This window comes from Terriglobales bacterium (genome assembly GCA_035573675.1).
In the GTDB taxonomy this organism is placed as follows: domain Bacteria; phylum Acidobacteriota; class Terriglobia; order Terriglobales; family Acidobacteriaceae; genus DATMAB01.
This window is the reverse complement of sequence record DATMAB010000025.1, coordinates 1-81,811: the sequence shown is the minus strand read 5'-3', so window position 1 is coordinate 81,811 and position 81,811 is coordinate 1. Positions and strand designations below refer to the sequence as shown.

68 protein-coding genes and 1 other RNA gene are annotated in these 81,811 nt (G+C 64.6%); 21 read left to right on the top strand and 48 right to left on the bottom strand.

All coding sequences use genetic code 11. The features are described 5' to 3' along the window. The 4 genes from VNK82_11385 to VNK82_11370 all read left to right on the top strand — a co-directional run. A partial coding sequence (locus VNK82_11385) for an RHS repeat-associated core domain-containing protein (protein ID HXE91556.1) occupies positions 1–1,351 on the top strand: 1,351 nt, incomplete at its 5' end. A gap of 304 nt (positions 1,352–1,655) precedes the next feature. Continuing rightward, positions 1,656–2,213 carry an RHS repeat-associated core domain-containing protein gene (locus tag VNK82_11380; GenBank protein ID HXE91555.1) on the top strand — a complete coding sequence of 186 codons (558 nt, stop codon included), beginning with the start codon at positions 1,656–1,658 and terminating at the stop codon, positions 2,211–2,213. Next, positions 2,135–2,506, top strand: coding sequence for a hypothetical protein (locus VNK82_11375; protein HXE91554.1), 372 nt, complete (start codon positions 2,135–2,137; stop codon positions 2,504–2,506). The genes VNK82_11380 and VNK82_11375 overlap by 79 nt, the downstream gene beginning before the upstream one ends. A 1,127-nt stretch (positions 2,507–3,633) precedes the next feature. After that, the gene (locus VNK82_11370; GenBank protein HXE91553.1) at positions 3,634–4,194 is read left to right on the top strand and encodes a transposase; all 561 of its coding nucleotides are present in this window, start codon (positions 3,634–3,636) and stop codon (positions 4,192–4,194) included. Positions 4,195–4,494: 300 nt separating this feature from the next. On the opposite strand, the gene VNK82_11365 is transcribed toward VNK82_11370, so the two are convergent. Next, entirely contained in the window at positions 4,495–4,962 is a 468-nt protein-coding gene (locus tag VNK82_11365; GenBank protein ID HXE91552.1) for a PaaI family thioesterase, read from the bottom strand. Positions 4,963–5,345: 383 nt separating this feature from the next. Between VNK82_11365 and VNK82_11360 the strand changes: the two genes are divergently transcribed. Next, positions 5,346–6,092, top strand: coding sequence for a DUF1223 domain-containing protein (locus tag VNK82_11360; GenBank protein ID HXE91551.1), 747 nt, complete (start codon positions 5,346–5,348; stop codon positions 6,090–6,092). Between the two features lie 115 nt (positions 6,093–6,207). Here the strand turns inward: VNK82_11360 and VNK82_11355 are convergent, their stop codons facing one another. The 13 genes from VNK82_11355 to VNK82_11295 form a co-directional block, all read right to left on the bottom strand. Then, positions 6,208–7,746 carry a NapC/NirT family cytochrome c gene (locus VNK82_11355; protein ID HXE91550.1) on the bottom strand — a complete coding sequence of 513 codons (1,539 nt, stop codon included), beginning with the start codon at positions 7,744–7,746 and terminating at the stop codon, positions 6,208–6,210. A 106-nt stretch (positions 7,747–7,852) separates the two neighbouring features. Next, positions 7,853–9,850, bottom strand: a complete 1,998-nt coding sequence (locus VNK82_11350) for a cytochrome c3 family protein (GenBank protein ID HXE91549.1) — start codon at positions 9,848–9,850, stop codon at positions 7,853–7,855. Further along, on the bottom strand, positions 9,850–11,130 hold the full coding sequence (locus VNK82_11345) for a cytochrome c3 family protein (protein ID HXE91548.1): 1,281 nt from the start codon (positions 11,128–11,130) through the stop codon (positions 9,850–9,852). Before VNK82_11345 ends, VNK82_11350 begins: the two co-directional genes overlap by 1 nt. Continuing rightward, positions 11,127–12,209 carry a cytochrome bc complex cytochrome b subunit gene (locus tag VNK82_11340; protein ID HXE91547.1) on the bottom strand — a complete coding sequence of 361 codons (1,083 nt, stop codon included), beginning with the start codon at positions 12,207–12,209 and terminating at the stop codon, positions 11,127–11,129. Before VNK82_11340 ends, VNK82_11345 begins: the two co-directional genes overlap by 4 nt. A gap of 1 nt (position 12,210) precedes the next feature. After that, positions 12,211–12,681 (bottom strand): Rieske (2Fe-2S) protein, encoded by a 471-nt coding sequence (locus tag VNK82_11335; GenBank protein HXE91546.1) that lies wholly within the window; start codon positions 12,679–12,681, stop codon positions 12,211–12,213. Positions 12,682–12,718: 37 nt separating this feature from the next. After that, complete coding sequence (locus VNK82_11330; GenBank protein HXE91545.1) at positions 12,719–13,027, bottom strand: cytochrome c; 309 nt, start codon at positions 13,025–13,027, stop codon at positions 12,719–12,721. Between the two features lie 92 nt (positions 13,028–13,119). Continuing rightward, positions 13,120–13,437, bottom strand: a complete 318-nt coding sequence (locus VNK82_11325; GenBank protein ID HXE91544.1) for a cytochrome c — start codon at positions 13,435–13,437, stop codon at positions 13,120–13,122. Between the two features lie 92 nt (positions 13,438–13,529). Beyond that, positions 13,530–16,154, bottom strand: a complete 2,625-nt coding sequence (locus VNK82_11320) for an MtrB/PioB family outer membrane beta-barrel protein (GenBank protein HXE91543.1) — start codon at positions 16,152–16,154, stop codon at positions 13,530–13,532. 15 nt (positions 16,155–16,169) lie between these two features. Next, complete coding sequence (locus tag VNK82_11315; GenBank protein ID HXE91542.1) at positions 16,170–17,204, bottom strand: DmsE family decaheme c-type cytochrome; 1,035 nt, start codon at positions 17,202–17,204, stop codon at positions 16,170–16,172. Between the two features lie 322 nt (positions 17,205–17,526). Continuing rightward, the gene (locus VNK82_11310) at positions 17,527–17,961 is read right to left on the bottom strand and encodes a response regulator (GenBank protein HXE91541.1); all 435 of its coding nucleotides are present in this window, start codon (positions 17,959–17,961) and stop codon (positions 17,527–17,529) included. Positions 17,962–17,968: 7 nt separating this feature from the next. Further along, positions 17,969–18,640, bottom strand: a complete 672-nt coding sequence (locus VNK82_11305) for a hypothetical protein (protein HXE91540.1) — start codon at positions 18,638–18,640, stop codon at positions 17,969–17,971. A gap of 98 nt (positions 18,641–18,738) precedes the next feature. Next, the gene (locus tag VNK82_11300) at positions 18,739–21,480 is read right to left on the bottom strand and encodes a bifunctional acetate--CoA ligase family protein/GNAT family N-acetyltransferase (GenBank protein HXE91539.1); all 2,742 of its coding nucleotides are present in this window, start codon (positions 21,478–21,480) and stop codon (positions 18,739–18,741) included. Between the two features lie 61 nt (positions 21,481–21,541). Next, positions 21,542–22,093 (bottom strand): VIT1/CCC1 transporter family protein, encoded by a 552-nt coding sequence (locus tag VNK82_11295; GenBank protein HXE91538.1) that lies wholly within the window; start codon positions 22,091–22,093, stop codon positions 21,542–21,544. Positions 22,094–22,270: 177 nt separating this feature from the next. Here VNK82_11295 and VNK82_11290 point away from each other — a divergent pair, with 177 nt between their 5' ends. Both VNK82_11290 and VNK82_11285 read left to right on the top strand, forming a co-directional pair. Next, positions 22,271–23,338 carry a hypothetical protein gene (locus VNK82_11290; protein ID HXE91537.1) on the top strand — a complete coding sequence of 356 codons (1,068 nt, stop codon included), beginning with the start codon at positions 22,271–22,273 and terminating at the stop codon, positions 23,336–23,338. A gap of 22 nt (positions 23,339–23,360) precedes the next feature. Continuing rightward, complete coding sequence (locus VNK82_11285; protein ID HXE91536.1) at positions 23,361–24,251, top strand: universal stress protein; 891 nt, start codon at positions 23,361–23,363, stop codon at positions 24,249–24,251. Positions 24,252–24,258: 7 nt separating this feature from the next. Here the strand turns inward: VNK82_11285 and VNK82_11280 are convergent, their stop codons facing one another. The 5 genes from VNK82_11280 to aceE all read right to left on the bottom strand — a co-directional run bounded on the left by VNK82_11280 (position 24,259) and on the right by aceE (position 31,407). After that, positions 24,259–24,762 (bottom strand): cyclic nucleotide-binding domain-containing protein, encoded by a 504-nt coding sequence (locus VNK82_11280; GenBank protein ID HXE91535.1) that lies wholly within the window; start codon positions 24,760–24,762, stop codon positions 24,259–24,261. A 203-nt stretch (positions 24,763–24,965) separates the two neighbouring features. Next, on the bottom strand, positions 24,966–25,715 hold the full coding sequence (locus VNK82_11275) for a Crp/Fnr family transcriptional regulator (protein ID HXE91534.1): 750 nt from the start codon (positions 25,713–25,715) through the stop codon (positions 24,966–24,968). Between the two features lie 86 nt (positions 25,716–25,801). Further along, a complete protein-coding gene (gene lpdA / locus VNK82_11270; GenBank protein HXE91533.1) occupies positions 25,802–27,217 on the bottom strand; it encodes a dihydrolipoyl dehydrogenase in 1,416 nt (471 codons plus the stop codon). Between the two features lie 146 nt (positions 27,218–27,363). Beyond that, positions 27,364–28,719, bottom strand: a complete 1,356-nt coding sequence (locus VNK82_11265) for a 2-oxo acid dehydrogenase subunit E2 (protein ID HXE91532.1) — start codon at positions 28,717–28,719, stop codon at positions 27,364–27,366. Positions 28,720–28,734: 15 nt separating this feature from the next. Next, a complete protein-coding gene (gene aceE, locus VNK82_11260; GenBank protein ID HXE91531.1) occupies positions 28,735–31,407 on the bottom strand; it encodes a pyruvate dehydrogenase (acetyl-transferring), homodimeric type in 2,673 nt (890 codons plus the stop codon). Between the two features lie 174 nt (positions 31,408–31,581). On the opposite strand from aceE, the gene VNK82_11255 reads away from it, so the two are divergent. Further along, a complete protein-coding gene (locus VNK82_11255) occupies positions 31,582–32,124 on the top strand; it encodes a DinB family protein (protein ID HXE91530.1) in 543 nt (180 codons plus the stop codon). 446 nt (positions 32,125–32,570) lie between these two features. On the opposite strand, the gene VNK82_11250 is transcribed toward VNK82_11255, so the two are convergent. The 6 genes from VNK82_11250 to VNK82_11225 all read right to left on the bottom strand — a co-directional run bounded on the left by VNK82_11250 (position 32,571) and on the right by VNK82_11225 (position 39,349). Further along, positions 32,571–33,872 carry a PDZ domain-containing protein gene (locus tag VNK82_11250; GenBank protein HXE91529.1) on the bottom strand — a complete coding sequence of 434 codons (1,302 nt, stop codon included), beginning with the start codon at positions 33,870–33,872 and terminating at the stop codon, positions 32,571–32,573. 187 nt (positions 33,873–34,059) lie between these two features. Next, positions 34,060–34,389, bottom strand: a complete 330-nt coding sequence (locus VNK82_11245) for a cytochrome c (GenBank protein ID HXE91528.1) — start codon at positions 34,387–34,389, stop codon at positions 34,060–34,062. Then, a complete protein-coding gene (locus VNK82_11240) occupies positions 34,386–35,279 on the bottom strand; it encodes a zf-HC2 domain-containing protein (protein ID HXE91527.1) in 894 nt (297 codons plus the stop codon). The genes VNK82_11245 and VNK82_11240 overlap by 4 nt, the downstream gene beginning before the upstream one ends. After that, entirely contained in the window at positions 35,272–35,856 is a 585-nt protein-coding gene (locus VNK82_11235; GenBank protein ID HXE91526.1) for a sigma-70 family RNA polymerase sigma factor, read from the bottom strand. The genes VNK82_11240 and VNK82_11235 overlap by 8 nt, the downstream gene beginning before the upstream one ends. 77 nt (positions 35,857–35,933) lie before the next feature. Next, the gene (gene glgB, locus VNK82_11230) at positions 35,934–37,880 is read right to left on the bottom strand and encodes a 1,4-alpha-glucan branching protein GlgB (GenBank protein HXE91525.1); all 1,947 of its coding nucleotides are present in this window, start codon (positions 37,878–37,880) and stop codon (positions 35,934–35,936) included. Positions 37,881–37,933: 53 nt separating this feature from the next. Then, entirely contained in the window at positions 37,934–39,349 is a 1,416-nt protein-coding gene (locus VNK82_11225; protein ID HXE91524.1) for a serine/threonine-protein kinase, read from the bottom strand. Positions 39,350–39,524: 175 nt separating this feature from the next. Here VNK82_11225 and VNK82_11220 point away from each other — a divergent pair, with 175 nt between their 5' ends. After that, entirely contained in the window at positions 39,525–40,655 is a 1,131-nt protein-coding gene (locus VNK82_11220; protein ID HXE91523.1) for a site-2 protease family protein, read from the top strand. A 50-nt stretch (positions 40,656–40,705) separates the two neighbouring features. Here the strand turns inward: VNK82_11220 and VNK82_11215 are convergent, their stop codons facing one another. Next, complete coding sequence (locus VNK82_11215) at positions 40,706–41,968, bottom strand: ABC transporter permease (protein ID HXE91522.1); 1,263 nt, start codon at positions 41,966–41,968, stop codon at positions 40,706–40,708. A gap of 7 nt (positions 41,969–41,975) precedes the next feature. Continuing rightward, complete coding sequence (locus VNK82_11210; protein HXE91521.1) at positions 41,976–43,205, bottom strand: ABC transporter permease; 1,230 nt, start codon at positions 43,203–43,205, stop codon at positions 41,976–41,978. Positions 43,206–43,309: 104 nt separating this feature from the next. Between VNK82_11210 and rnpB the strand changes: the two genes are divergently transcribed. Then, an RNA gene (gene rnpB / locus VNK82_11205) (RNase P RNA component class A) lies at positions 43,310–43,714 on the top strand. Positions 43,715–43,775: 61 nt separating this feature from the next. On the opposite strand, the gene VNK82_11200 is transcribed toward rnpB, so the two are convergent. The 3 genes from VNK82_11200 to rpiB all read right to left on the bottom strand — a co-directional run bounded on the left by VNK82_11200 (position 43,776) and on the right by rpiB (position 46,900). After that, on the bottom strand, positions 43,776–44,921 hold the full coding sequence (locus VNK82_11200) for a glycosyltransferase family 1 protein (GenBank protein HXE91520.1): 1,146 nt from the start codon (positions 44,919–44,921) through the stop codon (positions 43,776–43,778). Between the two features lie 118 nt (positions 44,922–45,039). After that, the gene (gene glyA, locus VNK82_11195) at positions 45,040–46,332 is read right to left on the bottom strand and encodes a serine hydroxymethyltransferase (GenBank protein HXE91519.1); all 1,293 of its coding nucleotides are present in this window, start codon (positions 46,330–46,332) and stop codon (positions 45,040–45,042) included. A 106-nt stretch (positions 46,333–46,438) separates the two neighbouring features. Next, positions 46,439–46,900 carry a ribose 5-phosphate isomerase B gene (gene rpiB / locus VNK82_11190; GenBank protein ID HXE91518.1) on the bottom strand — a complete coding sequence of 154 codons (462 nt, stop codon included), beginning with the start codon at positions 46,898–46,900 and terminating at the stop codon, positions 46,439–46,441. A 106-nt stretch (positions 46,901–47,006) separates the two neighbouring features. Between rpiB and VNK82_11185 the strand changes: the two genes are divergently transcribed. After that, the gene (locus VNK82_11185) at positions 47,007–47,798 is read left to right on the top strand and encodes an enoyl-CoA hydratase/isomerase family protein (GenBank protein ID HXE91517.1); all 792 of its coding nucleotides are present in this window, start codon (positions 47,007–47,009) and stop codon (positions 47,796–47,798) included. Between the two features lie 49 nt (positions 47,799–47,847). Here the strand turns inward: VNK82_11185 and VNK82_11180 are convergent, their stop codons facing one another. The 9 genes from VNK82_11180 to VNK82_11140 form a co-directional block, all read right to left on the bottom strand. Then, complete coding sequence (locus VNK82_11180) at positions 47,848–48,960, bottom strand: hypothetical protein (protein ID HXE91516.1); 1,113 nt, start codon at positions 48,958–48,960, stop codon at positions 47,848–47,850. Between the two features lie 682 nt (positions 48,961–49,642). Continuing rightward, positions 49,643–53,062 (bottom strand): protein kinase, encoded by a 3,420-nt coding sequence (locus VNK82_11175; GenBank protein HXE91515.1) that lies wholly within the window; start codon positions 53,060–53,062, stop codon positions 49,643–49,645. A 105-nt stretch (positions 53,063–53,167) separates the two neighbouring features. Next, positions 53,168–54,316, bottom strand: a complete 1,149-nt coding sequence (gene alr, locus VNK82_11170; GenBank protein HXE91514.1) for an alanine racemase — start codon at positions 54,314–54,316, stop codon at positions 53,168–53,170. Between the two features lie 112 nt (positions 54,317–54,428). Continuing rightward, a complete protein-coding gene (gene dnaB, locus VNK82_11165) occupies positions 54,429–55,784 on the bottom strand; it encodes a replicative DNA helicase (protein HXE91513.1) in 1,356 nt (451 codons plus the stop codon). A 485-nt stretch (positions 55,785–56,269) separates the two neighbouring features. Further along, complete coding sequence (gene rpoD, locus VNK82_11160) at positions 56,270–57,976, bottom strand: RNA polymerase sigma factor RpoD (protein ID HXE91512.1); 1,707 nt, start codon at positions 57,974–57,976, stop codon at positions 56,270–56,272. A 266-nt stretch (positions 57,977–58,242) separates the two neighbouring features. Beyond that, positions 58,243–60,051, bottom strand: coding sequence for a DNA primase (gene dnaG / locus VNK82_11155; protein ID HXE91511.1), 1,809 nt, complete (start codon positions 60,049–60,051; stop codon positions 58,243–58,245). Between the two features lie 93 nt (positions 60,052–60,144). Continuing rightward, positions 60,145–60,516 (bottom strand): type II toxin-antitoxin system PemK/MazF family toxin, encoded by a 372-nt coding sequence (locus VNK82_11150; protein ID HXE91510.1) that lies wholly within the window; start codon positions 60,514–60,516, stop codon positions 60,145–60,147. Positions 60,517–60,518: 2 nt separating this feature from the next. Next, on the bottom strand, positions 60,519–60,794 hold the full coding sequence (locus tag VNK82_11145; protein ID HXE91509.1) for a hypothetical protein: 276 nt from the start codon (positions 60,792–60,794) through the stop codon (positions 60,519–60,521). 74 nt (positions 60,795–60,868) lie between these two features. Beyond that, a complete protein-coding gene (locus VNK82_11140; GenBank protein ID HXE91508.1) occupies positions 60,869–61,348 on the bottom strand; it encodes a DinB family protein in 480 nt (159 codons plus the stop codon). A 125-nt stretch (positions 61,349–61,473) separates the two neighbouring features. On the opposite strand from VNK82_11140, the gene VNK82_11135 reads away from it, so the two are divergent. Next, the gene (locus VNK82_11135; protein ID HXE91507.1) at positions 61,474–62,601 is read left to right on the top strand and encodes an aminotransferase class V-fold PLP-dependent enzyme; all 1,128 of its coding nucleotides are present in this window, start codon (positions 61,474–61,476) and stop codon (positions 62,599–62,601) included. A gap of 178 nt (positions 62,602–62,779) precedes the next feature. Here VNK82_11135 and VNK82_11130 read toward each other — a convergent pair whose 3' ends face one another. Both VNK82_11130 and VNK82_11125 read right to left on the bottom strand, forming a co-directional pair. Next, on the bottom strand, positions 62,780–65,209 hold the full coding sequence (locus VNK82_11130) for an endonuclease MutS2 (GenBank protein HXE91506.1): 2,430 nt from the start codon (positions 65,207–65,209) through the stop codon (positions 62,780–62,782). Between the two features lie 30 nt (positions 65,210–65,239). Then, positions 65,240–67,030, bottom strand: a complete 1,791-nt coding sequence (locus VNK82_11125) for an ATP-binding protein (GenBank protein ID HXE91505.1) — start codon at positions 67,028–67,030, stop codon at positions 65,240–65,242. A gap of 150 nt (positions 67,031–67,180) precedes the next feature. Between VNK82_11125 and hemB the strand changes: the two genes are divergently transcribed. Next, positions 67,181–68,185 (top strand): porphobilinogen synthase, encoded by a 1,005-nt coding sequence (gene hemB / locus VNK82_11120; protein ID HXE91504.1) that lies wholly within the window; start codon positions 67,181–67,183, stop codon positions 68,183–68,185. A gap of 128 nt (positions 68,186–68,313) precedes the next feature. Here hemB and VNK82_11115 read toward each other — a convergent pair whose 3' ends face one another. After that, positions 68,314–68,721 carry a MarR family transcriptional regulator gene (locus VNK82_11115; GenBank protein HXE91503.1) on the bottom strand — a complete coding sequence of 136 codons (408 nt, stop codon included), beginning with the start codon at positions 68,719–68,721 and terminating at the stop codon, positions 68,314–68,316. A 106-nt stretch (positions 68,722–68,827) separates the two neighbouring features. Between VNK82_11115 and VNK82_11110 the strand changes: the two genes are divergently transcribed. The 8 genes from VNK82_11110 to sucB all read left to right on the top strand — a co-directional run bounded on the left by VNK82_11110 (position 68,828) and on the right by sucB (position 76,297). Continuing rightward, positions 68,828–69,208, top strand: a complete 381-nt coding sequence (locus VNK82_11110) for a VOC family protein (GenBank protein HXE91502.1) — start codon at positions 68,828–68,830, stop codon at positions 69,206–69,208. A gap of 76 nt (positions 69,209–69,284) precedes the next feature. After that, a complete protein-coding gene (gene lpdA, locus VNK82_11105; GenBank protein HXE91501.1) occupies positions 69,285–70,712 on the top strand; it encodes a dihydrolipoyl dehydrogenase in 1,428 nt (475 codons plus the stop codon). A gap of 5 nt (positions 70,713–70,717) precedes the next feature. Beyond that, a complete protein-coding gene (gene lipB, locus VNK82_11100) occupies positions 70,718–71,503 on the top strand; it encodes a lipoyl(octanoyl) transferase LipB (protein ID HXE91500.1) in 786 nt (261 codons plus the stop codon). A gap of 70 nt (positions 71,504–71,573) precedes the next feature. After that, positions 71,574–72,779 carry a thiamine pyrophosphate-dependent dehydrogenase E1 component subunit alpha gene (locus tag VNK82_11095; protein HXE91499.1) on the top strand — a complete coding sequence of 402 codons (1,206 nt, stop codon included), beginning with the start codon at positions 71,574–71,576 and terminating at the stop codon, positions 72,777–72,779. A gap of 54 nt (positions 72,780–72,833) precedes the next feature. Continuing rightward, a complete protein-coding gene (locus VNK82_11090) occupies positions 72,834–73,415 on the top strand; it encodes a DUF1080 domain-containing protein (protein ID HXE91498.1) in 582 nt (193 codons plus the stop codon). Positions 73,416–73,434: 19 nt separating this feature from the next. Further along, on the top strand, positions 73,435–74,409 hold the full coding sequence (locus VNK82_11085; GenBank protein HXE91497.1) for an alpha-ketoacid dehydrogenase subunit beta: 975 nt from the start codon (positions 73,435–73,437) through the stop codon (positions 74,407–74,409). 34 nt (positions 74,410–74,443) lie between these two features. Continuing rightward, complete coding sequence (locus VNK82_11080) at positions 74,444–74,593, top strand: hypothetical protein (GenBank protein ID HXE91496.1); 150 nt, start codon at positions 74,444–74,446, stop codon at positions 74,591–74,593. Positions 74,594–74,917: 324 nt separating this feature from the next. Next, a complete protein-coding gene (gene sucB / locus VNK82_11075) occupies positions 74,918–76,297 on the top strand; it encodes a 2-oxoglutarate dehydrogenase, E2 component, dihydrolipoamide succinyltransferase (GenBank protein ID HXE91495.1) in 1,380 nt (459 codons plus the stop codon). Positions 76,298–76,373: 76 nt separating this feature from the next. On the opposite strand, the gene VNK82_11070 is transcribed toward sucB, so the two are convergent. From VNK82_11070 to VNK82_11045, 6 genes are all read right to left on the bottom strand, one after another. Beyond that, complete coding sequence (locus VNK82_11070; GenBank protein ID HXE91494.1) at positions 76,374–76,634, bottom strand: hypothetical protein; 261 nt, start codon at positions 76,632–76,634, stop codon at positions 76,374–76,376. Between the two features lie 80 nt (positions 76,635–76,714). Then, the gene (locus VNK82_11065; protein HXE91493.1) at positions 76,715–76,936 is read right to left on the bottom strand and encodes a hypothetical protein; all 222 of its coding nucleotides are present in this window, start codon (positions 76,934–76,936) and stop codon (positions 76,715–76,717) included. A 353-nt stretch (positions 76,937–77,289) separates the two neighbouring features. Further along, positions 77,290–79,626, bottom strand: coding sequence for a hypothetical protein (locus VNK82_11060; protein ID HXE91492.1), 2,337 nt, complete (start codon positions 79,624–79,626; stop codon positions 77,290–77,292). A gap of 128 nt (positions 79,627–79,754) precedes the next feature. Beyond that, complete coding sequence (locus VNK82_11055) at positions 79,755–80,732, bottom strand: hypothetical protein (protein ID HXE91491.1); 978 nt, start codon at positions 80,730–80,732, stop codon at positions 79,755–79,757. Then, entirely contained in the window at positions 80,729–81,229 is a 501-nt protein-coding gene (locus VNK82_11050) for a hypothetical protein (protein ID HXE91490.1), read from the bottom strand. The genes VNK82_11055 and VNK82_11050 overlap by 4 nt, the downstream gene beginning before the upstream one ends. 87 nt (positions 81,230–81,316) lie before the next feature. After that, positions 81,317–81,736: a hypothetical protein gene (locus tag VNK82_11045; protein ID HXE91489.1), complete on the bottom strand. Its 420-nt coding sequence runs from the start codon at positions 81,734–81,736 to the stop codon at positions 81,317–81,319. Positions 81,737–81,811: the final 75 nt, after the last annotated feature.

Genomic DNA, 81,811 nt, shown 5'->3' with positions numbered 1-81,811 from the left:
CAACCGCAATCTGAACCGGGGCCAGCGCTTCACCTATGACGAGCTGAACCGGGTGAAGGATGCCTGGACGGCGGGGAGCCTGTGGGGCAACAGCTACGTCTACGACCTCTGGGGGAACCTGAACAAGAAGCTGGCCTGCCTGGCGACCGCGCCCTGCGCCGGGTATCCGCAGGGGGAGAACCTGGACCAGACGGCCAACAGCAAGAACCAGTTTGTCGGCATGAGCTACGACGCCGCCGGCAACCTGACCAACGCGGGCGCCGGAGTCATGACCTACGACGCGGAGAACCGGCTGGTGGCGGCCGGGGGCGTGACTTATGCCTACTTGGCCGACGGCAACCGGGTGCGCAAGGCGGGCAGCGGAGTGGTGGACACCGCCTACTGGTACGGGCCGAACGGGGAGCTGCTGGCGGAGAGCGACCTGAGCTCCAACATCCGCGAGGAGTACGTGTTCTTCAACGGCCGGCGGGTGGCGCGGCGGACGGCAGCTACGGGGGCGGTGGTCTACTACTTTTCCGACCACCTGGGCTCGGCCAGCGTGATCACCAACGCGGCGGGAACGATTGTGGAGGAGAGCGACTACTACCCGTTCGGGGGCGAGCGAATCATCGTGAACAACGACCCCAACGCCTACAAGTTCACCGGCAAGGAGCGGGACGCGGAGACCGGCCTCGATTACTTCATCGCCCGGCATTATTCGTCCAGCCTGGGGCGGTTCTTGCAGCCGGACGAGTTCGCGGGCGGCCCGGTGGACGCCTTCAGCTCCAACGACCCCCTGCCCGACTCGCCCCTCCCCTACGCCGACATCAGCAATCCGCAGTCGCTGAACAAGTACGCCTACACCTACAACAACCCGCTAGGGTATGTAGATCCGGACGGCCATGACGGCTTCACATTCCTTGGAATACCAGTGGTCTATAACTGCCGCCCATACTGCGCCGCCGAATGGGCGCATGAGAAGCAGCATGCAGCCGACTACTGGAATCGACAAATGACCCTTAAGGACTACGAGAAACGCGCATTTGCAGCCGAGGCAAAAGTGTACGAGAACAGACTACAGGAGCTTGAACAGAAGCAAGCTTCTGGCCAGAAGCTCAGCCCAGAAGAACAGAAGGAAATGAATGAGATTAAGAAGGAACGGCTCCCGACAGCCCAGAATAACGCCACAGATAAAGGTGCCACTGATTACGTGAAGAACACGAACCCTGGAACTGATCCCAACTCCACGCTGTGGAATCCGCAGCCGGCGAAGCAGGACCAACAACAGCAGAATCAGCAGCAACAACAACAGCAGCAAAAACAACAGCAGCAACAGCAAGAAGAAAAGAAAAAGAAGGGGAACCGAAAATGATGAGGAAGCTGCTTCTCGCCATGTGCCTCGCCCTCGAGTTGGTTTTCTTGATTGGTTCGGTTCGGCCGCCCCTACCAGAGAGTCCAAAGCTAGGTTCCTTATCAATGAAGCAATCCCAAAGCCCGTCGGAAGCACAGGCCAGAGAGATGGAGAAGGAACGCGCGCGGCTGAAACGCCAACAGGAAGTTCTTAGAACAGGCTCCGTCTTCGGTTTCTTGATCAACGGGATCGTCTTGATCCGCCTAGCGAGAGCGAAGGGGCATAGAAAACTGCCGCTAGAGTACAAGTAGGGACGGGTTAGGTAATGGGACGTTACGACGCGGAGAACCGGCTGGTGGCGGCCGGGGGCGTGACTTATGCCTACTTGGCGGACGGCAACCGGGTGCGCAAGGCGGGCAGCGGGGTGGTGGACACGGCCTACTGGTACGGGCCGAACGGGGAGCTGCTGGCGGAGAGCGACCTGAGCTCCAACATCCGCGAGGAGTACGTGTTCTTCAACGGCCGGCGGGTAGCGCGGCGGACGGCAGCTACGGGGGCGGTGGTCTACTACTTTTCCGACCACCTGGGCTCGGCCAGCGTGATCACCAACGCGGCCGGGACCATCAAGGACGAGAGCGACTATTATCCCTTCGGGCGCGAGCGCATCATCGTCAACAGCGATCCCAACCTGTACAAGTTCACCGGCAAGGAGCGGGACGTGGAGACCGGCCTCTACAACTTCGGGGCGCGGTACTACCACGAGAACGGCTGGTTCAGTCGCCGGATGAGTTCACGGGCGGCCCGGTGGACGCCTTCAGCTCCAACGACCCCCTGCCCGACTCGCCCCTGCCCTACGCCGACATCAGCAATCCACGGTCGCTGAACAAGTACACCTACACCTACAACAACCCGCTGCGTTACACCGATCCGAATGGCCACGATGCGTGGGACTTCCTCCTAGGTGCCACAAATGCGTTTGGAAGCAACTTCTTCGGAGGTGTGGGGCGAATCGGAGGAGGCAACAGTGATTTGCAAAAGGGTCAGGCGTTGGGTGATGCGGCATCAGTCGTTGTAGGCGCAGTCGAGGTGGGACTGGGTGCGGGAGCAGAGGTGGCGGGCTTGCTCTGGATGCCACCGGAGTTGGCGCTGTTGTGGGTGTACGCGCAAATGTTGTAGGTGCCGTAGCGATTACACAGGGCTTAACAGCGGTAGGAAGTGGGACATACCATCTTTCCAAAGGCACCGCAGACAAGCCGGGCGAGGTATACGTGACTGAACCTCAGCGAGGTAGCAGACAGGAGTATGTGGGCAGAACCACTCAGGGAACTGACCAGAGAATGGCAACACGAAATGATGGTAGGACTGGAAAAGCTAGAGTTATAGACACGTATAAGACGCGTGCGGAAGGCCGGTACAAGGAACAGAAGCAAATCGATCGCCGGGGCGGCGTCAAGAATCTAGATAACAAGCGGAACGAGGTAGCTCCCAAGAAAATGCCGGAGCTCAAGAAGAGAGTCGAGGGGAAATGACACGCAGGACAATCCAAGAGTTTTGGACTTGGTTTCAAGAAAACGCTCCGCGGCTGGCTCAGTTGTACGAAGCCAAGCGGTTCCATGAGCTCAGTGACGAATTTAGTCGACGGTTGGATGCAATAAGTACGGAGTTGCCGTGGGAGATGGGCCCGGGCAAAGTGAAGCGGTACTCACTCACATTGAGTCCAGAGGGAAACCCCAAGCTCTCAAGGCTGATACGGCAGGCGTTGCTGCGAGCCCCCGAAGTTCCTGATTGGGAGCTGTATTCCTCTAGACAACCGCGACAACTACCTGGGGCGATCCGACTTCCCGAGCGAAGACTTAGTTTCCCCACGGACAAGTGGCGGTTCATTCCCGACGAGGATCGGGTGAGTAATAGAATCCACCTCACGATTATTGACAACCGCTTGGCTTCAGCAGATCGAGACGCCGCCCTCAAAGCTGTCTCAATCCTTCTGGATCAGTTCCTCGGGGAGCAAACTGTAGAAACTTGCATTGGCTTGATCACGGTTGCGAAATCCGGTGGAAAAGGAAAGTCATATCCGATATTGGACCTACCGGAATACATTCGCGGGGCGACGGCTGACAGCCGACAACGTAGGGCCCCTTAAGCGGGCAGCGGGCGGGTGGCCCACCCTCCTCGGACCGGAACGACCCCTGCCCCATTCCTTTGCGCAGCAAAGGGTGGGATGAGGTCAAGCCTTGTTCCGCCTGCGGAACGGATTCCGTTCGAGTCGCAGCTGGGGCGCCGTATCGTGGTACTCCTCCCTTGTGTCCAAGGGGCTGAAGCGCTATTACGGCGAAGGACATCTGCACTTCATCACCTGCAGTTGTGACCGGCGGCGTCCCTTGCTGAGCACACCTGCACGACGCGACCTGTTCCTGCGCATCCTGGAGCAGGTCCGGCGACGCTATCGCTTCCAGGTGGTGGGCTACGTGGTCATGCCCGAACACTTTCACCTGCTGATGAGCGAACCGGAACAAGGCGATCTGTCGCTGGTGATGCAGGTGCTGAAGCAGCGCGTGGCCCGGCGGCTGCTGGCGGGCCGAGAGCGCGCGAGGTCGCAGGCTCAGTTAGGGTTGTGGGACGAGGGCGGGCCGGAAGGCGAGCACTTCTGGCAGCGCCGCTTCTACGACTTCAACGTCTGGAGCAAGCGAAAGCGCATCGAGAAGCTGCGCTCCATGCACCGCAATCCAGTGAAGCGCGGGTTGGTGGCCTCGCCCGACCTGTGGCCCTGGAGCAGCTTCCGTTGCTACGCTTACGGCGAAAGCGGAGTCGTGCAGGTGGAGCCATGGCCGGTGGCACGCCCAGCGGGTGTGGCCGGACGTTAGCTCGCCCACCCTTTGCTGCGCAAAGGATGGGGCACCCTCGGGTTCGGTACCCGTCCGGGAAGGATGGGCCACCCGCCCGGTGGATCGTGTGCGTCGAGGCGCCCAGTTAATCGGGTTGGAAGACAGAGTCAAAGACGTATCCCTTTGACCAAGGCAGACTATTGGTCGTGCGTCTCTTTGCAGTTTCCTTCCAAACCAAGATCCTTCGCTCGGGTTTCCCGCCCTGGAGGAATCGTGCGGGAGCCCTCCCTCACTCAGGATGACGGCAATCACTCCCGATATGCTGGAACACGGGGCGGCTTACCACTGATGGTAGGCCGGGTGGCCGGGCTTGACGGCGACGAAGGTGCCGCGGCAGGTGGCGCAGGGCTTGCCCTGGGCGCTGAGTTCGGCCTCGATGGTGGCGCGGTCGTCGGTGGAGGAGACGACGCGGGCGACCAGGCGCACGGGGCCGTCGACGGGGGTGGGGCGCAGCAGGCGGACGGCGTAGTCGGCGGTGACGGTGCAGGGCGGGCTGGCGGCGCCGGAGCGTTGCATGAGGTGCCAGGCGGCGGTCCAGTTGGAGTGGCAGTCGAGCAGCGCGCCGATGATGCCGCCGTTGAGCATCCCCGGGAAGGCCTGGTGATGCGGCTCGGGCGTCCATTCGGCGACGACTTCGCCGGCGTTTTCCCCCACGAAGCTGCGGATGCGTAGTCCCTTTTCGTTGGCCGGACCGCAGCCGAAACAGATGCCGCGCGGGGAGTAGGTTTCCTGAAGGCTCTTCTCCATGGAGGGATTGTAAATGGCAGAATTGAACCATTGAATCAGTGAATCATTGGATCATTCAAAGCACCCCGGGAACGTGGCGTGGCGAGGGTGAGACGAGTATAAGCCTCTATCGCCCCTCGGGGCCCGGGTTGGTTCCCACCTGACCCACGGCTGACGGGCGACAAGTCTAGCGCCGCTTCGCGGCCAAGCATCCCCACGTCTGCGCCGAAAAGCACGGCGCAGACATGGGGCACCTTCGGGAAAGTTGAATCATTGGCGGGGCGCAGACGGGTACAGTCAAGGGTGTATCGTGGAGCGGGCTGGGGCATCGTAATCAGGTGGAGTCAATCATGCGATTTCTTGCGGGATTACTGATCACGGGAAGTTTGCTTGGAGTAGCGGTGTTGAGCGGGAGAAGCAGCGAGATAGCCGAGCCGGAGCCCGCAGCGGGAGAGGCGCGCAGCCCGGTGCTGGTGGAGCTGTTCACCTCCGAAGGGTGCGCGAGCTGTCCGCCGGCGGATGCGTTGCTGATGCGCCTGAACGAAGAAGGGAGAGTCGCGGGCGCGGAAGTGATCGTGCTCTCCGAGCACGTGGATTACTGGAACTACATCGGGTGGACGGACCCGTTCTCTTCGGCGCAATACAGCGAGCGCCAGAGCCGCTATGCGGAGGCGCTCGGGAGCCAGGTGTACACGCCGCAGATGGTGGTGGACGGGCGCGAAGACTTCGTGGGCAGCGACGAGCGGCAGGCCCGGGCGGCCATCGTGCGGGCGAGCCGCGAGCGCAAAGCGCAAGTCGGGATCGAGACGTCCGCCGGCGCGAACGGCAAGACCCGGGTGGCGCTGCGCGTGACGGAACTTCCCACCCTCAGAGCGGGCGCGAGGGCAATACTGCTGCTGGCCATCACCGAGGACCATCTCAGCGTGGCGGTGTCGCGGGGAGAGAACTCCGGGCGGCGCCTGTCACACACCTCCGTAGTTCGCTGGCTCAAGCGCGTGGCGGAGCTGGACGGAGGAAAAGACTTTCAGACGGAGATTGAAGTGTCGACGGCCAGCGACTGGAAGGCGAAGGACCTGCGCGCGGTCGCTATCGTTCAGGAGAGCGGGAGCGGACGGGTTTTGGGAGTGGGTCGAGTGAAGCTTTGGGATTAATTAAATCATTGAATCAGTTGGTCATTGAATCATTGGAACTGCACCCCGGCCGGGGACATGCACGCCAAGGCGGGCGCAACCTGAGCGTTCCATCGATGATTGCAGATTGAAACCATTAGGGGCCGGCGCCGCCGGTGTGGCAGTCCGTGCAGTTGACGGCGGAGATGTCGCCCAGGTCCACGGGGTGCTGGAACTCGGTGCCGGCGACGGTCGTGAGCGGAGCGCCGCCTTCCTCCTGTCCCAGGATGACGTGGCAGATGTCGCAGTCCTTGCGGATGACCTTGCCTTCGACGCTCTTGTGCTGTCCGTCGTGGCAGCGGAAGCAACCGGGATAGTAGAAGTGGCCGATGTTATCGGGGTGGACGCGCCAGTCCACCTTCATCTCCGGGAAAATGGTGGAGGCGTAGATCTGCTGCACGCCGGCGATGGCCTGCTGCACGGCGGGGCGGCGCGTCTTGTAGAGGTCCGGGTACCTGGTGAGATAGAAGCGGTCGAGAGTAGTGGCAATAGCTTCGCGCGCGCCTTCGTTGGTGTCGTACTTCTGGCTGAGCACTTCGACGGCCTGCTGGCGGATGAAGGGCAGGGTGCGGTCAATCTTGCCGGCGAACAGGTAGTCGTCGACGGAGCGCTCCGGCGGGTAGTAGATGTGCGACGGCCGGTTGTGGCAGTCCATGCAGTCCATACGGCGCTTGGGCATGTTCTGAATCTGCTCGGGCTTGAGGTCGGAGCCTTCGAGCAGGTACTCGGTGACGCGTCCCTGCCGGTCCTTGATGCGCACCCAGGGGATCTGCTGACGCTGCGGGTCGGTGGCAACGTAGGTGACCTCGTTGGCGATGTTCATGTGCCAGTGGATGCCGGTGGTGAGGCCGGTAGTCGGGCTGCCGCCGCCGGTCTTGATGAGCATGCGGATCTGGCGCGGGGTGTTGTTCTCGTCCGAGCCGTAGTGGGTGATGACCTTGAGCTGGGCGCCGTAGAAACGCTCCGGCCAGTGGCACTGCTCGCACGTTTCCTGCGCGGGACGCAGATTGGCGACCGGCGTGGGGATGGGCTTGGGGTACTTGTGGAAGGCGACGGCATAGATCTGGTAGGCGCCGGACAGCTTGGATTTGACGTAGAAGGTGGCGCCGGGACCGACGTGGCAGTCCACGCAGCGGACGCGGGCGTGCGGCGAGGCCTGGTAGGCGATGAACTCGGGGTGCATCACGGAATGGCAGAGCTGGCCGCAGAACTCGGTGGTCTCGGTGTATTCGTAGGCCCGGTAGCTGCCCACCGCGCTCAACGACAGGAACACCAGCATCGAGATCAAAAAGAACGCGAAGGCGTTGCGATGATGGGTGAGGTTGAGATCGATGCGCGGATAGGGCGGGATGGCCTCAAGGGCGTGGCGGCGACGGCGCCGGCGCTCCAGCAGCATGCCGAAAGGAATCAGCAACAGGCCCAGGGCGAGGAAGGCGGGAAGCACCATGTAGGCGAGGATGCCTATGTACGGATTGGTCTTCACGCCAAACAGTTCGAGCAGCAGGACGAAGAGAATATTGATGACGGCGATGAGAGCCAGGCCCGCGCCGATCCAACTCACCAGGTTGCGGAACAGGCCCGGGGGGCTGGGCAGGGCGGCGGGTTCGACAGAGGTTAGTTCAGTTCCTTCCGGCATAGGTGGTTTCAATAAGTCCTCATTATTCACCGTCAGGGCGGTGGGTGCAGCAGGAAACGGCGCGTCTCTCCTCGCAGTCCTGGTCGCGTAGACCCTTCGGAAATACTCAGGACGTTTTGGGCGGCGGCTTGCCGTCCGGCGCCGGTTCTCGATCCGAGGAGGGCGCGGGTTTCTTATCCGCGTCCGGCTCGGTTGCCGCAGGCGGTTCGGGCTCGGATTGACTGTGCGCAGTCATTGCCTCATAGGCCAGCGCGTGATGCTCGCGGTAGTGCTCCTCGGAGACACGGCCGTCCCAGAACGCCCAATTGAGGGGATAGACGCTGGGATCGAAGATCACCTGGTAGAAGTGCCAGACGAAAATGGCCGAGACGGCGAGGATGGCCTCATAGAAATGGACGGCGGTAGCGATGTCGATGGACCAGCGCGGTACCAGGCGGACCACCTCGACTTCGAACCACATCATCAGGCCGGTGAGGCCCATGAGGACGGTGCCCCAGACGACGGCAAGGTACTCGGCCTTCTCCGCGTAGCCGAAGCGGGCGAAGCGGGGCTTCTCGGGTGAACGGCCGAGGTGGTAGCGCAGGTTGGCGATCAGGTCGTAGACGTCCTTGCGGCGAGGCAGGAAGTCGCGCAAGCCCTGGCGTCCCTGGCGGGTCAGGGACATGTAGCCGACGTGGTAGACACCGAGCAGGAGCATGACCACGGCGGCGACGCGATGGCCGAGGCGGCGAATGGTCTCATCCGAGCCCAGCAGCCAGGCCAGCCAGGAATCCGGGTACTTCAGCGCGAAGCCGGTGGCGGCCAGGACAAAAAAGCTGGAGAGCAGCAGCCAGTGCTGGATGCGCTGGTTCAGGTCCATGCGCACAATCGGACGCGGACGGCGGGCGCGGTGGGCTAGGGCCTGGCATCTCCACAGAATGGCGTTGTGCAGCACCATGCCGCCGAGGGTGAAGGCGATGAGCACGATGTAGAAGCGGCGCACCCAGAGCGTTCCCAGGCTGCCCATGTCGCGCGAGACGGGAACGTCCAGATGCACTTTGCCGGCAGCGAAGTTCTGGCTTGCGCCGGGGTGGCACTGCCCGCAGGTGTGGACCAGGTTCTCTTTCGAGATGGTGGAGCGCGGGTCGGAAGAAGGCAGAATGTTGTGCACGCCGTGACAACTGGCGCAATTGGCGACCACGCCGGACCCCAGGCGCGAGGCGAGGCCGTGGTAGCTGTCGAGGTAGGTGGTGATCCGCCGGCCCGGAACACCGAACTCCTCCGAGAGCCGCATTCCCTCGTGACACTTGGCGCAGGTCGTTCGCGCCAGAGCCTGCGATGCGACCGAGGAAGTGGGGTCGATGTGCGCCTTGATAAGGTGGATTCCGTGGCAGTCGGTGCACACCGGCGCCTGCGAATTGCCGCGCTGAATGGCCTGGCCATGAATGCTGGCCATGAACTGGTGGGAGACGTCCTTGTGGCATTGCCCGCAGGTCTGCGGGACGTTGAACTTGAAGATGGGGGACTTGGGGTCGGCGGCGGTGAGGATGTCGTGGGCGCGGTGGCAGTCGGTGCACACCGCAGCCTTTTCCTGGCCGGCGGCAACCGCGCGGCCGTGCACGCTTTCCTGGTAGGAGAAGAACGGACGCGTGCTGATGCCGCCGCTCTCCACCACAAAGCGGTCGCTGTGGCACTTGCCGCAGGTTTGCGGGACGTTGGCGTGCGCCGTGGGCGAGGCCGGATCGCTCGACGGCTTGATGGCGTGCGGATCGCCGTGGCAGGCGACGCAGGTCGGCGTCTTGCCGTTGCCGGTCTTCGCCGCACGGGCGTGGATGCCGGCCTCAAAAGCCTGCCTGGCGTCCGCATGGCAGGTGCCGCAATCGACCTTGGCGGGCGCGGGCTCGTGCGGAAACGCGGTGACGTCCGTGTGGCAATCGGTGCACGAAAGGACGCCGTGGACGGATTCCTGGAAGACCCTGGGATCTACATGCTTCTCCATGCCGGCGTCCTGGTGGCATTGCAGGCAGTCCGGAGCCTTGGACTTCTGGGCGGGAGCGGGCAAGGCAGAGAGAAGCACGACGAGAGCCGGCAGCAGGAGGCCGCAGGCTGCCCGGCGGAGGAACATCACGCCGAGCCCTTCCCTTCTCCGGACTCGATCTGGCGAATGTAGAGGCGCAAGCCGACCAGCACCACGAGGATGGCGAGCAGAGAAATCCCCAGGCCTTTGCGGCGAAAGTCGCGCTCCTGGAGGGCGAGGACTCCGGCCTGGTAGGTTTTCTCGGTGATCTTGAGTCCGGCCTGCACGTCTTTCTCTACCTGGTCGATTTGGAAGCTGTGGATGGTGACGCGGGCCTTGGTGAGAGCATCACGCGCCTGGGCCTGCTCCAGCTTGGCTTCGCTCACTTCCATGCCGTACTGCTCGGCGCGATTCAGGATCTCGCCGGAGCGCTCGACGGCGGTCTGGAGCTCAGCGATGCGGCGCTGGAAGCTAAGAGCGGCGGTGTATCCGCCATCGCCCTCCACGTGGCACCCGGTGCAGGCCGACTGCGGCCCCGTTCCCAGCATGGCATCCCCCGGAGCCACGACCCGGTGATTGCTGTGGCAGGTGACGCAGGCCGGGAGCCCCGCCGCCTCAAAAGCGGATTTGTGCGGACTGGTGTCGAAAAGCTGGGCCTGGAAGACGTGGCAGTTCGAACACACGAACTCCACCGAAGCCACGCCCGGCGGCGCAGCACCATGGTTGCCGTGGCAGGTGGTGCAGGTGGGCGCGCTCAGGTCGCCGCGCACCGCCAGCGCCCGGTGATGCACGCTCTCCTTGTAGCCGGCGTACTGGTCGGTGGGAATCTTATAGGGCTTCATGTAGGCGGCGTCGGAGTGGCAGCGGGAACAGGTTTCCGCGATGTTGAGCGGATGGATGGTGGCGCGCGCGTCCGAGCCGGGACGAATATCATGCACGCTGTGGCAATCGGTGCAGACCGCGACCCTGGCGTCGCCCTGGGCCAGCCGCTTGCCGTGCACGCTGGTGTGGTACTGGCTGAGCTGGTCGGTTCGCAGGGACGGGTTGTACTGGCGCATGTAGGCGGCGTCGGAGTGGCAGCGCGCGCACAGGTCCGGCACCTGCCTGCGGTCTACGTGCCCGCGAAAGCCGGCGGCGCGGCTCATGGATTCTTCCGGCGTGGCCTTGGTGGGGTCGCCGCCGTGGCAACTGGCGCAGGTCAGCCCTTTCTGCGCGTGGACGTCGGCTGCGAACTTCTCGCGCGTGACGCCGAGAGGCTCCGGGAACTCTGAATGACAGTCAAGACATGTGTTGGGCTGCTGGGCGGCGGCCGGGGGCGCCAAACCAGGCGAGCCGAGTGCCGCCAGCAGGAGCGTGAGGATGGCGGTTTGGAGCACGCGGCGGGTCATGGGGCGAGATATCCGTAGACGCTCATGGAGGCCATGTAGACCAGAGCGAAGACTCCGGCGCCGGCGATCCAGCGCGCGTTGCGGCCATCGCCGCGGTCGAAAAACGGCAGCAGCAACCAGAGCAAGCCGGCCACGCCGAAGGCCAGCACGCCCACCATCTCGCCATCCAGCGGACCGAGCTTGGCGGGAATGAGCTTGAGGGTCTGGAACATCCACAGGAAGTACCACTCGGGCTTGATGCCGGCGGGGGCGGGCGCGAAGGCATCGGCCTTGGTGCCCAGTTCCCAGGGAGCCAGCGCGGCCAACGCGCCCAGAACCCCGAGGGCCACATACCAGGCCATCAGTTCGCGGAGCAGGAAGTTGGGGAAGAACGGCATTTCGCGCTTCTCAGGCGGCCGGGCGCGCCAGGCGGCTTCCTCCCCGGGCGGAACGCTGATGCCGAAGCGCTGCACCAGCAGCAGGTGGACCAACAGCAGCATGGTGGTGATGCCGGGCAGCACGGCCACATGCAGTCCGAAGAAGCGGCTGAGCGTTGCGCCGGTGACTTCCTCGCCGCCGCGCAGGAAGATCATGAGCCAGTGCCCCACGACGGGCACCTGGCGGACGATATCCGTGCCCACCTTGGTGGCGAAGAACGCCAGCGTGTTCCAGGGCAGCAGATATCCGCTGAAGCCGAAACCCATGGCCAGCAACAGCAGGACCATGCCGCTGACCCAGGTGAGTTCGCGCGGCTTGCGGTAGGCGCGCAGGAACAGCACGCTGAACATGTGAGCGAAGGCGAACAGGATCATCAGGTTGGCGGCCCAGGAATGGACGGAGCGAATGAGCCAACCGAACGGCACGCGGGTCATGACGTACTGCACGCTCTCAAAGGCTTCGTTGGCGGTGGGCCGATAGTAAAGCAGCAGCAGAATGCCGGTCAGGACCTGCACCAGGAAGAGGAACAACGTCATGCCGCCCAGGAAGTACCAGTAGGAGTAGCGGTGGACGGGAACGGTCTTCTTGCGCAGGAAGTGGGTGAGTTCGTCCCATCCGAAGCGCTCATCCAGCCAGTCACGGACGTGGGTGGCGAGGCGCATCTCAGGCCTTCTGGCGCCGGGTGACGACAATCTCGTCGCCCTGCACGTGCACCTCGTAGGACTCGAGCGGGCGCGGCGGCGGGCCGGAGACGTTGCGGCCGTTCAGGTCGTAGATGCCGTTGTGGCAGGCGCACCAGACCTGATGCAGATCGTCGCGGTACTGCACGGTGCAATCCAGGTGGGTGCAGGTGGCGGAAAGCGCGCGATATTCGCGGTCGGCGGTGAAGACCAGCAGGCCGGGCTTGCTGCCAAAGCGGAAGATCCTGCCGGAATTGGGTTTCAGGTCGCCGACCTTGCCGGCAACCACGGTGTCGCCACCGAGATCCGCCGACGGGGGCGGCACGATGTAACGCAGGATGGGATACAGGAACGAGGCGGCCGAAGCCAGCAGGCCGCCGCCGAGCAGCAGCTCGACGAGCCGCCGCCGGAGCGGCAGCGGCGGCTGCGAGATGTCCACCCCCGGAGCGTTCATGGTTCAGCCGCGGTTCCGGGCCTCCCGAAGAGGCTGGCTACTTCTTTTTCTGCAAGTCGCGAATGAAGGCGACCAGGTCCTTGATCTGGTCGGCGGTCAGCTTGCCGCTGTACGCAGGCATCTTCTTCTGGCCCTTGGTGATCGCGTCGTTGAGCTGCTGGTCGGTCAGCTTGACGACTTCAGGATCGTGGAAATCGCGCGCGCCCATTTTCTTGCCGACGGGCGAGCCCGTGCCGTCCGCGGCGTGGCAGCTCACGCATTTCGACTTGTAGACGACGGGAGCGTCGCTCGCCATGGCCCCGGCGGTGAGCAACCACACAGAACCCGTCAGCAGAACAACCATCATGGCCCGGCTCATCAGGAATCCTCCGCAAATGAACCCCGTCCCGCGTGAGTACGAGAGACGGGGGCTGGGTACTGGCTAATGGTACTGCAACCCTACTTCTTCGACAGCTCTTTCATGTAGGCAACCAGTTCCTTGATCTGGTCGGCCGTCATCTTCTTTTCGTACGCCGGCATCTTGGCCTTGCCCTTGGCCGTGATCTCAATCCACTGGGCCTCGGTGGCCTTCTTGAGCTCGGGGTCCTGCAGGTCTTTGGCGCCCATCTTCTTGCCGATGGCGCTGGCCTTGCCGTCGGCGCCGTGACAGCTTGCACATTTGGTCTTGTAGAGCGCCGCAGCATCGTCCGCGAGGGCTGCGGGAGCCATCAACATCACCGCGACCGCCAGTGCCAGCATGATTGCCATCTTCCGCATACAGCCTCCTTGCAACCTGGAGTTATGGTCCCAGAAACAGCGCAGGCCCGCTGTGAGGTGCGTCACACATGCAGGCCTGCCGTTGCAATCACTTAGAACGTGTACTGAATGCTGGCCGAAACCGTATGGGCGCGGAACGACGGCTGATCCACGCCCAGGAAATAGAACCTCGCCGCCGCCGAATCGCCCACCACGAAGTAGGGATAGAAGGGACTGGGGATGGACGAGGCGGTCGTCGGACCCAGCACCGGACACCCGGGCGCGTTCGTGGCCGAGATGGACGGCGTACCGCCCGCAGCACCGCCACCGCCTGTCGCCGGCACACCAGTCGTAGCTACGCACCCGAGGTAGGGCGTCATGGGCGACGTCTGGTAGTCCTTGTAGTCCCACTGCTGGTAGCGGTACTCGAACTTCGGCATGATGTTCTTCCGCAGCTTGAACTTCAGGACGAATCCGACTTCGTGGGACCGGTTCACCAGCTCGGGATAGTCGGTGGCCGCGCTGGTCGTGGTCATCACGAACCGGTCCTCCGGAGAGACGCCCAGGTCGGTCCCATCGGTGCGAGTGGGCTGCGTGAGGAAGTTCGCCGGCTGAGTGCCCAGCGCCCGCGTAAAGACAAAGCCCTTGGATGCGGCCAGCGAGTAGTAGGTGGTCAGATAGAGCTTCTTGCCGAGGAAAAGGTCCGTACCCACAGACCACACGTCCACGAAATCGCGGGCGGCGCTCCACCAGTCGTTGTTCGCGCTGTCGCAGGGACCCTGGAATGCGAGTCCGTTGCTGCTCACACCGCATCCGTTGGGGTTCGTGGACGGGCTGGTGCTTTCCGGCGTGCGGTAGCGCGAGGTCATCGTCCGGTGATACTTCTCGTGGGAATACTCGAGGAAGAATGAGACCTCGGGTGAAACCGCATAGTTGCCATCAAAGGTGTAGTTGTACGAGAGGTCTTTGAGCATCCCGTAGAGAAAGTAGGGATACAGGGTGGCATCGGAGCCGGTGAGAAAATTCAGCGGGGTCGCGCTGTTGGTGCCGCCCTGCCGGTTGTAGTCGTCCTGGATGGTGGTGAAGGAGCCGCTGAGCGTCAGTTTGTCCAGGGGACTGTACTCGACAAACACTTCGCCGCGCTCGCGCAGCCGTGCGGCCTCATCGTAGCGGCGGCCGCAGGGCTGGATGTCCGGGAACTCGAACGCCGCCCGAGCGGCGGCCAAAGCGGTGGCCTCGCACGGGACTCCGTCGGAAAGTTCGTCCTCGTAGTGGTCCGGCTCGCGGTTGGAGTGCCGGTACGCCGCCCGGAAGAGGAAGTCCTTCCGCGGGCTCCAGTCGAAGGCGGTGATGAAGGAATTCTCGGTGGAACTCTCCACGTCGCGATGCGTGCGGTCGAACCACTCCCCCTCGTAGCCGACCTTGAAGGAACTGCGCTTGGCGAAGAACCAGTTGCCGGTCACCTCGAAGGTCTTCTTGAAGAAGCTGGTGGCACGGCTCCGGTTGTTTGCCGAGCCGGGCGCGCCCACGTCACCCTGCACGGGAGTGAAGTCGAGCACCGGAGTGTCGTTGTTGTAGTCGTAGTGACGATACCCTGCCTTGATCTGGAATTTCTTCGCCGGCGTCGCCACCAGCGTGTAGTTCATGGCCAAGGTCTGCTTGTGCGCATCCAGGCTGGGGGCCGGCAAGGGCCCGGTCGCAGCCAGCCGAATGGAATTGCTGGTGTAGGGCAGGAAGGGATCGTTCTGGCGCAGCCAGCCGGGCGTAATGCTGGCCATGACGCGGAAATACCGGCCCAGGTCGAAGGCGCCGGCAAAGGTCAAATAATCCGCGCTGTTATCCGGGTAAAGGTCCGCGACTCCCACCACTGGAGAGGAGGCGGCCTCCGTGGATCGGTAAGGATTGTCGAAGGTGACGCTGGTGATGTTGTTTTCGAACCAGGAACGCAGGTAGAAAACCTGGAGGCCCCAGTCGTTCCTGCCGTACTCGGTCCCCACTTTAATCACGTTGGTGAAGTAGTCGATGGGCTCAGGAAGCTCGACACCGAAGCCGCTGGTTGCGCTGGCGCTCGGGGAGGTGTTGAACAGGAAGGCGATGGGGCGAGTCCCAACCTGGTTCTCGCGCGAAAAGAGAAAGGAAATATTCCAATCAGGATTGACGTTATAGCTGAACAGTCCGGAACCCATCTTGCGCTTGATGGAGGGAGTGACGAATGTCATGCCATCCACCTGGGCCAGAGACGTGGCGGGGATATTGGCGGCGGTGGTGGCCTGCAACTGCGTCCTCAGCGCCAGGGGAATGGTGAACACACCGGGCGCCGACCTCGTGTAGAGCATGCGCGAGGTATTGGTGTAGATGTGCGGGGTTTCGTCGTAGCGGAACTGCACGCGGAACTTGCCGTATTGGCCGAAGGTGGCCAGGTAGCTCTGATCGTCGTAGAAGGACTTTTGGGATTGCAGGTTCACGTAGAACTTCGAACCCAGGATGTCGTCAAAGTTGCCGTAAAAGCTGCGGATGAAGACGCCACTGCGGATGTCGCGATACTCGTTGAACTTCGAGGTATCGATGCGGGGCGTAAAGGGAAGATCGGGACGGCCGTACACGTCTCCCCACACATGCCGGACACCGAACTCGATGCTGCCGCGCTGGGCGGGCTCCTCCTGGCTGACGGCCAGGGCTGGAACGAGCAGGAGCAAAAGCAGCAGCCACCGCAGGGAGGGATTCTTGGTTTTCGTCATCGCTCTGTCTCCTTCCTAGCGCAGGAAAAAATTCCCCGAGGGGTGGTTCGAACCGTGAATTGTGGAGTGGCAGTTCGTGCAGCCCCGGTTGAAGTTCCTGACGGAGTTGAGAGGTTGCGGCGTGCTGGGGTGCCGGCTGGCGACGTGGCAGGAGTCGCAGATGCGCGGCATGCGCACCTTCAGCAACTGCGCGTTGCTGCTGCCATGCGCCTCATGGCAGTTGGCGCAATTTTCCATCACCGGGGGATGCTCCCAGAGGAAAGGCCCGCGCCGCTCGGTGTGGCAGCTCAGGCAGTTCTCGTTGGTGGTGGCTTGCAACAACTGCTTGGGGTGCGGGCTGCCGTGCGGATTGTGGCAACTGGTGCAGGTCACCTTGCCTTCGCGATAGGGCATGTGCGAAGAGCGCTGCAACTGTGCGCGGCGCATCTGGTGGCAGTCCAGGCAGAGTTCCGGCTGCGTCTTCTTCAGACCGGTGAACTCGGTGAGGGGAGCGATATAGCGGGCCTCCTCCGACAGCGACCGCTGAATCTGCTGCTTCACCTGGTGACAATCCACGCAGGCCATGGCGCGGGACTCATGCGGACTGCCCTTCCAGAAGAGGCGATTGCCCCGCTCGTGGCAGGCCAGGCAGACGGAGTTCTGCTCCTCGATGGAGTTCTTGGAGTCAGCACCGAAGCGGATAGGGATGGTGTCCTTGCCCCCGCCGGCTTCGACGTGAGCCTTGCCCGGGCCGTGACAGGATTCGCAGCCCTGTTTTTCCAGCGCGGTCCTGGGCCGGGCCATGATCTTGCCCATGATGGTGTGCTTGAAGCGGTTCTGCTGGTCCTCGTGGCAGGTGATGCAGGTCTCGGTGCCAACGTAATCCCCTTCCGGCTGGGCCGCGGCCTGCTGGCCGGACGCAGCCGAATCCTGCGTCCCGCCTGCGGCAGCCGTCTGGGCTGCGGCAGTCGGAATGATCGCGGGCGACGGGGCGAGAGCGGTGGACCAGCCGACGAAGGCGAGAGCAAGGCTGCTGAGGAGTGCGATTCTTACAGCTTGCGAAGGGCGCATGCGGTGTCCCCCTTCCTTGGTGCCGGCATAGCTTTCGAAACCACTGGCCACTCTTATCGCAAGAGCGGCCAGCGCCGGTCTGTGATGGCGGTCACACCTGCGCCGGTCCGATTTGTCCCTCTCCCCGAAGGCGGCGGTCGAAGCGGCCAGGAGAAGTTGGCGCTTGTGGTGGGGTCCCCGGAAACAGGGACTTCTTACTGCAGATGAGGGCCGGTTGCAAGCAAAATCGGAGGACATCACAGCAATACGAGAGTGACCGTTTCAAGTGCGTAGTCTGTGCGGGAATGACACGCGCAAGGACGGGAAGGGCGCAGTGGGCAGCCTACCAGCTCGGACCGGGCATGGCCGCGGGCGGTGTTTCTGGGTCTGTTTGCGCGACCTCAGGAACCGCTGCTGAAAGCGGGACCAGGGCTTTTACAACCTCTTCGATCTCCTCGAGATCGCACTTGGCCACCACCGCCGAAGCGCCCAGGCCCAGGAAGCGCTGCGCTTTGCGTTGCGAGTACGGGATGTTCTGGGTCACCACGACCGGAGGGAACGGGTAGAGCGCCGCGAGTTGCTGCAGCATCTCGACCGCATCCGCGTCCGAGAGCTGGTCGTCGAGCAAGACCAGATCGAAGGGTTGCGTGCGCAGAAGTTCGAGAGCCTGGGCTCCGCTCCATGCGGTTTCGGTCTCGTAGCCGATGGTGCCCAGCAGGCGCTCGAGCGCACAAAGCACGGTCTCGTCGTTATCGACGATCAGGATGCGCTTCTCCATCTTTTCCTCAGACGCCCTTGGCGGCCTGGGCCAGAGCGCGATCCTGCTCCAGGCGACGGATGGTGGTGCGCAGCCACTGCATCATGGCCTCTTCCAGCACGGCCTGGTTGCCGCGCGCTTCCAGCGTCTCCACCGTTTCCCCTTTTTCAGTCAGGGGGATGTGATGGCAGGGAACGTCCTCGTGCTTCCGCGACTCCGGCACGAACTGCATGAGCAGGCACTCTTCGCAGGGGCGCGAGCGCAGCGGGTCGCCGTAGTTGATGCAGGTGATGGAATCCTGGAACGGACGCGTGGGCACCTGCGGGGTGCGTACGGAGCGGCCGTACCCGCCGCCTTCCAGGAAGGCCAGCTCGAACTTGAGCAGCTCGAGCAGGTCGCGGTCGTCCTTGTTCAGCGGAATCTCTCTGGCTTTCACGGTCTGGGCTTCATTCGCGGGCATGGATCCTCCACTCTCCCCGGGGTGCTTCGTGCGCACCGTCACGGTGCCATCCTTCCTTTCGAACAGCAGGGTGGTGCTGGCGGCACAGCGGCCGCACAACCAGTAGTATTCGATGCGGCGGGAGGTCTCGGTGCGTTCTCCGGTTCCAGGCTCGGGATCGGTGTAGAGCTGAAACAGCTTCCCTTCCCGCAGGTAGCGGAAGGGAGCCGAACAACCCGGATTGGCGCAATGCGAAATCACAAGCGCCTCCCGCCGTCCAATGAAGGTTACTGCGGGCCGGCCGGGAGCGCTGTGACTAACGTCACCGGCGGCGGTGATGCGCCGCACGCAAGCCGGGGTCAGAGGTCGAGTTCGCCCACGACCAGGGGTTCCTCGGGATCGGGCTGCATGCGAAAGCCGAGCTTCTCGCAAACGTGCTGCATGGCGCGGTTCTCGGGCAGCATATAGGCGCGGATGCGGCGCAGCTTTTCGTCGCGCCCCACCTGGATGAGCCGTCGCAGCAATTCGCTGCCCAGGCCGTGCTGCTGGTAGACGTCGCTGACCAGGAAGGCGACCTCGCCTTCCTCGGCGAGATGCAACTTGCTCAGGCGGCCGACGGCGATGATCTCCGGCTGGCCGTTGTGACCATCCCGTTTCTCCGCCACCAGCGCCATCTCGCGGTCGTAGTCCACAAAGCAGATGCGCGTCAGCCGCTCGTGTGACACACGCTGCGACAGTTGCAACTGCTGGAAGTAGCGCAGGTAGACGCTGCGTTCGGAGAGCGTCTGATGGAACCAGACCATGAGCGGCTCGTCCTCGGGACGGATGGGGCGGATGACGACCTCGGTGCCGTCGCTCATCCTCCACGGCGCCACGTACTGCGAGGGGTACGGACGGATGGCCGGACGCGGCAGCCGCTCGTCGCTCACCTCGCGGGGATGCAGCACGACGCGCGCATCCAGAGCCAGCAGGCGCTCGGGGGAGGCCAGCAGCGGGTTGATGTCGATCTCGCAGACGGCGGGCTGCTCCACCACCAGTTGCCCGAAGCGCACCAGCAGTTGTTCGAGGGCATCGATGTCCACGGCGGCGCGCCCGCGCACACCCTGGAGCGCGGTGAAGATCCTGGTCTGTTCCATCATGCGCAGGGCCAGCGTGGTGTTGAGCGGAGGCAGGGCGAGGGCGCGGTCGCGGAACACTTCCACCAGTTGGCCTCCGGCGCCGAACAGCAAGACCGGACCGAACTGCGGATCTAGGCTTGAGCCCAGGATGAGCTCGTATCCGTCGATGCGCACCATGGGCTGCACGGTGACGCCCAGGAAGTGTCCGTCGCCAGTCTTCTGGCGCACCGCAGACTCGATCTCGCGCCAGGCACGCTCGACCGCTTCACCGTTGTCCAGGTTCAGCCGCACGCCGCCTACGTCGGTCTTGTGTGTGATGGTTTCCGAATGCAGCTTGACGACCACCGGATACCCGAGCGCCTCGGCCTGTTCCCGGGCTTCCTGCAGCGAACGCGCCACGCGCGTCTCCACTGTCGGAATGCCGTAGGCGGCCAGGACCTGCTTGGACTCAAACTCCGTGAGCAGCGTGCGTCCGGCGCGGCGCGCGGCCGCGATGATCTCCGTCGCGCGCGCGCGGTCGGGCGCCGAGCCCGATTCGGCGCGCAGCACGGGTGTCTCGTACAGTCCGCGCAGGTTGTAGCTGTAGCGCCACATGTAGTTGAAGGCGCGCGCCGCCGTATCCGGATACGGAAAGGTGGGAATGCCGGAACGATTCAAGATGGCTTCGCCGCCCGAGACCTCAACGCCGCCCATCCAGCTCGCCAGCACCGGCTTGCCGGTGGAAGAGGCGAGCGGGCGCAGCAGTTCGGCCACCCCAGTGGGATCGGTCATGGCCTGCGGGGCCATCACCACCAGCATGCCGTCGGTGTTGGGATCGCGAGAGACAACCTCCAGCGCGCGTGCGTAACGCGGCGCGTCGGCGTCACCCAGGATGTCGATAGGGTTGTTGCGGCTCCAGTGCGGCGGAAGGAATTCGTTCAGGGCCTTCACGGTTTCCGGCGCCAGCGGCGCCAGCTCTCCGCCGCCGTCGATGAGCGCGTCAGTCGCCAGCACGGCGGGGCCGCCTGCGTTCGACACGATGGCCAGGCGCGGTCCGCGGGGACGCGGCTGCTTGGAAAGCACCTCCGCCATGTAGAAGAGGTCCGCGATGCTGCGCACGCGCAAGACGCCGGAGCGGCGGAAGGCGGCGTCCAGCACTTCGTCGCTGCCGGTGAGGGCGCCGGTGTGGGACGCTGCGGCGCGCGCGGCCTGCTCGGTGCGTCCCGCCTTGATGACGATGATGGGCTTGGAGAGCGCAACCTCGCGCGCGGCGGAGAGAAAAGCCCGCGCATCGCCGATCGATTCCATATAAAGGACGATGCTTTCGGTGCGCACGTCGTCCCCGAGGTAGTAGATGAGGTCGCCCCAGCCCACATCGAGCATCGAGCCCACGGAAACAAAGGCGCTGAAGCCCACCATCTCCTTCAGGCTCCAGTCGAGGATGGCGGTGCAGAGCGCCCCGCTCTGGCTGATGAAGGCCACTTTGCCGGGACGCGCCATGCTGTGCGCGAAGGTGGCGTTGAGGCCGGAGTAGGGACTCATCAGGCCGAGGCAGTTGGGGCCGATGATGCGCAGGCGTCCGCGACGCGCCTGCTCGAGCACCTGCCGTTCCAGTTCCACGCCCTTCTCGCCGATTTCCTTGAAACCGGCGGAGATGATGATGGCGCCGCGCACGCCGGCGGCCACGCACTCGCCGATGACGCCGGGCACGGTGACGGCCGGCGTCACCACCACCGCCAGGTCCACTTTCTCCGGCACCGCGCCGATGGCCGGGTACGCCTTGATGCCCAGCACGCTGGCGCGCGCGGGATTCACAGGAAACACCGTGCCGCCGAACGGGCTGCTGAGCAGGTTCCAGAGAATGCTGCGGCCCACGCTCCCCGCTCGCTCGGTAGCGCCGATCACGGCCACCGAACGGGGCGCAAAGATGGCGTCCAGCGGCTGGCGCTCGGCGCGCAGCACGTCGTAGGCGGGATCCGAAGTGAGTGCGGCCACAGGTTTCATCGGGCTGCCTCTTCGTACGGCGACCTACCGCGAGTATACCGTCCACGATGGACGCGGCTCTTCATCCTCTTGCCATGCCTCCCAACAGGTGCCCGACGGCGTAGGAAACAGCCGCAGCCGTCGATCCGACCAGCAGCATCTCCAGGCCGTTGTGCAGCCAGCGCCCGCGCGTGATCACTGTGCGCAGGCTGCCGACGATGAACAGCGTCACCGCCGTGGCCGCGCAGGAGATGGCGAAGCTGTGCTCGCGCGTGAACAACAACGGCAGCAGGGGCACGCTGCCCGCGCCCAAAAAGGCAAAAAAGATGGCGGCGCCATGCCCGACGGCATGGATGCGTCCTTCGTGGATGTGGCCTTCGACGCTAATGCGGTAGTCCTGCTCGGAGCGCTGTCCCAGATAAGCCCCGGCCGCCATGGAGAAGCCATCGGCCAGCAGGTTGGCAAAACCCAGCACGATGGCGATGGCGGGATTCAGTGCAGCGCCGGTCACGCCGCTGACCACGGCGAAGGTGGTCACGATGCCGTCGTTGGCGCCGAACACCAGGTCGCCGATGTGATGCGCCCACGAGGGCCAGAAACCGAGCGAGGTTGGCGGATCGTCCTGGATGCTCACGCACGCCTCCGGAACAGGAATGGCTGCTCCATGGTAACGGCTGGCGCCGATATCGTCGCCGCAGGACCGGCTCGCTCACGGTGTCCTGTCTCACCCCTGCTTGTGATGGCAGTCACTGCCGCCTGCGCGGCACAGTTCTAGGCTCAAACCAGGACGCCGTGTGCGAGGAGGTGCCTTATGTCCGCCGCCGTCCAAGCCATTCTGCCGCCCGAGCCTTTGGAAGCCTGGGAGGTTTCCGAGCGCGATTACCCGGTGGAGGGCCGGGCCGCCGACAAGCTGCGTTTTCTGCTGCGCTACGCGGTGCTGGCGCCCTCCAGCCATAACACCCAGCCCTGGCTGTTCCGCATCCGCGACGACGCCGTAGAGCTCTACGCCGACCGCAGCCGCGGCCTGCCGGTGGTGGACCCCGACGATCGCCAGCTCATCATGAGCTGCGGCGCGGCGCTGCTGCACCTGCGCATCGCCATCCGCCATTTCGGTCATGCGTGTGAGGTCGCTTTGTTTCCCGACAACACCGATCCCGATCTGCTGGCGCGCGTGCGTCTGGGCCGCCTGCATCCGCCAACCGGCGAGGAGGAAAAAATGTTCCACGCCATCCCGCGGCGCAGGACCAACCGCATGCCCTTCGAGGCGCGTCCCGTGGACCCGGGTGTGCTCTTCCAGCTGCGGGTGGAGGCGCGCGCCGAGGGCGCCTGGCTGCACATCTTCCAGAGCGAGGAAGAAAAGAACCAGGTCGCGGACCTGGTGGCCGAGGGCGACCGCATCGAGTGGGCCGACCGGCGCTTCCGCCGCGAGTTGGCGTCATGGATGCATCCCAACGCCAGCTCCAGTTGTGACGGCATGCGCGGTTATGGGTTCGGCCACGGCGACCTGATGTCGCGTGGCGGTCCGTTCTTCATCCGTACCTTCGACCTGGGCGGGCAGGTCGCCGCTTCCGACCGCAGGATCGCGGCGGGCTCGCCGGCCCTGGCGGTGCTGGGCACCGACGGCGACTGGCCCTACGACTGGCTGGCGGCCGGCCAGGCTCTCGCTCGCGTGCTGCTGATGGCGCGTGCCCATGAAGTGTGGGCCTCGTTCCTCAACCAGCCCGTGGAGCTGCCCGACCTGCGCAGCAAGCTGTGCGAGTTGACCGGCGGATACGGCTATCCGCAGGTGTTGATGCGCCTGGGCTACGGCCGCGAGGTGCGGCCGGAACCGCGCCGTCCGGTGGACGACGTGCTGCTGCCTGACGTGGCGCGTTCCTGACTCCGTCTCGTGGAGGTGTGAAATGAAAGTTCTGGATGCAAAGACGCGGGTCTCGCTGGCCAACATTCTGGTGGCGACGGATTTCACTCCGCCCGCCCAGACGGCGCTGGCCTATGCCGCGGCCATCGCACGCCGCTACGAGTCCAAGCTGTTCGTAGCCCATGTGCTGCTGCCGGAAATCTCTCCCCCGCCGCCGGCGCGCACCTCCACCGGACAGAAGCAGGAAAGGTTTGCCGAGAAACAAATGGAAGAGCTGCTGGCCTCGGCTTCGCTGGAAGGCATTCCCCACCAGGGGCTGATGGGGCGTGGAGAGATCTGGGACGCGCTCGGCGACATGGTCCGGCGCCATGAGATTGACCTGGTGGTCACCGGCACGCGCGGCAAGAAGGGCGTGAGCAAGGTGGTCCTGGGCTCGGCGGCGGAAGAAATCTTCCGCATGGCGCCCTGCCCGGTGCTGACCGTGGGGCCGCATGCCTCGCGTCGGCCGCCGGAAGAGATTGTGTTCCGCCACATCCTGTATCCCACCGACTTCGGCGAGGCTTCGGCGCATGCGGCGCCTTATGCGGTCTCGCTGGCGCAGGAGAACCAGGCCGGCATCACTTTGCTGCACGTGGCCGAGGAGCGGCACGGCGCCACCCTGCGCGAGAAGCTGGACGTCCGCACCGAAGCGGTCCGGCGGTTGCACGCGCTGGTCCCGCCCGAGGCCGAACTGTGGTGCGAGCCTGAATTTCTGGTGCGCATGGGCGATGCGCGGCAATGGATCCTGCGCGTGGCCAGCGACTGCGCGGCCGACCTGATTGTGATGGGTGTGAAGCCGGTGGCGGCGTTCTCCGCGCATCTCCCGGCCAGCACCGCCTACACCATGGCCTGCGAAGCGCACTGCCCGGTGCTGACAGTGCGGGGCGAGGCGTAACCACCGGTCAACGCGCCGGCGGCCGGCGGCGGCGCGGCTGGCTCTCGCGAATGGCATGCACGCGCTGGTGCGCTTCTTCCACGTCGCGGCTCAGCCGCTGCAGGATGGGCAGCCAGGCCGCGGTATGCTGCTTCAGGAAGCGCAGGAACTGCGGGCGGGGAATGTAGAGGACGCGGCTGGGACGGGTGACCTCAGCGCTGAGTTCCGCCGGCGTCCCCCTGATGGCGGCGCTCAATCCCAGCAGCGTTCCCGGCCGCGCCTTGCACACCACGATGCGCTTGCCGCCCGGCGGGTTCACCACGAGTTCCGCCTCACCGGCTCGCAGCACGTAGACGCCGCGTGCGTTCCGCCCCTCGCGGAACAGACACTCGCCTTTATCGTAGGACCGCTCGCCGAAGCGGCTTTCGAACTTCTTCCAGTCGCCATGAAAGGCGTCGTGGAAGTCCTGTTCGGGACAAAGGTCACAGGTGCCACATGGCTGATCGGAATCCGGTTTCGAACGCGCCCCCATTGCGGCGCATCTTGCCGCGCGGACCAGGATGGAAACTGTGACCCCGGTCACTGCTGAGAGTGATTGCGAGCTGAGCCGCAGTAACGGATTCGCGGCATCTTTGGCCGGTATGGCGCGCGTAGAGTGACGGGCACCACTGTGGGCGCGCCTGGCGTTCGCACACCAAGCCAGGATCAGCGTCGAGGGGTAAGCAAAGGCGGCTTCTAGGATCCCACCAGGGCCTGGAGCGCGTGCTTGTTGCGGATCTCGAGGATGGATCCCTTCCAGCCGATGAGCTGCTTCTTGCGCAGCTCCGTCAGCAGGCGGGTCACGGTCTCGCGCGAAGTGCCGATCATCTGGGCGATCTCTTCGTGGGTGAGGGTGACGCGGATGCGCACGCCTTTGCCGCCGCGTGCCACGTCGCGCGCCGCCAACTGCAAAAGGAACAGGGCCAGCTTCTCGGCGGCGGAGTGCGACAGGCCGAGCGAGCGGATCTCGCGGCAGGCCACGTCGTACTTGTCGCTGAGCTGCTGCGCGGCGCGGAAGCAGGCGGTAGAGTGTTTCTGCAGGAAGCGCAGGAAATCGTCGCGGCGCACGAAGTTGGCCTGTGTCGGCTCCAGCGTCTCGGCGGTCAGGTCGTAGGGGCGGCCGGATACCGTGGCGCTGATGCCCAGCACCTCGCCGGGCTCGGCGATGCGCAGGATGAGCACCTTGCCTTCCGCCGAGCCCATCGAGAGCTTCACCTTGCCCGAGCAGATGACGTAGATGCCGCGCGGCTGCTGTCCCTCGACGAACAGCACCGCATCCGACGGAAAGGCGGCAGGCGAAGCGATGGACTGGAAATTCTGCAGCGCATCCTTGGGCAGGCTGCAGAAAAAGGTGTCCGAACGCAGGGAGCAGTTCAGGCAGTTGTCCGCGATTTCCAGGCCGAACGGGGCGCGCGCCACGACCACCTCGTAGCCCGATTCTAGCACCGCCGGGTTCCTGAATGGGAAAAGGGGCATGTTCCACGTGGAACAGCGCCGCTCATAAGCATGCGGCTAAATGCGGGACGGCGCGTTCAGGCTTTCTTTTTCGGACGGTACAGGTGGGTGGCCTGGCCGAAGAAGACTTCGGCGGCCTCCATCAACGTTTCCGAGAGCGTAGGGTGGGGGTGGATGCAGAGCTTGAGGTCGGTGGCGAGGGCGGCCATCTCGACGGCCAGCACGCCCTCGGCGATGAGCTCGCCGGCGCCGGGGCCTGCGATGCCGACGCCCAGAATGCGCTGTGTCGCGGGATCGAGAACGAGCTTGGTGACGCCGTCGGAGCGATCGAGCGTCATGGCGCGTCCGGAGGCCGCCCAGGGGAAGCGAACGACCTCGACCTTTTTCCCTTCCTTCTCGGCCTGAGTCTCGGTCAGGCCGCACCAGGCGATCTCGGGGTCAGTGAAGACGACGGCAGGGATGGCGTTGGGCTCGAAGGCGACCTTGTGGCCCGCGATGGCCTCGACGGCGACGCGTCCTTCATGCGAAGCCTTGTGCGCCAGCATGGGCTCGCCGGCCACGTCGCCGATGGCGAAAATGGCGGGGTCGGTGGTGCGGCGCTGCGCGTCCACCTGAATGAAGCCGCGCGCGTCCACGTTGACCTTAGTGTTCTCGATGCCCGGAACCGGGTTGGGCTTGCGGCCGACCGAAACCAGAACCTGCTCGAAGGTCTGCTCGGAGGCGTCCCCACCCTCGAACTTCACGCGCAGGCCGTCTTTCCCTTCCTGCATGGAGGCGACCTTGGTCTTGAGCTTGATGGCAGCGAACAGCTTTTCCAGGCGCTGATGCAGCGGCTTCACCAGGTCGCGGTCGGCGCCGGGCAGAAGGCCGTCGAGCATCTCGACCACCGTGACCTTGGAGCCCAGCGCGGCGTAGACGGTACCGAGTTCAAGGCCGATGTAGCCGCCGCCGATGACCAGCAGGGTCTTGGGAATCACCTTGAGGTCAAGTGCAGACGTCGAGTCGAGCACGCGCGTGCTGTCGATGGAAAGTCCGGGAACGGAAGCCGGTCGCGAGCCGGTGGCGATGATGGCGTTCTGGAACTTGAGTGTCTGAGTGCCCTTGCTTCCTTCTTGGGTGATGGTGAGCGTGCTGGAGTCGGCGAAGGCGGCGCGGCCCTGGACGTATTTCACCTTGCGGGTACGGGCGAGGATGCCAAGGTTGCCGGTGAGCTTGGAAACAACGCCGTCCTTCCAGCCGCGGAGCTTGGCCAAATCGAGCTTGGGTTCGGGATAGGTGACGCCCCACGCCGAGGCGTTCGCGGCCTCGTCGATGACCTTGGCGACGTGCAGGAGGGCTTTCGACGGGATGCATCCGCGGTAGAGGCACACGCCGCCGGGGTTGGGTTCGGCGTCGATGAGCGTGACCTCGAGGCCGAGGTCGGCGGCCAGGAAGGCGGCGGCGTATCCGCCGGGCCCGGCGCCGATGACGGCGAGGTGGGTCGAGTCAGGCAAGCGAACGCTCCCGCAGCTTGAATGGCGCGGAACAGAAGTCCCAGGTCCTTCCCTCGGGTTTCCCGCGCCGGAGAAAGCGCGCGGGAGCCCTCCCTCGCTCAGGATGACGGCATGGATCGGTTCTAGTTGGCTTCATGCGGCTGACCTCATCCTTCGAGCGGGAGCAGGAAGGGCTGCTCGAAGGCGTCGGCGACCCAGCGCAGGAAGCGGGCGGCGTCGGCGCCGTCGATGAGGCGGTGGTCGTAGGAAAGCGAGAGGGGCAGCATGAGTCGCGGCTGGAACATGCCGTTCAGGAAGACGGGCTCCTGGCGTCCGCGGGAGAGGCCGAGGATGGCGACTTCAGGCGCGTTGACGATGGGCGAGAACGAAGTGCCACCGATGCCGCCCAGGTTGGTGATGCTGAAGACGCCGCCTTCCATCTCCGCCGGCGTGAGCTTGCCGGTGCGCGCTTTCTCGGCCAGCTGCGAGAGTTCGGCCGAGATCTGGATGAGGTTCTTCTGGTCGGCGTCCCGGATGACCGGCACCAGCAGGCCGCGCTCGGTATCCACGGCGATGCCGATGTGACAGTACTTCTTGTAGATGACCTCCTCGCGCGCCATGTCAATGGAGGCGGCGAACTGGGGGTAATGCTTGAGCGCGGAGGCGATGATCTTGACCGCGATGGCGGTGACGGTGAGCTTGCCGCCGGCTTCCTCGGCGCGTTTGCCGAACTTTTCGCGAAGCTGCTCGAGCGAGGTGATGTCAGCCTTGTCATGCTGGGTGACGTGCGGGATGGTGGCCCAGGCGTAGCTCAAGTGGCGCGCCGTGGCGCGGCGGATGGCCCGCATGGGCTGCCGGTCGATGACGCCCCACTTGGAAAAGTCTGGGAGCGGCTCGACGGGAATCCCAGGGAGCGCCGCGGCGGCCGGCGCGACGCGCGCGCCGGTGGTGATTTGCTTAACGAAGGCCTTGACGTCGCCTTCGGTGATGCGGCCGCCGGGGCCGCTGCCGCGGACTTCATTGATGTCGATGCCCAACTCGCGGGCGAAGCGGCGGACAGCGGGGGAGGCAGCGACCTGCACACGAGGCTCAGCAGGAGCCGGCGGCGGCGCTTCCACTGCGGGAGGAGGCGGGATGGGAGCGGCCACGGCCGGAGGCGGCGCAGCCGCGGGAGCTGGCGCCGCAACTTTTTTCTCCTCTTTGGCGGTCTTTTTCTCGGCAGCCTTCTCGGCGGTTGGCTTGGCTTCCTTCTTTTTCTCTTCCTTCTTTTCCAGTTTGGCGGCGGCGCCGTCTTCCACCGTGAGGACGAGGTCTCCAACTTTCACCTTCTGGCCGGCCTTGACGTGAATCTTGGAGATGGTCCCGGCGACGGAAGAGGGGACTTCGACGATGGCCTTGTCGGTTTCGAGCTCGAGAACAGGCTGGTCCTTCGCGATGGTGTCCCCTTCGGCGACCAGGATTTTGACCAGGTCGCCGGAGGTAACGTTCTCACCCAGCTCAGGAATCCGGAATTCGGTGGCCAACGGGCGCTCCTTCCCTCAGGAGATGGCGGGATCCAGCTTCTCGGGATCGATCTCGAGGTCGCGAATGGCTTTCTGCACGACCTCGGGCTTGAGCTGGCCTTCGCGGGCGAGCGCGCTGAGCGCAGCCAGGGTGACGAAGCGGGCGTCCACTTCGAAGAAGTCGCGCAGGCTGGCGCGGCTCTCACTGCGGCCGAAGCCATCCGTGCCCAGGGCCATGATCGGCCGCGGGAACCAGCGCGCGATGGAGTTGGGCAGGGCCTTGACGTAATCGGAGGCGCAGACGAAGACGCCGGGGGCGCCTTCCAGGCATTCGGTCACGTAAGGACGGCGCGGCTTCGACCTGGGGTGCAGCATGTTCCAGCGCTCGGCGGCGTTGCCGTCGCGGTAGAGCTCCTTGTAGCTGGTGATGCTCCAGACGTCGGCGGCGACGCCGTATTTGTCCAGCATCTCCTGCGCCTGGATGACCTGGGGCAGGATGGCGCCGGAGCCGAACAGTTGGGCCTGCAGCTTGTGCTTTTTCTGGGCCGGGCGGAAGCGATACATGCCGCGCAGGATGCCCTCGCGTACGCCTTTCGGCATGTGCGGCATCGCGTACGGCTCGTTCATAACCGTCAGGTAGTAGAAGACGCTCTCGCCCTCGACGTACATGCGGCGGATGCCGTCCTGAATGATGACGGCAAGCTCGTAGGCGAAGGCGGGGTCGTAACAGAGACAGTTGGGCACGGGATAAGCGAGCAGGTGGCTGTTGCCATCCTGGTGCTGGAGACCTTCACCGGCGAGCGTGGTGCGGCCGGCGGTGCCGCCCAGCAGGAAGCCGCGGCAGCGCGAGTCGGCGGCCGCCCAGATGAGGTCGCCGATACGCTGGAAGCCAAACATGGAATAGAAGATGAAGAACGGAATGGTGTTGATGCCGTGGTTGGCGTAGGCGGTGCCGGCGGCGATGAAAGAGGACACGGAACCGGCCTCGGTGATGCCTTCCTCTAGGATCTGGCCGTCGATGGCTTCCTTGTAGTAGAGCAGGGTGTCGCGATCGACGGGTTCGTAGAGCTGGCCGACGTGCGAATAGATGCCCACCTGGCGGAAGAGCGCTTCCATGCCGAAGGTGCGCGCTTCGTCGGGGATGATGGGCACGATGAGCCTGCCGACCTTGGGATCGCGCAGCAACTTGGCGAGCATGCGCACGAAAACCATGGTGGTGGAAACCTTGCGGTCCTCGGTGCCCTCGTAGAATTCCTCGAACAACTCCTCCGGCACCGGCTCGATCGGTTGGGCCAGGACGCTCCGGGCCGGCACGTAACCGCCCAGTTCGCGCCGCCGTGCCTGCATGTACCTCATCTCGGGGGTGTCGTCGTCGGGGCGATAGAAGGGCGCGCCGGCGATATCTTCGTCTGAAACAGGGATGCCGAAGCGGGAGCGGAAGGCGCGCAACTCGTCCTCGTTCAGCTTCTTCTGCTGGTGGGTGATGTTCTTGCCCTCACCGGCTTCACCGAGGCCGTAGCCTTTGATGGTCTTGGCGAGGATGACGGTGGGCGAGCCCTTATGCTCGACCGCCGCCTTGTACGCCGCGTGAACCTTAATGGGGTCATGGCCGCCCAGCTTGAGGCGCTTGAGGCCCTCGTCGGAGATGTTGCTGACCATCTCCAGGAGGCGTGGATCGGCGCCCCAGAAGTGCTCACGGACGTAGGCGCCGCTCTCGACGGCGTACTTCTGGTACTGGCCGTCCACCGTCTCTTCCATGCGGCGGAGGAGCAGACCGTCCTTGTCGCGGGCGAGCAGCGGGTCCCACTCGCTGCCCCAAATGACCTTGATGACGTTCCAGCCTGCGCCGCGGAAGGCGGCTTCGAGTTCCTGAATGATCTTGCCGTTGCCGCGCACCGGACCATCGAGGCGCTGCAGGTTGCAGTTGACGACGAAGATGAGGTTATCCAGCTTCTCGCGCGAGGCCAGAGTGATGGCGCCGAGCGATTCCGGTTCGTCGGTTTCGCCATCGCCGAGGAACGCCCAAACTTTGGAGTTGGATGGCTTCTTCAGCCCGCGGTCTTCGAGATAGCGGATGAAGCGGGCGTGGTAAATGGCCATGATGGGGCTGAGCCCCATGGAGACGGTGGGAAACTCCCAGAAGTCGGGCATCAGCCAGGGGTGAGGATAGGAGGAGAGGCCGCCGCCGGGCTTGAGTTCGCGGCGGAAGTTCTCCAGGCGCTGGACGGGCAGCCGTCCTTCGAGGAACGCGCGGGCGTAAATGCCGGGGGCGGCGTGTCCCTGGAAGTAAACGACGTCGCCGTCGTGCTCGGCGGTGCGGGCGCGGAAGAAGTGGTTGAAACCGACCTCGTAGAGGGTGGCGGCGGAGGCGTAGGTGGAAATGTGTCCGCCGATGCCGTCCTCGAGGCGGTTGGCGCGCACCACCATGGCCAGGGCGTTCCAGCGGATAAGGCTCTTGATGCGGCGCTCTACTTCCTGCGAGCCCGGGAAAGGCGGCTGCTGCTCGACCGGGATGGTGTTGCAGTACGGCGTAGTGGCAGAGAACGGGAGCTTGATGCCGCGCTGCTCGGTGTGCGCCCGCAGATGCTGCAGCAGGCGTCCGGCGCGCTCGGCGTTGCCGTTCTGCAGGATGTAATCGAGGGAATCGAGCCATTCGCGAAGCTCAATCGCTTCGAGCTCGGTCATCCCGTTGGAAGACTTTTCCGACATCGTCGCTCACCTCTGGAATCCAGCCGCCGCAAGAGCCAATCTCACAGTCTAGCACTCGGAAGAGAGCCGGCGCTGGAGCCCAAATATTCATTATCGCAAAAGAGACGACCGACGCGGGCTTTGCCGGCGCGAGCCGCGCGATTTATGCTAGTGCGGCTCCCAAGGAGAGCATCCATGATTCAACGAACTGTAGTGCTGGTGGTTCTTTTCGTGGCGCTGGCCGGCGCGAGTCTGGCGGCGGCCCAGGAAAAGAAAGCCGAACCGGGACCGGTAACCTCGACGGTAAAGACGCTACTGGAGCGAAACACGAAGAACCTGGTGGCCGCGGCCGAAGCCATGCCGGCGGACAAGTACAACTTCAAACCGACCGCCGACCAGATGACCTTTGCGCATCTGGCTGTGCACACGGCCGAGGCCAACTATTTCTTCTGCTCCAGGATCGCAGGCGAAGCACAGCCGGAAGTGAAGCTGAGCGATGCGGACGCGAAGGAGAAGCTGCTGGAAGCGTTGAAGGCTTCGTTCGCATATTGCAGCACCGCGCTGGAGAAGATGGACGATTCCAAGTTGGGCGATTCGGTGGCGTTCGGCCAGCAGCAGCGGCCCCGGGCGGCGGCGATGATCGGGGTGGCGACGAACTGGGCCGACCACTACGGCATGGCGGCGATGTATCTGCGCTTGAACGGATTGCTGCCGCCGACGGCGCAGCCCAAGAAGTAGAAGCGGCCTTCGGACGCAGTCTCGTCTCCCATCGTTTGAACGGGCACAGGGGTCCCTCGCTTCGCTCGGGATAAGACCGTAAAGGGCGAGTGGCGGCCGTCCCGGTTCGCTGGTTAGCGCCCCCCAGATGGGGCGGCCGCGCATGCCCTGAGTGCATTGTGGCGGCGAGGCGTTACAGCGTGGTTGCGGGAGTGTGAAATTTCTGGTGAATGCCTGGCGTGATTCCGGGAGACGGTTGTGTGTGATTCGTGATGCAAAACCCAGGTCCTTCGCTCGGGTTTCCCGCGCACGACCAGGCGCACCGTGCTGTGCGCGGTGCGCTTGTGGCGTGAGCGCGCGGGAGCCCTCCCTCGCTCAGGATGACGGCATCAGGCACGTCCAGGTGCTTGATGTGGGGTCGTCGCAGCACATTCTGAAGCCGTGCCCTGGTACGAACCAGCGCCTCGCTACTTCCCCGCTGTGTTCTGCTCTTTCAGCCAGTCAAGGATGAGCGGGCCGACGCTCTGGTTGAAGCGGCCGCCTTCGCCGCGGAACTCCTTTTCCGGGCTGTCATAGACGTTAAAGCCGTGGTTGGTCTTCGGGAGCATGACGTAGCGGCCTGCCCCCGGGCGATTACGGTTCACCAAAGCGGCGAAGGTCTGATGGTCGTCAGCGCTCATGAACCAGTCGTACTCGCCGTAGATGGAAAGCGTGGGCACACTGACCCTGGACCACGCGCCAGCAATGTTGAGGTCCTGAAGCTGCTGATAGAAGGAGGCGGGCCGGCCGTACTGGTGCTCGGGGGCGTCGTACCAAAGGCCGGCGAGGTGGGGCTTTTGGCGGATGACCTCGGCAGGTGTGAGCTTCTGGTTGTAGTAGGCGCTGTAGAACTCGGAATAACCGCGCAGCTTTTCGGTGATGTCGCCGGGACTCTGGCCCATCAGGGCAAGGCGGCGGCGCTCGAGCTCGAGCATGTGCTCCAGCCAGGTCTTGGCCCAACCTCCGGAAACGACGTAGCCGCGTACGCCGGCTTCGTTGCCGATGAGCGGCGCGTAGGCGGCGCCGTTGCTGTCGCCGAAGATGTAGATGCGCTCGGCATCCACATAGTCGAGCGCCTTGAAGGCGCGCATGGCGGCACGGTAGCCGGCGAGTTCGGTCTGAAAGTCGGCCTGGCTGCAGTATCCCTCGCTGTCGCCGATGCCGGGCTTGTCCATGCGCATCATGACGAAGCCGGACTGCGTGATCAGGATGTCGAGAAGCTTCTCGATGCCGCCCTTGGGGCCGACCGGGACCTCGACCGAATCACAACTGAGCCAGCCGGCAAGAAAGAGGCCGGGCAAGCGGCCGGTGGCATTCTTCGGCCTGGCGATGATGGTGCGGAAGCGGAGGCCGTTCTCGGCGACGACGGAGTCGTAGGCGACGTCGATGCCGGAGAAAGTCTGCAGCGGCATGGGCGGGAGCGTGACCGTGCGCTCGAAGGTCTGGCCGTTCCGCAGGACTTCGAGGCGCGCGGTGTCGCCGCCACGCAGCGCAACAAAGGCCCGGTCGAAGGCGAGAAGGCTATCGAGCAGCGTTCCGTTGACGCGCAGGATGAGGTCGCCGCGGCGCAAGCCGGCCTGGGCGGCGACGGTGCCCTCGTCCACGCGCCCGACAGACGCACCCGCCCGGCCTTCGGGCGGGTTGACGACCGCGCCGAACCTGGCGTGGCGCCGAAGACCGCCGATCCTTTCCGGCTCGGCAGCGAAGGCAGTGAGTGGAGCGCCGCCCATAGGCACGCGAGCAGCAGGCCTGCGAGACACTGTAGTCTGAGGATACCCAAGCCAAACCCAGATCCTTCGCTCGGGTTTCCCGCGCCGGTGAAAACGCGCGGGAGCCCTCCCTGGCTCAGGATGACGGCACGATTCTTGGTGTGAGCGTGAGACATGGATGCTTTCCTCCGCGGCGGGCGTTGGCGGTTCAGTTCTTCATGAAGCTGGTGATGTGGAGCTTGACGGCGCGACGCTGTTCTTCGGTGGCGTCCTTCAGGCGCGAGTCGACCATACGCGCGAGACGGTCGGCGGGAACCTTGCGCCGGTTGAGGGGCGGTCCGTCGGCCAAGGGCTTGGAGCCGTCGGCGTCATGGCAACGACCGCACCGGGCGACGAACAGGTCGCGGCCGATGGCCAGCAGACGGGCTGATTCCTCGGCGGGCGACGCTTCAGGCTTTGGCGGCCTGGCGTCGTCGGCCGCAGCTACCAGAAAAAGGAAAGACAGGAACACGGCATTGATAAGTCCGACGCGGATCATTGGCGTACTCCGTAGTCCCACCAGTGCGTGCCCGCGGGGCGGGGCTGCGCGCGGCGGATGAGTTCGCGACGCTGCTGGTCGGTGTGGCAGATGAAGCAACTCCGCTGCCCGAAGCCGGGCAGGTCGGAAACCATCACATAAGCCTGGCCCGCCGTGCCCCAGGTGAGCATCTTGAGGTCGCCGGGCGAGATGGGACGGAAGGCGATGTCCTTGGAGAAGACGCCGGCGTGGGGCGCATCGGCGAGGTCCTGGAGACGCGCCGTGAGCAAGGTGACGTGGTGCTCGTCAACGCGGTAGGCGAGCACTGCCACTTCGACACCGCCGACCAGGATGCGGCGCGCGCCCACCGGGCGGTACTGCGCGGCCTCCTCGGGCGGGCGCGCGAGGGCGAGGCTGGCATGAAGGCGGGTGTTGCGCTCCACCCATTGGCGCAGATCGAGCGGATCGCGGGCGAAGTAGTCCAGACTCTGGTCGCCGGAAAGCAGGGCGCGATGCTGGTCGAGCGCCGCCGACTCCAGCGTGGAGAGCGGCGTAGAGGCGACCGTGAGATGCAGCGGTTCGCGCCAACGGTAATACCAGAAGATGGACAGTACAGCGAAGGAAAGCACGGCAGCAGCCGCGAGCGGGACCGGGCGGAGCCAGAAGGAACGCGCGGTGCGTTCGGGCGGGGGCGCTTCGTCGAGGCGGCGGTGCACCTGCTCCCAGAGGCCGGCGGGCGCGGCCATCAGCGGAAGCTGGCGGGCGAGCGAGACTCCCAGGCGAACCTGGTCCAGCTCCCGCCGGCAGCGGTCACATTCGCGGAGATGTTGCTGAACGCGTTCTGCGTCCTGGGTCGAGATCTCGCCGTGACAATAGGCGGAGAGCAGACACGAGACATGCCGCTCAAACATGTTCGCCCTCCGCGGGGACCTGGTTGCGCAGGTAGGAGAGCCTGCGGGCGAGGATCTTGTGAGCGCGGTTCAGGCGGGAAGCCACCGTGCCCTTGGAACAGCCAAGCGCGCCGGCGATCTGGTCGTAGGAAAGGCCCTCGACGTACCGCAACAGGATGGGCAGGCGCAGGCGAGGCGCGAGCCGGGCGACGGCCGCCTGCACGGCTCCCGACATCTCAGAGCGCATTGCGGCCTTCTCCTGGGAGCGGGACGGGCTCATGAAGACATCTTCAAGGGGAAGCCAGCGGCGCCGGCGACGGTGCTCATCCATGCAGACGTTGGCCACCAGACGATAGAGCCAGGTGCCGAAGTCGGAATCGAAACGAAACTTACCGATGGCGTGGAAGAGCTTGACGAAGACGTCCTGGGTGACGTCGGCGGCCACAGCGCTGTCGCCCGTGAAGTGCAGCGCGATAGAGTACACGCGGTCACGGTAGGCCTCGAAGAGCACACGAAAGGCATGCCGGTCCCCGCGCTGGCAGGCGCGGAGGAGATCGGCGTCCACCACCTGCTGAGCGCCGGCAGCCGCAGGATTCACACGCCCATTAGACGACCGGGCGAAGAGATTTCTTCCGGAAAACTTGGGGCGCAGGTCAGATAGCGAAACGCGTGGCGCTACGCGCCTTCGCTGGCCAGGAAGACGGCACCCAGCGGAGGCAGATTGAGGCCCACGGAGAAGGGACGGCCGTGCCAGGGGATGAGTTCGGCGGTCACGCCACCATAGTTGCCCCAGCCGCTACCGCCGTAATAGGTCGAATCGGTGTTGAGGACTTCCTGCCAGAGGCCGGTATGGGGAACGCCGACGCGATAGCTGCCACGCGGCACGGGAGTGAAGTTGCACGCCACGAGAACCAGCCGCCCGGTGGAACGCGCCCGGCGGATGAGGGTGATGACCGACTGGTCGGAGTCGCTGGCGTCGACCCACTCGAAGCCCCAGGGATCGCAGTCGAGCTCATGCAGGGCGGGATATTCGCGGTAGAGGCGATTGAGGTCGGCGACCAGCCGCTGCACGCCTTGGTGGCGGTCGTGCCGGGCCAGGTGCCAGTCGAGGCTGCGGTCGTGGTTCCACTCGTCCCACTGGGCGAATTCACCACCCATGAACAGCAGTTTCTTGCCGGGCTGGGCGTACATGTAGGCGAACAGCAGGCGGAGGTTCGCGAACTTCTGCCAGTCGTCGCCGGACATGCGGCGCAGGAGCGAGCCTTTGCCGTGAACCACTTCGTCGTGCGAGAGCGGCAGGACGAAGTTCTCGGTGAAGGCGTAGAGCATGCGAAAGGTCAGGTCGTTGTGGTGATACTTGCGGTGGACGGGATCGTGGCGGAGGTAGCGGAGCGTGTCGTGCATCCAGCCCATGTCCCATTTCAACCCGAAGCCGAGGCCGCCGACATACGTAGGCCGCGAAACCATGGGCCAGGCGGTGGATTCTTCCGCGATGATCTGCACGTCCGGATGCTCGCGGTACACGTCCTCGTTGAAGCGGCGGAGGAAGAGCAGGGCGCCCAGGTTCTCGCGCCCGCCGAAGATGTTGGGCACCCACTCGCCGTGCTGGCGCGAATAATCCAGGTAGAGCATGGAGGCGACGGCGTCCACGCGCAGGCCATCGGCGTGGTAGCGGTCCAGCCAGAGGAAGCCGGAACTCATCAGAAAACTGCGGACCTCGTGGCGGTCGTAGTTGAAGATGTAGCTGGACCAGTCCGGGTGGTAGCCCTGGCGGGGGTCGGCGTGCTCAAAGAGGTGAGTGCCGTCGAAGTACGCCAGGCCGTGCTCGTCGCCGGGAAAGTGGGACGGCACCCAGTCGAGGATGACCCCGATACCATGCTGGTGCAGGTAGTCCACCAGATACATGAAGTCCTGAGGGGTGCCGTAGCGGCTGGTGGGAGCAAAGTAGCCGGTGACCTGATATCCCCAGGAGCCGTAGAACGGGTGCTCCATGACCGGCAGGAATTCGACGTGGGTAAAACCCATGCCGGTGACGTACTCCGCCAGGCGGGGCGCCAGTTCACGATAGCTGAGCCAGCGGTCGCCTTCTTCCGGAGCGCGCATCCAGGAGCCGAGGTGAACCTCATAGATGGCCATGGGTGACTGCAGGGAGTTACGGGAGCGGCGGTGCTCGATCCATTGGCGGTCATTCCACTGGTAGTCGAGGTCCCAGACGATGGAGGCGGTCCGGGGAGGCGTTTCGTGGTGAAACGCAAACGGGTCCGCCTTATCCACGCGGTAGCCGTGGTGGCGGGAGACGATGTGGAACTTGTACTTCTCGCCCCGGCCGAGGCCGGGGACAAAACACTCCCAGATGCCGGAGTCACCGCGCGAATGCAGAGGGTGCGAGGAGCGGTTCCAACCGTTGAAGTCGCCGATGACGAAGACCTGTTCAGCATTGGGCGCCCAGACGCCGAAGCCGACGCCGGCCACGCCCTCCACCGTGCGGACATGGGAGCCGAGCTTTTCGTAGAGACGATGGTGTGACCCTTCGTTGAACAGATAGAGGTCGTCCGCGGTCAGGGCGGAGATGTCATGCCGGATGGAGTGTGTGGCGGGCGAAGGCGTACGGCTGCGAGACATGGCAGGCTACGACTTCTAACAGGAGGCGAGACCGGAGCGCAACCGGAAGGGCCCTACATGCGCTCCAAACGGGAGACGCGCCGCGGGCCCGACCCTTCGACGCGCAGGCGGAGCTTGTGCTCCACGCGCTCAAAGGGCATGAGCAACAGGAAACGCAGAATGAAGGCGCCCACGCCCAGGATCAGGAGCATGAAGTTCCAACCGCCGGAAACCAGGCGGACGGCGAAGACGCGGTCTACGAGCTGCATGACGGGCACGACCACGGCGCGCATGAAGCTCATCAGGAACGTGTCCTCGATGGCCTGCTGGCGAATGATGCCGCCACCGACGACGAAGTAGAGCACGTACGCCAGGGGGATGGTCAGCAAAGCCAGAGACAGCACGATGCGCGTGGTCTTGACGGCCTGGTATATCGCCTTGGCTTTTGGGTCCGGGGGGGCCGGCTGAGCCTGCGCACCCCAGGTCATCGCACCGGAAGAGGCGGGGCGCGTGGCATAGCCGGTGGCGCGAGCGCCGGAAGGCGGACGTGCTTCTCCGCTCCCCAACGTGGCGGCATCGCCGTAGCCCGCGCCCGCGGCATAGACCGGGTTCGTCCCCACGATGGCGGTGGGCAAGACCTGTTCGCCGCCCATCCAGGCGGCCTGAAGAGCTTTCAGGCGGGCGAGAACTTCGGCCGCATCGGGGCGGAAATCCCGGTTCTTGTTCAGGCACTGGTGGATGAGGCGCTCGAGTTCGGGCGGAATATCCGGGTTGAGGCGATAGACCGGAGTCGGCTCAGAATCGAGCACGCGCGCCAACGTGGCCTGGGGCGTGGGAGCATCGAAGGGCATGGCTCCAGTGGCCATCTCATAGAAGACGACGCCCATGGAGAAGATGTCCGAGCGAACGTCCACTTCCTTGCCCATGGCCTGTTCGGGAGACATGTGGCTGACGGTGCCGATGACCAGGCCGGCCTGCGTCTTGTAGACAGTGACGTCGTCGGGGTTGGCGGATTCGGCTTCGCGGATCTTGGCCAGGCCGAAGTCGAGAATCTTCACCTGGCCACGGGTGGTGACCATGATGTTTTCGGCCTTGAGGTCGCGATGAATGATGCCCTTCTCATGGGCCAGGGCGATGCCGTCCATGGTCTGGATGCCGATGTCGAAGAACTGGTCGATGGCAATGGGCTTGCCGCTGATGATTTTCTTCAGCGTCTTGCCTTCCACGAACTCCATCACGATGTAGCGGGTGTCGCCCTCAACGCCGAAGTGATGGATAGTGACGATGGAAGAGTGCTGCAGGCGGGAGGCGGCCTTGGCCTCGCGCAGGAAACGGGCCAGCGAGCCGGGGTCGGAGCTGTCGGTGGCCAGCAGGGTCTTGATGGCAACCGGGCGATCGAGCTCGGTGTCGAAGGCCTTGTAAACCACACCCATGCCGCCGGCGCCCAGCTTCGCCTCAATACGGTAGTTGCCGAACTGTGTCCCAATCATGGTGTGGCTGGACCGTACGCCGGCCGCATACGCAAGCCAACGGACCCGAACGCTCGGACGGGAAACGAGCCGAAGTATAACAGAGGCAGTAGCGCGACTGCTGTGCAAACAGCGTCCAACGCGCCACGCACGGTGGGAAAGCATTTAGGATGAAAGCAGAACGCCGGAGAGCCGCATGGAGGCGCAGATTAAGCTGGGGCGGGTGCGCGGCATCGAAATCGGCCTGCACTACAGTTGGGTGATCATCGCGCTGCTGATCACGTTCTCACTGGCCAACTACTTCCGCACGCAGAATCCGGGCTGGAGCCCGGGGACGGTGTGGCTGTCGGCCATCTTGACGGCGGTGTTGTTCTTCGCCGCCATCGTGACCCATGAGCTGGGTCACTCGGTGGTCGCTATGGCGCGCGGCCTGCCGGTACGCTCCGTGACACTATTCGCCCTGGGCGGCGTGGCGCGCATCGACAAGGACGCCACTGACGCCAAGACCGAGTTCTGGGTCGGGATTGCGGGGCCCATCACCAGCATCCTAATCGGGGTCCTCTGCCTGGGACTGGGCGGGTTGCTGGGATGGACGCCGGGTGGCAGCCTAGCCTCGCCGCCGGTGGCCGTGCTGGTGTGGCTGGGGTACATCAACCTGGCGCTGGCGGCGTTCAACCTGATCCCCGGGTTCCCACTGGACGGTGGCCGAGTGCTGCGCGCCATCCTGTGGTGGAGCATGGACGACGCTGACCGGGCCACACGAAGCGCGGCCCGGACCGGGCAGGCGGTGGCCCTGGCCTTCATTCTGCTGGGGCTGCTGCGCTTCTTCAGCGGCGAGGGATTCGGCGGGCTGTGGATGGCGTTCATCGGCTGGTTCCTGCTGGACGCGGCGACGGCCAGCCTGGTGGAGCGCGAAGCGATGGCCCTGATGCGAGGGGTGCGCGTGGGCGACGTCATGTCGCGGGACTGCTGGACCGTCTCCGGAGGCATCAGCCTGCAGAGCTTCGTGGACGATCACCTGCTGCGCAGCGGGCGAAGATGCTTCGTGGTCGAGGAGCATGGAAACATGTCCGGCTTGATCACGGCTCATGAGGTGCGGCAAGTGGAGCGCGAACGATGGCCGACGACGCTGGTCCGCGACGCCATGCGCCCGATGAGCCAGTTACGCGTGGTTTCGCCGCAAACCTCGGCGGCCGACGCCCTGGACCTGATGCGCCGCGAGGACATCAACCAGATTCCGGTGGTCTCGGAAGGCAAGCTGCTGGGAATCTTTTCCCGCGGCGAGGTGGTGCAACTGCTGCAAGCGAGGGAGGAGTTGCGGATGTAACCCACATCTGCGCCGAACAGCAAGGCGCAGATGTGGGGCACCGTCATGGGTTATTCGTAGCGCAGGGCCTCGATGGGGTCGAGGCCGGCGGCCTTCCAGGCTGGGTAGATTCCAAAAATCAGGCCGAAGCCTCCGGACAGCACCAGAGCGGCCACCACCCAGAAGAGGGACATCTGCGCCGGCAGTGATTCCCAGATGAAGCGGACACTGTAGGTGATGATGGCGCCAGCCAGAATCCCCAGAATCCCGCCGACACCAGAAAGCATGACAGCTTCAGTACTGAACTGCATGAGGATGTCGAACTTGCGGGCGCCGATGGCCTTGCGCACGCCGATCTCGCGGGTGCGTTCCGTGACCGAAACCAGCATGATGGTCATGACTCCCACGCCGCCCACGATGAGGGCCACGCTGCCGACGGCGAACAGGAAGATGAAGAGACCGCCGGTGATCTGGTCCCAGACCTGGGTGATGGAATCCTGGGTGAAGATGGCGAAGTTGTCGGGCTCGTTGGGACGCAGGTGACGACGCCGGCGGAGGAGATCGCGCATCTCGTCCTTGGCCTTGGGGATGTCTTCCCGCGAAGTGGCTTTAACGCTGATCCAATGGTCCTTCAGCTCGGGGTGCAGCTTGCGAAATGTAGAGAGCGGGAAGAAGACGATGTTGTCTTCGGGGTTGGAGCCGGAACCAAGCACGGTCTTGCGGGGCGCGGCCACGCCCACGACCTGGAACGTCTGGCCTTCGATGTTGATTTCACGGCCGAGGGCGGAGCGGGTGTCGAACAGGGTCTTGGCGGTCTCCGAGCCGAGCACGATGACCGGCGAGCGGTTCTGCTCATCGAACTCGCTGAACCAGCGGCCTTCCTGCATGGTGAGATCGAAGACTTCCTTCACCGAAGGCGTGTCCCCTTCGAGGATGACGTTCTTGGCGCGGCGGTCGCCGTACTTGACCACGTAGGACCCCACGCCGAACTCGGGAAGGAACTTGCGCACGCCGGCCGTGACGTACTTGACGTGGGGCAGGTGCTTCATGGCCTCGGCATCTTCGAGCGAGAGCGGCTTCCGAGTGCGCCAGCCCTCCGGGGCACGGCCGAAGGTGAACACGTCAAGGTGGAAGGCCATGACGATGTTGGAACCCATTTCTGCGATCATGCCGCTGACGTTGGAGTTGAGGGCGTTCACCACTGAAGAAACGGCGATGACCAGCATGATGCCGATGGCGATGCCCAGCACCGCGAGCCCGGAGCGAACCTTGTTCTTGCGCAGGGTTTCGAGCGCCATTCCGGCGTTTTCGGCGAATTCGGAACGCTGATACATAGGTCTCCTAGAGCTCGAAACGCAGCGCGACGATGGGGTCCAGCCGGGCGGCGCGGCTGGCAGGGTAGACGCCGAAGAATACGCCCACCGCGGCGGCCACGATGACGCCGGCCGCGATGGCCCACGGGGGAACGGCCGAGGGCATACCCACCAGCAGAGTGACCGTCTTGGCAACGGCGACGCCCAGCACCACGCCAATGATGCCGGCCACTAGCTCAATGGTTACGGCTTCGATGAGGAACTGCATCAGCACATCGATGCGGCGGGCGCCGAGCGCCTTGCGCACGCCGATCTCCCGGGTGCGCTCGGTGACCGCCATGAGCATGATGTTCATGATGACGATGCCGCCCACGATGAGGGAGATGGAAGCCAGAATGGTGACGACCAGGAACACGGTGCTGGAGATGCTGGCCCAGATGTTGAGGAAGGTCTGATTGGTATCGGCCTCAAAGCTGTCGGGCTGGCCGGGGAGATCGTGGCGGCGGGCACGCAGGATGACACGGGCCTCGTCGACGGCGCGCTCCAGGTCGGCGCCCACACCATAGGCCTTGATCCAGATGCGGACGCTGCGCCGCGTCCCGTACTGGTGCATCCAGGAAGTGAGCGGGATGGCCACCCAGTTATCGCGGCTCTGTCCCAGGGAGGAACCTTCCTTCTTTCCTACGCCGATGACGGCGTACTCCTGGCCATCGATGCGGATCAGCTTGCCCAACGGGTCGCCGGGACCGAGCAGGTTCTCATAGATGTCATGGCCCACCATGGCCACGTGCGAACCGGCGCGCTCATCGGCTTCGGTAAGAGGCCGGCCGAGGATGAGGTCCAGGTCGTAGATGCGGCCCATGGAGTGCGTCCAGCCGCGAATGCCGGTGTTTTCGCTGTCCCGGTCGCCGTATTTCACATTGCCGCTGAAAGTGCCGATGGACGCGCCGACGATCTTGCAGGAGCGGCACTGGTCGCGGACCGCTTCGTAGTCCTCGTAGGTGATGTCCTTGCGGCGCTGGGCTTCCAGCCACTGTTCCACGTTGGTGATGACGTTGGAACTCTTGTTGATGATGATGACGTCAGCGCCGAGGTTGAAAACCCTCTCCGCCATGTAGCGATTCAGACCCTCGGTGAAAGTAACGACCGCGATCACCGCGGCCACACCGATCACGGTGCCCAGCAGCGTAAGCACGCTGCGAAGCTTGTTCGCCCACAGCGACAACAGCGCGATACGCATGGCTTCCAACGGGTTCATGGGCGCTTATGAGTGTAGCTACGGAAGTGTAGCAAAGAGCGTTCCAGGGCCCGGTTTTTCGCCGGGATGAAGCGCACGGAATGGCCGTATAATGAAAGTGTAGGCAAACGGGCCGGACGGTCGCTTCCGCGCGGCGCGAGCCGCGGCGGGGGAGGAAAGTCCGAACTCCGAAGAGCAGTGTGCCGGATAACGTCCGGGAGGGCGGGTTCAAGCCCGTCCGACGGAGAGTGCCACAGAAAAGATACCGCCCGTTTCGGCGGGTAAGGGTGAAAAGGTGCGGTAAGAGCGCACCGCCCGGGCAGCGATGCACGGGGCAGGGCAAACCCCACACGGAGCAAGACCAAATAGGGGAGGAGAACGCCGCTCACGCGGTGAGCGCGTGCCGGCTCGGCGCGCCAGGACTCCCGGGTAGGTCGCTAGAGCCGGACAGCAATGTCCGGCCCAGAGGAATGGCCGTCCTGTCGGTTTCGGCCGGCGGACAGAATTCGGCTTACAGGCCCGATTGCTACTGCGCCCTCCCTCCTGCGATGAGCGGGAGGGAGGGCTTCAAGCTTCCTGCACGCAACTTGTTCAAGCGGCGCGGGCGTGGCGGGCGTTCACTTCCTCGTAAATCTCGATCAAGCGGGCCACCGATGTCTCCCACGAGAAGCGCTGGATCTGTTCGTAGCCGCGTTGCTTCAGGCGCTCGCGCAGGGGCTGGTCGACCAGGACGCGGTGCAGGGCGCGCATGATGTCGAAGACGTTCTCCGGGTTGACCAGCACGGCGGCATTGCCCACGACCTCCGGCAGCGAGGAGACGTTCGAAGTCACGACCGGCGTGCCGTGGGCCATGGCCTCCAGCGGCGGCAGGCCGAAGCCTTCGTAGAGCGAGGGGAAAACGAAGATTTTGGCGGCGTCGTAGAAGATGCGCAGCACCTCGACCGGCACGAACCCCAGGAAGCGGACGTCGTGCTGCACGCCGCTGCGGATGACGGTACGGCGCAGGTCGGGATGCTGGGAGAGATCGTCGCCGATGATGATGAGCTTGAGGTCGGGGAACTTCCCTTCCTTTTTCAGCTCGGTCTTGAGCGCTGAGAAGGCCTCGATGAGGCGCACGATGTTCTTGTGCGGCTTGATATTGCCGGCATAGAGAAGGAACGGGTAGTGGACCTGGTAGCGCTCGGCGATGAGTTGCCGCTCGGTGTCCGTGGCGTGTCCCAGGCGGAAGCGGCTGTCGATGGCGTTATAGAGCACTTCGATCTTCGATTCCGGGATGCCGAACAGGCGCATGATGTCGTGGCGGGTGAAATCAGAGACGGCCACGATGCGCTCAGCATGGCGGAGCACGCGCCGCGTGAGCCAGGAGCGCAGGAAGCGGCGCATCCCGGAGCGTGGGGGACGCGGCCGCATGTAGGTGAACAGGTCGTGCACGGTCACTACATACGGACAGGGGATGGAACGCGGCCGCCAGAACAGATGCGGGACGTGCACCAGCTCGCAGCCGTAGAGACGCACCACCTGCTGGAACTCGAAATAGTTGCGCGCTGAACTCTCCGGCGGGAAGGCTTCGGTCATGAAGTTCGCTGGCAGGGGGCCGATCTCATCGAAGCCTTCGGCATGGCCGATCAGCACGTACTGGTTGCGCTGGTCCAGGCGCGCCAGGTTCTGCACCACATTGCGGATGTAAGTGCCGATGCCGAAGCTGCGCAGACGGCGGATATCGAAAGCGATCTTCAATTCAGGGGCTCGTGGCCAGTGCCCAGTGGCTAGTGTAGCGCCGCGAACGAAGAACAAGAACCGCAGATCTTGTCCGCCGCGGCGGACTCGGGATGACAATCCCCAGGGCGGAATCGCCCTAGCGGGCGGGTGCAGGCTGGGCGGCGCGGGCGCGGCGACCGGCGTAGAGCGGAAAGGCCTCGCATAGTTCCAGCACCTGCCGGCGGATACGGGCCAGCACCATGGCGTCGGCACGGTTGTTGAGCGACTGCCCGATCCAGCCGCCGATCTGTCGCATCTCCTCTTCCCTCATGCCGCGCGTGGTCACCGCGGGCGTGCCAATGCGAATACCGCTGGGCTTGAGCGGCGGGTTGGTGTCGAACGGGATGGCGTTCTTGTTCACGGTGATGCCGGCTTCGCCCAGCGCTTTTTCCGCCTCGCTGCCCAGCATGCCGCGGGAAAAGACGTCCACCAGCATGAGATGGGTGTCGGTGCCGCCGGAGATAACCCGGAAACCCTCGGCGGAGAGCGTCTCCGCCAACACCTTGGCGTTGGAGACAATCTGGCGCGCGTAGTCGCGGAAGCCGGGCTGCATGGCTTCCTGGAAGCAGACCGCCTTGGCCGCCATGATGTGCACCAGCGGGCCTCCCTGCATGCCGGGGAACACGGTCTTGTCGATGGCGGCGGCGAACTCCGTCTTGGAGAGAATCATGCCGGAGCGCGGGCCGCGCAGCGTCTTGTGCGTGGTGGAGGTGACGATTTGCGCGTGCGGCACCGGTGACGGATGCACGCCGCCGGCGACCAGGCCGGCGAAGTGCGCCATGTCGACCAGGTAAAGCGCTCCTACCTTATCGGCGATCTGACGCATGCGCGCGAAGTCGATGATGCGGGGATAAGCACTGCCGCCGCCGATGATGAGCTTGGGCTTCTCCTGGAGCGCGAGCTTTTCCAGTTCGTCGTAGTCGATGGTTTCCGTCTCGCGCGTGACGCCGTAGGGGACGATGCGGTAGGTCTTGCCGGAAAAATTCAGATGGTGGCCGTGCGTGAGATGGCCTCCGTGGGCCAGGTTCAGGCCCAGAATGGTGTCGCCGGGCTGCAGCACTGCGGCATAGGCCGCCATGTTGGCCTGGGAGCCGGCGTGCGGCTGGACGTTCGCGTGCTCAGCGCCGAAGAGCTGTTTGGCGCGGTCGCGGGCCAGGTTCTCGACAATATCGGTGAACTCGCAGCCGCCGTAGTAGCGCCGGCCGGGGTAGCCTTCGGCGTACTTATTGGTGAAAACCGAACCCATGGCTTCCAGCACGGCTTCGCTGACGAAATTCTCTGAGGCGATGAGTTCCAGACCTTCGTGCTGGCGGCGCGCTTCGGCGTCGATAGCAGCGGCGGTCTCCGGGTCAACCTGCGAAAGGGAGCGGGACATCCAGTCGGAGTTCATGAAGCGCTCTTGGCTCTTGGCTCTTGGCTTTTGGCTATTGGCTCTTAGCTTCTAGCTCCTAGCTACTCGCTAGAAGGCGAAACCGCAGTCGCGTCGGTAACCCAAATCACTTCTTTTCAGCCAGCAGTTCCTCTTTCTCGATTTGCGCAATCTTCTCGACGCGGCGCTGGTGGCGGCCGCCGGCGAAAGGCGTTGCCAGCCATTTCTCGACCAGCTTCCAGGCCGTGGAGGGGTCGAGCGTGCGTCCTCCGAGCGCGAGCACATTGGCGTCATTGTGCTCGCGGCTGACCTGGGCCTCGTACTCCGAGGTAACGTGGGCGGCGCGCACCCCGGGTACCTTGTTGGCCGCTATGGCCATGCCGATGCCGCTGCCGCACACCAGGATGCCGAAGTCAGCGCGATGCGCGGCCACTTCCTCGGCAACCTTGCGGGCGTAGTCGGGATAATCGACGGAGTCTGCGGAATTCGTGCCCTGGTCGCGGACCTCGATGCCGCGATCCGCCAGCAGCTTGCGAAGCTGCTCCTTGAGCTCGTAGCCCGCATGGTCGGCGCCGAGGGCGATCTTCATGCTGTGATTCTACCGTGCCGGGTGCCGTTGCCGATACGGGAGAGCTTGCCCGGGGCGGAGTTTCGCACGATAATCACGCTCCGGAACTTTCCAGGTGAGGTGCATTATGGCTGCCGCGACCCCAGCCGCGCAGGGCTTCAAATTCATCCGCTTCGACACCAGCAGTTACGTCGCGCGCCTGACGTTGAACAACCCGCCGCACAACGTGCTCACAGTGCCGCTGATGACCGAGATGGCGGAAGGCATCGAGAGCCTGAACGGTCGCGGAGACATCAAGGCCATTCTGGTCGATTCGTCGCAGAAACTGTTCTCGGCAGGCATCGGACTGGAAGATTCCAAGCCCGACCGCGTCTTCCAGACCCTGGACGCATTCAACCGCGTGTTTGTCGCGGTGGGCGAGATTTCGAAACCGCTCATCGTCGTCGTCAACGGGCCGGCGATCGGTGCGGGTTCGGAACTGGTGGCCTTCGGCGACATCGTGATCGCCACGCCCAAGGCGTCGTTCGCGCAGCCGGAGGTGAAGCTGGGAGTGTTCCCGCCGTTCGCCGCCGTCATGCTGCCGCAGCTCATCGGCCCCAAGAAGACGTACGAGCTGATCCTGACCGGCGAACGGATGAGCGCGGAAGATGCGTTGCGCATCGGGTTCGTGAACAAGGTCGTGCCGGAAACGGAACTGGAAAAGACCGTGAACGAAGTGCTGGCGCGGATCGGGGAGTTCTCCGGGCCGGTGCTGGAGATGACCAAGAAGGTGATCGGCAGCGCCATGGGCCTGCCGCTGGCCGAGGCCATGAAGAAGTCGCACGACATCTATCTCAACCAGCTCATGGCGCTGGAGGACGTGCAGGAAGGGCTGAGGGCGGTGGTGGAGAAGAGAAAGCCGGTGTGGAAGAACAAGTAGTTCTCAGTTCTCGGTTCTCAGAGGGCGCGCGCTGCGCCCTTTCAATCTTTCAGGCGAACGCGTGGTCCAAAAACGCGGCGATGTAGTACGCGTCAAGGTATTTGAAGGGAGCTTCGCCGGTGGTGTAGTGGCCACAGGGGAGGACGCGGACGCTGAGGTCGAGCCTTCGGCGGCGGAACTCGGCGATGATGGCTCGGGAGACCTCGGGCAGGAACGTCAGGTCGTGCGTCGCGTAGACGATGAGCGACTTCTTCGCTGACTGCTCTGCGAACTTATCAAAGTAAGAGCTGGGGCTGATGGCGGACCACAGGCTGCGCAGGCGGTCGAGGGTGAGATCAGCCGGGATAGCGGCGCGGATGTGGCGGGTGGACTGGCCGCTCCAGATGACGTCGGCGAAATGCAGCGAGGCATGGTTGAAGACGTTAACGCGCAGGCGGGGCTCGTGCGCCGTGGCCAGGAAGGCATAGCAGGAGCCAAGGCTGGTGCCCACGACGCCCAGCCAGTCGTAGTTCTGTCGCTCAAGCCAATCCAGGCAACAGCGCACGTCGATGACGGCCTGGCGGGCGGCGTCGATGGTGCGGGCCACGTTGGAACTGACGGCATAGTCGGCGCGCTCGGTCTCGGGCGGCTTGCGGACATCGTGATAGGGCAGGCTGAGCCGCAAGGCGGCAACACCGGCGAAATTCAGGATGCGGCAGAGCCCGTTGTGCCCTTCCGCATCCGAGTTCCATTGCGGCAGCACCACCACGGCCCGGCGGCCGCGGGCCGGGAACCAGCGCGCGCAGACCAGGTTGTTTTCCGCATGGGGCGTGGAGACGGGCGAGGTGAAGCGCAGGAAGGTCGCTTCCCTTCTCTCTCTGGAGGCGATGCGGGGCTGGCCGTTGCCGGTGGGATGAAGTTCAGCGATACGACGCTCCAGGCGGAAGTCGCGGGGTGTCTGATAGGAGAAGAAGACGTCGCTTTCGGCGACAATGCGCCGGTTGAGTTCGCGCAGGAACTCTTCCTGACCGGGCCCGGCGGAGGGAGGGTGGCCGTTGGCAAGGGGCCACCCACGCGTCCACTCCAGTCCCAGCTCGAACGGGCGGACGACACGATTGGTGTCCCGCGTGGTGAGGCGGGTCTCCCAGTCGTGCATCCAGCGGCGGTAGAGGCCGCGCGGCACGCCATGAATATAGCAGCGCTACAGAAGGCGTAACGTCAGAACCTAAACTTCACCTCGTCGCCTGCGTTCAGCGTAACCTTGTACCTGCCGGCTTGCAGTGGAGTTGGCTGCCCAGTACTGTTACCGACGGTAATGATCACGTCAAAGGGACAACCCTGCCCGCTGTCATAGACTTCGGCATCCCCACCAGCGTTCGGACTGGCCGTGGGTATTACGCCATTGGCTCGAAACTTTACCGTGCAACTACCGCCGCCGATTTCTCCGCTGCCTGGCATATTGCGTTCTCCTTTTGGTCGAACCCTGCTCCGGAAACTCTCACTTGGAACGCCGGCGCTTACCTTTCGCTTTTGGCTTGCGCTTTGCCGTGGAGGCCGCCGGGGGCCACGGCCAATGAAACGTGATCTTTTTGCCTCTGTCCACGGTGACGATTCGCGCCGTCTTGTCTGGGAAAGTGACCAGAACGTCGAAGGGACACGCCTGCGCCGTATCCTCAAGTTCGGCAGCATCGCCAGCTGCACCCACAGGGTTCGGGTTGCCGCCGTGGGGTCTCCACGCGGGTCTTACGCCCGGACATCGGAAGCTCACGTTGCAGCTACCGCCGCCGATCTCTCCTGTCCCACCTGGCATAAAGCACTCTCCTTGGCTCGCTGAGATTTACTAAGAGGCCGGTAATGATAACGGTTCAGGAGGCGCGCCGGAGGGGCGGCTCCTCGAGGATCGCGCGGACATCGCGGCGGGAAGCGAAGCCCTGGCGGTCGGCGGGATCCAACTCGCGCTGCAACTGCAGAATAGCCTCCCGGGCGCGCTGCCGAGCCGCACCAGCCTGCTCCTTTTGGCCCAGATTTGCAAGCGCCTGGGCCTGCAAGAACCAGGCTCGGGCCTGCCATTCGCCGCCCAGGTCAGCCTGCGCAGAAAGGAGCGGGTTCAGGACTTCCAGCGCCATTTTGGCTTCATGACGCAAGAGGTGCACTTGAGCCAGGTTGAGCGTGGCGCGTGCGATGGTGTGGTAGTGCTGGAGGCGGCGCGCGCCCTGCAAGGCGGCGCGACATTCCGCCAGGCCGCGATCTGCGGTGCCTTCTTCGGCAAGAAGCAATCCCAGATTCGACCGTGCTTCGATGGAAGCCTCAGAAACGCTGGGCTCCTTCCAGAGGACTGCGCCCTTTTGCCAGTAGGAGCGCGCGCGACCACGGTCGCCGAGTTCGAGATGCAGTTCGCCCAGTGCCGCATAGGCGTCCGGAAGGAGCTCGCCGTACCCGCCCTTCAGGGCCGCTTGCAGCGCCTCCTCCAACAGCGAACGAGCGCGCGCGGTGTCGCCCAAACGCAGATAGATCCAGCCGCTCAGGAGTTCCACGTTGGGGACCTGAAAGGGGTGCTTCGCCTCCCGAGCCTGTGCCAGGGCGGCATCGGCGGCCAGGCGAGCCAGCTGATAGCGATTCTGGTAAAAGAATGCGCTCGCCTGGAAGTAAGTGGCCTGAGTGACCTGGGGGCCGGCCTGCACCTTCTGGAAAAGATCGCGGGCCTGTTGAAGCGACTGGTTGGCCTGCTGGAAGGAGCCGGCGTTCAGGCTGTGCGTGCCGAGATTCCTCAAGCTGAGCGCCTCCCAATAGGTTTCGCCCATGGTCCGAAACAGGGAAAGCGCCTCCTGCGCGTAACGCGCACCGCGCTCGGGGTCGGGACCGGACTGCATGAGGAGAGCGCCGAAGTTGGCGAGAAGCTGAGCGCGCTGGCGGAGTGCCGGCACGTCGCGGTACTCGCCATAACGCCGCCATTGCGCGAGACTCTGCTCGAAGTAGTCCCTGGCTTTGGCAAGGTCACCCTGGTTCCAGTAGGTGACGCCGATGTTCATGAGGGTTTGAGCCTGAAACCGATTGTTGCGCACCTCGGCGCCGGTTTCGATAACGGGAAGATAGTGGCGGCGGGCTTCCTCCAGTTTTCCCTGTGAAGCCAGGACGTCGCCGAGGAACTTTTCCGTGGCCAACAAGGAGGCCTCATAGCCCAGCGACTGCGCCACGCGGGAGGCGTCCTGCGCAGTCTCCCAGGCCTTGGCGGCATCTCCCTTGACCCGGTAGATCTCGCCGAGATTGAGCAAAGCGTCTACTTCACCTTCGCGATTGTTGATCGCACGGCAGAGTTCGACGGCGCGCTGGCCGTGCTCGACCGCCCTGGCCAGGTCGCCGGTACGGGTGTAGAGCCAGCTCAATCTCTGGTGCACGACCACGTAATTGGGATCGAGCCGGAGCGCTTCCAGGTAGCGCGAGATGGCAGCCGCGTAGCGCACCTGGTTGATGTGCACCGCGGCGAGGCCGGCGAGCGCATCAGGATCATCGGGGTAGAGGCGGATGAGTTCCTGGTACTTCTGTTCCGCCAGCGAGTAGTCGTAGTTGCGCTCGGCCAGGTTGGCCTGGATGAGCAACGCATCCACGACGGGGGTCTCGCCCCGGATCAACTGGCTGGCTTTTTCCGCAGGCTCGCGGGCACGGTCGTCGTAGCCGAGCGCCCCGTACACCTGGCTCATGCGGGCGTAGGCGAGGGCGAAGTCCGGGTCCTCATCAATGGCGCGCTGCAGGAAGCCGAGGGCGCGTGCAGTGTTGCCCTGGGCGAGGGCGTTCTTGGCCTCGGTGTAGTTGAAGGCGGCGGTGACGGTGCGCGGACGTCCGGTGGGAGGCCGGGCTTCGTAGGTTTGTCCGGGGCCGACGCGTTTGAAGTAGTCCTGGATGCTGTCCGCAAGCTCATCCTGCATGGCGTAGAAGGTCTCCTCGGGTGAACCGGAGAGGGCGCGCTCGGCTTTGGCGGCGGCCACGGTCTCGCCGGTGCGCACGTCACGAAATTCAGCGGAGAGGCGCAGCATGTTGCCGGCGGCGAACATGGAGGGCACGACGACATAACGGGAGCCGGAATAATCGGCCACGGTCTTGATGGCTTCGGGCTGATAGATATCCTTGCCGCCGGCCTCGAAGCCACGGCTCAGTTCCAACAGACGCTCATAGGGCAGCACCTGGACGTTGGGCGAACCAGTGAGGTCGAGCACCAGCATGTGGGTGAGGGTCATGCGGAAGCGCTCGAGCGCGGCGTTGCCGGTCTGGTTGCTGAAGGGCAGCACCGCGACGCGGATGCGCTCGGGAGGCACGGGCGGCCTGCGGAACTGCCAGGCCACGACGCCTACCACCACCGCCGCCAGCACGATCGCCGCCACCTTCAGGAACCGGGTGCGCAACTGGATGGTGATGCCGGCGGGCACGACCGGCAGAGTGGCGCCCTGCTCGATGGCGCGCAATTCGGTCAGGGCTTCGCGCGCGGAGCTCAGCCGGGCGTCGGGGTCCTTGGCCAGCATGCGCTTGATGAGGGCCTCTAGGGCCGCCGGCACGCGCACGCTGTGGGTGGTGACGGATTCCTCTCCCAGGATCTGCCCGTCTCCCACTACCAGCTTGCGGGTAAGGAAGGGATGGCGGCGGTGGAGCATCTCGAAGAAGACCACGCCGAGAGAAAAAATATCGGTGCGCGGCCCGGGGTCGGATTCCAGAAGCAGCTCCGGCGCCATGTAGCCGGGCGTGCCCGCCAGGTTCGAGGTGTGACTGGTGAGCTGGGAGCTATCGAGGGTCTCCTCGGAGAGCAGTTGGCGGCGCGCCAGCCCGAAGTCGAGCACCTTCACCTCGCCGGTCGGGGTGAGCATGATATTTTCCGGCTTGATGTCACGGTGGATGATGCCCTTCTCGTGGGCGGCCACCAGGGCCTCCAGGCACTGTTCGGCGATACGGTAGAACTCGGACAGCGGTATGGACTCCCGCAGCCGGCGGCGCAGGGTAACGCCCTCGACGTACTCCATGACCAGGAAGACCTGGTCGCCCTTCTCGACGACGTCATAGATGGAGGCTATCGAACCGCAGTTCAGGGCGGAGGCGCGCTCGGCCTCGCTGAGGAAACGGCGGCGATAGTGGGGATCGGCGCGCAAACGCGCGGCCAGGCGCTTGAGGGCGACGGGGCGCTTCAGAGTGGGGTCCTCGGCGCGATAGACCTCGCCCATACCGCCGACACCCAGGCGCTCCCGCACCAGGTAGCGGCCTACGGTCGAGCCTGCCAGGTCTTCGCTGGAGTGAAGGTCCACCGGTTTTCTCTGTGGGGCCACCATGGAGGCCAGCACACGGCAGGTCGCGTGCCCCCGAATGTCGTCATCGTACTCCCCGTCTCGCCGGGAAACAATCGCTGGAGGCTATTTCCGATAGCGGCGCGGCACGCGCTTGGAGATGGCACAGAGGATCTCGTAGGGCACGGTGGCGGCAATGGCGGCGTGTTCGTGGGGGCTGACGGAGAGCCCGCCATTGCGGCCCAGCAGGACGACTTCGTCGCCAACGGCAGCGCCGGGAATGTGGGTGACGTCAATCAGAGTGATATCCATCGAGATGTTGCCGACGATACGGGCGTACTGGCCGCGGACGACAACCCGGCCGCGGTTGGAGAGCTGGCGGTTGAGGCCATCGGCGTAGCCCACCGGAAGCACGGCGATGCGGGATGGTCCCGGCGTCACATAAGTGCCGCCATAGCCCAGGGCCTGGCCGGCCAGAACATCACGCAGGGTGAGGATGCGCGTCTTCCAGGAGAGGACCGGCTCCGGCGCGAAGGGCAGGGGGGAATCCGCGGCCTTGCCATCGGGGCAGCGAAACTTGAGGAAGTAGCCATAAAGACAGAGGCCCGGGCGAACCATGGTCTTCCAGGCGGCCCGGCGGAGAGCTACAGCGGCGCTGTTGGCCATGTGCACGTACCTGGGCGAACATCCGCGCCCGGCCAGCGCCTGCAGAACCTGGTCGAAACGGCGGCTTTGCAGCTCGACGTCGGCGGCGCCGACCACTTCCGAGGATGCCAGGTGCGTGGCCACACCCTCGAGCGTGAGACGAGGAAAGGACTTGAGCAGTTCGACCATGCCTTCGGAGCCTTCCCAGGCGATGCCGAGGCGGGTCATGCCGGTATCCACCTTGAGGTGGACGGGAATCGCTTTGCCCTTGGGGTTGAACTTGAGGGCGGCGCGATCGAGCAGCTCGAGATGGAAGGGCTCCCAGACCGCGGGGGTGAGGTCGTAGCGCAGAACATCTTCCTCCTCGCCCTGCCAGAAGCCGGTCATCAGGAGGATGCGGGCCTTGACGCCCGCCTGGCGAAGCTCGACGCCTTCGCCGGTGGAGGTGACGCCGAACCAGGTGGCGCCTTCGGATTCCAGGGCTTCCGCGCACTCGACGGCGCCGTGGCCGTAGGCATCGGCCTTGAGAACAGCGCAGACCGTGGCCGGCGCGACGTAGTCGCGCACCGCGCAGTAATTGTGCCGCAGCGCGGGAAGCGAGACTTCAGCCCAGGTGGGTCGGGACTCCATGAGACGCTAAGTCAGGAGATGCGGAGCGGAGAGAAACGGCTGCCGAGCAGTCTGATTATAACGTTTCCGCGAACCCCGGAGTCGGCGGGCGGAGCCTAGGCAGTGAACAGGGCTAGCCTTCGCTTGCCCGCGATTCAAAGCGGGTGGACTTCTTCAAGAAGACCAGGTTGACCTTCCCGGTGGGGCCGTTGCGTTGCTTGGCGATGATGAGTTCGGCCAGGCCGTCGAGGTCGGGATTGTCGGGCTTATAGACCTCTTCGCGGAAGATGAACATGACGACGTCGGCATCCTGCTCGATGGAGCCCGACTCGCGCAGGTCGGAAAGCTGCGGGCGATGGTCGCCGCCGCGGCTTTCGGGGGCGCGGCTGAGCTGGGAGAGGGCCAGCACGGGCACACGCAGTTCCTTGGCCAGCCCCTTGAGGCCGCGGGAGATGGCCGAGACTTCCTGGGTACGGTTCTCATAGCGACGGCCGGCGCCCGCGGACATGAGCTGCAGGTAATCCACGACGATGAGGTCGAGCCGTCCCTGGGACTGCTGCAGGCGGCGGGCCTTGGCGCGCATCTCGTGCAGGGAGATGCCGGGAGTGTCGTCGATGAAGATGGGCGCCTCGGCCAGGCGGCCCAGCGCGTCGGCCAACTGCTTGAAGTCGTCCCGGCCGAGGAAGCCGGTGCGCAGCTTGTGCGAATCCACGTGGGCTTGCGAACAGAGGAGGCGCAGGAGCAGAGCTTCGCGCGACATCTCCAGCGAGAAGATGCCCACGGCCTTGCCGCCGCGCACGGCGGCATTCTCGGCGATATTGATGGCCAGCGCCGTCTTGCCCATGGAGGGCCGGGCGGCGAGGATGATGAGTTCGGAAGGCTGCAGGCCGCTGGTGAGGCCGTCGAGATCCTCGTAGTAGGTTTCGAGGCCGGTGATGCGCTGGCCGCGCTGGTAGAGGGCGTCGATGGAGCCGAAGGAGTCACGGACAATCTCGGTGATGCCGGAAAAACCGCGGCTGATGCGCTGGTCGGAGAGTTGGAAGATGGCGGTTTCAGCGGCGTCCAGAACCTCTTCGGCGGGATCGGCCTGCTCCAGAGCTCGGGCGATGGCGCTGTTGGCGGCGTGAATGAGGCCGCGCAGCATGGCCTTATCGCGCACGATGCGCACGTGATGCTCGATGGAGGTGCGGCGGGGTACGCCGTCAGTGAGCGAGGAGATGTAGGCGGCGCCGCCCACTGCCTCCAGTTCCTTGCGGCGGGCGAGCTCTTCGCTCAGAGTGACGAGATCAATGGGCCGGCCCGACTCGTTCAGGTCCATCATGCGGGCGTAAATGCGGCGATGCGAATCGAGGGAGAAGTCCTCGGCGCGCAGGACCTCGGCGGCCTGGTTGTAGGCGAAGTTATCCAGCAGGATGGCGCCCAACACCGAGCGTTCGGCGTCGGCGCTGGCCGGGAGACCGCGGTCGAGGCTTTGGTCGAGCGTCGCCATGCAGGGGCGAAGAATTTACGAAACCAATATTACAAGCAAAAAATGCCAAAAGAAACCAGTAACTTCGGATGAAACGCTCTCAAAAGAAGCCCCCTGCGGAAGTCCGGCGATGACAGCCGACAAAAACCCGGCCTGCGCCAGCCGCACAGGCCGGGCTGTCTGGTGCGAAGCCCTCGGCCGTTCCCTATCGAACCGGGCCGGGGACGCGCTGCTCAGTGAGTACGCGCCGTAATGCTACGCACGCTGTCGTTGCGCCCACGATGCCTCGCAGGGAACGCTGGAGGCAAGAGCCAACGGCGCCGACGGTGTGAAGAAACTGTGAAGTTCACGGGTTTGCTGTGGAAGAGAGAGGAAAAGTGCCCCCCACCCTTGCGAGCTCGAACAGCAAACGCAAGATCCTTCGAGTCGCGCCGCGACCGCGCCAAGGAGAAGCACGGCAGAAAAGCAGTCGCGGCGCTCGCTCAGGATGACAATCTCATAGGCAGTTATTCCTGGACGCCGTCCATGAAAGCGCGCAGCTTGCGGGAGCGCGAGGGATGGCGAAGCTTGCGCAGGGCTTTGGCCTCGATCTGGCGGATGCGCTCGCGGGTGACGGCGAAGGACTGGCCGACTTCCTCGAGGGTGTGTTCGGAGCCATCCTCAAGTCCGAAGCGCATCTTGATGACCTTCTCCTCGCGGGGAGTCAGGGTGCGCAGCACCTGGGCGGTCTGCTCCTTGAGATTGACGTTAATCACAGCCTCGGCGGGCGAAATGACGGCACGGTCCTCGATGAAGTCGCCAAGGTGCGAATCCTCTTCCTCGCCGATGGGGGTCTCGAGCGAGATGGGCTCCTGGGCGATCTTGAGCACCTTGCGCACCTTGGCTACAGGGATATCCATGCGCTTGGCGATCTCTTCCGAGGTGGGTTCGCGGCCGAGCTCCTGCACCAGTTGCCGGGAGGTGCGGATGAGCTTGTTGATGGTCTCGATCATGTGCACCGGGATGCGGATGGTGCGGGCCTGGTCGGCGATGGCGCGGGTGATCGCCTGGCGAATCCACCAGGTGGCGTAGGTCGAGAACTTGTAGCCGCGGCGGTATTCGAACTTGTCCACGGCCTTCATCAGGCCGATGTTGCCTTCCTGGATGAGGTCGAGGAACTGCAAGCCGCGGTTGGTGTACTTCTTGGCGATGGAGACGACCAGGCGCAGGTTGGCCTCGATGAGCTCGCGCTTGGCCTGCTCGGCGTCCATTTCGCCCTGGATGATCTCGCGCTGGGTGCGGCGCAGCTCGTGGAAGGTGACGCCGGCTTCCAGCTCGAGACGCTCCAGATCGCTGCGGCTCTGTCGCTGGGTGCGTCGGTATTCCTTCTTGAGTTCCTCGCTGCGGGTGGCGTCGATCTTCTTTTCCAGGCTGGAAACCTGGCGATCGAGCGAGCGCATGACGTCCACGGTCTTGTTGACGCGCTCGATGAGCCGCTTGCGCTCCTGGTTGGTGAAGCCGAAGTGGCGGATGATGAGCGAGATCAGGACGATCTCGCGGGCCAGCTTGCCACGCACCCGCACGTAAAGCCGCGGCTTCTTCTTGAAGGAAACTTTCTGCAGCCGCTCATAGAGCTGCTGAGCGCGCTTGTAGTGCTTTTGCAGGTCCTCCACTTGGCGCAGCACGGCCTTGATGCGGTTGAGCAGGATCTCCTCAGTGATCTCCTCTTCGTCGGCGAAGGTGACGATCTCCTTGATGCTGCGCACGCCCTTGCGCAGGTCCTCCCCGATGGAGAGGACTTCGCGGATGACGATGGGAGAGCGGGAAAGGGCCTTGAGCACGCGGAGCTGGCCGCGCTCGATGCGCTTGGCGATCTCCACCTCGCCTTCACGGGTGAGCAGGGGGACGGTGCCCATCTCGCGCAGGTACATGCGCACCGGATCGTTGGTCTTTTCCAGCGCGCCCGGAGTGAGATCGAGCTCGACGTCCTCGCCGCCTTCCAGCTCCTGCTCGAACTTCTTCTCCAGCTCCGAGCTGGGGAGCTTGGGCTGGTCGAGCACGTCGATGCCCTGCGTACCGATGGTAGTGAGCAGGTCGTCGAGGTCCTCAGGCGAATGGACGTCGTGGGGGATCAGGTCGTTGACCTCACTGTAGGTGAGGTAGCCCTTCTCCTTGCCAGCGTCGATCAGCTTCTTGATATCGTCGAACTTGTCGTCGAGAGCCAAAGCAGTCAATCCTCATTCCGTGCCCGGCGACACCCGTGCCGGGGCACAGCGGTTACCAAGGAACTGCCGGGAAGATGGAGTCGCCGCGGAGAAAACACGAAACCCAATCATGTTAGCACAAAACTGAACGCGCCTACTACGCGCCCTCCTGCCGCCTCTTCTGGGGATACGGGGCAACCGCCTTGGTCTTACACCATTAGACGCGCCAGAAGGTGGTTTAGATTCCTTCAAGTGACAGAAAAAGGGGGTGTTAGCCCTGGTTTTGATACGCCGTGTCAGTGGGTGGCGAGGACGCGGTCGATATCCACTTTTTCCTGAAGCAAGCGGCTAAGCGTGGCGGAGTCGCTGCGGCGCTCGGCCTCGGCGATCTCAGCCTTGAGCTGGCGTCGGCGGCGCTCCAGGTGGCGGCGGCGGAGGGCCTCGATGGCCCCCTCCAGAAGCTCGGGCGTCAGTTCCTCGCGCTCGTCCATCAGGATGGCGGCCAGCAGGCTGCGATCGGAATCGGAGAGCGGGAGAGCCAGGGCGTCGGCGTCCTCTTCCTTCTGCAGCAACAACTCCAGCAGGGATTCGGAGGCCAGACCTTCATGCAGGCCCTCGGTTGAAAGCGCAAAGCGCGCCTGGCGCGCGGGATCAAGCTGCTCGGCAGGCTCAGAAACAGGGTTACCGCCGGGCTCGACGGGAAGTTGGCCGCCGGAAGCAAGGGCGCGGATGAGGATGCGCTCGGCATCGGTGACCTGCGGCTCGGCCGCGGGACGCACCGTGGCGGTGCGGGTGGCGGCCGCGTGGCGAAGTTCCTCGCGCAGGACAGCGGAATCTATGCCCAGCTTCTGGGCGATCTCCTGCGCCAGCTCGTCGCGAGCGATGCGGCTGGGGACGCGGTGAATGTGCGGCAGCAAAAAGGTCACGGCCTGCACCTTGCCTTCCGGCGTGCGGACGGGGAATGAGGCACGGGCGCGCTCGATCAGGTAGTCGAAATATTTCTGCGACTCACGCAGGGCGCGAGCGTAAGCCTCGCGGCCACGGCGGCGGAGGAACAGGTCGGGATCGAGACCAGGCTCAAGGGTCAAAACTTTGACGTGGAAGTCTTCGGCGACCAGCAGGGCGAGTGAACGCTCGGCGGCTGCAGCGCCGGCGGTATCGGGATCGAAATTGACCACCAGGTTGCGGGTGAAACGGGCCAGCAACCGGACCTGCGCTTCCGTAAAAGCCGTACCGGAACTGGCGATGACGTTGTGGAAGCCGGCGGCGTCGACGGCGATGCAATCCATCTGGCCTTCGACCAGGATGGCGTAGTCGAGTTTGCGGATGGCCTCGCGGGCGCGGTCGAGGTTGAACAGCACGCGCGATTTGGAATAGATGGGCGTTTCCGGCGAGTTGAGATACTTGGGTCCGGAGCGCTCGTCGGTAGCCAGCGTACGACCGGTGAAGGCGACGATCTTCCCGGCTTCGTTGGCGATGGGAAACATCACACGGTTGCGGAAACGCGAGTACATCACGGGCGACGCCCCTTCCGATTTCCACGCGAACAGGCCGGAGGCGCGCAGGGCTTCCTCATCGGAAACGCCTTTGAAATAGTCGCGCAGGAGGAAGCCGGAATCGGGGGCGAAACCGATACGGAAGGCGCGGATGGTCTCCTCGGTCAGCCCGCGGCCAGCCAGATATTCACGCGCGGCGGTCCCTTCGGGACGGCGGAGCTGATCTTGAAAGAACGCGCAGGCGCGGTCGTGGAGGTCGAGCAGGGTGGCGCGCAGCTTGGCGTCGCGGGCTTCGCCCGGCCCGCTGAAGGAAGCTTTGGGCAGGGGAACGCCGGCCTTCTGCGCTACGGCGCGCACGGCCTCCGGGAAGGTAATGTTCTCCACCTTCTGCACGAAGCTGAAAACGTCGCCGGAGGCGCCGCAGCCGAAGCAATGGTAGAACTGGCGCGTGGCGTGGACGGAGAACGAGGGTGTCTTCTCCTTATGAAAGGGGCAGAGGCCGGTGTAGTTCTGCGCCCCGGATTTCTTGAGCTTCACGTACTCGCCGACGACGCGAACGATATCCGCCTGCTGCTTGACGGTGTCGGCGAGGGAGCCGGGGTTAGGCATGGGCTGCTGTTTCTGACCGCGGATCGACGCGGATGCACACGGTTGCGAAACGCATTCTAGCCAAGCGTGCTGTGGATAACAGCACCCCGGTCGCTAGTAACCGACCGACGGAAACCCTAGGGCAAGCTGCACACCGGCGGCGATTTCCCTTAAACGATTCTCGCCCAACCTGCGCAGAGCGGAGCGAGGCTCGACGAGCCACGCCTTCGGAACGCAACTGATGTCTTCCGCTCGGGCGGTGGAAAGCTCGCTCAGGCCGGTCTCTCCTGGGGGTAACTCGACGTGGCTGGGAGCACGCGCGGGCGTCGTAGACAGTGGTACTACGAGCACGGTGCTGGCATGCGGATTGCGATTGCGCGCATCGAGGGAAATCACCACGACCGGACGCCGCCCTTTTTCGGGCGGATCGGTGTGCAACTGAACAAACCAGATCTCGCCGCGCGCAGGCGTTCGCAAGAAGGGCATGCTCAGTCCTCGTCCTGCACGAGAGCGCTCCCGGCGAACTCACCCCAGGCTTTCTGCTCGGCGGCTTCCTCTTCCGAAAGCGAGTCATAGTAGGCCGCAGTAGCGGCTTCAAGTTGAATGCGCCGCTCCTGCTCGCGGAGCTGCGCGACCGTAAGGTCGAGAGCTTCAGCCATGCTGGCGGCTTGTCCCCCCTTGACCAAAGACTGCAGGTAGGCGAAGGTCTCCGGCGCCACGGTCGTGGAAACCTTCGGCCGCGTTGCCTTAGCCCGAGCACTCATATGCTTGCAGCATTGTAAGGGGGTGAATGTCCCCCTGTCAATAGACTGTTGTCTTCTTCTTGGGAGATACGAATCTACTTACCCGCCTCTCGCTTCAAGCGTTCAATCTGGGCCAGGTGGTTAGGGTCGTGGCCAGCCATCATGCCGAGAAGCTCGGCCAGCGTGACCTTGCCGCCGCGCTCGGGATGAAAGGCGCCCTTCTCCAGGTCGGCGGGGCGGAGCCGGCGCAGCAGGCGGAGGTTGGCCCGGCGGGCGGCCTGGTAGGCGTCCAGCAGTTCCGCCGGGGTGGCCTCCAGATAGCCCAGGTTGCGAGCCCAATCGTCCTGATCAACGGGCGCGATGACGGGCTCTTTGTCCGCGATCATCTGGCGCATACGGTAGCCATAGAGCACTTCGATGTCGGCCAGGTGGCCGAGAATCTCCAGAATGCACCACTTGCCGGGTGCGGGCTTAAAGCGCAGGGTGGCGTCGTCAAGGCCGGCCACGGCAGCTGCGATGAGGGAGGGGCCGCGCTCGACAGCGGCCAGCTTTTCGTCCAGTTCCTGTTGGGTCATGTTGCCTTCCCACGGCGTCCGATGGGATGCCGCTGACATCTTATAGGCTCCCGCCGCAGACATGCGATGCCAACCGGCCGATGGGGCTTGACGCAGACCCGGGAAGCCGCAACAGTGGAGGCGCCATGAAAATCGAGACACAAGCAGTGCATGCCGGACGCAAGATCGAATCGCAGTTCCGGGCGGTGGCCACTCCTATCTATCTCTCGACCGTGTACGAGCGCGGTGAGGACGGCGGCAGGCTGAGCGGTTACCTGTACGCACGGGACGAGAACCCCAACCGGCAAGCGCTGGAAGAGTGCCTGGCAGCGCTGGAAGGAGGCGCGGACGCGGCGGCCTTCTCCTCCGGGCAGGCCGCGAGCATGGCGGTGCTGCAGAGCCTGCGGCCGGGCGATCATGTGATCGCGCCGCAGGATGTCTTTTACGAAACCGGGCTCTTCCTGCGGGGCACCTTCAAGGATTGGGGCCTGGAGTCCTCGTTCGTGGATATGACCGACGCGGAGCAGATCCGCAAGGCGTTGCGGCCCAACACGCGACTGGTTTGGATCGAGACGCCGTCCAACCCGCTGCTGTGCATAACGGATATCGAAGCGGCGGCCAGCATCGCGCATGAGGCGGGAGCGGTTGTGGTGTGCGACAGCACGCTGGCGTCGCCGGTTTTGCAGAATCCACTGGCATTCGGTGTCGACCTGGTCTTGCATTCGACGACGAAGTACCTTGGCGGCCACAGCGACTTGACCGGCGGAGCGATTGTGGCACACGAGGCAGGGCACCCGCTGTTCGCCGCCGTGCGCAAGATGCAACAGAGCGGCGGCGGAGTGCCCTCGGCGTTCGACTGCTGGCTGCTGCTGCGCAGCATCCAGACGCTGCCCTATCGAGTCCGCGCCCAGGCGCAGAGTGCGCTGCGGATCGCCGAGTTCCTGGAGAAGCAGCCGGCAGTAGAGCGGGTGCGTTATCCGGGATTGAAGAGCCATCCCGGACACGCCATCGCGGCCAAACAGATGAAGGGCGGGTTCGGCGGGCTGGTCTCGGTGCAGATCAAGGGCGGGGCCAAAGAGGCGCTGGCGTTCGCAGCGCGGTTGAAACTGATTACGCGCGCCACCAGCCTGGGCGGCGTGCATTCCAACGTGGACCACCGCAAGAGCGTCGAGCCGCCGGACAGCAAGACCCCGGCGAACCTCTTGCGGTTCTCGATGGGGCTGGAGCACGTGGATGATCTGCTGGCGGATGTGGAGGGGGCGTTGAGGGGTTAGGACGATTTCGCGGGCAAGGTGCCCGCGCGACAGCCGGCGAAGCGCCCGGCGCCACGTTTGTCGCGCTTGAAGCCGCGAAGAGCGCGACAGGAGCCCTTTGGCGCTGCGTCATTGCAGCAGCAAAGGATCGGTCAGCGCTCGAAGGTCAACGGCACTGTACTGCGAACGCAAGGCGTATCTACACTCGTAACTCCACGACGGTCGCACCTGCCCCACCCTCGTTCTGCGGGGGTTCGGCGATGGAAGCCACGTGCGGGTGCTGCTCGAGGTACTTGCGCAAGGCCTTGCGCAGGACGCCCATACCGCTACCGTGCACGATGCGCACGCGCGGAAGGCCGGCGAGAAAAGCGCGGTCGAGGAACTTTTCTACGCGGCGGGTGGCTTCGTCCACGGTCTCGCCGATGACGTTGAGTTCAGTCGGCGTTCCGGCATCTTCCTCGGAGAGCGAGACGGCGATGCCGCGGGCGCGCGCGGCTTTGACGGGCGATTCGGCAGCGCGGGCGGCGACTTCGGCAATGTCGCTGCGCGGGATGCGCATCTTCATGGCCCCGACCTCGATCTCGAACGTGTCGGAGTCGAGCTGGCGGCGGACGATGCCCGAGCGGCCGAGCGACTTGAGCTTGACGGTATCGCCCTCGGCGACGTTGCGGACCAGCGCCGGCTGGGCGTGCGGGTCGCCGCGGTCGGCGCCGGTGGAGTGGGCGACCACGGCGGAATCGAACTGCTCGCGGAACTCGCGGCGCAGGCGGGCGAGGCGGCGGTCGGCGTCTTTCGAGAGCTTGACCGAAGCGGCGCGGTCCTGGACAGCGGAGAGGGTCTCGCGGATTCGGTATTCGAAATCGCGCAGCAGTCCTTCCAGCTTTTTCTCCAGCTCGCGGACCCTGGCGCGCTGCTCGTCCATGCCACGAGCGGCCAGGCGCGAGCGCTCGCGGGCGACTTCTTCCTCCTGGCGGGCGAGGCGAGCGCGTTCTTCTTCCGCCTGACGCAGTTCTTCGTGGAGGCGGTCAAGAAAGCGGGCGACGTCCTGGGCGTCCGAGCCGAGGCGGGCGCGGGCGGCAGCAATGATCTCCGCGTTCAGACCGAGGCGCTGCGCAATGTTGATGCCGGCGGAAGCACCGGGCACGCCGAGACGCAGCTCGTAGGTGGGACGCAGCGTCTTTTCGTCGAAGCCGACGGCGGCGTTGAGCACGCCCTCCGTGTTCGCAGCATAGACCTTGAGCGAGGTGTGGTGGGTGGAAACGACGCACAGCGCTCCCAGGCGACGGAAGTGGTCGGCGATGGCGACGGCGAGGGCGGCGCCTTCCTGCGGGTCGGTGGCGGAGCCGAGTTCGTCGAGCAGCACCAACGAGTGCGGCGTGGCGGTGCGCGAGATGAACTCGATGTTGGTCACATGAGCGGAGAAGGTCGAAAGATTCTGCTCGATGGACTGGTAGTCGCCAATGTCGGCCAGCACGGCGTCGAAGACAGGAAATTCAGCGTCTGTCGCGGGCACAGGGATGCCCGCCTGTGCCATCAACGCAAGGAGTCCGATTGTCTTCAGGGCGACGGTCTTGCCGCCGGTGTTGGGGCCGCTGATGACGAGCTGACGATGGTCCTCGCCGAGTCGCAGGCTGATGGGCACGACCTGAGCGTCGTGCAGCCGCAAGCTGCGCTCGAGCACCGGGTGCCGGGCCTGTTCCAGGATCAGGCTGCCTGTGCCGAAGCGGACCGGAACACAGTGGTACTCCGCGGCAAAGCGAGCCTTGATGAATTGCAGTTCGAGTTCGGCCAGCACCTCCGCGGCGGCAGAGATGGCCACAGCCTGGGCGGCGATGCGCCGGCTCATCTCCAGCAGGATGCGCCGGACCTCGGCCTGTTCTTCCTCCAGCAGGCGGACCAGTTCGTTGTTCTGCTCGATGGTCTCGAGCGGCTCGATGAAGACGGTCTGGCCGCTGGAACTTGCGCCGTGCACCACGCCGGAAACCCTGCGCTTCTGCTCCACGCGGACCGGGATGACAAAGCGCTCCCCGCGAATGGTGACGAGTTCCTCCTGCAAGGCGCCGCCTTCGGCCAGCCGGCGCAGGTAGACGCGGAGAGAATCCTGGATGTGGCGCTTCTGTTTTTCGACCTCGCGGCGGATACGGGCCAGGTCGGGCGAAGCACGGTCATCGAGGGTGCCGTCCGGGAGAATCTTGCTCTTGAAGAAACGAAGGAAGTCGCCGAAGTCGGCGATGCCGGCCGATAACACTGCGACTTCATCCCATGCGCCTTCGAGGGCGGCCGGCGGATGAAGCGCCAGGTCACGCCATTGCGCAGCGCGATCGGCGAGCGTGACGACGGAGACGATCTCGGCCGGTTCAAGGGCTACGCCTTCGATGCGGGCGCGCTCGAGCTGCGGTTCCGGATCCGTGAGGCCGGAGAAATCGAAGCGACCCCCTGCATGCAGGAACTGCCGAATCTCGGCGGTGAGATGCTGCTGGCGCTCGATCCAGGCAGGGTCCGAGGCCGGCGCGAGGGTTTCCAACCGCCGGCGGCCCAGGGAAGACGCGGCGTAGGCGAGCAGAATCTCGCGCAGCGAGTCAAATTCGAGGACGCGGGCGCTGGTATGGAGGATCGGCGCAGGGGGCATGGCGGCCGGCTTCATGGTATCGCAGCCGCGTCAGTGGGTGACGGGAGCGCGGTTCGCGGCACCGGCCGCGGCGGCCGGAGGCGGAGCAACGTCCGGCGCAGCGGGCAGTCGAACGATGAACGTAGCTCCGCCTTGGGGACGGTTGGCGCAGACGATCTGGCCGCCATGCTCGGCCACGATGCCGTAGGCGGCGCTCAGGCCGAGGCCGGTTCCCTTTCCCACAGGCTTGGTGGTGTAGAAGGGGTCGAAGACGCGCTGGGGATCCGCGACTCCGGGACCGGCATCGCTGAATTCCATCACGACGTCCTTGCCGTCGCGGGAGGTGCGGATGGTAAGCGGTCCTCCGCCGCCGGCTGCCATGGCGTCCGCAGCGTTATTGATGAGGTGGGAAAACACCTGAAAGAGGTGGCTCTCATCGGCCATCACCGCGGGAAGCTCGGACTTGAGATGCATCTCGAGGACGATGTTCTGCTTGGCGAGCTGAGACTGGCGCATCTTGACGGCGCTGGCGATGGCGGCGTTCACGTCCACCCGTTTTTTCTCCGCCGGCGACTGGCGCGCGAAGCTGATGAGGTTGCTGACCAGCTCGCGGGTGCGGCGGGCCTGGCGGCGGATCTTGTCGGCCAGGCTGCGCTCCTGCTCGCTGAGGGCAGGATTGGATTCGAGCAGATCGGCGTAGCCCAGGATGGCGGTGAGGGGATTGTTGATCTCGTGCGCCGCGCCGGCCACCAACTGGCCCATGGCCGCCAGCTTGGCAGAACGGACCAGCTCGTCCTGCAACATTTTCTGTCGGGCGAGTGATTCTTCGGAGGTGCGCAGCAGGCGCAAGAGCTCACGATCCAGCGTGTGCTGGCGCCAAAAGACCAGCAAGCAGAAAACCACGAAGGCGCCCAGGGAGACCAGGAGGCGGAAATCGCGGACCATTTGGGGCGCGGTGCTGATGAAAACGCTCCAGAAAATCAGCAGGGGGATGGAGAAGACCGCTCCCATCGCCAGCTTGGCCGGCCACATGGCCTGATGGCGCCCCTCTTCTTCCGCGGGAACGCCGGGAGCAAGCTTTTGAGCCAGAAGCCCGATCCAAACGAACCAGGCCATGGAGGCCACCAGCGGGACGTCGTAGAGGCTTCCGGTGTAGTAGGCCTTGGCGTCAATAGCGATGTTGACCCAGTGTGAGCCCAACTCATAGAGCGCCGTGGCACCGAACAGGTGGCCGTAGACGCGCTTCCACATCCCTTGAGTGGTCAGCCAGAGCCAGCCGGCGCCGACCGTGAGGACAAGTTTTTCAACGTCATAGAGCAGATTGAAACTGAAACCGTAAAGGGCTTCGTCGAATTTCACATACTGCCAGGGAATGACGAGGATCAGATAGAGGTAGAGCCACCACAACAGCAGCAGCAGGAAGTCGATATAGCCCAACCGCTGCCGGCTCTGGCTGCCGGGCAGATGAGGACGCACGGCGAGCGCGCCCATCATGGGGACGATGTGCAGGAAAACCACAACATCGGCCACAAAGGGATTGGGCACCTCGGTGCGACGGACAATCTCATACCAGGTCCAAAGCAGCTGGGCGGTAAGCCAGAGGCCGGAACCGAGGGCCATCAGGCTCCAGAAGGCGCGCCGGCGCCCGCGGGTGCCGATGACGTTCAGCAGCATGGCAGCCAGCACGGCGGCCAGCAGCGCGGTCTGCAGAAGGTTGCCGAAGGCGGTGAGCCAGTACTGGCGTTCGAGGTGGCCCCACTTCACGCCCAGAGACACCATGAGGTGGACCAGGATGATGAAGCCGGTGATGGCCAACCAGTACCGTCTGCGGGAGAGGGTCATAACCACACTTGTGCCGATTCTAGCTCCGGCATGAAAAAGGACAAGTTACGGAAGTACCCGGACCAAATCCGCTACTAGCGCCGGTTGTGCCCCCAAGGGGGTGGACACGCCGGAGAGGCATAGGGAGGGGTCTGCTAGAATTCGCCTCCTATGGCCTTCCCCGAAACCCGCATGCGGCGGCTCCGGCAGACGGAGAGGCTGCGGGAGCTGGTGCGCGAGACGCGGCTTTCCCCCCAATGCCTGGTGTATCCGCTGTTCGTATGTCCGGGAAAGGGAGTGCGCAAGGAAGTGCGCTCCATGCCGGGAGTCTTCAACCTCTCAGTGGACCAGACCGTGGAGGAAGCGCGGCAGGCGCACGGGCTGGGGATCGGTGCGTTGATCCTGTTCGGGCTGCCGGAAACCAAAGACGAAGTGGCCACCGGGGCGTGGGCCGAGGACGGCATCGTGCAGCAGGCGGCCCGAGCCATCAAGAAGGAGGTGCCCGAACTGCTCCTCATTGGCGATGTCTGCCTGTGCGAGTACATGTCCCACGGGCACTGCGGGATCGTGCGTACCGGCGTGGGCGGAGCGTATGAAATCGTCAATGATGAGACCCTGGAGCTGCTGGCGCGGACGGCAGTCTCGCTCACCGAGGCGGGGATCGATATCGTGGCCCCTTCGGACATGATGGATGGGCGCGTGGCTGCAATCCGTAAGGGGTTGGACGCGGCCGGCTTCGGGAATACTCCCATCCTTTCTTATGCGGCGAAGTTCGCGTCGGCGTTCTATGGGCCGTTCCGCGAGGCGGCGGACTCAGCGCCCCAGTTCGGCGACCGACGGTCGTACCAGATGGATCCGGCGAACCGGCGCGAGGCGATGCGTGAGATCGAACTCGACCTGGAGGAAGGCGCCGACATGATCATGGTCAAGCCGGCGCTGCCTTACCTGGATGTGATCCGCGAAGCTCGGGAGCGCTTCGACGCGCCCCTGGCGGCGTACCAGGTTTCCGGCGAATACGCCATGATCGAAGCGGCGGCGCGCAACGGGTGGATCGATCGGGAGCGCGTGATCCTGGAGTCGCTCACCGCCATCCGGCGGGCGGGTGCGGACGTGATCCTGACCTATCACGCCAAGGATGCGGCCCGGAAGCTGGGCAGCTGCAGTACCCAGGGCTAACGCCCTCTGTCGGGAGAGTCCGCTGCTGACGCGGGATCGCTTCGCGAGTCGGGCCTAAAGGCCCGACCTACCCAGCCCCGCTCGCCCACCAGAATCAGGCGCCCGAGTCAGCCTTCCACTTGTCGTTATCAGAGTCGCCGCACCAGTTCAAAGATAGTTTCCGCGGCATGCCCGAGGCGGCGGACTTTGTTCTCTGGAAATGTCCGCAGGGCGCGGGCGAGCTGCTGGACGCGGCGGCGGCGGCCCTGCTGCATGACCTGGATCCCCTTGGCCGTGGGGACCAGTCGGAGCTTGCGGCGGTCGGCGCCGACGGCTTCCGCGCGCACCAGGCCGGCGCGGCGCAACCCGGCCGCGATGCGGCTCATGGTGGGAGGCCGCACCTGCTCGGCCTCCGCCAGCTGCTTGAGGGAACACGGCCCGCCGAAGACCAGCACCGAGAGCGCCGAGAGCTGGGCGGGGCCGATGCCGGCGGCGCGGTCCTGGGCGCGCAGCCGGCGGAGCAGGCGGATGGCGGCGGAGTGCAGGCGGTCGGCCACGACCCGGCGCGTCCCTTCCCTGGGGGGTGCGATTTTTGGCTTGCGCCGCAGCATTTAGTTAGCTATGCTAACTACATTGCAGATGGCCCGCAAGGAGGCTTCAACCATGACGACGGAACTCGCGCTCTCCCAGATCGGCCAGATCAGCGTGACCGCCTACGACCTGAACCGGGCGGTGGCATTCTATCGCGACGTGCTGGGCATGAAATTCCTCTTCCCTGCCGGGACGCTGGCGTTCTTCGACTGCGATGGCATCCGCCTGATGCTGGCGGTGCCGGATAAGAAGGAGTTCGACCATCCCAGCTCCATCATCTATTTCAAAGTCCCCGACATCCAGAAGGCCCATGCCGCCCTGGTGGAACGGAAGGTGCAAGTGGAGGAAGCGCCCATCCTGGTGGCGAAGCTAGAGAAGTTCGACCTGTGGCTGTGCTCGTTCCGCGATTCCGAGGGCAACCTGCTGGCGCTGATGAGCGAAGTGGCGCGGTAGGTCGGAAACTCGCCTCCCTGCGCGGGGCTCGAATACAATCGAGCGCGTAGCCATCTCCGAGAGCGGGAGCGCGAACTTGGCTGAAACCATCTTCGATGTGGCCATCCTGGGTGCGGGGCCGGGCGGATACACGGCCGCCATCCGCGCCGGCCAGTGGGGCCTGAAGACCTGCCTGATCGAAAAGGACGCCAAACTGGGCGGCACCTGCCTGCAGGTGGGCTGCATTCCCACGAAGGCACTGCTCTTCAATGCCGAAATCTACGACCATCTGAAGGCCGCCAAGGAATTCGGCATCGAAGGCGTCACCAATCCCAGGATCAACTGGGCGGCGGTGCAGGAACGCAAAAACAAGATCGTCGCCAAGCACACCAAGGGCCTGGACTATCTGATGCGCAAGAACAAGGTCACAGTGGCCGGCGGATTCGGGAGGCTGACCGGGCCGCGCAAAGACGGAATCCTGACGGTGGAAGTGACGCCGACGGACGGCAAGGGCACGGCCACGACGGTGAAGGCAGAGAACGTCATCGTGGCGACGGGTTCCGAGGCGCGCATGCTGCCCGGGTTGAAGGCGGATGACCGAGTGCTGACGAATATCGAGATCCTCAGCCTGGAGGCGATTCCCAAATCGCTAATCGTGGTGGGCGCAGGTGCAGTGGGTGTGGAATTTGCTTCCATCTATCGCTCATTCGAGAGCGACGTGACCATCCTGGAAATGCTGCCGCGGCTGGTGCCGCTCGAGGACGAGGAGGTCTCCAAGGAACTGCTGCGGTCGTTCAACAAGAAAGGCATCAAGAGCCATACCGGCGCCAAGGTCGAAAAGGTCGAGAAGACGAAGGCCGGCGTGGCGGTGAGCATCACCGGAAGGGACGGCAAGCCGCAGAAGATCGAGGCGGAGAAGATCCTGATCGCAGTGGGGCGGGCGCCGCGCACGGAGGGCATCGGTCTGGAGAAGACCAAAGTCAAGAGCGAGCGAGGATACATCCACGTGAACGAGTGGATGGAGACTGCCGAGCCGGGCGTGTACGCGGTGGGCGACATCGTGGCCGGACTGCCGCAACTGGCGCACGCGGGGATGATGGAGGGCATCGTAGCGGTGGCGCGCATCGCGGCGAAGCCGGCGCGTCCGGTGCGGCGCGAGCGCATCCCCAACTGCACGTACTGCGAACCGCAGATCGGGAGTGTAGGGCTGACCGAAGCTGCCGCGAGGCAGGCTGGATACCAGGTCAAAGTGGGCAAGTTCCCGTTCACGGCGAACTCCAAGGCCAGCATCGTGGGCTCGCACGAAGGGTTCATCAAGGTGGTCTCGGAGGCGAAGTACGGCGAGATCCTGGGCGTGCACATCATCGGGCCGTCGGCGACGGAGCTGATCGCGGAATCGGTGGCGGTGCTGGAACTGGAAGGCACGGTGGACGACCTGATGTTCACCATCCACGCGCATCCGACGCTCTCTGAGGGGATGGGCGATGCATTCAATGCGGTGCAGGGAGTGGCGATCAACTTTTGATTTCTGTGGTCCAACTCGGGACAGTGGAGTACGGCACGGCGCTCGAGCTGCAGCGCTCCCTGATAGAACGGCGCAAGCGCGGCGAAATCGGGGACGTCCTGCTGCTGTTGGAGCATCCCCGGGTGATCACCCTGGGGCGCAACGCGAAAGCCGCCAACGTTATCGCGGCGCCGGAGGAGCTTGCAACGCGAGGCGTCGAGGTCTTCGAATGTGATCGCGGCGGCGACGTGACCTATCACGGACCGGGACAGCTTGTGGGATATCCCATCTTCGACCTGCGCGGCTTCACGCCTCCCATCGGCGCGGTGGAATTCGTGCGGCGGCTGGAGGAGGTGCTGATCCGCACATGCGCCGACTTCGGCATCGCGGCCGAGCGCGTGGCGGGCATGACAGGCGTTTGGACAAGGGCGGATTCACCAGGGAGACACGGAGACACGGAGAAAGACCGGGCACAAGGCAAGATCGCGGCGATCGGCGTGCACATTTCGCGCGGGGTGACGTCGCACGGGTTTGCGCTCAACGTGAATACCGACTTGAGCGATTTTGAGCTGATCGTGCCCTGCGGCATCGTTCAGAAGCCGGTGACCTCCATGGCGAAGGAGCTGGACAAGGCAGTTTCGCTCGATGAGGTCGCAGAAGCAGTGGCGCGGCGGTGCGGTGAAGTGTTCGCCGGCGAAATGCAGTGGGTGAAGACGCTCGACGAACTCCCAGGACGGCCGATGGGCGTGCCCATGCGGGCGCCGGAGGAGATCCGCAGGCTGCGGGGCGAGAGCGAAGAGACCTGGGCGTGAGATGAAGAACAGGCACAACAAGATTCCGAGGCAAGCGAAGGACGGCGCAAGACCCGCACCGGCTCCGGCGGTGAGAAACGCGCAGGCCATTGTTGATTTGCGGCTCGAGAAGCCTTCCTTCCGCGTGGTCGAGGTGGTGCGCGACGGCGAGGTGCGGTACGAAGTGCGCGGGAAGCTGGACGCGCCCGTGCCGCCGATCCGCGAGTCGAAGTACCTCAGCAAGCAGCAGTGCGTCGAGATCTATCGCTGGATGCTGCTCAACCGCAGGATGGAACAGGCGCTGGAGAATCTCTACAAGCAGGGCCAGGTGGTGGGCGGCGTGTACTTCGGGCTGGGACAGGAGGCTTGTTCGTGCGCTTCCGCCTACGCGCTGCGCAAGGAAGACTGGCTGGCGCCCATGATCCGCAATCAGGGGTCGCTGCTGGTGAAGGGCTTTCCGGCGCGCGACATCATGATGCAGTACATGGCGCGGGCGGGCTCGCCGACCAAGGGCCGGGATGCGTCGTCGCACTTCGGAGACATCAAGGAGCGCAACGTGTGCGCGCCCATCTCCATGCTGGGCGACCTGATCCCGGTGCTGGCGGGTGTGGCGCTGGGCGCGCGCATGCAGGGGCGGAACATCGCGGTAATGACCTACATCGGCGACGGAGGCCAATCCACCGGCGTGTTCCATGAAGGACTGAACTTCGCCGCCGTCCAGAAGCTGGGGCTGGTGCTGATCGTGGAAAACAACCTGTGGGCATATTCGACGCCGACGGAAATGCAATTCGCGGTGGAAGACCTGGCGACGCGCGCGCCGGGATACGGGGTGCCGGGAGTGATCGTAGACGGGACCGACGCCTGCCAGGTGTATGACGCGGCGCACGAGGCCTGTGAGCGCGCCCGCCGCGGCGAGGGTCCGACGCTGATCGAGGCCAAGATGATGCGCATGAAGGGCCATGCCATCCACGACGCCGCCGGATACGTCCCCAGGGAATTGTTCGAGTTCTGGCGCAAGCGCGATCCCATTGCGCGCTTCGAGAAATATCTGTTGGAGAAGAAGTGGCTAACACCGGCGGAGAACAAGAAGCTGATTGACGACGTGGAGAAAGAGCTGGAAGCCGATCGCGAAGCTGCAGTGGCTTCACCGATGCCCAAGCCGGAGACGGCCGCGACCGGCGTCTACTGTGAAGAAGGCTGCCACGAGATCAAGCTGAAGTATGGGCCGGTGAAGGTGGCGCAGAGGAAGGACGAAGGCAAGCCGAAGGAGTCGGAGGCGGCGGTGCATTTGCGTTAGCCCGCGGACAGAATGAGTGCCAGGTATCAGCTTCTGTTGTTGTTGACGGTTCTTATGACTGCGAGCCCAGCCGTGGCGGAAAAGGAGTTCCGCCCCTTGTTCAACGGACAGGATCTGGATGGCTGGCAGCACGTGGGAGCAGGACGATTCATGGTGGAGGGAGGTCTTCTTCGCACGGAAGGCGGGATGGGCCTCTTGTGGTACACGCGCGAAAAGCTGGGCAACTGCGTGATTCGCGTGGTGTATCGGACCACGGCTCGCGCCTCGAACTCGGGGGTGTTTGTGCGAATCGCCGAGCAGCCCGCCAATCCCTGGTACGCCGTGCACCATGGTTACGAGGTGCAAATACAGGATGCCGAAGACGAACTGCACCGGACCGGCGCAATCTATTCCCTGGCTCCCGCGAAAGGCGGAGCGGCCAAGCCCGCCGGCGAGTGGAACGTCATGGAGATTACGTTGACGGGCCCGCGCATTGTGGTCGACCTGAACAGGATTCGCGTGACCGAGTTCGATCCTTCGGGCCCTGTCCCCGAACGGAAGAAGATTGGGAGCCGGAGCGTGGGCCGCGGCCTGAAGCCGGATACGTGGGTCTGCAGAACCACGGGCGCGAATCGACCGTGTACTTCAAGGAAGTGAGCGTGAGGCCGCTTTAGGGATGCCGACTGTTACCTATCTCGAAGCCATCCGCCAGGGACTTTGGGAGGAGATGGAGCGCGACCCGGCGGTGTTCTGCATCGGGGAGGACATCGGCATCTACGGCGGGGCGTTCAAGGTGACGGACGGCTTCATCCATCACTTCGGCGCGGAGCGGGTGATCGATACGCCCATCGCCGAGTCGGCCATCGTGGGCGCGGCGTTCGGCGCGGCGCTCACCGGGATGCGGCCGGTGGTGGAGTTCCAGTTCATTGACTTCATCGTCTGCGCGTTCAACCAGATCACCAACATGCTGGCCAAATCGCACTACCGCTGGGGCGCGCCGGCGCCGGTGGTGCTGCGCGGGCCGTGCGGCGGGAACGTGCACGGCGGTCCGTTCCACTCGCAGAACCCGGAGATGTACTTCGTGCACACGCCAGGGCTGAAGGTCGTTGCGCCGGGCACGGCGTACGACGCCAAGGGGCTGATCAAGAGTGCGGTGCGCGATAACAATCCGGTGATCTTCCTGGAACACAAGTACCTCTACCGGCGCATCAAGGAAGAGCTGCCGGAAGAGGAGTACACGGTACCGCTGGGCAAGGCGCGTGTGGCGCGCGGGGGCGGCGACCTGAGCATCATCACCTACGCCGCGATGCTGCATGTGGCGCTGGAGGCGGCCGAGATCCTGGCGAAAGAAGGGATCGACGTCGAGGTGCTCGACCTGCGGACGCTCGCGCCGCTGGATCGCGAGGCAATTGCCGCGACGGTGCGCAAGACCAGCAGGGCCATCATCCTGCACGAGGACACGAAGACAGGCGGAATTGCGGGCGAGGTGACGGCGGTGATCCACGAAGAGTGCTTCGACGACCTGGACGGGCCGGTGGTACGCATCGCGGCTCTGGACACGCCGGTGCCGTTCTCGCCGCCGCTCGAGGAAGTGTTCCTGCCCAAGGTGGCGGACGTAGTGCGCGAGGCGCGGCGGTTGAAAACCTATTGATTCACCGCCGAGATTGCCGAGCACGCTGAGGACTATGATCAAGAAGACGCCCAAGGGATACGTACTCTACTCTTTGTCGAAGCCGCGGCGGAGATTGGGCGGGCCGTACAAGACGCGCGAGGAGGCGCTGAAGCGGGAACGGCAGGTGCAGTTCTTCAAGCGGCGCGGGCGGGGGATTGCGTAGGCCACGCGCTTGGGCGCCCTCCTATTGCCGCCTCGCAAGGCCTGCTCCCTGTCGAGAGCCGTCGACATAAACAATCGTGCGGAACCGCATAAGAAGCAGAGGCCGGAACCCAATGGGGCCCGGCCTCGCGCCCTGCTCCCGAAGAAGCAGGGGGGATAATTCCAATACAAGGATAGCCACCTGTGCATTCGCTGTCAAGTTTTAGGTAGCTGCAAGCTATTGAAGACAAGGAGGTTGAAAACTCACTTTCAGTTGGAGGGTGAGCCACTCCTATAATCTTAAGGTTCGGGCCGAACTGATCCAAGGAGCCTCTGGAAGGAGATCATGCCGACCGATGTGATCATGCCCCAGATGGGGGAATCGATATTCGAAGGCACGCTGACCAAGTGGCTGAAGAAGCCGGGCGAGAAGGTGCAGCGCGACGAGCCGCTGTTCGAGATCTCGACCGACAAGGTGGACGCCGAGATCCCGGCGCCGGCGAGCGGCGTGCTCAAGGAGATCAAGGTGCAGGAAGGCACCACGGTGCAGGTGAACACGGTGGTGGCCGTGATTGACGCGGACGGCGCGGGAGCCGCTGTGCCGGCGCCCGCCAAGGCCGCGCCGGCAAAAGCGGAGGCAGTGCCAGCGAAAGCGGAGGCGGCGAAAGCCGAACCGGCCGAGGCGGCGAAGGCGGCAGAAGTCGCCCCCAAGGTCGCGCCTCCGAAGGCCGAGCCGGCGCGCGCGCCGGTGGTGGAGATGCCGGCGGCGGTGGCGCACGAAGAGGGAGAGCGCATACGGTCGTCGCCGCTGGTGCGCAAGATGGCCAAGGAGCACGGCATCGACCTGCGCCAGGTGCCGGGTACGGGACTCGAGGGACGCATCACCAAGGAAGACATCCAGGCGTTCATCGGGCGCGGCGGGGCAGCAGCGGCCCCGGCGCGTGCGGCGGTAGCTCAAGCCGCAGCAGCTCCTGCGGCAGCCCCGGCGGCGCCCGCGCCCATGCGCGCGCCGGCGGTGGTGCCGGGCGAAATCGTGCCCATGACGGCGATGCGCAAGAAGATCGCCGAGCACATGATCCAGTCGCGGCGCACCAGCGCGCACGTGCACTGCGTCTACGAGGTCGACCTGACCCGCATCGTGAAACTGCGCGAGCGAGAGAAGAAGAACTTCGAGCAGCGCACCGGAAGCCGGCTGACGTTCATGCCGTTCTTCGTGCGGGCGGCGATCAGCGCCATCCGCGACTGGCCGATCATCAACTCGTCGGTGGAGGGCGAGAACATCCACTACCATCGCAACATCAACGTGGGGATTGCGGTGGCGCTGGACTGGGGGCTGATCGTGCCGGTGGTGAAGAACGCCGAGGAGCGCAACTTCCTGGGGCTGCAGCGGGCCATCACCGACCTGGGCGAGCGCGCGCGATCGAAGAAGCTGACGCCGGAGGACGTGCAGGGAGCGACCTTTACCATCACCAACCCGGGACAGTTCGGGGCGCTGTTTGGGCTGCCCATCATCAACCAGCCGAACGTGGCCATCATGGGCGTGGGCGGCATCTTCAAGGCGCCGGTGGTGGTGACCGACGAGAGTGGGAACGACTCCATCGCCATCCGTTCGATCGTCCACCTGGTGCTGGGCTATGACCATCGGGTGATCGACGGCGCCGTGGCCGACAAGTTCATGGCCCAGGTGAAGAAGTACCTCGAGGAGTGGAACGAGGACATCTACTGACGGAAGTTGTCGGTTGCCGGTTGCCAGTTGTCAGAAGAGCGTGAAGCGGCAGGCCGAAAGGCCTGCCGTTCGTGTCTTAGCGGCTCTTGGCCCAGGCGGAAGCGTTCAGGCATTGCACGACGCCGTCGACGATCTTGCTGAGGCCGTCGCGGAACTTCTCCTGGTCGGCAATCTCCCGCGAGCTGACGTATTCGGCCATCGAGATTGCGGCAGCAATGAAATCGAGCGCGGATTCTTTCTTTTCGGCGCCGGGGCGGCCGCCCAGGACTGCTTCGATCCCCTGGACAATCATGGGAATGAAAGAGATGCCGCGCAGAAGCTTGGCGAGGAAGATCATGGAAAGACCTCCAGTTGTCAGTGGTCGGTGTTCAGTGGCCAGTGGCCAGTACTCAGTTGGAAGGACGGCGCGTGGCGTCGCTAGTGTTTGAGGCGCAGGTAGTCGATGCCGGCGTGGAAGAGGGTGAGCAGAGTCGCGAGAAGTGCGCCGACACCGCCGGCGCGTTGGGCAAGGGCTTCGTGACGCTCGACGCGCTCTTCGAGGCAGCGCAGGCGTCCGGGCTGTCCGTTGCCGACCAGGGAACGCATCTGCTCCTTGAGGACGGCGAGGTCGGCGAGGACTTGTCTTTCAAATTCAGTCATGGTGTCGCCCCTACAGGGCTCATTCTTCATTTGTGCCCGCTGACCCAGGGCTTACGCCCTGGGCTATCGACTTGCCGTCCGCCTTCGGCGGACTGAGACGCAGAGACCCGAGCGTTCCGGTGTTATCCGAACATCGAGGTCGAGTACTGAGCGTCGAGTTTCCAGGGCAATGCCCAAGATGCCTGGTAGCCACTTCATAAATGCAGAGGGCCTTCGGGCTTTGGCGTCAGGGGCTAAAGCCCATGATTTCCGCGACTTTTTGGCACGGCTGAAGTCGTGCCCTGAAACGAACCCAACCGAACCCGGCATTTGTGAGAGCTTCTAGTGCTGATGGCCGATTGCTGGCGGCCGTCCTACAGCGGGTAATCCACGTGCAGGGCGGTGGAGTAGCGGGAGTAGCGGGGCGGCGAAGAGTTGTCGAACTGGCGGACGAAAAAGTCCACTACGCGCGTGACCCGAGTGACGGTGAACGACTGCGTGGTGAAGCGGCCGACGAGGTTGCGATCGTTCTCCGGGCCCCAGCCGAAGTCGCTGCGTCGGACTTCGAATCCGCCGCCGGGCGGCGGAGCGACGCCGGCGTCGATGGTGACGGTGGTGGAGGTAATGGCAGTGATTTCAGCGTCGGGAAGGTCAGCGATGAACGTAGTGCCGGCGTTGGAGATGGTGAGCGCGTCTTCCGGCAGGTCGCGCAGCGGGGAGTCAGCCAGCGTGAGGCCAAGGGGCGCGGCGGCATCGTTGGCGAAGGCGATGCGATAACGGCAGCGTTCGTTGACAAGATCGACGGCCTCGACATCGACTTCCCGCACGATGGCGCTGAAGTTCGCGGACTGCGCGGGGACGTTGACGGTGACAGCGTCACCCGGAAAAACGTCGGTCGCGGTAAGGCCGGGGAGAATGTCGCTCCACACTTCGTACTCGCCGGCCCGGGCGGGTTGCGTGGAATCGTCGAGCACGGCAAGGGCAGCGTTTTCGCAGTCGGCGGCGGTGCGGGGCGGCGGATCGAGCACGCGCACAGCGGCGGCGCGCACGCCGTCATCCGTGCCCCGGGCCAGCGCGGCGATGCTAGCAGGATCGGTGACCCGCGCCTGGGCGCGCCCACGGCCCCGGTAGCGCACCACGATCTCCTCGTTGGCGACGGGAACGTACTGGGAGTGGAACAGGAGCTCGTTGGATTCGAGCACGATGCATTCCGCACCTTCGGCCACCGGGCCCACCAGACGTGTGCGGAACGATTGCGCAGGGATCACACTGCGGATCTCCGTGCCGACGGCGCGCGCGACGCGCGTGAACGACAGCTTGCAGTGGGCGCTGAGCGCGTTCACCGGCGCGTAGGTCACATACGCCGGAGCGGCGCCGATCACGGCATCATAGAGCACGGTGGATGGGGCTGCCAGCGAACCGGGGCTGGCGGGATCGACGTCGTGCACTTCGAGGACGACGCGTACGCCGGCGGCGAGCGAGGCGCCGCCGCGTCCGCTGCCTGCCGGATGGGTCGAAGAATGAAACAACGACTGGGTGCGGAACGGTTGCGTGGCGTAGAGCCGGGTGGTGAGCGAGTAGCCGTGACCGGCGGCAGTCGTGATGGCCGGGCCGGTGGCTACGCCGTTGACGAGCGCCTGAATCTGTGACTGGCCGGCGGAAGGCGTCACGCGGAAACCGGCGAAGCAGGTGGCGATGGATACCGATGCGGAGTAGAGCCCGCCCAGGACGGCGTCGGTGGGCGCGGTGAAGGTGGCTTCACCGTGCTGGAGCAGCAGCGCACCGCCAAGCTCAATCGGTTCGACGAATTCGAGGCGAGTTGCGCCATCGGCGCCGGCGCCTCCTTCGACGTTGAGCTTGCCGGCGGAGATGCTGAAGGCGGAAGCGGGATCGGTGACGTTCCACAGCAGCGGGTCGAGCGCGCCGCTCTTGTACTCCTCCTCGAGGATGACCGCGTTGCGGCGCGTGAAGGGCGTGTGCGAGAGCTGGAAGCGGAGCGTGAGCCCGTCGCCCAGGAAGTAGTCCTTGACCAGGGGGCGCGGCTCGACGCGGCCGACGACCGTGACGTCGTTCAGGATGGGGGCGGCGGCAGACAGGCGAAGGCCTTCCGGCGTGAAGCTGCTGCTCGATTCGTCAATGGCATGCGTCACTGCGCCGACAGGCTGGAACGTGAGCGCACCGTCATGGGCGCGCCATACGGCGCGGGCGAGCCGAGCGAGTTCGGCGGCGTGTGCCGACCAGGGCCGGCTGGGGCTGGCAGAGAAGGAGTGCAGGGTCACGACATCCTGCACGGCGCTGGTATCGAAGGCGCCGGGGAGCGCGTCCTCAGCCAGTTGCGTGAGAACGGCGCCTGCGGTGCGGTCGATGAAGGGCGCGCGCGAGGGCAGGCGCTTGCGGTCGAGAATGAACTCGTCGCCCTGAGCCACGATGACGTAGCGATAGACGGGCCCGCGCTCACCCCAGCCGAGATACTCGTGCGCGGGCTCCTGGGTGAGATAGCCGGTGAAAAGCTTGGTGCCGTCGGCGCGGCCCAGGATGATGCGGCTCCCGCTCAACGGAACGATGAAGACCGGCGTCTCGGCAACCAGGGTGAGTCGCAGCGCGGACGGGCGGTTGAGGCGGCGCTCGATCGTGGGCGCAACCGTGGCGTCGAGAGACGCGGTGTATTCACGAGGGCCGGCGCCGTCGAGGTTGTCGATGGTGAGAAACAAGCTCCTGGCTCCTAGCTGCTGGCTGCTGGCTTTTGGCTATTGGCTCTTGGCCGATGCCAATCGATTTCTGCTCTCCGCTTTCCGCTTTTCGTTTTCCGAACGACGGGGAGTGTCCAGTGAGTCGGCTGCTAATACAAAGGGGCAGCGGGCGGTGGGTAGAAGGTTCGGTAACAGAGCACGCGCTCGGCATCGATCGGGTCGCCGAGAGGACGGGCGGTGAAGGCGGCGTGCAGCGCAAACGACTCCAGCGGCCCGGCGACGGTGAAAGAAGTCTCGCGCGCGGACGCCGCGGGCTGGAGGAACGGATAGTGGAAGCAGACGCGGCCTCCCGACTCGGCGGGCAGAATGAACAGCGCCGACCACTCCTGGAAGAAGCTACCGGCCTCACGATCCACGAAAGCGATGACCTTCTGCACTTTGGCATTGACCGGAGGCGTGCCGCCCAGAAGCGGCTGAACCAGGAGGAGCGAAGTCGCGGTGGTGGAAGCGACCTTGCCCAGGTTGAAGGAAGCACGGCGGATGAAATCGACGTCGCCGGAGACGTCGGCGGGATTGCGCACGAACGCACCGGCGATGGCGGCACCGACGTATCCGGTCTGGTTGACGTAGTCGAGGTCGACGACAATGACGTCGCCGGGAGCGAAAGCGGCGACCGCACCGGATCCGACGATGATCTCCGTGGCGGTGGAGCCGGGCTGGAGAGCGACGGCGGGAATTCCCTTGGCGCCGGAGGGCGTGCGTGGCGCGTTGGGATCGGGGTCGAGCACGTTGAAGTGCTCAGAGCCGCCGGCCAGCGCCATCTGCAGCTTGCCCCAGTCGAGGAAGTCGAACTCGACGCGGGCTTCGAGCCGGGCGCGGAACTGAGACGCGGTGGTTCCCTTTGCACCGGCACGCACGGGCAGAACTTCGGTACCGGGTGAGCGGCGGAAGTTCTCGATCCAACCGACGTCGAGCCAGGGGGCGGGCGGGGCGTCGAGCGGGAAGCCGGCGTCGAGGGCGGGATCGAAGATGGCCGGGATGGAGCTGTTGCGGTCAACGGGAGCAAAGTAGGCGCGGACGCGTCGCGCGATGGGCGAAAGCGGCGGACGCAGGGGCGTGGTGCTCATGCGAGGTCAGCCTCAGGGAAGAAATAGACGGTGGTGCGGGCGGTGCGGCGCAGTTCGCCGCCGACGTTGACCGGCTCGGCCAGTTGGGGCGGAAGCCAGAAGACGCTGGTGCCGAGTTCGGCCGGGGTCGCCTGCGTGTAATCGCGTTTGGGCACGGAGTGAGGCGAGAAGATGCGCAGGAGCTCGGTGTCGAGCGCCGCCAGGGTGCGGCCGCGATCCACGCCGCTCATCTCCTCAGTGCCGCGGGTGCGGTAGACGATGGCGCAGTCGAGCGCCAGAAGGGGGCGAAGAGCACGCGCCGCACTTTCCACTACCCGCACTGCGCCCCACACCAGGTAGAAGGCGTCGAGCAACGCGCCGGCGGTGTTGGCGGGCTCGTTTTCGGCGACGATCACCGCGGGGCGACTGACGCCATCGAGAAACACGGTGCGGGACGGATTGAGCGCGGCCAGGCGGTCGCGGAGGGTGACGTAGAAGGTGTCTTTGGCGAATTGCATGGCTTTTGGCTTTTGGCTCTTCTCTGTTGGCTACTAGCTAGTAGCTTCTAGCCTCTAGCTAGAAGCCATCACATCCTGAATCGATGGTTACTCCGTTGCGGTGATGCGGTAGAAGGCCGGGTCGTCGGCAAAGGAGTGGATGTCGACGCTGCGGACGCGCAGCAGCTTGTCGTCGTGCACGATGCCGATGGCGTTCTCGAGCAGGGCGTCGGGTGACGCGAGGTTGCGCGCGGCCGCCTGTTCGGCGACCGAAGCAGCGGAGACCACGAGCTCCACCCGCAGGCCGATCTCGCCACGGGCGGCGGGCACGGAACGCACTACAGCGGGCGTGAGCACGACGTCTTCGGTGACGGGCGAGGCCAGGCCGAGGTCGGCGTTCTCCTGCGCGACGTTCTGCGGCAGGCGCACGGTGATGGCGCTGCCGCCAAGGGCGCGCAGCATCGATTCCGCCACGCGGGCCATGGCCTGGCTGCGGGCCGTGTCGAAGGATTGGGGAAATTCGAACATATCCAGTTCTCAGTTCTCGGTTCTCAGTGAGTACCCAGTACCCAGTACTCAGTACCCAGTAGTGGCGGCAGGATG

What these genes read in the sequence shown, in the direction of transcription:
- VNK82_11110 (HXE91502.1), top strand. Translation starts at nt 68,828, where the DNA reads ATGACGACGGAACTCGCGCTCTCCCAGATCGGCCAGATCAGCGTGACC.
- VNK82_11215 (HXE91522.1), bottom strand. Translation starts at nt 41,968, where the DNA reads ATGTATCAGCGTTCCGAATTCGCCGAAAACGCCGGAATGGCGCTCGAA.
- VNK82_11085 (HXE91497.1), top strand. Translation starts at nt 73,435, where the DNA reads ATGCCGACTGTTACCTATCTCGAAGCCATCCGCCAGGGACTTTGGGAG.
- VNK82_11125 (HXE91505.1), bottom strand. Translation starts at nt 67,030, where the DNA reads ATGACCCTCTCCCGCAGACGGTACTGGTTGGCCATCACCGGCTTCATC.
- VNK82_11050 (HXE91490.1), bottom strand. Translation starts at nt 81,229, where the DNA reads ATGCAATTCGCCAAAGACACCTTCTACGTCACCCTCCGCGACCGCCTG.
- VNK82_11335 (HXE91546.1), bottom strand. Translation starts at nt 12,681, where the DNA reads ATGAACGCTCCGGGGGTGGACATCTCGCAGCCGCCGCTGCCGCTCCGG.
- VNK82_11070 (HXE91494.1), bottom strand. Translation starts at nt 76,634, where the DNA reads ATGATCTTCCTCGCCAAGCTTCTGCGCGGCATCTCTTTCATTCCCATG.
- VNK82_11090 (HXE91498.1), top strand. Translation starts at nt 72,834, where the DNA reads ATGACTGCGAGCCCAGCCGTGGCGGAAAAGGAGTTCCGCCCCTTGTTC.
- VNK82_11250 (HXE91529.1), bottom strand. Translation starts at nt 33,872, where the DNA reads ATGGGCGGCGCTCCACTCACTGCCTTCGCTGCCGAGCCGGAAAGGATC.
- VNK82_11320 (HXE91543.1), bottom strand. Translation starts at nt 16,154, where the DNA reads ATGACGAAAACCAAGAATCCCTCCCTGCGGTGGCTGCTGCTTTTGCTC.
- VNK82_11350 (HXE91549.1), bottom strand. Translation starts at nt 9,850, where the DNA reads ATGTTCCTCCGCCGGGCAGCCTGCGGCCTCCTGCTGCCGGCTCTCGTC.
- VNK82_11280 (HXE91535.1), bottom strand. Translation starts at nt 24,762, where the DNA reads ATGGGGGCGCGTTCGAAACCGGATTCCGATCAGCCATGTGGCACCTGT.
- VNK82_11045 (HXE91489.1), bottom strand. Translation starts at nt 81,736, where the DNA reads ATGTTCGAATTTCCCCAATCCTTCGACACGGCCCGCAGCCAGGCCATG.
- VNK82_11065 (HXE91493.1), bottom strand. Translation starts at nt 76,936, where the DNA reads ATGACTGAATTTGAAAGACAAGTCCTCGCCGACCTCGCCGTCCTCAAG.
- VNK82_11355 (HXE91550.1), bottom strand. Translation starts at nt 7,746, where the DNA reads ATGCCGGAAGGAACTGAACTAACCTCTGTCGAACCCGCCGCCCTGCCC.
- glgB (HXE91525.1), bottom strand. Translation starts at nt 37,880, where the DNA reads ATGTCTCGCAGCCGTACGCCTTCGCCCGCCACACACTCCATCCGGCAT.
- VNK82_11145 (HXE91509.1), bottom strand. Translation starts at nt 60,794, where the DNA reads ATGAGTGCTCGGGCTAAGGCAACGCGGCCGAAGGTTTCCACGACCGTG.
- VNK82_11340 (HXE91547.1), bottom strand. Translation starts at nt 12,209, where the DNA reads ATGCGCCTCGCCACCCACGTCCGTGACTGGCTGGATGAGCGCTTCGGA.
- VNK82_11185 (HXE91517.1), top strand. Translation starts at nt 47,007, where the DNA reads ATGGCTGCCGCGACCCCAGCCGCGCAGGGCTTCAAATTCATCCGCTTC.
- VNK82_11345 (HXE91548.1), bottom strand. Translation starts at nt 11,130, where the DNA reads ATGACCCGCCGCGTGCTCCAAACCGCCATCCTCACGCTCCTGCTGGCG.
- VNK82_11330 (HXE91545.1), bottom strand. Translation starts at nt 13,027, where the DNA reads ATGATGGTTGTTCTGCTGACGGGTTCTGTGTGGTTGCTCACCGCCGGG.
- VNK82_11290 (HXE91537.1), top strand. Translation starts at nt 22,271, where the DNA reads ATGTCCGCCGCCGTCCAAGCCATTCTGCCGCCCGAGCCTTTGGAAGCC.
- VNK82_11080 (HXE91496.1), top strand. Translation starts at nt 74,444, where the DNA reads ATGATCAAGAAGACGCCCAAGGGATACGTACTCTACTCTTTGTCGAAG.
- VNK82_11055 (HXE91491.1), bottom strand. Translation starts at nt 80,732, where the DNA reads ATGAGCACCACGCCCCTGCGTCCGCCGCTTTCGCCCATCGCGCGACGC.
- VNK82_11225 (HXE91524.1), bottom strand. Translation starts at nt 39,349, where the DNA reads ATGATTGGGACACAGTTCGGCAACTACCGTATTGAGGCGAAGCTGGGC.
- sucB (HXE91495.1), top strand. Translation starts at nt 74,918, where the DNA reads ATGCCGACCGATGTGATCATGCCCCAGATGGGGGAATCGATATTCGAA.
- VNK82_11380 (HXE91555.1), top strand. Translation starts at nt 1,656, where the DNA reads ATGGGACGTTACGACGCGGAGAACCGGCTGGTGGCGGCCGGGGGCGTG.
- VNK82_11310 (HXE91541.1), bottom strand. Translation starts at nt 17,961, where the DNA reads ATGGAGAAGCGCATCCTGATCGTCGATAACGACGAGACCGTGCTTTGT.
- rpiB (HXE91518.1), bottom strand. Translation starts at nt 46,900, where the DNA reads ATGAAGATCGCCCTCGGCGCCGACCATGCGGGCTACGAGCTCAAGGAG.
- VNK82_11140 (HXE91508.1), bottom strand. Translation starts at nt 61,348, where the DNA reads ATGACCCAACAGGAACTGGACGAAAAGCTGGCCGCTGTCGAGCGCGGC.
- VNK82_11255 (HXE91530.1), top strand. Translation starts at nt 31,582, where the DNA reads ATGATTCAACGAACTGTAGTGCTGGTGGTTCTTTTCGTGGCGCTGGCC.
- VNK82_11245 (HXE91528.1), bottom strand. Translation starts at nt 34,389, where the DNA reads ATGATCCGCGTCGGACTTATCAATGCCGTGTTCCTGTCTTTCCTTTTT.
- VNK82_11130 (HXE91506.1), bottom strand. Translation starts at nt 65,209, where the DNA reads ATGCCCCCTGCGCCGATCCTCCATACCAGCGCCCGCGTCCTCGAATTT.
- aceE (HXE91531.1), bottom strand. Translation starts at nt 31,407, where the DNA reads ATGTCGGAAAAGTCTTCCAACGGGATGACCGAGCTCGAAGCGATTGAG.
- dnaB (HXE91513.1), bottom strand. Translation starts at nt 55,784, where the DNA reads ATGGCGACGCTCGACCAAAGCCTCGACCGCGGTCTCCCGGCCAGCGCC.
- alr (HXE91514.1), bottom strand. Translation starts at nt 54,316, where the DNA reads ATGGAGTCCCGACCCACCTGGGCTGAAGTCTCGCTTCCCGCGCTGCGG.
- VNK82_11240 (HXE91527.1), bottom strand. Translation starts at nt 35,279, where the DNA reads ATGTTTGAGCGGCATGTCTCGTGTCTGCTCTCCGCCTATTGTCACGGC.
- VNK82_11210 (HXE91521.1), bottom strand. Translation starts at nt 43,205, where the DNA reads ATGAACCCGTTGGAAGCCATGCGTATCGCGCTGTTGTCGCTGTGGGCG.
- dnaG (HXE91511.1), bottom strand. Translation starts at nt 60,051, where the DNA reads ATGCCTAACCCCGGCTCCCTCGCCGACACCGTCAAGCAGCAGGCGGAT.
- VNK82_11365 (HXE91552.1), bottom strand. Translation starts at nt 4,962, where the DNA reads ATGGAGAAGAGCCTTCAGGAAACCTACTCCCCGCGCGGCATCTGTTTC.
- glyA (HXE91519.1), bottom strand. Translation starts at nt 46,332, where the DNA reads ATGAACTCCGACTGGATGTCCCGCTCCCTTTCGCAGGTTGACCCGGAG.
- VNK82_11325 (HXE91544.1), bottom strand. Translation starts at nt 13,437, where the DNA reads ATGCGGAAGATGGCAATCATGCTGGCACTGGCGGTCGCGGTGATGTTG.
- VNK82_11220 (HXE91523.1), top strand. Translation starts at nt 39,525, where the DNA reads ATGGAGGCGCAGATTAAGCTGGGGCGGGTGCGCGGCATCGAAATCGGC.
- VNK82_11285 (HXE91536.1), top strand. Translation starts at nt 23,361, where the DNA reads ATGAAAGTTCTGGATGCAAAGACGCGGGTCTCGCTGGCCAACATTCTG.
- VNK82_11150 (HXE91510.1), bottom strand. Translation starts at nt 60,516, where the DNA reads ATGCCCTTCTTGCGAACGCCTGCGCGCGGCGAGATCTGGTTTGTTCAG.
- hemB (HXE91504.1), top strand. Translation starts at nt 67,181, where the DNA reads ATGGCCTTCCCCGAAACCCGCATGCGGCGGCTCCGGCAGACGGAGAGG.
- VNK82_11315 (HXE91542.1), bottom strand. Translation starts at nt 17,204, where the DNA reads ATGCGCCCTTCGCAAGCTGTAAGAATCGCACTCCTCAGCAGCCTTGCT.
- VNK82_11135 (HXE91507.1), top strand. Translation starts at nt 61,474, where the DNA reads ATGAAAATCGAGACACAAGCAGTGCATGCCGGACGCAAGATCGAATCG.
- VNK82_11300 (HXE91539.1), bottom strand. Translation starts at nt 21,480, where the DNA reads ATGAAACCTGTGGCCGCACTCACTTCGGATCCCGCCTACGACGTGCTG.